This window comes from Bradyrhizobium sp. USDA 241, assembly GCF_049739505.1.
Classification (GTDB): Bacteria; Pseudomonadota; Alphaproteobacteria; order Rhizobiales; family Xanthobacteraceae; genus Bradyrhizobium; species Bradyrhizobium liaoningense.
Genome location: NZ_JBMGPZ010000002.1, coordinates 114673 through 229449, shown reverse-complemented (window position 1 = coordinate 229449; position 114777 = coordinate 114673). Strand labels below are relative to the sequence as shown.

Sequence of the window (114777 nt, the reverse complement as noted above, 5' to 3'; positions counted from 1 at the left end):
GCTGGTGGCTGCGCCCTTGTCGATCCTGATTTTCGCGACATTCCTCGGCGTGCGCGCCGACGTGATGAGCGCCATGCACAACCCGTTCTTCGACATGAAGTTCGCCGTGACGCTGTCGCTCGCAATCCCCGCGATCATCATCAGCCTGCATTTGTCGCGTCCCGAAGCCCTGCTGCGCGGCTGGGCCTGGCTGCTGCTGCTGCCGGTCGGGCTGTTGGCGGTTGCGATCGGCAGCGAAGCGATGATGGCCCCGGCCATGCCGATGACGATGCGCTTGATGGGCAAGAACTCCAGGACGTGCCTGGTCGCGATCCCTGCGATGTCGCTGCCGCTGCTTGCGGGGGCGCTGTTCGGCCTGCGCCACGGCGCGCCGTCAAGCCCCGCGCTCGCCGGAGCGCTCGCCGGGCTGGTGTCGGCCGGCCTCGCCGCGACCCTCTATGCCTCGCACTGCACCGACGACTCGCCCCTGTTCGTCGCGACCTGGTACACGCTCGCGACCGCGGTGGTGACCGCGATCGGCGCGCTGGTGGGATCGAGGGTCCTGAGATTCTAGATCCTGCGGCTTCACTCCGCCGGCGTCGCGCCCAGCTGCATGCGGTGGAAGCGCAGCACCTGCTGCGCGGTCGATGGGCGCAGCGCCTCATAGCTGTCGCGCAGCGTCAGAATGTCGGTCTGCGACCCGCCGGAGAGCTTCTCGCGCATGGCGATGATGGCGCGCACGCTCGACCATTGCATGCCAGCGACCTTGGCGAGGATCATCACGCCTTCGGTACGGCTCTCGATCATCATGGTCTCGGCCGTCTCGACCGCGACGCCCGCGAGTGCAGCCAGCCCCGCATTGGTCTCGTCGAACTTGCCCTGCTCGGCGAAGGTTGTGACCTGGAACTCGTTCAGCCGGCCGTCGTCGTGCAGCGATTTCACGAGCGCGCGGGCCAATTCGGTCTGCTTCGTCATGGCGGCAGCGCGAACCCGTTGGGCCGCTTGCTGGACTACGTTCGAGACTTCGTCCGCAAGCTCGGGATGCGCGGCCGCAAGCTTCCTGCGCACGCTCGAGGATGCCTTGGCGACCAGTCTCAAATAGTGATGGCGCGGCAAGTCGGGCCGCAGGCCGATGCAGCTGGCGAGGTCGTCGTCGCGCTCGGCGCGGATGACGAGCTCGGTGAGACTTCCCTCGGAAAGCCGCGCGCCCGGATTCCGGACGGTCGACTGCACTACGTCCTCGTTGCCGCGCGTCACCAGCACGTCGGTCAGTGCTTCCGACAGCATCCGTCGTAGTGAGATCGCCTTGAGATGCGCCTGGCCCCTGGTGCGCGCGATCTCGAGCAGGGTCGCCTCGTCCAGCCGTTCCGATTTCGACAGCACCGGGCCGGAGACCTCGATGACCTCGTCGAGCGCGAGCGTGCGGATGATTTTCGGCGGCGCAGCCGCGATCGGTGCGAGGCGTTCGGCGAGCAGCGCCCTGGCCGATGTCTCGATCTCCCCGATCAGGCATTGGAACACGTCGTCGAACACGCGGATGTGGTCGTCGGAATAGTCCACTGCGTTGCCCACGAAGAGATCGGTGACGCGGCGCAGCGTCTCGACCCGGCGCGCAACGGTGCCGTGCGTGAGGGCAGCCTGCAATTCCTCGAGCAGGTTTTCGGATGGTCTTGCGGATCTGGATCTCATTGCCCTGTCCTGGAGCGTTCGGCCCGGCAACGGCTTCTGCCGCGCCGGGAGAAAATGGATTGGTCAGCTCGTCACAATGGAGTTGCGCCCTTGCGCCTTGGCGGAATAGAGCGCGCGGTCGGCGCGCGCGAGAAACGTGTCGGCAGTATCAGTGTCGCGCAGCGTCGCGACGCCCGCGGAAATGGTCACCCGCATGCCCGGAGAGAACGCGCGCTCCAGTCGAGGTCGGCAACGATGCCGCGCAACCGCTCGAGCATGCGCTGCGCGGCGTCGCCCGGCAGGCCCGGCAGCAGCAGCAGGAATTCCTCGCCGCCGTATCGGCCGAAACTGTCGGCCGGGCGGATGTTGGCGAAAATGGTGATCGCGAAGGTGCGCAGCACCTCGTCGCCGACGGGATGGCCGTAGGCGTCGTTGATGCGCTTGAACCAGTCGAGATCGATCAGCGCGATCGCGCACGGCGTGGATGCCTGCCGCGACTTTTCGATCTCGGCGTCGAGAAGCCGCATGATGCAGCGGCGGTTGTAGGCGCCGGTGAGTTCGTCGAGCTCGGCGAGTTCCTCGATACGCTGATAGGCCGCCTTCAGTTCGATGCTGCGCCGGTACAGGATCTTGCGCAGGGTGGCGCCGAACAGGCCGAGGAAGGCGCACTGGCCGATCACCAGCACGAAGCAGAGCATCGAGGCGGCTCGCTGCAGCCGGGTCGTGACCGGCAGTCCGATCGGCAGGTCCGAGCCCAGGAAAACCGCGGCGAGACCACAGGTGGCAAGGCCCCAGGGTGAGCATCGCCTGCCCCGACGTCATACGCAGTGTGCCGAACGCGAAGATCAGGAACAACACGGCCAGGAACGCGACCCCGACCGTCGGCACCGCGAGCAGGAACACCAGTTGCAGCGCCATATGCGCCGAGATCTGATAGACGGTGAGGTAATGATCCTCGAACCGGTCGCCGAAGCCGGCTTCGGACAGCACCGTGAACGTACCGATGATGAGGAGGCCGCCGATCCAGAACAGTGACGGAACGCCCATCGAGATCGTGCCGTCATAGGCGTAGAGCAGCAGGACCGAGGCGCCAAGCGAATAGCTCGCGACCTGGCCCATATACATCTGGCGGCGCTGCCGGGCCCGGCGCGCCCTGACTTCGGGGGCTGCGGTCTCGGGCGCGAGGACGAGGTCCGCGGCCTCTGCGGCATTCCTCTCGGGAAAGGACGTCGCGGCCGTGCTCATGGTCCCGCCAGTGGTGGATGTCAGCGCAAAAATCTACGTGGCAAGCCTTTAGGTTTGGTATCCTTTGGAGCCGAACCCGAACCCTGCAGCACGGAACAAGATGATCAGCCATCGCGCGATCTTACCGGCGATCCTGCATCGTGTGCGATGCGGTCGAGCCAAAGCAGGGTTTGGTGCGACAAACCTGGTGCAGGGCTGCTATGGAACCGGACTAGGCCGGCGCCTGTGCCGGAAAGGCCGTCCGCAGGGAAAGTATCTCAGTACTATGTTACCGATCTGGATTGACGCCGCTGACCGCCGCGGATGGGACGATAAAAGTGCGCCTGTGTGGGGTAGCTCACACTGGCCCCCGGATGATTGCGGTAGTTTGAACAATTTTGCCTTCCCCGTCGAACCGTCCGCCGCATCGACCCGACCAACTTTGCGAGACGGCCATTGAGCGTGACACAAGCGGCTTCCGACGAGGTCCTGATCGCCAGGATCGCCCAAGGTGACCGGCTCGCCATGCAGGTGCTGTACGGGCGGCATCATGTCAGGGTTTACAGGTTCGGACTGCGGCTCGTGCGGGACGAGCAGGCGGCGGAAGACCTCATCAGCGAGGTGTTTCTCGACGTCTGGCGTCAAGCCGGCAAGTTCGAGGGCCGATCGGCGGTTTCCACCTGGCTGCTGGCAATCACCCGATTCAAGGCCCTGTCTGCGCTCCGGCGCAGGAAGGATTTCGAACTGGACGAAGAAGCCGCGAACGCGATCGAGGACACGTCCGACGATCCGGAAACGGTGGTGCAGAAGAAGGACACCAGTGAGGCGTTGCGGGAGTGTCTGACGGGCCTTTCGCCGGAGCACCGGGAAATCGTCGATCTCGTCTACTACCACGAGAAGTCCGTGGAGGAGGTGGCCGGAATCGTCGGAATTCCCGAGAACACTGTGAAGACGCGCTTGTTCTATGCGCGCAAGAAACTGGCCGAACTGCTGAAGGCAGCCGGCGTTGAGCGAGGCTGGCCATGATGGCATTGAGCAAGAAGATGCTGGAGCAAGAGCCCAGTGAAATTGAACTGCTGCTGCCGTGGCACGCCGCCGGCACGCTGAGCGCGCGCGATGCGCGCCGCGTCGAGGAAGCGCTGGCGCGCGATCCCGAGCTTGCCAGGCAGTATGCCGCGGTCCGCGGCGAGTACGAAGAGACCATCCATCTGAACGAGAACCTGGGTGCTCCGTCGGCGCGCGCGATGCAGAAGCTGTTCGCCGCGATCGACGCTGAGCCAGCGCGGGCGAGCGGCTCGCCGCCGCTGTCGGCGCGTATCTCGACGTTCTTCGCGAGCCTGTCGCCCCGCACGCTGGCGTGGTCGGCGGGCCTCGGCGCCGTCGCACTCGTGCTGCAAGCCGGAATCATCGGCGCCGTGCTGATGAAGAACCAGCCGGCGACCTTCCAGACGGCTTCGGTCTCGACCAGCGCGCCGATCACGCGCGAACTTCGCAGCACGGCCGCGCCGGCGCGCGCGCTGGTGCGATTCACGCCGGAGGCACGCGTCGCCGACATCACGGCGCTGCTCGACAGCTATCAGGCTTCGATCATCGGCGACGCCAAGGGCGGCATGTTCCGCCTCCAGTTCGACAAGGCGATGAGCCAGGACGAGCTCGCCTCGCTGCTCGGCAGGATGCAGCGCGAGAAGGTCGTCAACCTCGCCGTCGCGGCGCCCTAGGCGCGCCGCTGAGCCGATGACGGGCAATTCCGAGAGCAGGGTGCGGGCCGGGGCGTACGCTTCGTCCATCGGAGCCGCCCTTCTGCTCGCCTCTTGTCTCGGCGTCGAGGTTGCGCAGGCGCAGGCGATCATGCGTACGCCTACGATCAGCGTTCCCTCGCGCACTCCGACGATCTCCCCGAGCATTGCCCCGCGGGTCAACCCGACCCTATCCGCCAGGGTGGTGTCGGTCGACCGCGGCCCGCGTCCGATTACGACCGCCCGGATTCCTTCGGCGCGGATCGGATTGACGCCGGTGCTGCCCTATGCGCGCTACTCCCCAAACCTCTACCCGGCCTGCTCGGCGCCCTACCGAGCCGCCGACGGCGAATGCCTGGCGCAGGCGAACGCGGGCGGCGAGGGCAGTGGAAAATCGGGCAACAAGAAGAGCGCCCGCAAGGGGCGCGGCAACAACACGCCGGTCGCGGTGAACCAGCGCAGCTTCGCCAACGAATTCGTCGCCGAGATCGACGGCAGCCTGTCGGTGACGGAGGCCGACGAGCTTGCCCGTCGCCACGGCCTCGCGCGCGTCGCATCAGAGAATTTTCCGCTGATCGGGGCGACGCTCGGCCTGTTCCGCATCACCGACGGCCGGCCCGCCGAGACGGTACGGCGCGAGTTCGCGGCCGACGGCAGCGTGCGCTCGGTCCAGCCGAACTTCCGCTACGTGCTCCAGGACCAGAAATCGTCCGTACCGGTCGAGGGCGATCCCGCGCAATATGCGCTGGCAAAACTCCGCCTGCCGCAGGCGCATGCGCTGGCGCACGGAGCCAACGTGACAATTGCCGTGATCGACTCCGGCATCGACGCCAAGCATCCCGAACTCGCCAATTCCGTCGCCGACAGTTTCGACGCGCTCGGCAGTGCCGAGGGGCCGCACGTCCACGGCACCGGCATCGCCGGTGCCATCGTGGCGCATGCCCGCCTGATGGGCAGCGCGCCCGAGGCGCGCATCATCGCCATCCGGGCCTTCGGCGGCGCCAACGGCGGCGCCGAGAGCTCGTCCTACATCATCCTGCGGTCGTTGAATTATGCCGCCGAGCACGGCGCGCAGATCATCAATATGAGCTTTGCCGGCCCGAAGGACGCGATCATCGAGCGCGCGATCGCGGCGACGGCCGCACGCGGCCTCGTGCTGATCGCGGCCGCCGGCAATGCCGGCGCGAAATCGCCGCCGCTCTATCCGGCTGCCAATCCCAATGTGATCGCGGTCAGCGCGACGGATCAGCAGGACAGGCTGTTCACCGCCTCCAACCGCGGCAACTACATCGCGGTCGCAGCCCCCGGCGTCGACATCTTCCTGCCGGCACCCGCCGGCAAATACCAGATGACCTCGGGTACCTCGTTCTCGGCCGCCCATGTCTCCGGCGTCGCGGCGCTGCTCCTCGAGCGCAACCACGCCTTGAAGCCGGAGGCGCTGCGCATGACGTTGGCGAAGACCGCGCGCGATCTCGGCTCCCCCGGACGCGACGACCTTTTCGGCGACGGTCAGGCCGACGCCTTTGCCGCGGTGATGGCCGTTCCCGCCGACAGCGCGACGCCCGTTGCGGCTGCGTCCGGTACAACAAAACGTGAAGATGCCGAGAAGCGTCGCGGCGAGCCCGGCAGCCGTGCGATCGAGCAACCGTCGTTGTCGGGCTCGGACGAAAAGTCCGCGGTTTCTCAGGCAGATAGACCGGCGGCGAGATAGCGGCTGCGACAAGGATGCGCGCGGGCCGAAGCTCAAAAAAGCGAACCCTCGCATTGAACGTTCACCCAGCTGCCACGACCAACTGATGTGGGAGCGGTCATCCCTCCCCATCAGTCATATCAGGCGCGAGCGCCCATCCACCCCAAGCGCCCATATGGCTCGACCCGTCCGGTTGTCCCCCCGGACGGGTCTTTTCTTTTCAGCGCGTTCTTGAGCGAAGTGGACGCCGGCTCGCGTGAAGAAAACGCGTCAAACCAAGAATCCAGAGCGTCGGTTCTGATTCAGTCGGAAACGAAGCCTTGGGCATCCGATCCTTTGAAGCTCCGCATTCGTTCAGCCTGCGGTTGAGGATCGCCGCAGCCGTCCGTTGCCGTCGCGCGCGCAACGCGCCGCAACTCCGTTATGCTTATGCGAAGCTTGACTCGAAAACGCAGCAAATTTCCGGAGGACTACGGTATTTGATGACGAATGCCGTGTCGCTGCTGGACAAGTCAAATCTTTTCCACAACATATTCATGTCGCGTCTAAATTGATTCGTGTGCGTTGCGTCCCCCGCGTCCGTATTTTTTCCTGACGGGCTGGTTCATGACACATCGCCAAGAGTTCGTTCGCGACGCAGCTGCTGGCCGCGCCATCGCGGCGCGCTGGTGCGCTCTCGCCGAACAGCGCCTGCAACATCTCTCGGAGATGTTCGAGACCGGCCGCTGGCGCCGGTATCATTCCGAGATCGAATTCCTTGAGAACATTCAGGAAGCCAAGCGTGCGGTCCAGACCTGGCGCGCGCTCGCAACCGGCGGGGACGTCGCCGAGGCGGCTGCAAGCGTGACGCCCGCATTCGGTTGGTCGCCGGCGACGATGCCCCGCATGGCACCGCGCGAGCAGCAGGCGCAGACCGTCCAGCCCAAGGCCGTTCACATCGCGCCTGAGACCGCTGTGGCGGTCAGGCTCGATCAGAAGCCGGACGTGCTCGCGGAGATCACCGAGGCGCCGATCGCGGCGGTGTTGCCATCCGTCGCGATGGCGCCGCCCACTGCACCTGTCGCGGTGGCTTCGTTTACCGCCCCCGCCGAGATGCCGCCGCTCAAGGCTCCCGCCGCGAGGGCGCCGCTAGGCGCACCTGCCGTGAGATCACCCCTTGCGCCCGCCGCCATGACGCCGTTCACCGCGCCCGAAGTGAGGCCGCCGCTCGCGGTGCCTGCCGCGAAGCTACCGAAGTCGGCGCCTGCGGCGATGGCAGCGCTCCTCCCGCAGTTCGCCCCGCCCGCCGCCGAAATCGTCGCAGCCCCCGAGCGCGTCATCGAATTCACCTTCAGCCTCGACGGCCTGGAAGCGAAGTACCCGCTGCTGCGGAACGCGTTCTAACGTCGCACCGCATTGCCGCTGACCATTACCTGCGCGAAGCGTTGGGCTCCGTCGGCCAACAGATCCGACGTCACGGCGCGGGCGTGGTCGAGGCCGACCACGGCACCTCGTGGCGTTTCCGAGATCATGTTGTTGTTGACGAGCGCGGTGCCCGCGCCCGGCACGACCGAGACCCCGACGCCGGCCAGCGCCTTGCGGATCACGTTGCCCGTGATCGCGACGTCGCGCAGATATTTGCCCCAGCCGGCGACGATGCCGTAGGACGGCGCATTCTCGATCACGTTGCCGGTGACCGATGTGTCAGCCTCGATGTAGATGCCGACGCCGGCATCGTCGTCCGGTGCGGTGCCGATCGGCCGCTTCGGGATCAGATTGCGGATGATGTTGCCCTGGACCACCGCGATGCGGCCGCCCTCGTTGAAATTGCACACGGAGACGCCGACGGCTGCGCTATCCACCGTGTTGTTGGCGATCACCGCGGCTTCGAACGCAAACTCCGAATAGAGCGCGACCTCGCGCACGTCACTAACGCTGTTGCCGGTGATGTGGATGTTCGAGGCCGAGTTGCCGCGCACCGCCGAATAGTCGCAATTCCTGATGCGGTTGCCGCGCACGATCACGTTGCCGGCGCGGAACGCGTTGATGGCGTTGCCGTACTGGCCGGAGCCGCCGGGGCCTGCCTTGATGTCCTCGATGCGGTTGTCGGCGACCAGCGTGCCGTCGTCGCCGATCGCGGTGCGCAGGATCTCGATGCCATTGTCGTTGGTGCCGATGATGGTGTTGCGCGAGACGCTGAGCCCCCTGGCGTCGAACGAGACCACCGCAGTCAACGCGATGCTGGTGAAGATGTTGCCGGAGACGTCGCCCGCGACCTGCTCGAGCCAGATGCCGCTGCCGCCCGATTGCGTGATCTGGCAATCCGCCATGCGCACATCTCGTCCGCCGAGAACATGGATCAGGCCCCGCCGGGTCGGCAGCGGAATGTTGCCGCCGTCGAAGGTGATGCCGGAGAGGCCGATCGCATCGGAGCCGTCGCTCTGGATCATCGAGGCTCCGCCCGTGAAGACCAGCTTGGTCGCACCGCGCACGCCGATCAGTTGCGACCCGTTCGGCAGCCGCAGCAATCCGCTGCGATAAACGCCCGGCGGCAGCGCCAGCGGCATTTGCGCCCGCGCAGCCTCGTCGATCGCACGCTGGAGCGCGCGCGTCTGATCCTCGCTGCTGCCGGGCCGCACGCCGTATTGCGTGGCGTCGCGCCCGAGCAGGGACGTCAGCGGAGCCGCGCGCGCAGCGTCGGCCGGCATGGCGAGCGCGCCGGCGATGCCCGCGGTCGAAGCTCCAATGAGATAGCGGCGATTGAGGTCCATGACGCGTCCTCCGGCGGACGCGGGATGTCCGCGGAGACTAGGTAGCGCAGGGCGGCGAAGGCGGTGAGGATTGTTCGCGGTAGGGTTAAATGTTTACCGCAAAGACGGTGCCGTAGGGTGGGCAATGCGAAGCGTGCCCACCATTGTCGCCACGAATGCGGACGCATGGTGGGCACGGCGCAAGCGCGCCTTTGCCCACCCTACGAGACCGAGGTGTCCCGCGCCTTCCTTGCCAATTGCACCACCTCCATCAGCATGGCTTCCCCCGCGTCCACCAGTTCCTCCAGCGTGATCCGGGCTGAGCCCTTGCGCCGCACGGCGCCGCCGCGCGCAAGCAGCGGAATGTGGATGAAGGCCGCAAGCTTCGGCCCGCCCGACTTGACGTTCTCGATCGCGCGCCAGCTCAGGTAATTGCAGAGATAAGCGCCGGCATCGCGCGAGGGACGCGCGTCGATGCCGGTGAGGCGCGCGGCGCGCAGCAGCCTTGCGGTGTGCGGGCCGAACGTCATCGCATCTGCATGGCCGGCGATGCCGCGCTTGCTCGAGCGGGTGTTGGCGGCATCCGGCCACAGCATGGTGACGGCGTTGCGGGCGCGGGTCTCGATCCGCAGATAGGGCGTGCGCGCCGCGAGGCCGAACATCAAGAGCGCGTCGGGCTTTTGGGCGGCGAGCACGTCAGGCAATTGCCGGTCGACGGCAGCATAGGTGACCGGGAAGATGTGGCTCGACAGCTCGACATCGTCGAGCGCCGGCCGGCGCAAGTGCATCAGCCGGGCTACCAGCGCCTGGGTCGGATTGTAGGGCGCGCCGGGAAATGGCCCGAAGCCGGTGAGGAGAATGCAGGGCCCGGTCATTGCAGCAACTCCAGAATGCGCTCGGCGGCGAGCGCCGGCGTGAGATGGCCCTCGGCGACCTCGGTTTCTATCTTACGGACCTTGGTCCGCACCGACGCTTCGCTCCGCAACCTCGCCAGCATGCGCTGCTCCAGCATCGACCACATCCACTTCACCTGCTGGTCGCGCCGCCGCGCGGCGAAGTCGCCGGATGCCTTCATCGCCTTGCGGTGGTCCAGAACCTTCTGCCAGAGCTCGGCGATGCCGGTGCCGGCCAGCGCCGAATAGGTGACGACAGGCGGATGCCAGTGCTCGGACCGGGGGCTGAGGATGTGCAGCGCGCCGCGATAATCCGCGGCGGTGATGTTGGCGCGCTTGAGATTGTCGCCGTCGGCCTTGTTGATCGCGATCATGTCGGCGAGCTCGACGAGGCCCTTCTTGATGCCCTGCAGCTCGTCGCCGCCGCCCGGCAGCATCAGGGCGAGGAAGAAGTCGGTCATGTCGCAGACCGCGGTCTCTGACTGGCCGATGCCGACGGTCTCGATCAGCACGACGTCGAAGCCCGGCGGCTTCGCAAAGCAGCATCGCCTCGCGCGTCTTCGCCGCGACGCCGCCGAGCGTGCCTGAGGATGGGGACGGACGGATGAACGCGTAGTCTGAGGCCGACAGCCGCGCCATCCGCGTCTTGTCGCCGAGGATCGAGCCGCCGCTGCGTGCCGAGGACGGATCGACCGCGAGCACCGCGACCTTGTGGCCCTGCTCGATCAGATACGTCCCGAGCACATCGATGGTGGTGGATTTGCCGACGCCGGGCGAGCCAGTGATGCCGACGCGAAACGCCTTGCCGGTGTCGGGCAGCAGCATCTGTACCAGCTCGCGCGCCAGCGCCTGATGATCACCGCGCCGGCTCTCGACCAGCGTGATGGCGCGGGCGAGCGCCGCGCGGCTGCCGGCGCGCAAGTCACGGGCGAGGGATTTGATGTCGAGCGAGGCCTTCTTCTCAGTCATGCCCTGCTTTACAACGGCCCGGCGGGGCAGGCGAGGGCCGCCCGCGCCATATCACCGGGATGTTGCTGCCGCCGTCTGCGCCGGTTTCAGCTTTCGCCACACCCACACCATCACCGGCCAGAGCAACGCGCCGATCGCCATCGCGGCCAGGATGGCAGCGACCGGCCGCTCGAAGAACGGCAGGATGCTGCCGTCGGACTTGATCAGTGACGTGACGAAGGCCTGCTCGACCATGGTGCCCATCACGATGCCGAGCACCATGGCCGCGACGGGATATCCGTTCGCCTCCATGACGTAGCCGATCACGCCGAAGGCGGCGACCGTGACGACGCCGAACATGTTGTTGCCGATCGCGAACGAGCCGACCGCGCAGCACAGCATGATGACCGGCATGATGGCCGAGCGCGGCGCCAGCAGGATGTAGGCGGCGACCCGGATCATGGCGATGCCGAGCGGGATCATCATGATGTTCGCGATGATGAACATCAGATAGATCGCGTATATGCTCGACGCCTTCTCGGTGAACAGCGTCGGACCGGGATTGAGGCCCTTCATGTAGAGCACGCCGATCGCGATCGCGGCGATGGTGTCGCCGGGGATGCCGAACAGCAGCGAGGGCACCCAGCCGGAGGCGATGCTGGCGTTGTTGCTGGCGCCGGCCTCGACCAGCCCCTCGACATGGCCGGTGCCGAATTTCTCCGGCTCCTTGGAGAAGCGCTTCGACATCGCGTAGGAGACCCAGGCGGCTATGTCGGCGCCGGCGCCGGGCAGCACGCCGATGATGATGCCGACGATATTCCCGCGCGTCATCTGCCAGTGATACAGCTTCGTCAGCTTCCACTGGCCGGCCAAGATGCTTCCGAACTTGCGCCGCGGCAGCGGCGGCGGCTCCGGCGTCAGCATCGCGCGCATCACCTGCGCCACCGCGAACACGCCGACCAGCGCCGGGATCGGCTCGATGCCGCCGAACAGATCGGTGAGGCCGAAGGTGAAGCGCGGGACACCGCCGGGATTCTCGATGCCGATGCAGGCGACGAGCAGGCCGATGAACATGCCGGCGATCGCCTTCACCGGCGAGGAGCGCGCAACCAGGGTGGCGCACATTAGTCCGAGCAGCGCCAGCCAGAAATATTCGAAGGTCGAGAACGACAGCGCGATCTCGGCGAGCGGTGGCGCCAGGATCATCAGCGACAGCACGCCGGCGATGCCGCCGACCGCCGAGAACCACACGCCGGCCCCAAGCGCGAGCTCGGCCTGGCCCTTGCGCGTCATCGCGTAGGCCTCGTCCGCATAGGCGGCGGAAGCGGGCGTGCCGGGAATGCGCAGCAGCGCGCCCGGAATGTCGCCGGAGAAGATCGCCATCGAGGAGGCCGCGACGATGGTCGCGATCGCCGCGATCGGCGAGAGATAGAAGGTGACGGGGACGAGCAGGGCGGTTGCCATCGTCGCCGACAGGCCCGGCAGCGAGCCGATCACGAGCCCGTACACGGACGCTGCGAACATCGCGATGATGACCTCCCAGGTGGAGATCAGCGCGAACGCATCGATCAGGGTTTTCAGCATGGGACTACTACCAGGGCGCCGGCAACAGGCCGGCAGGCAGCGGCACGCGGAGCAGCTTGCCGAAGATGAGGTGGATGGCGAAGGGGGAGAGGGCCGCGAGCGGCAGGGCCAGCTTCCACCTGGCCCCGAGCGCGGTCGAGGTGACGTAGACCATGATCGCCGCGGTGATGATGAAACCGAGCCGGTCGGCCGCGACGACGTAGAACAGCAGCAACGCCGGCGGCAGCAGCGCGCGCAGGCCGTAGAGCTTGCCCTGCGGCGGCGGGGCAGCGGCCTGGCCGTCCTCCATCGGGACCAACGCTTCCTCCTCCTCGAAGGAATGCCCGATGCCGAACACGATCGCGAGCCCGCATAGTGCGAGGCCGCAGCCGATCACCAGCGGGAACACGTTGGGGCCGACCGGCTGGCCCGGCACCGGCGGCAGGATCCAGCCGCCATAGGCAGCTGCTGCGCCGAGCACGACGAGAAACGATCCCGTCACGGAGTCGGGAAGACGCATGGGGTGGGGTCCTGTCAGAATTCCGGGAGGTGCGCTCCCTCTCGCCGCGTGGGCTGGGCCAGCGCATATGCCGAAGGTGCTCGGCCTGCATGGTTCGAGACGCCCGCTTTTGCAGGCTCCTCACCACGAGGGTCTGCTATCTCGCTGCAAAACGCGACCTCATCCTGAGGGCCCGCCGCGGGCGGGCATCTCGAAGGATGGGCTGCAAGCGAGCTACTCGCCACGTTCTTCTTCACATGCAATAGCCCCGCCATCAGCGGGGAGGGGTGAAACATCACGCCTTGCTCAGGCCCGCCGCCTTCATGGCTTCGCCCATCTGGGCGTCGCCCTTGTCCATGAAGCTGGCGAAGTGAGCGGCATCGCCCCACACCGTGCCGAAGCCGCGATTGCTCATGAAGTCCTTGTACTCGGCGGAATCGTAAACCTTCTTCAGCGCCGCGGTGAGCTTCGTTGCGATCTCCGGCGGAAGGTTCTTTGGCCCGGCGATGCCGCGCCAGGCGCCCGTCGCGTAGTCGATGCCCATCGCCTCCTTCAGCGTCGGCACGTCCTTGAAGATCGGGTTGCGGGCCGGCGCCATGATGGCGAGGCTCCTGGCCTTGCCCGCCTCGATGATGGCACGCGCCTCGGGCACCGAGCAGGTGGTGAGGTCGAGGCCGCCGGCGGCGAGATCCTGCATCGCCGGCGCCGCACCGTTCGAGGGCACCCACGCGACCTGATTGGCGGGCAGGCCCATGGCCTGCATCCAGCCGACCAGGGCCAGGTGCCAGATGCCGCCCTGGCCGGTGCCGGAGGCCTTGAACTTGCCGGGAGGCGCAGCCTTGATCGCATCGGCGAGTTCCTTGACCGTCTTGTAGGGCGAGGAGGAGGAGACCTGGATGCCCGGGGGGTCCTCGTTCATCAGCGCCAGCGGGGTGTAGCTCTTCGGCGTCAGCTCGGTCAGGCCCTGCCAGTGCATCATCGAGATTTCGACGGTGAGCATGCCGATGGTGTAACCATCGGGCTGGGCGCTCGCGATCGCGCTGTGGCCCACCACGCCGGAGCCGCCGGTGCGGTTGACCACGTTGAAGGGCTGGCCGAGGTCCTTTTCCAGCAGCGCCGCGACAATGCGCGCCGTCGCGTCGGTGCCACCGCCAGCGCCCCAGGGCACGATCACGGTGACCGGCCGGGCCGGATAGGCTTGTGCGAGCGCGGGCTTGAAGCCGAAGGCGGCGGATGCTGCGACTGCGGCGGTTGAGGCCGCAAAGGTGCGGCGCGTAATCTTGGACATGAATCCTCCCAGCGGCACCCGTGACGCCGGGCGCTCTTGTCAATGGCGGCATTCTAGTCGGCTTTGCGGAGCCGCCGCAAGATAGCGCTACCAACGAGATCGTCGCATTGTGCGCGAAAGTTGGATGGCCATGGGATGGGCAGTCGGAAACCGGGTGGATTTTGCCCGCGCGAGCAGCCAACCTCAGCGCGTAACGGAAACCGAAGGCGAGCCACCGATGACCCGAGCCTATTACAGCGCCGTGCTGGACCACCCGCTGGACGAAGTCTGGTCGCTGATCCGCGATTTCAACAACTATCCCGCCTATATCGACGGGGTGAGCGAGAGCGTGATCGAAGACGACAAGCGCGGCGATGAAGTCGGCGCTATCAGACGCTTCTGCTATCTCGGAAACTGGATCCGTCAGCGCCTGGTCGATCACTCGGACCGGCAGCACACCCTAGCTTATGCCGGTCTCGAAGCGTTGCCGTATCCGCAAGACGACGGAAGCCGGTCGCCGGCGCCGACGCACTATCAAGGCACCATGCATCTGCGTCCTGTCATCGAGGGCAACCGTACCCTCATCGAATGGTCGGTTGCCCTCGATAGCGAGCCTGCTGACGCCGAGCGCTGGCAAGCCCTGTTTGCGTCCTGGATTCCTGATTGGACGGATTCGCTGGCGCGCACACTGGCGCGAGCCCATCCGCGATCCAGTTAGCGATCGTTCACTGCTCCTGCGCGTCGCCCTTCGGCCGCGCGCCGCCGAAGATTCGTGTGCCTTCCGCGCTGAGATACGGCTTCAGCGCCTCCCAAGGCACGAAGGCAACATACTCGCCCTCGGCGTAGGGACCGACGGCGTAGGGCGGGTAGTGAAAGGTGAGGCCGGAGCTCTTGCCTGCTTCAGTTGACGGCGCAAGCGTCACCGCGCCAATCTTGAGCAGGCTCGGTTCCACGCCCTTGAACCATTCGTCGGTCGCGGTCTCGCCGGCACCGCGCTTCTTCTTCTCGGCCTTGAGCGAGGTGATGATGGCCGTCACCATCGCCTTCATGGCCGGACCCTTGTCGGCGGTCTCGGTGAAGAACGGGCGGATCGAGATGCGCTTGTTCGCCGCCTTGTCCCAAAGGATCGTGTTCACATCCGAATTGGGATGCGCGCCGCGAGTGTTCATGTAGTCATTACGGAGGACGCTGACATAGCGGTCGGCAACGACGGAGCGGATTTCATACTTGCGCTCGAACTCCCAGCCGCCCCTCCTTAGGGTCCGCTTTGCGGGCGGCGGCAGCTTCCGCGGCATTCTTGTTAAGCCATGTCTTACCTTCCGTGAGGCAATCCGCCGCCAGCGCCGCGTCCGCCTTGATCCCGTCGTCGAGGAAGACGCGCGCCTCGATGCTCTTGGTGTTGATGGCGGCGTCGGGCTTGGGGTCGGCGGCGAGGGCGGAAAACGCGCACGTTGCGCTCAGCGCCAGGGCGACGCTCAAACCGGCGATGAACTTCAAGGATAGTGCTCCTGTGTGAGCGTCAGAATATTTCGACAATGTCGTCTGCGCTGTGCGGCACAAAGCGGGGAGACGTCGAGCGACGAACGGTTGCCTGCGTTTGCAAGCCGGTCGCATCTTCGATGATATTTTCGATATCGATCAGCTTGAGCAGTGAAAAAGAAGTATCCGGTTCGATCTCGATCAGAATGTCGATGTCGCTGTCGTAATCTTCGCCGGCCCGCGAGCCAACAATGGCAAGCTTCGAGACGCCCTTGCCTTTGATGGCGTCCGCATTCTCGCGTATCGCAGCGATGATCTCGTCACGTGTCATGGACACACCTGGCCGGTTGCGGCCAGTCTATCATCTACTCGGCCGCCTCGCTATGGCCGAGCCGGGCATTCAGCTTGCGGATCAGCTCCTCGGCCGCTTCCGCAATCACGGTGCCCGGCGGGAAGATCGCTTCAGCGCCGGCAGCATAGAGCGCGTCGTAGTCCTGCGGCGGTACCACGCCGCCGACGATGATCATGATGTCGTCGCGGCCCTGCTTCTTCAGCGCGGCCTTCAATTCCGGCACGGCGGTGAGATGGGCGGCGGCGAGCGAGGAGACGCCGAGGATGTGGACGTCGTTCTCGACCGCCTGCCGCGCGGCTTCGTCGGCGGTGGCAAACAGCGGCCCGATGTCGACGTCGAAGCCGATATCGGCAAAGGCAGACGCAATCACCTTCTGGCCGCGATCGTGGCCGTCCTGGCCGATCTTGGCGACCAGGATGCGCGGGCGGCGGCCTTCCGCCTCCTCGAACGCGTCGATCAGCGCCTGTACCTTCTCGACCTGGTTACCCATGCTGGACGCCTCCCGCTTGTAGACGCCGGTGATGGACTTGATCTCGGCGCGGTGCCGGCCGAACACCTTCTCCATCGCGTCCGAAATCTCGCCGACGGTCGCCTTCGCCCGCGCCGCGTCGATGGCGAGCGCGAGCAGATTGCCGTTGCCTTCGCCAGCCGAGCGCGTCAGCGCGGCGAGCGCGGCATCGACGTCGTTCTGGTTGCGTTCGGCTTTCAGCCGCTTGAGCTTGTCGATCTGAAGCCGGCGGACATTGGTGTTGTCGACCTTCAGGATCTCGATTCTGTCCTCGTCGGTCGGCTTGTACTTGTTGACGCCGATCACCGCCTGCTTGCCGGCATCGATCCGCGCCTGGGTCTTGGCCGAAGCTTCCTCGATGCGCAGCTTCGGCAAGCCGGCCTCGATCGCCTTCGCCATGCCGCCGAGTTCCTCGACCTCCTGAATGTGGCTCCACGCCTTCGCCGCGAGGTCGCGCGTGAGCCGCTCGACGTAATACGAGCCGCCCCAGGGATCGATGATGCGGGTGGTGCCGCTCTCCTGCTGCAGGAAGAGCTGGGTGTTGCGGGCGATGCGCGCAGAGAAATCGGTCGGCAAGGCGAGCGCCTCGTCGAGCGCGTTGGTGTGCAGCGACTGGGTGTGGCCCTGCGTTGCGGCCATGGCCTCCACCGTGGTGCGCATCACGTTGTTGAAGACGTCCTGCGCGGTCAGCGACCAGCCCGAGGTCTGGCTGTGCGTGCGCAGCGACAGCGAGCGCGGGTCCTTCGGGTTGAACGGTTTCAGCAGCTTCGCCCAGAGCAGGCGCGCGGCGCGCATCTTGGCGACTTCCATGAAGAAGTTCATGCCGATCGCCCAGAAGAACGACAGGCGCGGAGCGAAACGATCGACGTCGAGCCCTGCGGCAAGGCCGGCGCGCAGATATTCGACGCCGTCGGCGAGCGTGTAGGCGAGCTCGAGGTCCTGCGTCGCACCGGCCTCCTGCATGTGATAGCCGGAGATCGAGATCGAATTGTACTTCGGCATCTTCTGCGAGGTGTAGGCGAAGATGTCCGAGATGATCCGCATCGAGGGCGCCGGCGGATAGATGTAGGTGTTGCGCACCATGAACTCTTTCAGAATGTCGTTCTGAATGGTGCCCGACAGCTTCTCCGGCGGCACGCCCTGTTCCTCGGCGGCGGCGACGTAGAGCGCGAGGATCGGCAGCACCGCGCCGTTCATGGTCATGGACACGCTCATCTGGTCGAGCGGAATGCCTGCGAACAGCGTGCGCATATCGTAGATGGAATCGATGGCGACGCCGGCCATGCCGACGTCGCCGCCGACGCGCGGGTGATCGGAGTCGTAGCCGCGATGGGTGGCGAGATCGAAGGCGACCGAGAGGCCCTTCTGTCCGGCCGCCAGGTTGCGGCGGTAAAACGCGTTGGAATCCTCCGCCGTGGAGAAGCCGGCATATTGCCGGACCGTCCAGGGCTGGTTGACATACATGGTCGGGTAGGGGCCGCGCAGGAACGGCGCGATGCCCGGATAGGTCTCGAGGAAATCGAGCCCGGCCAGATCAGTCTCGCCATAGGCGGGCTTGACCAGAATGCCCTCCGGCGTCAGCCACGGCTCGGCGCTGCCTGACGGCGCTGTGGTGGCGGTGCGCTCGAAGGCGACCTCGGCGAAATTGGGAACGCGGCTCATCCCTTGGATTCCTCAAACCTGCGGTTGCGCTCGATCAGCTTTTGCACATTCTTCTTGTAAACGGGATCATCCAGGCGGCTCCGAGTAATTCTACCAGTCCCGTCCCAGAGCAGCCACGCGAGCAGCTTCTCGATCTTCCATTCTGCCAGACCGAACAACGTATGTCCGAGCAGCTGAAACATGGGCCGCCTCAATCATGATCCGGATGCTGATGGCTGACTATGGTCGCCATCTTCTCCGGTCCGTAATTCTGCTGCGTGGTCTGGCTCGGCAGATTGGCGATGCCGACCACCCAGCCGAGCCGCGATTCCGTGCCGAACTGGCGCGTCGGGATCACCCAGTCGGGGTGGTCGAAGGTGCCGGTCATGATTTCGATCCGATCGCCGTCAATGCGGCCGAAGCTCAGCGGCGTGCCGCAGGCGGCGCAGAAGCCGCGCTCGGCGATGGTGGAGGAGCGGAAGAACGAGGGTTGTCCCCTGGTCCAGGCGAAGTCCGTCTTGTTGATGTCGGCAAAGGAGGCGAATGGCGCACCGGCTGCCTTCTGGCACATCCGGCAGTGGCAGATCGAGACCCTGGTCGGCGCGGTCATGACGGCAAAGCGCACCGCGCCGCATTGGCAGCCGCCGGTGAGAACGGGTTTGCCGGTTTCGGTCATGGCTGCTCCATCCGTCGGTAGGCGTCTTGTAGTGTCGCAAGCGCATCGCCTCCGGCGAAGACAAAACCCGTGACGCCGGCGGCCCGCAGCGCCGCCTCGGCATCGGTCGGGCGGCCCGCCAGATAGATATGTCTGCTGCCTGCCGTTTGCAGGGCCCGGGCGGCGGGTTCCGCCTGACCGGCATAGACCTTGTCGCTGGAACAGAGGCAGGCGAGCTCCGCACCTGAGGCCTTGAAGGCGGCTGTGAGTTTGGCCGGATCGGCAAAGCCCTCGCTGTCGACCGCCTCGATGCCGCCGGCTTCGAAGAAGCTCTTCGCGAAAGTGGCGCGCGCCGTGAAGTCGGCGGGCGTGCCGAGATTGGCCAGGAACACCTTTGGCCGCGCGCCACGTGCCTTCAACGCCGCGTCGGATTTGTCGCGCAGCGCCTCGAACGGTTCCGCCAGCCGGATCGGCGGCAGCGCATCGAACTTGTATTTCTGTTCCCCGTAAGGCGGAAGCGCGATCGGCGTTGCCTTCAGCACGGTCGCTTCGCGCTCATGCAGGTTCGGAAACTCGCTGGCGCCGGTCAGCACGTCGCGGCGCTTTGCGATGTTGGCATCACGCGCCTTTCGCGCGGCCGCCACCTTGCTCTGAAACACGCCCTGCTGAAGCGCCGCGAAGGCATCACCGGCTTTCTCGCTTTCCTGGAACAGCGCCCATGCGGCGTCGCAAAGCTGCGCGGTCAGCGTCTCGATGCCGCCTGCGCCTGCCGCGGGATCGCTGACCCTGGCGAGGTTGCTTTCTTCCAGCAAGAGAAGCTGCGTGTTGCGCGCCACGCGCCGCGCGAACGGATCGGGCAGGCCGAGCGCCAGCGTATGCGGCAGCACCGTGATCGCATTCGCGCCGGCGAGCCCGGCGGCGAACGTCGCCATGGTCGCGCGCAGCATGTTCACGTAAGGATCGCGCTGCGTCAGCATCCGCCAGGCTGTATCGGCAGCGATGAACAGCGGTTTCGGCGTCAGCCCGCAGGCCTGCTCGATGCGTGCCCACAGCAGCCGCAGCGCGCGGAATTTGGCCATGGTCAGGAACTGGTCGGCATCCGCGGCAAGCCGCGCATAGACCATACCCTGCGCCTGCTCGAGGGGAATGCCGGCGCCTTCGATCGCGCGCAGATAAGCGACGCCGCAGGCAAGCACGAAGGCAAGCTCCTGCACCTCCGAGCCACCGGCATCATGGATCACGCGCCCGTCGGCGGAGGCAAACGGTCCCTTGAAGCCGAGCGCGGCAAGGCCCTTGATGGCGCCGGCGACGGCAGGAACGATCTCGTCCCAGGTATAGGGGCTGTGGCCCCACACTGCGGCGGCCGCGAGCGGATCGAGGCCGAAGCGGATGTTGCAGGCTGCGGGATCGAGCCCCTTGCTCTTGACATATTCCGCGACATGGATCGCGGCCATCCGCGATTGCGGGCCGATCTGAAGCTCGAGGCCGATGCCGGCGTCGAGATGAATGTCTTTCAAAACCTTTGCGACCGCATCCGCCGAAGGTTCCAGGCCGAAACCATGGGCGCCGCTGCCGCCGGCGAACACCAGCGCGAGCCCCGTCGCGCCGTTCTCGAGGTCGGTCAGGGCCTGTGCATTCGCGAGCGCCGCGTCGGGATGGTCGATCCGCTGCACGATCTGCCACGGTGCAGCCGGCGGGCGTCCCACCACGGGCGCAACGCCCTTGGCGCGCGGATAGAGCGGATCGATCCTGATGCCGTCATAGGTCTTGCCGACCAGCTTCTCGAACGGCGCGCCCTTCAGCACGCCGTCGACCAGCTTGCGCCAGTCCTCGACGGTCGCCTTGGGAAAATCCGCCGCCAGCGGCAGGTCGTCAGTCACGGAGGTCATGCGGCGAGGGGCTCCCAAACGTCTCGTTGTTTCTCAGGCGAAATTGCCACGGCAGACCGTCCCTGCAAACGGTTGTTTTTGGTTAACCGGTATCCGGAAGCCGCTCAATGCCTTGCGTGGAGACGCTGGCGAGGCCGTCACGCACACGAATGCCTGAGATCACGCGGTCGGGCGCGATCTCGGCCAGCGGCACCAGCACGAAGGCGCGCTCGAACAGGCGGGGATGCGGCAGCGTCAGGTCGGGCTTCTGCAAGCTGACGTCGTCATAGGCGATCATGTCGAGATCGAGCGTGCGCGGGCCCCAGCGTCGTTCCTTGGTTCGCACGCGGCCGAATTTCTGCTCGACTTTCTGCAGCACGAACAAGAGCGCGTGCGGATCGAGACCGGTCTCGATCTCGATGCAGGCGTTGATGAAGGGATCCTGGTCCTCGTCGCCCCAGGGCGGGGTGGCATAGTCCGAGGAGCGTGTGATCAGCGCGCCTTGCGCCATGCCGCAGATATGGGCGATCGCCTTGCCGAACGTCGCGCGGACATCGCCGACATTGCCGCCGAGTGCGATCAGCACGCTCGCCATCTCAGGGATGCCGCGAGCGTGTCAGCATGATGCCGACATCGTCGAAGATCGCGGCGATCGGCGCATGCGGCTTGTGCACCGTGATCTTCACGGCGCGGACGCGCGGGAAGTTCGACAAGATGGCGTCGGCCACCGCGCCGGCCGCGCGCTCCAGCAGCTTGTAATTGGTGTTCTTGAACGCCGCCGTCGTCGTCGCCACGACATCGGCGTAGGACACCGTGTCCGCGAGCCGGTCGCTGCGCGACGGCTCGGACAGGTCGGTATAGAGTTCGAGATCGATGACGAAACGCTGGCCGACTTCGGTTTCGTGATCCATCACGCCGTGGCGGGCATGGATCGACAGGCCGGTGACGAAGATCGTATCGGTCATTGCTTGCTCTCGATTGCATGCGCCACCCGCAGGGCCTGCAGGGTTTCGCCGACATCATGGGTCCGGATGATCTTCGCGCCGCGCTGTGCGGCGATCAGATGCGCCGCGATCGAGCCGGCGAGCCGCTCCGATGGTTCCGACGGCGACACCGAGGCGATGAAGCGCTTGCGCGAGGCGCCGACCAGGATCGGCAAGCCGAACACGTCCAGTTCGCGCAGCCGCGCCAGAGCGGTCATGCTCTGCTCGGGCGTCTTGCCGAAGCCGATGCCGGGATCGAGCACGATCTTGTCGCGCACGATGCCGGCCCGCGCGGCGATATCGAGCGAGTGCCGAAAGAATGTCTTCATGTCCGCAATGATATCGATCGCGGGATCGACGCTGTCGCGGTTGTGCATGACGACGACGGGAACGCCTCTTGCGGCGATCAGCGGCGCCATGTCGGTATCGCGTTGCAGGCCCCAGACGTCGTTGGCGATCGTCGCGCCCTGGTCGAGCGCGAAGGCCACCACTTGTGCCTTCATGCTGTCGATCGAGACGGGCACGCCGAGCGCTACCACGTCGGCCAGCACCGGCTTAAGTCGTGCCAATTCGTCTTGCGCGGTGACCGGCCGGGCGCCCTTGTAGGGCCGGGTGGACTCGGCGCCGATATCGATGATGTCGACGCCATCGGCGATCATCGCCCGAGCCCGTTCCAGCGCCCGCGCGGGCGCGATGAACGCGCCGCCGTCGGAGAAGGAATCCGGGGTGATGTTGAGCACGCCCATCACCGCGGGAAGCGGCCGCTCCAGCAGCGTCCGCAGCGCATCAGGCCCGGCCGAGCCGGCCGGCGGGACGGAAGGGGAGAGCGAGGCGTTCATGCGGCCCGCTTTGCGCGGTCGGGCAGGGGGAGTCAAGACGGGATGGGCGGTGTCGGTGTCTGCGGGCGGCGTCGATATTGTGGCACCCTCGCGCATCACCCCAGCTGTCGTCCCGGCGAACGCCGGGACCCATAACCCCAGGGAAAAGTTTGGCGAAGACTCGTAGTCCGGTACTTCCACCGTCTACGATCGATAGATTCCGCGGTATGGGTCCCGGCGTTCGCCGGGACGACACCGAGAACGCCGCGCGAGAATCCGTTCGCGGGGACCGCCCTAATACGTGATCTTCGGCGGCAGCTTCTTGGCCTTGGCGATGATGTCGCCGACCGACTTCTCGGAAGGCAGGATGCGGACGAGCTTCTTCTTCTCGTTGGCTTCGCGCATGCTCTGGGCGAGCCTCGCCGGATTTCGATAGGCGAGCTCGCGCACGGTGGTGACGCCGGCGGCGCGGACCAGGCCGACCTTGGCCTTGCCCATGCCGGGAATGCGCATGTAGTCGGAGACGTTGGCCCATTCCAGCAGCGACTGCTCGCTGATGCCCGTCTTGGCGGAAAGCGCCTTGCGGCCCTTCACGGTCGAGGCCGCCTCGAGCAGCGCGTCGGTGGTGCGGATTCCTTGCGCCTTCAACTTGTTGGCTGCAAAGGTCGACAGGCCCTCAATCTCGGAGATTGGATATGTCATGACACTCGGTGTGAAATGCGTGGCTTCAGGCGAATTGGCCGAGGCCCGGAGTCCCAGCGATGATCTTGCCCATCTGATCCGCTCCGATTTTGTCTCGCCCGTAGCGGAAAAGTTCACGGGCGACCTTTTGAATATCGGACATGCTAAGTCCCATGCCCATCAGGCGCGTGCCGACCGCCATCAAGCCGCCACCCATCAGCCGCGACAGGCCGCCGCCGCTCCTGGACGCCTCGATCGCGGCTTCCGCTCCTGGGATCTGGTCGATCAGGGCCTGCACGCTCTCGGAAGGACCCTCGCTGCGGAGGAAGCCCAGGATAATGCCGACGGTTTTTTCAGCGACAGCACCATCTATGCTGGCGTTTGCCGCCAGCCGTCCGATCAGCTCGTCCATAAGGCCCCTCAGCCGGTTGCACGCCGGAGTATTGCTTTCGAAAATTGATCTTGAGCCGGTGTGATGTGAAATTCAAGCGATGAACGCACGCGCGGTCGCGATTCATCCTCGAACGCGCGAAAAGTGTTGCAGCCGTGCAAGAGCCGAGATCGAATCGGCAAAAAAATGCCGCGCTGCGAATACCCCGTTCCTACTTTCGGCTGATGTTGCCCATTCGTGTCCGACAATGTCGCATGCTCGGGGCGCGTTGAACGGTTTTAATCGGCGTGCGACATGCGTTAAACTACGGAACTGGCGCATTTGAGTTTCAATACGCGAAACTCGGCAGAGAGATCAGAGAGAATAATGACCGCACAGGACAGCAAGCTCGGCGATACCGACGACAAGATTTTCGTCGGCAAGGGAAACGAGCAGGCATGGCTGACGCTGGCGCTCGCCAATCGCCACGGCCTCGTCACGGGTGCAACCGGAACCGGCAAGACCGTGTCGCTTCAAGTGATGGCGGAAGGATTTGCGCGCGCCGGTGTGCCGGTCTTTGCGGCGGACATCAAGGGAGACCTCTCCGGCATCTCCGAGCTGGGAGAGGCCAAGGACTTCATTCTCAAGCGCGCCACCGAAATGGGGCTGACATTCCAGCCCGATCAGTTCTCGACGGTGTTCTGGGACGTGTTCGGCGAGCAGGGCCACCCCGTGCGCGCGACCGTCACGGAAATGGGGCCGCTCCTGCTCGCGCGCATGCTCGACCTCAACGACGTGCAGGAAGGTGTGCTCAACGTCGCCTTCCGTGTTGCGGACGAGAGTCTTCTGCCATTGTTGGATATGAAGGATCTGCGGTCGCTGTTGGATGCGATCGTTCCCGCCAGCGGCAAGAAGGCAGCGGATGCCGAGGAAGATCCATTTGCCGAGATCCGCAAGGCCGCGCAGAGCTTCGGCAATGTCAGCAAGGCGACGGTTGGAACCATTCAACGCCAGCTCCTGGTGCTGGAAAACCAGGGCGGAACGAAATTCTTCGGTGAGCCGGCACTGGAGCTGAAGGATTTCATGAAGACCGATAGCGACGGTCGCGGCATCGTCAACATTCTGGTTGCCGACAAGCTGATGGAGAGCCCCAGGCTCTACGCTACCTTCCTGTTGTGGTTGCTGTCGGAGTTGTTTGAGGAACTGCCTGAAGCCGGCGATCTGCCGAAGCCAAAACTGGTGTTCTTTTTCGACGAGGCGCATCTGCTGTTCAACGATGCGCCGAAGGCACTGATGGACAAGATCGAGCAGGTGGTTCGTCTGATCCGTTCCAAGGGCGTCGGCGTCTATTTCGTCACGCAGAATCCGATCGACGTGCCAGACAAGGTGTTGGCCCAGTTGGGCGGTCGCGTGCAGCATGCGCTGCGCGCCTTCACGCCGCGCGACCAGAAGGCGGTCGCCGCTGCGGCGCAGACCTTCCGGCCCAACCCGAAGCTCGACACTGCCAAGGTGATCACGGAGCTCGGCAAGGGCGAGGCGCTGGTGTCCTTCCTCGAGGGCAACGGCACGCCTTCGATGGTGGAGCGGGTGATGATCCGGCCGCCGACGGCGCGGATCGGGCCGATCACGCCCGAGGAGCGCAAGGCGATCATGAGCAGGAGCCCGGTGAAGGGCAAATACGATACCGCGGTGGATCGAGAGTCCGCCAGTGAGATGCTGCAGAAGCGCGTGGCCGGCACGGCTGCGCATGCGGACGCACAAAATGGTGGAGCCGGCGCAGGCGGCGGCATCCTGGGCCAGATCGGCTCGATCGTCGGCACCATCTTCGGCACCAACGTCAAGCGAGGCCGTCTGTCGACCGGCCAGGTCATTGCGCGGGACGTGACGCGATCGGTCACCAATCAGGTGATCGGCGGGATGGCCGCCAATATCGGCAAGTCGGTCGGCGGCCAGCTCGGCGGCTCGATCGGCCGCACGCTGGTCCGCGGCGCGCTCGGTGGATTGCTGCGGCGGTAGGCAGAACGCCCGACGGGAAGGCAATTCGTCCGCCGAGCTCATCGACCTGTCCCTGGATCGAGGGGCCGAACGTCGCACACATTCAGGTGAGGGGGCTCTCCAAGCCCCCGCGGGTCTGCTACGTCCTGTTTTGTCGCCGCACCGGACTGCCCCGCACCGTGACCCCGCCCGCCCCCTTAGCCAAGCCTGATGCGCCGAGACGTTTGTCGCTGCGTGCGCCGCTGGATCTGCTCTTTTTGTTCTGCTGCGTCCTCCTGACGGCTGACGTGCTCGTCCCCGAGATCTTCGGCCACGGCAAGACCAAGGATTACGTGCTCTGGTACTGGGCCGGACAGCAGGTCTTGCAGGATGGGCCGCTCTATCCTGCCACGGCCCGCGACTATTTCGACTTCATCTATCCACCGCTCCCCGCGATCCTGCTGGCGATCCCGACCTGGTTCGGCAAAATCCCGCTCTATGTCGTCTTGTCGATCTTGAATGCTCTGGCGTGGTGGTACACCGGGACGCTCTCCCAAGTCATGGCCGGCTCGCACCGCAAGCCTGGCCGCTGGCTGGAAGCGCTGCCGGTCCTGGTCACCGTGGCCTTCGTGTTCGACATGTTCGATCTGGGCCAGCCGAATCTCGTCCTGCTCGCGATGGTGCTCTATGGCTTCTGGAGTCTGCGGCATCAGCGGGCGTGGCTCGCCGGCTTCTTGTTCGCGCTCGCCGCCGCCATCAAGGTGTTTCCGATCGCTGTTCTGCCCTATCTGCTCTGGCGGCGGAAGTGGACCGCCCTCGTCAGCACGATCGCCTTCACCGGCATCCTGCTCTATGTCGTGCCGGCGCCGATCCGCGGTTTCGAGCGCAACGCGGCCGAGCTTGCGGTCTGGTATCAGGGCATGGTCGGGACGAGCTCGGAAAAGGGCTTTGGCCAGCGCGCGGAGCAAAACTGGTCGTGGGTCAACCAGTCCCTCATTGCCGTCACGCATCGCCTGGTCCGTCCGATCAACTACAATCAGGACGATCGCAACAAGCCGCCGCGGACGATGAACGTCATCGACGTCGATTACGGGACGGCGAACTGGATCGTGCTGGCGCTGTCGGCACTGCTCGGGCTCGGCTTCGTCGCGATCATGCCGCGGGAGGCGCAGCGGACCGAGCGCTCGGACGCCGAGGAGCTCGGCATCCTGTTTTGCCTGATGACGGTGGCCTCGCCGCTGGCGCGGCAATACTACTTCATGTGGCTGTTCTTCCCGATGACGGTGCTGATGCATCGCGCCGCCTTCGACGCGCGGGCGCATGTGCGGCTGGGAACCTGGCTCGCCTTGGCCGCCGCCGGCATCCTCATGCTGCTGTCGCTGCCGTGGTTTCCCAAGGTCATCCAGGCCTGTGGCAACAACCTCGCTGCGACGGCCGTCCTCGCAGGGTGCCTCGCCTGGCACATCCGGCATCCGCCAGTTGCGGCTGGTCCCGAGGCCGCGCCGGCGTTAAAAGCGCAGACACCTTGAGACCCCGCAATCAGGAACAAGACAATGTCCAACACGCAGCTTCAATCCGTGCTCGACCACATCGACAAGGATTTCGACAACAGCCTGGAGCGCCTGTTCTCGTTGTTGCGGATCAAGTCGATCTCGGCCGACCCGGCCTTCGCGGATGATTGCAAGGCTGCGGCCGAGCATCTCGCCAAGGACATCGCCAGCTTCGGTGTCGCGACCGAGGTGAGGCCGACCGCGGGCCATCCCGCCGTCGTCGGCAAAACCGGAGCGGGCGGGCGGCCGCACGTGCTGTTCTACGGCCATTACGACGTGCAGCCGGTCGATCCGCTCGATCTCTGGCACCGTCCGCCGTTCGAGCCCGTTGTCGCGGATCATGCCGACGGCCGCAAGATCATCGTGGCGCGAGGCGCCGAGGACGACAAGGGGCAGGTGATGACCTTCGTCGAGGCCTGCCGCGCCTGGAAGAAGGTGACGGGCTCGCTGCCGGTCGACGTCACCTTCCTGATCGAAGGCGAGGAGGAGGTCGGCTCGAAGAATTTCGTGCCCTTCATCGAGGCCAACAAGCACGAGTTCAAGGCAGACTACGTGCTGGTCTGCGACACCGGCATGTGGGACAGCAACACGCCGGCGATCACGACCTCGCTGCGCGGCCTGCTTTATGAAGAGCTGAAGATCACCGCAGCCAATCGCGATTTGCATTCCGGCGTGTTCGGCGGCACCGCGATGAACCCGATCCGGGTGCTCACGAAAATTCTGGGCGGCCTGTTCGACGACGACAACCGCATCACCATCCCCGGCTTCTATGATGGCGTGAAGGAGACGCCGCCTGACATCCTGGAGCAGTGGAAGAAGCTCGAGTTCACGCCCGAGACCTTCCTCAAGCCGGTCGGGCTGTCGCTCCCGGCTGGCGAGAAGGGCAGGCTGCTGGTCGAGCAGGCCTCGACGCGTCCGACCTGCGACGTCAACGGCATATGGGGCGGCTATATCGGCGAAGGCTCCAAGACCGTGATCCCGTCACATGCTTCGGCCAAGGTGTCGTTCCGCCTCGTGCAGGGCCAGGATCCTGCGAGAATCCGCAAGGCCTTCCGCGACTACGTATCGGCGCGCATTCCCGGCGACTGCAAGGTCGAGTTCGGCGACCATTCCGCCGCGCCTGCGGTCGCGCTCGACTGGACCATGAAGCCGCTCGGCGCCGCCAGCAAGGCGCTGGCCGAGGAGTGGGGCAAGGAGACCGTGCTGATGGGCTCGGGCGCCTCGATCCCGATCGTTGCCGACTTCAAGCGCACGTTGGGCCTCGACTCGCTGCTGGTGGGCTTTGGCCTCGACGACGACAATATCCACTCGCCGAACGAGAAATACGACCTGCGGAGCTTCCAGAAGGGCATCCGCTCCTGGGCAAGGATCCTCGCCGCGCTGGCGGAGGTGAAGTAGGCAGGGTGCGGTAGGGTGGATTAGCCGAAGGCGTCACCACCAACTTCGTTCCGCATTCGCTGAAACATGGTGGATTACGCTTCGCTAATCCACCCTACGAAGCCCTGAAATAAAAACGCCGCCCGGGATTGGGCGGCGTTTCATTCCAAAAGGCGTAGAGGTTCGTTGGGCGTTACTCTACACCAGATCCAAAATATCTCAAGACCTGTAGCCGGGATTGACGCGGTCGAGCTTGCGCAGCAAGGGCGGCCACACGAGGTTGGTCGCGCGCAGCTCGGCGCGGTCGCGGTTCGACAGCAGCTCGGTGTTCTTGTCGATCGCGATATCGTCGACCGGGTAGACCGGCGTGCCCAGCGCGCGCGTACGCACCTGCATCGAGCAGGCGCGCTCGAGGTGATACATGCGCTCGAAGGCGGAGGCGACCGAGCGGCCGACCGTGAGCGTGCCGTGGTTGCGCAGGAGCATGTGGTTGTGGTCGCCGAGATCCTTCTGCAGCCGCGGCCGCTCGTCGTGGTCGAGCGCAATGCCTTCGTAGTCGTGATAGGCGAGGTCGTGGGTGACGAGCTGGGCAGTCTGGTTCAGCGGCAGCAGGCCTTCGGCGCTGCTCGACACCGCGGTGCCGTCGAGCGTGTGGAGATGCAGCACGCAGATCGCGTCCTCGCGCACCTCGTGGATCGCCGAATGGATGGTGAAGCCGGCCGGGTTGATGCTGTATTCGCTCTCGGAGAGCTGGTTGCCGTGCAGGTCGACCTTGACGAGGCTCGAGGCCGTGATTTCCTCGAACATCAATCCGTAGGGATTGATGAGGAAGTGATGGTCGGGACCGGGCACGCGCGCGGAGATGTGGGTGTCGACCAGATCGTCCCAGCCGTACAACGCGACGAGGCGATAGCAGGCGGCGAGATTGACCCGTTGCTGCCACTCCGCCTCCGTCATGTTCGACGGCACTTCCCTGAGGCGCGCTTCCGCTGGCGACATGGCTGGTCTCTCCGAAACATCGTTGTTGCGGGGCGGAAACCTAGCCCGTCCTATTCGTGAGAGTGCGGCTTTTGGGCCCGATTGATGCGGCCGCACATCTTGTCTGACGAGGCGCACAGGATTGCCTTCGGCTTTTCGCCGCCTGACGACCGGTACTTTGCAACGCGCTTGAGGGATGGGTTGGGCGAACGGGGGCGGACGCCCCGCCGGTCAAGGACCGAGCGGCAGCAGCGCGCCGGGCAAGCCGCAGATCAGGTCGGCTTCGGGACATGCCGCGGCAAACGCAAGGCGAATGCGGCTCGTGGTCTCGACGACACGGGCGGCGATTTTCAAGAGCCGAAGACGCAGCGTCGCGAACTCGGCAGCGGCCAATTCCCGGGCTTTGGGAATGGCGTCGCGCACGGTCAGCATCAGCCAATAAGCGGCCGTATGGAGCACGAGACGGACCTGGTTGGCGAGCGCCGAACGGCAGCTGGTGCGATCGGAGGCGAGCTGCGTCTTATGCAGCTTGATCAGATTCTCGGCTTGGCCGCGCGCGCAATACAGGCTGTCGTAGATCCACTCGGCCGAGCCGACATCGAGGCTGGTGACGACGAAGCGGATGTCGAGGCCGAGCATCGTCGCCTCAATACGGGCGACAGTGCGCCGTTCGCGATCCCAGGACTTTGCCTTGTGGCGCGTCTCGGTATAGCCACGCAGAACCGGCAGGTTCTCGATGGCGCGTCGCGTGCGGATGTCGTCGGCGACCTCGTCGACTTTTCTGGCGAGAGGCTTGGTGCCGGACAGACCGAAGATGTAGTCGATGCCGTTGGTCTCGCACCACGCCATTGCCTCCGGCCGGGCATAGTGCCCGTCGCCACGGAACGTAATTTGCGTGTTGTGCCATCGCGTCCGGATATGCCGTACCAGGCGGCGCAGATGGGCACGCACCTCGACGCCGCCCGGCGTCTTGCCGGGCCGCAGCACGACGGCCACGGGCCGGCTCTTCTCCGTGTCGTAGACGTGGATCGGCAGGAAGCAGCGTTCGTCATAATGAGCGTTGAACAGCGAGAGCTGCTGATGGCCGTGGACGACGTCGCAGGTATCATCGATGTCGAGCGTGACGGATGCCGGCTCGCGCGGGTAGCTATCCATCCATGCGTCGACCAAAGTGTAGGTCAGCCGGATCACGTCGCGCAGGCGCGGAGCATTCTCCAGCCGCGACAGCGTCGGCTGGGAACACAAATCCCGGCCCGTGTCCGGTAGGCGACCGCAGGCCAGCTTGAATGCCGGATCGGACCTCAGATGATCGAGGTCGTCGGCGTCCTCGTAGCCGCAGCAGATCGCGAACATGCGAGCGCGGAACATATCGACCAGGCTGTGCACGACCCGCGTCGGATCGCGCCGATCCGGGAACACCCGGGCCAGATTGTTGGCCAAACCGAGACGCCGCTCGGCCATCGCCAGAAGCATCACGCCCCCGTTCGAGGTTAGGCGCCCACCATCGAAGGCAGCTGTGACTTTCTTGGCGTGAACGGCTGGAAACGAGAAGGGCGGAATCGTATCGTCGGTCATGGCGGGCGTGGCGTTCGCGGTTGGAGGTGATGGGGTTGGCTTCGCAACCGAATCCTACGCCGCATCAGCGCTTTACCCCTCAGGCGCACTCTTACGAATAAGACGGGTTAAGTTGAAGAAAGATTGAGTGACTCCCGATCATTTCTGTGCCGAAACGTGGAGTCGCGGTCGTGCCGCGTCCAAAGAAACCGGCGCGAGCGGCCTATTAGACGCGGTAGGTGCTCAGCCTCCGAAACGAGACTATCAAGCATGAAGAGATCGAGCGCGAGGCAGAGGTTTTATTTGTGTTGAATTCTTGCTTCTCGATAGTGGTCTGAAATCGTATCATCGGTCATGGCGGGCGTGGCGTTCGCGGTTGAAGGTGATGGGGTGGCTTCGCAACCGAATCCTACGCCGCATCAGCGCTTTACACCACGCTCGCCAGCCTCTCAGGCGCCCTCTCGCGAATAAGACGGGCTAGTCTTGCTGCGGGCTGGCAGCAAGACGGCCAAAAGCGCGGCAGTTCAGCGTAGCCCGCATGAGCGCAAGGGATATGCGGGGGCTGCCCCGAAGGTCCCGGATGTGTGGCGCTCATCCAGGCCGCGACTGCGTTTTTCTTGTGCAGCCCAGAGACCGGGGAAAGAATTTACGGCGCCGGGATCGACAGCAGGCTGGAAATGCCGCGACCGCGGATGTCGTAGACGCGGGCGAACACCACGTCGTCTCGCTTGATCTCGACCATGACGGGCGCGGTGAGGCCCTTGCAGTAGAACTCGCCGAGCGTCATGGCGAAGTCGGCCGCGTTGGAATCCCAGCCGATGGTAAAGTCGGGCCCGAGCGCGACCTGGGCCGGGCGTTGCGGACCGCAGACCGCGACCTTCCATTTGCGGTTGCTGGGCGGCACTTCCTGGCGCTCGACGAGCTGCTCGCGCAATTCGTCGGAGGCCTGCTTCAGGGCGAGGCCCCAATAGTCCAGCATGAAGCGGTCGTCGGCGCCGCGAACGGTCCCCGCGATGTGGTTGAAATGCGTGTATTGATAGGGGTGCAGCCGGATCATCTCGGCGAGCGACAGCGCGAGGCCGAAGCAGAAGGTGGCGACCACGACCGGCTGCCAAGTGCGGTGATTGGCGCGTAGGCGCTCCACGGCCCAGGCGAACGCGACGCCGCCGAGCACCGCCATCGGCGGGATCACGAAGACGAAATGACGGATGCCGTTGTACAGCGCCGGGCGCTTCACCATCGCGATCACGAGCGGCAGGGTCGCAGCCAGCGTCAGCATCAAGAGGATGGTCTTGCGGCGCGCCGGAACCCCGCGTCGCGGCAGCATGGCGAAGGTGCTGAACACGGCGCCGGCGGTCAGCACCAGCATCACCTCCGGCAGCTGCAGCGCGAACAGCGTCGGCAGATAGGACCAGGGCATGTCGGGCACCGACACGATCGCGCCGTCGAACATCTCCTTCCACGGCTTCTCGAAGAAGTGCGAGAAGTAGGTCAGCGCGTCGAAGGGATTGCCGGGCTCCATGATCGACCACGGCCAGATCAGGCCCATCACGAGATAGCCGAGCACGAGGCCGGGCAGCAGCACATAGACGACATGGGCAAAGCGGCGGACCGACTCGCGCAAACCTTCGTTGCGCAATTCCTCCAGGAGCAACGGTATGAAGCCGAGCACGGCGTAGACGAGTGCGAGCCCGCCGAGAATGCGGCAGCCCAGCGAAAGACCGGCACCCAGGCCGACGATGAGGACCGTGCGCGGCGACGGCCGCGGATATTCCTCGGCGAGACGGACGAGGCCGAGCATCAGGATGATCATGGCCACCGCGAAGGGCGCATCCTTCGGGTTCATGAACATGTGGCCGTAGAAGATCGGGCAGAGCGCGAGCAGCAGGAGCGAGGCGAGACCCGCAAGAGGTCCGCCGATGCGGCGGCCGAGCCGCCACGTCACCGCAAGGCCGATCACGCCGACGATGGCGCCGACCAGGCGGCGCGTCTCGAACAGTTCGAGCGGGATGACCTTGTGCAGGAGGGCCGCGACCATGTCGAAGCCGCCGCCATACATGTAGAGATTGGCGAAGGAGAGCGCCGCGGTGTCCTTGAAGCCGGAACCGAACATGCGCAGCAGCAGGTCGGCGTATTCGGCGTGGGTGTAGTCGTCCCAACCGAGCCCGTAATCGCGGAACGTCAAGCCTGCGATGACGGCGACCGCAGCCAGCACCAGCATGGCGAGATCGTCGCAAGTCCGCTCGACCGAGCGCCGCAGGGGCGTGTCGATCACCGAAGTCGTGATGGATGTCATAGCGGTCGGTGCCCCGGGATCCCCTCTTGGCCCTGCCGGTGCGCGCGGGCCTGCTCCCCGGACTCCCTATAGCGCAGTTCCATTACCAAGTAATTGGGCATTATGGCTAAAATCCTGATGCGACGCAGCAATTCCCGTTCTTCGGAGGACCCTGAGGAGTACCGAGCCGGAGCTGAAGGGAATGTGAATAAGTCCCTGATTTCCTTCCCTTTAGGAACACCGCCTGCAATTGGCCGTTGGCGTGGAACATCGTATGACGGTATCGTGGCGTAGCGGTTGTCGCGTGTGGATGCGCGGCCGGGGGTGAGTTCGATGAGCTTGGCATTGTTGATCGTGGGGATTTGCGCCTTCCTGGCGGGTCTCCTTGCGATCATTTTCGGCCTGACGATCAGGGAATTCAGCCTCGGAGGAACTCTCATAATCTCCGGCGCCATCGGCGTCTGCTCCGGAATGTTACTGGTCGGCCTGTATCTCGTGCTGCTCGAGCTCAAGGGCATCGCTCGCCGGCTGGCCGCCGCGATCGCGCCGTCCGATGTTCGGGTCAGACCCGTGCTGCCGGGTCTCGCCGTATCAGGCACGGTGACGCCCGACCCGGCGCCGCCGCCACCACCGTCCACAGGCCCGCGGCCGTGGCAGAGCGAAGCTGCCGCGCGTGACCGTCCGCGGGTCGAGGGACCGCAGGAGGCCGAAGCTGCTGCGCCGCCACCCGCCCCGGAAGCGCCGCGCCGGCGCAACCTGCTGTTCACCTCGACCTCGCGCAAGGAGCGCGAGCGCGCGGAGAAGGCCACCGAAGGCGCGGCGTCGCAGCCGCATGCGGACGAGCCCGGTGAGGCGCCGGACCATCCGCCCGCGAGCTTTGACGTTGCCTGGCCGAAGCCGGATCGTATGCGCCCGCAGGAGCCGCCGGCTCCTCCCCCGCGCCGTCCGCCGCCGCGCTCCCCCTCGACCTTTGCGGAGGCCGCCCCACCGCCTGCACCCGAGCCGCCGCCACCCGTCGAGCCGTCACCCGTGACCGTGCTCAAATCCGGCGTCGTCGACGGCATGGCCTATTCGCTCTATTCCGACGGCTCGATCGAGGCGCAGATGCCGGAAGGCATGATGCGCTTTGCCTCGATCGACGAACTCCGCGCCCATCTCGACCAGCGCGGTTGAGGCTGCCGCGCATAAGTAAAGCAGCGCCATTCACCAGTAATCAGCACATCATCGTCCGTTATCTTGTTTCAGCCGAACGTATTGTTGACATGGAATACTCTGACGTCGTCACAATCCCGTGCGACGCAAGGTGGAGGGAGGGCGGCCGATGTCGGACGCGGGGGGCAGGAATTTCATCGAGCTGACGGCAAGCATCGTGTCGGCCTATCTCAGCAACAATCCGACGCCGGCGGCTGAGATTCCGAACCTGATCAGCCAGGTGCATGGCGCTCTGGTGCGGGTGTCGTCGGGCCGCACCGAGGCGGCGCCGCTCGAGCCCGCCAAGCCGGCCGTGTCGCTGAAGAAGTCGATCGCGCCCGATTATCTGGTCTGTCTGGAAGACAGCAAGCGTTTCAAGTCGCTGAAGCGCCATTTGCGCACGCAGTACAACATGACGCCGGAGCAGTACCGCGAGAAGTGGGGCTTGCCGGCCGACTATCCCATGGTCGCCCCGAACTATGCGGTGGCGCGCTCGCAGCTTGCCAAGCAGATGGGCCTCGGACAGCAGCAGCGAAAGCGGAAGTGATTCCTACGACGCTTCCGCGAGCGCCTCTTTTGCGTCGGTCTTGATGCGCTCGACCATCGAGCGCAGGCCATTGGAGCGCTGCGGCGTCAGATGATCGCGGAAGCCGAACTCGTTGAACACGGCGATCGCGTCGGTAGCGAGGATCTGCTGCGGCGTGCGGCTCGAATAGAGCGCAAGCACGATCGCGACGAGGCCGCGCACGATATGCGCGTCGCTGTCGCCGCGATATCTCAGGATTGGTTCGCCATTGCCGCGGTCGACCAGCTTCTGGAGCCAGACCTGGCTGACGCACCCCTGTACCTTGTTGGCGGCGGAGTGTTCCGCCTCCGGCATCGGTTCCAGGGTGCGGCCGAGCTCGATGACATACCGGTAGCGGTCGTCCCAGTCGTCCAGAAGCTCGAAATTGTCCCTGATTTCGTCGATCGTCGTCATGCTGGCCCATGTTCGCGTTCAGCCCAATATAGGGTCGCGAAGCCGTGAAATCGATAGGGTTTGGCCGCTAATTCGAGATCTGAGGTCCGCGCCATTCGAGCGCAAGGTCGTCCTGGGTCAGGGTGTCGCGCGGCGCCTCGCTCGCGGCGCTGTCGCCTTCGCCGGCCATCGCGATCGAGCCGGTATGGTCGGGCGCCTTCTTGTCGGTCTTCTCGTTCTTGGCCTTCTCGTTGGTGATCTGCTCTTTCTTGTCGTTGATGATCTGGTAGAGCTTCTTGGCGCCGTCCTGGGCCCGCTGGCCGATGATGGTCGCGGCCTGTCCGCCGACCTCGCAGGCGGCCGGCTGGCGCTTGCAGAAATGGGTCATGTCGGAGACGGCCGCAGTCGCAGCCTGCACCGCGTCGGCAGCGCCGATCTGCGGCAGCTTCTCCGATTCGGGCGTCTTGTCCCGCGGCAGGAGCACCAGCACCAGCCCGAGCCAGAATGTGATGCGAAGCAGAAAGCGCATCTTGCGACCTGTCCGTTAGATTCCGCCCGCGGTGATCTCCGCGGAAATCGGACCTAGCAACCCTCGATAAATCGCAAGTGATTGCCTTGAGCTTAATTCGCGGAAAATTTGCGCAGGATTCTTCGAAGCCGACGGTGTCGTAAATTTTCGATTGACGCCCGCGCTCGTGATTCCGCCGGTTGCCCGCATCCACCAATTCGAAACCATGCGGAGGAAGGTGAAACCCTGTGTTCACCATCCCGACCGAAGACGTCGCCAAATCGTCTAAAAAGCTTCGCGATCGCGCGGTGTCCGGCCGCACGCGGCGTCGCCTTAGCACTCGTTTAAGGTCGCTCTGACACGGTGGCTCAACGACAAGGAGGCGTTCCGGCGCGTCTTCCAAGAGACGATTGAGCCGAAGCGCGAGACCCGTGACAGTTTTGAGTATCATCCGCGATTGTCTCGATGCGCTGCTGCATCCCTCCGCGCGTTACGATGCGCTGATGCGAGCGCGCCATCGTGCCTTCATGGCGCCGCGGCTGCTCGGCAGCCTGGCCGCCTTCGCCGCATTCCCGGTTTATCTCGCCATGCGCGGTGCGCCGAGCGCGGTCGAGGTCGCGGCCTTTGCCTGGCTGATCGCGCCCATCATGCTGGCCTGGTTCCTGTCGCGCACCGGACGCTACGAAGGCGCACATGTGCTGTCGTCGCTGGCGCTCGCCGGCCTGATCATGGCGGTCGCGGTCACGACGGGCGGCATCCAATCATTCGCCGCGGTCTGGCTGATCGTGGTTCCACTCGAAGCTGCGCTGTCGGCCTCGCGCCGCGTCGCGGCCTTTGCCTCGCTGCTCGCGCTGTCCTGTGCCGGGATGCTGATCCTGATCAGCCAGCTCGGTTGGCTGCCGGTGGAGGAGCCGAGCGCGGCGGAGCGCGGCGTGCTGATGGCCTTCGGCATCGCGTCTGCGACCCTCTATGCCGCAGGGCTCGCCTTCGGCGCGGAATCGCTGGCGCGCACCAGTGTCGCGCTCTTGTCGCGCGAGGAGGAGCGTTACCGCCTGCTCGCGCGCAACATGAGTGACGTGATTTCGCGGCATCAGCGCAATGGGGCCGTGCAGTTCATCTCGCCGGCGGTGGAGGCCATGCTCGGCGTGCAAGTGGCGCAACTGCTCGGCCACGGCCTGTTCGACCGCGTCCATGTCGCCGATCGGCCGGCCTATCTCACCGCTCTGTCGGATGCGGCGCGCGGCGACGTCGCAAGCGTCGAGTTCCGGCTGCGGCGGGAGCCCGTTGGTTCCGAGCGCGGTGAGGTCGATTTCATCTGGGTCGAGATGCGCTGCCGCCCGCTCGACCTGGATCTCGGCCGCCAGGATACCGATCGTGACTCGACCCGCGAAGCCGAAGTCGTCGCGGTGATGCGCGACGTCACCGACCGCAAGCTTTTCGAGCAGGCGCTGGATCAGGCGCGTAGCGCCGCCGAGGCGGCCGATGCCGCCAAGACCCGCTTCCTCGCCACCATGAGCCACGAGCTGCGCACGCCGCTCAACGCCATCATCGGCTTCTCCGAGATGATCGCGCAGGAGCAGAGCCTGATGCTGGGGGCGGCCCAGCGCAAGGAATACGCCCAGCTCATCAACGATTCCGGCCAGCATCTGCTGTCGGTCGTCAACGGCATCCTGGACATGTCGAAGATGGAGTCGGGCAATTTCGAGATTGCGTCCGAGCCGTTCGCTCCGCGCGCCTCGCTGCTCCATTGCTGCAATCTGCTGGCGCTGAAGGCGCGGGAGAACGGCATCGACCTGATCACCGACGCGCCGCAGGACCTGCCCGTCATGACCGGCGATCCCAGGGCCTTCAAGCAGATCGTGCTCAACCTCGTCGCCAATGCCATCAAGTTCACCGAGCGCGGCGGCCAGGTCTGCGTATCAGCCGCGGTGTCGGGTTCGCAGCTGACGCTGCGCGTCAGCGACACCGGCGTCGGCATCGCGCCCGACGACCTCAAGCGCATCGGCGCGCCGTTCTTCCAGGCCGGCAGGACCTATCAGCGCCGTCACGAAGGCACCGGCCTCGGACTTTCGATCGTCAAGAGTCTCGTGGCGTTGCATCTCGGCGAATTGACGGTACAAAGCAGGTTGGGAGAGGGCACCGCCGTCACCGTCAAGCTGCCGCTCGTCTACACGCCGCCGCAAGTCAGGCCGGCCGAGGGCAAGATCGCGACGCTGACGCCGGTGCTGCGCCAGGACCTTCACGACCAAACTCACGACCAGTCTCAGGACCAACCCGCTCTGGTGAAGAAAAGTGCCTAGGAAGTCTGCCAAGGACGAAGCCGCTCCGCGCCGCCGTGGTGCCAAGGCCGCGGTCGTCGATGTCGAGACGGAGCGCAACCTCGTGCTGCGCGTGCTGCTGCACAGCCCCAAGGATACGCTGGCCGGCCTCGTCGCCGCCGCCGCGATCAGTGCGATCGTTGCCAATGCGCTGTTCCTCCAGACCGGCCGGCATCCCGCGCCGATGTTCGGCACGGTGATCAATCTTCCCGCGCCGTCGTCCGTGCCGCTGGCGAACCCGTTGCCGCGTCCGCGCCCCGTCGGCGCCGATAGCTCGCCGCTCGAGCCGCGTGCGACAGAGTTCCGCGTCGAACCCAAACCTGCCGAGCGTGCCGTCGAGAAGGCGCCCGAAAAGCCCGTCGAGGCGACCGCCTCGACGCGCGCGAACGATCCGATGACGAATCTGGTCAAGGCGACGACCTCGCCGCCGTCCTCGGCCCTGCGTCCGCCGGCGCCGATTCCGGTGCAAAGCCCGGCCGCGCGGCGTATCGCCGGCGTGCAGCGCGCGCTGTCCGAATATGGCTACGGCAATCTGAAGATCACGGGCACGATGGGCAGCGAAACCCAGTCCGCGATCCAGAAGTTCGAGCGCGAGCACAAGATGCCCGTCACCGGGCAGGTGTCCGATCGGCTGCTGCGCGAGCTCGGCGCTGCGATCGGCCATCCCGTCGAGTAGCCGTACCGCCTGTCATTGACGCCGATCAATTCCGCATATCGCGCGTCCGCACATCAGCTCGGCGGCCGCGGGCGAGGAATTTGCTGAGGATCAATGACGGCCGGCGGCTTCGGGGAACATGATCGCTCATCCTCATCAGGGAAGAGCGAGGTCGTCATGTTCAAGGTTTCGATTCTGGTCTGGATCATGCTGGGAACCACGTTGGCTGGAGTCAGCCTGATCGTGGTGCTGATGGTGCCGAGCCTTGCGGCGGATGCCATCAAGAACATTCCCTACGCCGTGGCCGTTGGATTCGCGCTGGCGATGCCGCTGTCATATTTCGTCGCGACCCAGATTCGCGGCGGCCAGGAGAGCACGCGCAAGGCGTGAGACGGACGAAGTGAGGCTGGCGTGAGACCTCGCGCTGGCCTATCGTCGAATTCATGCGTTTGAAATCCAATATTTGGGTGGCGGCTTACTTGCGTCGCTGCCAGACCGAGGGCGTGTTCGGCGCCGTGCGACGCCGCGGCGCCGAGGAGGCGGGCGCGGTGTTCGTCAAGGTGTCGCTGCTCGACGGCAATGCGATGCTGTACGCGCCGGCGCCGCAGACCGTCTATGACGACGGCCGGCCGATCGATCGCTTCTTCGTGCCCGTTTCGCCGCAGCCTCTGCCGGAGCACACGGTCGAGGAGCGGCTGACCAAGGAGATCCGCTTCGATTCCGACGCCTGGATCGTCGAGACCGAAGACCGAGCCGGACGGCATTTTCTGGAATTGGCGAAGATGTAACTATCGCGCCCCGCCGTCATTGCGAGAAGCAAAGCGACGAAGCAATCCAGAATCTTTCTACGGAGGATTGCTTCGCTGCGCTCGCAATGACGAGCTTGTGGAGGCGTTGCGCACCCCACATCCAATGTCGCTGCCTCATGGCCGGCTTTACCGGTCCGACGAACCCGTGCCCTTGCGCACCGTCGGGCTGGAGCCGGGCTGCGCGCCCGGCCGCGCCTGGCCCGCGCCCGCACGCGCGCGCTGGCGTTCGCCGTCATGCAGCGCTGCCTGGTACTTTGCGCGCGTGACGGCGAGCGTCGAGCCGCGCCAGGCCGCCAGCATCACCAGCGCCGAGCGCTCGGCGAGGCGGTCGTAGAGCCGCGACAGCCGGTACACGGCGTTCACGGACGTCCCGATCTCCGGCTTGAAGAACAGCAGGATGCGCTGGAAGACGGGGCTCGGCATGTCGAGTGCGCGCGCGGCGACCGCGAGCGCCTCGCCGCTGGTATCGTCGACGATCTGGGCTGCGACGCGCGAGGGCAGGATCAGGCTGTCGCCGAGTTCGAAGGTGAAGTTCTCGACGTCGCCCGCGATCGCTGCCATTTCCAGGATCTGGATCGCGCGCTTGGCCCGCACGGTCGGGATGCGGGGCGCGGCCTTCAGAGGGGTCTGTGCCAGATTGTGCAGGATCAGCGCGCGCTCGGAGGCGCCGGCGCGGAAGAACATGTCGTGGATCTCGGCCGCCTCCTTCGGCTGCATCGCCATGTCGGCGGTCATGCGCTGCTCGGGCTCGGCCGGCGCGCGCGCCCGAGAGGGAGGTAATGGAACCCTGCGGCCTTCCTGCGTCGCGACCAGCCCGAGCTTCTGCAGGACCGGGACGGGCGTGTGCGGATAGACCGCGAGCCGCGCCTTGACGGCCGCGCGCGTCGCATCGTCGACCTGGTCGATCAGCCGCGTGGCGAGCTCGACGAACTGCCGCTGCTCGTCCTCGCTGTGGGTGCCGGTCTGGACATACAGGTCGGTCAGCACGCGCAGCAGCGTCGGACGGACGTCGACACCTTCGCGACGGGACAGGTTCATCAGCCCGTCGAATCCGGGAAACAGCGACTTGGTCATGGAGGCGTACGCAACTCGGAAAAGATACTTGCGAGCGAGCCTAGCGCAGGTTCTTTTAAAGCCTCGTTAAGGAAAATGAGGCGTGAAGCCGACCCTGCAATTCAAGGCGTTGTCGTACCGCAACGGGACGGCGCGGCGCGCCCGTGCGGTTACGGTCCAAGGGCGCGCGTTTACATCCCGTTAACCATGAACTGATCTTAATGATCGCCACGTTGCAGAGGCGCGTTCGGTCGCACGGCAATTGAGAGAGCTGACATGGGGACCATCATCGAATTTCCGGCCGGTCGCCGGGTGGGCTCGTCGGGGGATGTCGCTCCGCGCGCGGACATGGGAACGGTCGTGATCCTTCCCGTGATCCGGATCGTGCGTGAGGCGGACGAAACCAGCGGCGATCGCGGGCCGGAGCAGGGCGCAGCGCCGGGGCGCCGTCGTCGCCGCCGCTGACATCCGGCTTCACGCAATGCCGGAATCCATCCGACAGATCCGGCCCGTCCTCTCGGCCGTCGTGCTCGCCCTGCTTGGCGCGGGGCTGTGCGCCTGCAGCGGCGGCGATTTCGGCCGCACCCGCGCCGACATGCGCAGCGACGACATGCATCGCTGGCTGGGCGCGGAGGTCACCTCCAGCGTCGGCCTGAAGCCCTCGCAATTCCAGCTCACCGACGAGGAGCGCCAGCTTCGCGACCTCGCCTATCCCATGATCGAGCCGCCGCTGTCGCGGCCGGCCTGGAAGAGCGTGTTCGGCGACTACAAGGCGCTGCCCTCGCCCTGGCGGCAGAAGGTCGTGTTCGACCGCACCATGTACGGACGCACGCTGATCGACGAGCCGCACCGCTCGCATTCAGAGCTGGCCCCGGTTGTTTGGACAGCGCCCCGCTGGATTTAAGTGGATTCCTGCCGGGTTATGCTGAACGCGGGGCTTTACGGTTTTGTCGTTGCGTCGGGAGGGCGTAGCCCGACCAGAGCGACGACAAAACCGTCGGCGACGGTCATGCGGCCATCACCATAGCTTGCGTGCCGAAGTAAGCCTCGTCGGGCGTGCGCCCGTCAAGGCTCGAGTGAGGGCGTCCCTGATTGTAGAAGGCCAGATACTTGGCAATTGACGCTCGCGCCTCGGACACGCTGTCGTAGGCGCGGAGATATACTTCTTCGTATTTGACCGTGCGCCAGAGCCGCTCGACAAACACGTTGTCGCGCCAGGCGCCCTTGCCGTCCATGCTGATGGCGATCTTCGCGTCCAGCAGCACATCGGTGAACTCGAGGCTGGTGAACTGGCTGCCCTGATCCGTGTTGAAAATCTCGGGCCTGCCGTGCTTCGCCAACGCCTCCTGGACCGCTTCGACGCAGAAGGCCGCCTCCATTGTGATCGAGACGCGATGGGCCAGGACCCGTCGGCTGAACACATCGACGACCGCCGCGAGATAGACGAAGCCACGCCGCATCGGAATGTAGGTGATGTCCATTGCCCACGCATGGTCGGGCCGCTCGATCTTCAATCCGCGCAACAGGTACGGGTAGATCTTGTGACCCGGAGCCGGCTTGCTCGTGTTCGGGCGACGATAGACCGCCTCGATCCCCATGCGCTTCATCAGCGTCGCGATGTGGCGGCGACCGGCGTATACGCCCTCCCGCCGCAGCAACGATCGCAGCATACGCGCTCCCGCGAAGGGATAATCGAGATGCAGCTCATCGAGCCGACGCATCAAGGCAAGGTCCTCGGCCGAAACTGGCCGAGGTTCATAGTAGACCGTGCTGCGAGCCAGCTTCAGGACCTTCGCCTGGCGCACGATAGAAAGATCATGATCGCGGTCGATCATCGCTTTGCGCTCAGCAGGCCCGTCTTGGTGAGCGCGCCGGACAAAAAATCGTTTTCCAACGCCAGCTCGCCGATCTTGGCATGTAACGCCTTCAAATCGACCGGCGTCTCGGCCGATGTCTTGTCATGCCCAAACACGCCGGCGGCGCCTTCCAGGAGCTGGTTTTTCCAGATCGTGATCTGGTTCGGATGAACATCAAACAGTTGCGCCAGCTCCGCCAGTGTCTTGTCGCCTTTGACCGCAGCCAAAGCAACCTTCGCCTTGAATGCCGGAGAATGCGTCCGGCGGCTCTTCTTCGTCATCTTCGCTCCTGATTCGCAGCAAGAATCCTCGCCGCTGTCAGGCAGAAAATCCACTCAAGCTACTGTCCGAATTTGCGGGGCCAGCTCTTAATACGCATGTGAGGAGGAGCTATCGCCAAATTTTGGTGACGGCCGGGCCGGTCAGGCGGCGGCGGTTTTGGGCTCACGGACAGCCGTGCTTGGCGATGACCTCAATCCCGTCGTTGAATGTCACACCGAGCACGAGTTTTGGCAACTGGTTGTGACCATCGAGTCGACGCCAACTTTTCTGCGCGGCCTCGGCCAGTTTGAAGACCATCGCGAGCGCCGTCCTGTTGGACAGGCAACCCTTCGATCGGATCGTGCGGTGGCGCACGGTGGCGAAGGTGCTTTCAATGGGATTGGTCGTCCGCAGGTGTTTCCAGTGCTCGGCGGGGAAGTCGTAGAAAGCCAGCAGCGTGTCCCGATCCTTGCCGAGGCAGTCGGCCGCCTTTTCGTATTTGGGTGTGTAGCTCTCGATGAAGGCGTCGAATGCCAGCTCGGCGGTGGCCTTGGACTCCGCCATCCAAATCTCCTGCAGCGCGCGTTTGGCTTTCGGCTGCTGGCTCTTTGGCAGCTTGGCGAGCACGTTGGTGGTCTTGTGCACCCAGCAGCGCTGCTCGCGCGTTGTCGGCCAGACCTCACCGGCGGCCTTCCAGAACCCGAGCGCGCCGTCGGCAATGACGAGCCGCGGCGACACGTCGAGCCCACGCCGCTTCAGATCGAGCAGCAGATCGCGCCAATCGTGCGCGCTCTCGCGGGCGCCATCGGTGAAGCCGACCAGTTCCTTGCGGCCTTCCGGCGTCGCGCCGATCAGCACCAGGATGCACTGCTTCTCGTCCTCGAGGCGAGCTTCGAGATGGATGCCATCGGCCCAGATGTAGACATAGCGCCTGGCCGAAAGATCGCGCTTTTGCCACGCGGCGTACTCGTCGAGCCAGCCGTCCTTCAGGCGACCAACGGCGGATGCCGACAACCCGGCAGCATCCTTGCCGAGCAGCGCCGCCAGCGCCTCGGAGAAGTCGCCGGTCGAGATCCCCTTCAAATAGAGGATCGGCAGCAGCGTCTCGATCGACTTCGACCGCCGCATGTAGGGCGGCACGACCGATGGCGAGAACCGGATACGGTCGGGATCGGCGGCGGCGGCCTCGCGATCGCGCACACGCGGCTGGCGGACGGAGACTGGACCGATCCCGGTCATCACCTCGCGCTCCGGCAGGTGACCGTGGCGGACCACACGCTGCTGGCCGTCCTCGGTCTTCACATCGGCATGCTTGCCGAGAAAGTCCGCGACCTCGGCCTCGACCGCCTGCGCCAACAGAGCGCGGGCCCCGTTACGCAAGATTTCGGTGAGTTGGTCGTCGAACACTCCTGGCTGAATCAGCTTGGTGACGTTATCGTTGGACACGGCATATCGCTCCTTCGGTGGAGAAGTGGAGGCGTCAAGCACCCCCACGATATGCCGCCTTCCCGATTCCCGCCGTCACCAACTTTCAGCGATAGCTCTGTGAGGAGGTTCAGCATGGTCTACGGGTGGGCCGTTGCGATCATCTACGTCTTCTTCTTCAATCTTTGGCCGCAACTCGCGGCTGCTGTTATTGGACCGCAAGCGGTGCAACGCACCTAAAAACGGACGTCGGAGACCACTGACGAACAATTTCGCCCGCCTGCCAACGACTGACTGGTTGGCTCGAACCAAACGGCGTCGAGATGTCAGCCTTTGGGCCCGTCTGCGACCTCGGAGGCCATCTGCTCTTCGGGCCGATGCTGGCCGTAAGCCGGACGTCAGGTGGGCTGTCGATTCATGAGTACATGCCCTAGTGAGCGGATACGGATCGTCGGGAGTGCCGGATGCATTCAGGGGCACTCCAGCGGCAAGTAAGCCTTGGTTGCTCGTGGAGCTGCAAGCTGCCATCGAGACAGCACAGTCGCAACTGCGGCAGCAGAACCGGAACTGGCAGGCTCGGCAAGACCGCGAGCACGAAAAGCTGATCTTCGCGAGAGGTCACAAGCCTCTGCGCGCCGGCCAATCGGCTGGCGCGAGGAGGCGCTGCGAGCTTATCGCGCTTCGACCACTTCGCCGTCTTCCTTCACGAAGCGGCCGACGGGATTGTCCAGGAGATCAATCACGGCTTCCGACGGCCGGCACAAGCGCGTACCCCTTGGCGTCACCACGACCGGACGGTTGATGAGAATGGGATAGGCGATCATGAAATCGAGGAGTTGGTCGTCGGTCCATTTGGGATCGTCCAGGCCGAGCTCCTTGTACGGTGTTCCCTTCTCGCGCAGCAGCGCGCGGACCGGAATGCCCATCGTCGCGATCAACTCCTCGAGCTTCTCCCGCGAGGGCGGCGTCTTGAGATATTCGATGACGACGGGCTCAGTGCCGCTCTGCCGGATCATCGCGAGCGTGTTGCGCGAGGTGCCGCAAGCGGGGTTGTGATAGATCGTGACGCTCATCGAGGTGTCTCCGCAATCGGAACGGGGCCGCGCGCTCGTGATTGTCCGAGCAGCCAATTCATCAACAGCATGGCGGCGAAGGCGCCGCAGAGCTCCGCAAGGATGAAGCCGGGCAGGTCGAGCGGACGGATGCCGGCAAAGGTGTTCGTTAGCGATCTTGCGATGGCGACGGCCGGATTGGCGAACGAGGTCGAGGCCGTGAACCAATAGGCCGCCGTGATGTACAGGCCCACGAGCCACGGCACCGCCGCCCGCTGGAAGCGGATGCCGGCCAGGATCGTCGCGACCAGCCCAAACGCCGCGACGGCTTCGGCAAACGATTGCGGTCCTCCGGTTCGGACCTTGGTCGAGAGGTCGAGCAGGGGCAGTCCGAACATCAGATGCGCTGCGATCGTGCCGGCGATGCCGCCGGCGATCTGGCCGATCATGTAGAGCGCGGCCTCGTTCACCGGCAATTCGCGCTTGCCGGTGAAGACGAGGGTGACGGCCGGATTGAAGTGCGCCCCCGAGATCGGGCCGAGCACCGTGATCAGGACAACCAGGATCGCCCCGGTCGGCAAGGTGTTGCACAGCAGTGCAAGAGCCACATCCTTGGTGAGCGTTTCCGCCATGATGCCGGAGCCGACCACGGTGGCGACGAGCATGCCCGTGCCGAGCGCCTCGGCAGCAACGCGGCGCGATAGATCGAACGCGTCCATCAGCCGGCCTTCGGCGTCGAATGCGTCGCACCTTCGGAGCGGCCAATCTCGCGCAGCCTGGTGCCGAGCGAGAGCTTGTCGATGCTCCTCAGTGGCAGGTTCACGAAGGCGTCGATCCGGTTTCTCAGATGGCGGAACGCGGTGACGAATGCCGCCTGCTTTTCCAGATCCGTGCCTTCGACCGCGGCGGGGTCCTCGATGCCCCAGTGCGCCGTCATCGGCTGACCCGGCCAGACCGGACATGCTTCGCCGGCGGCATTGTCGCAGACGGTAAAAACGAAATCCATCACCGGCGCATCGGCGGCAGCGAATTCCAGCCAGCTCTTCGAGCGCATCCCGTCGACCGGATAGTCCATGCTCTGCAGCGTGCGCAGCGCCAGCGGATGCACGGCGCCTTTCGGCGTGCTCCCTGCGGAGAAGGATCGGAAACGCCCGGCGCCGTCCTTGCGAAGGATCGATTCCGCGAGCACGGAACGGGCCGAATTGCCCGTACAGAGAAACAGCACATTGTAGACGCGATCAGGCACGGACCTTCTCCTTTCGCTTGGGAGCGCAGCAGGATTTCAGGGTCTCGACGACGGGCTCGCAGACTTCCGGCCGTCCGCCGCAGCAATCGCGCAGCAGGAAGACGGCAATGTCGCGAAATTCGCCGAGGTTGGCGCGGTAGATGATCGAGCGGCTGTGCCGCTCGGAAGACACGAGGCGTGCGCGGCTCAGGATCGACAGATGCGCCGAGAGCGTGTTTTGGGGGACTTCCAGCAGACGCGCGAGATCGCCGGCCGCAAGACCGTCAGGCTCGTATCTGACCAGCGCCCGGAACGCCTCCAGGCGGGTCGGTTGAGACAGTGCGGCGAGCGCCAGGACGGCTTCTTCTGTTTCCATATATCCAGATTTATGGAATCATGTGGGCCGCGTCAATCTGAAATCCGAACCCTTGTGAGCCCATATTTCGAATATTCTAGAAATAGCGTTTGACAGATGATGTGGCGCGGGTGCATCGTGGCCCCATGAAGATCGATGACGCAGCAGCGCGTTTGGAGGCCCTGGGGAATCGGACCCGGCTTCAGATCTACCGCGCATTGGTTCGGGCCGGGCACGCGGGCATGCCGGTTGGCCGCCTGCAGGACAAGCTGAAGATCCCGGCGTCAACGCTGTCGCACCACATCAAGACCCTGGTCTCGGTCGGACTGGTCAGTCAGGTCAGGGAATCGACGACCCTGATCTGCCACGCCAACTTCGACGCCATGCGGGGCCTGGTCGACTTCCTGGTCGCGGAGTGCTGTGCGGACGAAGCCGGATGCAAGGACGCTCAGACGGCAGCCTGATCCATTTGGTCATTTGTTCCATAATTCTAGAAGAATGGAGTATTCGCAATGGAGAAGAAGACGGTAGCGATCATCGGGGCGGGGCCGGTCGGCCTCGCCGCCGCCGCGCATGTGCTCGAACGCGACATGTCGCCCGTCGTGCTCGAAGCCGGACCCGAGGCCGCGCATGCGGTGCGGCAGTGGCAGCACGTCCAGCTCTTCTCGCCGTGGGAATTCAATGTCGACAAGGCGGCGGCGCGCCTGCTCGCGCCGACGGGCTGGAATTCGCCGGACCCGCAATCCTATCCGACCGGCGGCGAACTGATCGAGCGCTACCTCGCGCCGCTCGCAACGCGAACGAAGCTGCGCGAGACGATCCGGACGTCGAGCCGTGTCACGGCGATCAGCCGCGTCGGCTTCGACAAGGCGAAGACCAGGGGGCGCGAGCAGGCGCCTTTCGAACTCCGCTATCAGAACGGCAAGGGTCCCGAGGTGCTGCGCGCCGACGCCGTCATCGACGTGTCAGGCACCTGGTTCTCGCCCAATCCGGCCGGCAGCAACGGTCTGCCTGCGATCGGCGAACGCGAGCACACCGGTCGCATCACCTATGGCATGCCGGATGTGCGGAGCACGGATCGCGGCAGATATGCCGGCAAGACCGTGGCCGTGCTCGGTGCCGGCCATTCCGCACTGGGGACGCTGATCGATCTCGCGCGGCTCGCCGAGGAGGTGCCCGGCACGCAGCCTGTCTGGCTGTTGCGCGGTGGCGATCCTGCAAAGGCCTTCGGCGGCGGCAGCAACGACAAACTTGCCGCGCGCGGCGAGCTGGGATCCACCTTCGCCGCGCTCGTGGCTGACGGAAGGATTCGAGTCGAGAGCGACTTCGGTGTCACCCATCTTTCGGACTTCGAAGGACGTCTCAGGAATTCGGCAGGTGCCTGCTGCGGTGCGCGGAGTGTGGTTGCGGATGAGCTGGTGGTGTCGACCGGCTTCCGTCCCGATCTCTCGTTCCTGTCCGAGCTGCGGCTTCGGCTCGACCCGGCGATCGAGGCGCCCGTCGCGCTCGCGCCGCTGATCGATCCCAACGAGCACAGCTGCGGCACGGTGCGGCCTCACGGCGCTCGCGAGCTGTCGCATGACGAGCCGGGCTTCTATCTCGCCGGCATGAAATCTTACGGCCGGGCGCCGACCTTCCTGATGACGACCGGATACGAGCAGGTCCGTTCGATCGTCGCCGACATCGCCGGCGACAAGGAGGCTGCGGCACGGGTCGAGCTCGTGCTGCCCGAGACCGGCGTCTGCACGCGAGCCGGCGTCGAGTCCGCCGGCGCAGCGGGATGCTGCGGCGGTCCGGCCAAGGCCGAACCCTCAGCCTGCTGTGCGGCTGATGAATCGGCCATGAAGGCAGGCGGCGCGGGATGCGGCTGCTCATGACGGGAGGCACTGCGAGCCCGCTCGCTGTCGTCATCGCGCTCGGCAGCGCCCAGACCATTGCCTGGGCGTCGAGTTACTATCTCCCTGCGATCCTGGCGGCGCCGATTGCGCACGATCTCGGTCTCGCGCCGACTTATCTGTTCGGCGCGCTGTCGGGAGCGCTCGTCATCTCCGGCCTGCTCGGCCCGAGAGTCGGGCATGCCATCGACACGTTCGGAGGGCGCAGCCTGCTTGCCGTCTCGAATCTCGTCTTCGCGGCGGGCCTGCTCCTGCTGTCCGTGTCCCATGGTGTGGCGCTGCTGATCACGGCCTGGATCCTGCTCGGGATCGGCATGGGCATGGGCCTCTATGAGGCGGCGTTCGCGACGCTTGCGCGCATCTACGGCGCCAATGCGCGAGCAACGATTACCGGCATCACGCTGATCGCCGGTTTCGCCAGCACCCTCGGCTGGCCTCTCACGACGTGGCTCGCTTCGGAGTACGGCTGGCGCGCGGCCTGCCAGGTATGGGCGGTGATCCATATCGGCCTTGCGTTGCCCCTCAACCTTTCGCTGCCCCGTGCCGCTCCATTGGACCAGGACTCCCGGCCGGGCACGGGCGCGAGCCAACACTCCGGCCGCCAGAGCGAAAGCTTCGCGATGATGCTGCTGGCGTACATCTTTGCAGCGGCAAGCTTCGTCAGCTCCGGAGTCTCGGCCATCCTGCCGACCATGCTGGTTGCGTTCGGCGCCACGCCGGCACAGGCCTTGTTTGCAGGAGCATTGGTCGGACCTGCGCAAGTCGGCGCCCGCCTTCTGGAGGCAGGATGGCTCAGCCGGTTTCATCCGCTGCTGTCGGCAAGGCTTGCCATGCTCATGAATCCGCTCGGCGTGCTTGCGCTGGTCGCGGGCGGCCCCTGGCTCGCGCCGGCCTTCACGGTGCTGTATGGCGCGGGCAACGGCATCATCACCATTGCCCGTGGTACGTTGCCACTGGCGTTGTTCGGGCCGGCGGGATTCGGCAGGCGGGTCGGCATGATCTCGCTGCCGTCGAGGGCAACAGGCGCCTTCGCGCCGCTTGCGCTGGGACTGATGGTGGAGCATTTCGGCAGCAACGCACTCTGGATCAGCGCGCTGGCCTCGGTGTCCGCCTTCGCCGCGCTGCTGCTGCTTCGTGCGGATCAGAACGCCCAAGCGACGGGGGGAGAGCATTCATAGCTTGCGCGATGGCATGCATCGGAGCCTCACTCACGAATGCTTGACCCGGATCAAAGAATGCTTTCGGCGGCGGATTATGCTAGAAAGCTAAGCTGCGGTTCCAAGAAGTATCCAAAGGGTTAAGCACATCCTGATGCGGATCGTCCGTACCATCCTGGCATTTGCCATCGCCCTATCCCTGGCGATGCTGCCGGTTGGCGCGTCCGCTTCCAGCCTCGCCATGTCGTCGGACGACATGCATGCGGCCATGGTCATGAGCGGCGACGGCGATATGTCGATGGACGATTGCTGTCCCGACATGAAGGGAACGGGCTCCGACACCGCCGGCTACAAGTGCGGGATGGGGTTCTGCTGTGTCGGCAGCACCGTCGCGCTTGCGGATATCCGTCCCCTGGCCTTCGAATTCCTTGCCATGGCGGCGGGGGAAACCGTCATTCCCGACGATCAGGTCGTCGCCTTCCGCGGCGGCAGTCCTCCCTTCCGGCCCCCTCGAATCTGATCTCGCCAATTTGACGACGCGTGCGCACGGCTGCGCGCGTCGATGGCTGACGTGCGCGCGTCCTGCGTCACGGCGGAAGATCAATTCATGAGGACAGGAAATGCTTTTCAGATTCAGCGCTGCGGCTCTTGCCGCCACCCTTTCGCTCGCCGCTCCGGCCGCCATGGCAGGCGCAGGCGATTACGTGTTCGAGCCGGTCAGTCCCGAGATGAAGAAGGGCGACGACGTCACGCTCGCCGTCCGCCTCACCAACAAGCAGACCGGCAAGCCGGTCTCCGACGCGGTGATCTTCAGGACTCGCGTGGACATGGCGCCGGACGGCATGGCCGAGATGGAGTCGGCGGTCGCGCCGCTGCCGTCCAGGGAGCCGGGCGTCTATGCCTTCAAGACCGACCTGCCGATGGCCGGCCGCTATCAGGTGACGCTCTCGGCGAAGGTGCAGGGCGAGCCTGAGACGGTCACCGGCAAGGTCATCGTCAAGGCGACGAAGTGAGCCTTCGGGCGCCGCCGGACGGCGCCCGAACTTCTCTTTCCCGTTCACATGGACGCGCGCTCCGAGCGCGCGGTATCTGGCGATGAACACGCAACGTCTTCTCACCACACTCGCGCTCTTCGGCAGCCTGGCCCTGGGCGGCTCCTGGCTCATGAACGACGGACGCTGGTCTGTCCATGCCGAGGTCGTCTCGGCCACGGAAGGCGGTGCCCGAACGCCGCTCTATTACCGCGATCCGAGCGGCGCGCCGCTCTGGTCGGCCGGGCCGCGGAAGGACGAGCGGGGGCGGGACTATCTGCCCGTCTACGACGACGATCAGGCAGCCCCTGCAGAGCCGAAGCCATCGCAAGCGGCCTCGTCGCGAAGGATCCTCTACTACCGCAATCCCATGGGGCTGCCCGACACCTCGCCCGTGCCGAAGAAGGATCCGATGGGGATGAATTACATCCCCGTTTACGAAGGTGACGACGTCGATGACGGGACGGTGAAGCTGTCGCCCGGCAAGATCCAGCGCAGCGGCGTGAAGTCAGAGCCGGTGGCGCGGCGGTCGATCCGGGTCCTGGTGAAGGCGCCCGGTACGATTCAGCTGGACGAGCGCCGCGTCTCGGTGATCGCGATGCGCGCCGAAAGCTTCGTGCAGAAGGTCGCCGACGTCACCACCGGCACCCGCGTGAAGGCGGGCCAGCCGGTGATGGAGATCTACAGCGCGGCGGTCGCGTCCGCTGCGGCCGAATATCTCGCGACGATCACCTCGAAGACCGTCGGCGGCGTCGACTCGTACGGCCGCGGCTCGCGGCAACGGCTGGTCAATCTCGACGTCCCCGAGCAGGTGGTCGCCGAGATGGAGAGGACGCGCGTCGCGCCCGTCACCATCCATTGGTCGGCGCCGCGCGACGGGATCGTGCTCGAGCGCAACGCGATCGAAGGCATGCGCGCCAATCCCGGCGACGTCCTGTTCCGGATCGCTGACACCTCGCTGGTCTGGGCGTTGATCGACGTCGCCGAGCGCGATCTCGGCAACATCGCGGTGGGGCAGTCCGTTACGGTGCGCGCGCGCAGCTTTCCCGGCCGAACCTTCACTGGCAGGATCGCCGTGATCTATCCGCAGGTGAACCGCGAAACCCGGACGGTTCGCGTCCGGATCGAGCTCGCCAATCCCGACGCGGTGCTGCTGCCGGACATGTATGTCGATGCCGACATCGACACGGCAGATGGCGCGCCGGTCCTGGCGATCCAGGATAGCTCGGTGCTCGACACCGGCACACGCCAGGCCGTTCTCGTCGACAAGGGGGACGGGCGTTTCGAGCCGCGCGAGGTGAAGCTCGGCCGGCGCGGCGGCGGCTACATCGAGGTGCGGGACGGCCTTGCCGAAGGCGAAGCGGTGGTCACATCCGCCAACTTCCTGATCGATGCGGAGAGCAATCTGAAGGCCGCGCTCAAAGGCTTCGCCGAGGCTGCTCCTCAGGCCTCCGACGCGGGCCATGCGGCGGGAGAGCACAAATGATCGCCCGCATCATCGCCTGGTCGGCGCGCAACCTGCTGCTGGTGCTGTTCGGCACCGGCTTTGCGGCCGCCGCCGGCCTCTACGCGCTGCTTCATCTGCCGCTGGATGCGATCCCCGACCTCTCGGACACCCAGGTCATCGTCTACACCGAATATCCCGGCCAGGCGCCGCAGGTGATCGAGGACCAGGTCACCTATCCCTTGACGACCGCGATGCTGACCGTGCCGAAATCGAAGGTGGTGCGCGGCTTCTCCTTCTTCGGCGTGTCGTTCGTCTACGTCATCTTCGAGGACGGTACCGACATCTACTGGGCACGCTCGCGTGTGATGGAGTTCCTGAACGGCGCGTCGTCCAGGCTTCCCGGCGGCGTCACCCCGACCATCGGGCCCGACGCGACCGGCGTCGGCTGGATCTACCAATACGCCGTGATGTCGAGGGAGTTGAACCTCGCCGACACCCGCACGATCCAGGACTGGAATCTGAAGTTCGCGCTGGCCAAGGCCGAAGGCGTCGCCGAGGTCGCCAGCATCGGCGGCTTCGTCAAGCAATACAACGTGGTGCTCGATCCGCAGCGGATGCGCGATCGCGGCATCAGCATGCAGAAGATCCGGGAGGCGATCCGCGCCAGCAACGCCGATGTCGGCGGGCGCACGGTCGAGCTGTCGGAGTTCGAATACGTCATTCGCGGCAGGGGCTACATCAGGAACATCAACGATCTCGGCAACATCGTGCTGAAGACGAGCAATGGCACGCCGGTGCTGCTTCGGGACGTCGCCAATGTCGAGCTCGGGCCGGACGAGCGGCGCGGAATCGCCGAGCTGAACGGCGAGGGCGAGGTCGCAAGCGGCATCGTGCTGCAGCGCTTCGGCGTCAACGCCCTCGACGTGATCGAGAACGTCAAGAGGCGATTCGAGGAGATCGCGAGCAGCCTGCCGAAATCTGTCGAGATCGTCCCGGTCTACGATCGCTCCAACCTGATCTACGCGGCCATCGATACGCTCAAGCACACGCTGGTCGAGGAGAGCATCGTCGTCGCGCTCGTCTGTATCGTGTTCCTGCTCCATGTCCGCAGCGCGCTGGTCGCGATCCTGATGCTGCCGGTCGGCGTGCTGATGGCGTTCGGCGCCATGAAGCTGCTGGGCCTGGGATCGAACATCATGAGCCTGGGCGGCATCGCGATCGCGATCGGCGCCATGGTGGATGCCGCGATCGTCATGATCGAGAACGCCCACAAGCACCTCGAGCGCGCCGAGCCCGGTCAGTCGCGCGTCCAGATCCTGATCGACGCGGCGTCCGAGGTCGGGCCTGCGCTGTTCTTCAGCCTGCTGATCATCACCGTCTCCTTCATGCCGATCTTCACGCTGGAATCGCAGGAGGGGCGGCTGTTCAGCCCGCTGGCGTTCACGAAGACCTTCGCGATGGCTGCTGCGGCGCTGCTGTCCGTCACCCTGGTGCCGGCGCTGATGGTGATCTTCGTCCGCGGCAGGATCGTGCCGGAGCACAGGAATGTCATCAACCGTTTCCTGATCTGGATCTATCGGCCGGTCATCAAGGGCGTGCTGCGTGCCAAGACGCTAGTGATCCTGGCCTCGCTCGTCGTGCTCGCCGTCACGATCTGGCCGGCCCGGCAGCTCGGCACCGAGTTCATGCCGACGCTGAACGAGGGCACGCTGCTCTTCATGCCGACGACGCTACCCGGCATCTCGGTCACCAAGGCGGCCGAACTGATGCAGACGCAGGACCGCATCATCAAGTCGTTCCCGGAGGTCGCGTCCGTCTACGGCAAGGCGGGACGGGCGGCGACCGCGACCGATCCGGCGCCGACCGAGATGTTCGAGACCATCGTCAACCTGAAGCCGAAGGAGCAGTGGCGTCCCGGCGTCACGGTCGACAGCCTGGTCGCGGAGATGGACAAGGCGCTGCAGTTTCCGGGCGTCTCCAACGCCTGGACCATGCCGATCAAGGCGCGCATCGACATGCTGTCCACCGGCATCCGCACGCCTGTTGGCGTCAAGGTGATGGGCACCGACCTCGTCGAGATCGACCGGCTGGCGAAGCAGGTCGAACGGGTGATCAAGGCCGTCCCGGGCACGTCCTCGGCTTACGCCGAGCGCGGCATCGGCGGGTACTATCTCGAGATCGTCCCGGACCGCGAGGCGCTCGCCCACTATGGCATCCTGATCCAGGACGTTCAGGACACCATCGCGGCCGCGCTCGGCGGCCAGACGGTCACGACGACGGTCGAGGGCCGGCAGCGGTTCACGGTGAACATGCGCTATCCGCGCGACCTGCGCGACAATCCTAAAGTCATCGCCAGCGATATCCTGGTGCCGATGCCGGCGGGCGGCGCGGTGCCGCTCGGCGAGGTCGCGAAGGTCGAGCCGGCGCGGGGGCCGACCTCGATCCGGACCGAGAACGGCCAGCTCACGACCTACGTCTACGTCGACATCCGCGATCGCGACATCGGCAGCTACGTCGCCGACGCCCAACGCGCGGTGACGGACAGCATCCAGTTTCCGCCCGGATACTACGTGGTCTGGAGCGGTCAGTACGAATATTTGCAGCGCGCCGCCGCGCGCCTGAAGATCGTCGTTCCGGTGACGCTCACGATCATCTTCCTGCTGCTGTACCTGAACTTCAGGGCCATGACCGAGACACTCATCGTCATGCTGTCGCTGCCCTTCGCGCTGGTCGGCGGCATCTGGATGATGTGGTGGCTCGGCTTCAACCTGTCGGTCGCCGTCGCGGTCGGATTCATTGCGCTCGCCGGTGTCGCCGCCGAGACCGGCGTCGTGATGCTGATCTACCTCGAGCACGCGCTGGCAGAGTTGAAGGCGAAGCGCAGCGCCGAGGGCAGGGCCTTCACCCGGCGGGATCTCCACGAGGCCATCATGGAGGGCGCCGTCGAGCGCGTCCGCCCCAAGATGATGACGGTGGTCGCCATCATGGCGGGCCTGCTGCCGATCATGTGGAGCACCGGCACAGGCTCGGAGATCATGCAGCGCATCGCGGTGCCGATGATCGGCGGGATGACGTCGTCGACGCTGCTGACGCTGATCGTGATCCCGGCGATCTTCGGGCTGATCAAGGGCTTCCACCTGCCTCCCGAGTCCGAGGACAAGGGACAACCGACCGAAATGTCAAAGCCGAACAGTCCGAGATTGCGGGTGCTGCAGTCTGCCGAATGAGGTGAGTCATGATGAACGGCTGTCAGGAACGGTGGGGCGATGGAATTGATCACCGCATTGGTCGTCATCGCGCTAATATTGGGGACGGCGCTGGCATGAGAGGCGAACGTGCGGACGTGATCTTTGCCGCACCTGAAGAGATCAGTAAGACCGTCGAGCGGCGATGCCAGGAGATGCGCGCATGGGCTTCTACAACGACGTCATTCTGCCACGGCTTTGCGACCTTGCGATGCGGAGCAAGGAACTTGCGCCCTACCGGCAACGCGCGACCCGTGCGGCTCAGGGCCGGGTCCTCGAGATCGGCGTCGGGTCCGGCCGCAACCTGCCATTCTACGGGGCTACGGTGACGCAGCTTGTGGGGCTCGAACCCGCTCCAAAGCTTCTCGAGATGGCGCGACACGCTCCACATCGGGAGACTCCAGTCGATCTCATTGAAGCTTCGGCCGAGGCGATTCCGATCGAGGACCGCAGCATCGACACGGTCCTGACGACCTGGACCATGTGCAGCATTCCGGACGTCGATCGCGCGATGACGGAGGCGCGGCGTGTGCTGAAACCGGGAGGGAAGCTGGTCTTCGTCGAGCATGGCCACGCGCCCGAACCGAACGTGCGCTGGTGGCAGGATCGCCTGACCCCCGCGTGGATGCGCATCTCGGGCGGTTGTCATCTCAACCGGGACATTGCTGACGTCTTGACCCGGAACGGCTTTCGCATCGACGAGATGCGCACCGGCTATATGAACGGGCTGAAGCCCATGACGTTTATGTACGAGGGCCAGGCGAGCCCCCGTTGATGCCTGCGACGTTCCGGCCTTGAGATCCAGCGAAGAAGGAAAGGAAGCCGAAGATGAGGGAACGCGGACATGTGATGACCCGTCGGTCGCTTGCAGGGCTGATGGCGGCGGCAGCGGCGGCAGTCCTGGCCAGGCCTGCCGTTGCGGCGCAGGCCGGAGAAACGACCGTCACGGTGCATAGGGATCCGAGCTGCGGATGTTGCGCAGGCTGGGTGCAGCATCTCCGGGACGCAGGATTTGTCGTCCAGGTGGAGGAGACCGCCGATCTCGACGCGGTTCGGAATCGTCTCGGCATCCCCTCGGACCTGGCCGCGTGTCACACGGCAGAGGTCGCTGGTTATCTCATCGAGGGACATGTGCCGGCCGCAGCCGTGCGGCGCCTCCTCTCGGAGCGCCCCATTGCGAAAGGGCTCGCCGTGCCGGGCATGCCGGTCGGATCGCCCGGGATGGAAGGCGGCAAGCCGGAGCCTTACACGGTCGTGCTGTTCGGTGCCGATGGTCAAAGGCCATTCATGCGCTTTATCGGCTCGCAGGTGATCGGTTGAGAGCCCCTTGATCAGGGAGCGCGCCGTCATGGAAATCGAGATCGCCACCTGCCGAAGGTCGCGCGCAGATCACGGACGATGTTGCCGTTTATGCCATCGCCGAGTCATGATTGGTTGACGTCCTGCAACATGGGTGGAAAGTCATGAAGATCGTCGTTTTGATCATCGCCTTGCTCGCGCCGGCTGCTACGTGGGCGCAGACACCGTACGCCGGCATGCAGTCCCGCCACATCAAGGCGCTCTCGGACCAGCAGATCGGCGATCTGCGGGCGGGGCGCGGCATGGGGCTCGCACTCGCGGCCGAGCTCAATGGATATCCCGGGCCCTCTCACGTGCTCGAACTCGCGGACCCATTGGGATTGAACCCGGAGCAGCGGAGCAAGGTCGAGGCGATGTTCTCCGAGATGAAGGCCGAGACCACTCCCATCGGCAGCAGATTGATCGAGAAGGAGGCGGATCTGGATCGGCAGTTCGCCAGCCGCACGATCACCGACGAGAGTCTGGGATCCGCCACGGCGGCGATCGCGAAGACGCAGGGAGAGCTGCGGCAAGCCCATCTCAAATATCACCTGCGCACCGCGGCGGTTCTCGATCAGGCGCAATTGGCAAGATACGCCGAGCTGCGCGGGTACACGTCCGGCGGCGCGGCGCAGCGCCATCGCCACCATCAATGAGCTGGCGCACGAGCCGAGCGTTGCCAATCCCTGGATGACGCCAAAAGAGCCGGTGTCATCTTCCGCCGCTACGGCTGTGGAGGATAGCGGTCGAACGTCGGCAGTTCGTGCGCATGCTCCATCCAGCGAAGACGTTCGGCGACCTGGATCTGGATCGTCGCCGGCACGGTCTCGGGATCGTCATAGGTCGCGCTCTGGATGTCGATGATTCCGGGCATTATGTCGGCATTGAAATAGAACAGGCCGGTGCCGCAGTCGCCGCAGAACTGCCGCCGGCCATGTTCCGAGGAGCGGTACACCTTCGGCTCGCCCTTGGTCACCTTGACGGCACAGTCCGGATACATCGTCCAGCCGACGACCGGGGCCCCGGCGTGGAGTCTGCAATCGCGGCAGTGGCACAGCGCATGCACGATCGCATCGCCCTCGACCTCATAACGGATTGCGCCGCAGTGACAGCCGCCGGTGATGGTGCTCATGCGTTCCTCCGATCGAAGATTGGGTTTGCCGATCGATAGCTCCCGGGATTTGCGGCATCAACGACGCAATCGGTTTGACGTTGCGTCCTACTGTCGCGTGACAGCTGCTGCCATGGGAGCAGCGCTGACTGCCGCGGGAAATGCAGGGCGCGCGCCGCAGTTCCGCGCGCCCGAGCTTGAATGAGCCCTGACGCGCAGTGTTGCGCGGCTGCGTTTCGGTCAACGACGTGGCCAGCGAAGCGCCAGGCTCGGGCTTCGGCTGAGAGTCACTTGCCGAAACGGCCTTCGAGCACGGCAATGTCTGCAAGTGACTCACAAGCGTCATTGCGGCTTGCTTGCTGCGAAACCGGAGAGCCTCCTGATATGGCAATGTTATCGAGGGAGGACGGCATACAATTTCGCGCACGGACGGATGGAGCCTGGCAGGCGTGCTTCCCTAATGCTCCTATTGACTCGCATCGCGAATGGGCAAATCTTTCCCGCAACGCAATTGTCATCGACAATTTCAACACTACTTCGGCGCCCCGGCCTTTATCGGCGCCATCTGGCCAAGTTTCTTCTGAACAGAAGCGGAGGGGTCCATGCGCGCGCTCGCCCTGAGAACCGTCTCTCTTTTCGCCCTCGCTATCCTGAGCTCAATTTCCGCCACGCCTGCCGCACGCGCGGAGGATGGGACCGATGAGCAGTTTGGCAAGGTTCACTTCCAGACCTCCTGCAACGAGGTGGCGCAGCGCCGTTTTGACCGTGGGATGCGCTATCAGCACTCGTTCTGGTACCGGCCCGCGAAAGAGATTTTCGAGGAGACGTTGCAGGCCGATCCGGAATGCGCGATCGCCTATTGGGGCATTGCCCTGAGCCTGCTGTACAACCCGCATTTTCCCGCGCCGAAGGAAAACCTCACTGACGGCCTTGCCGCGCTGCAGAAGGCCAAGGCAATCGGCGCCGGGACCGACCGCGAACGCGACTATATCGACGCGCTGCTCGCCTTCTATTCGGGCGATGAAAGGACGACGTTCGGTCAGCGCGCGCAAGCCTATCTCAAGGCAACCGAAGCCGTCGCCGCGCGTTATCCCGATGATGACGAGGCGCAGATCGCCTACGCCATCACGCTGAATGTTACGGCGTCACCAAACGACAAGACCTATGCCAACCAGCTCAAGGGCGCTGCAATCCTGGAGCCGATCTTCAAGCGGCAGCCGCGGCACCCCGGCGTCGCGCATTATCTGATCCACCTTTACGACTATCCGGCGATCGCAGAGCAAGGTCTCGACGCCCGCCAAGCGCTATTCCGAGATCGCGCCGGCGGCGCCGCATGCTTTGCATATGCCCTCGCACATCTTTACGCGTGTCGGCTACTGGAACGAATCCATCGACGCCAACATCCGTTCCGCCAAGGCTGCCAAGGAGGGCAAGGATCCCAGCGAGCAGCTGCATGCCGACGACTATATGGTCTACGCCCTGCTCCAGCTTGCGCAGGATAGCCGAGCCCGCGACGTCATCGCGGACATGGTTGCGACCACCGGCTATGCGCCGGCCGTCCGCGCCGGTCCTTACGCGATAGCTGCCAGTCAGGCGCGCTATATGGTCGAGCGCGGCGATTGGCAGGGCGCTGCCGCGCTGAAGGTCGAGCCGAGCCGGTTTGCCTATGTCGATGCGATCACCTATTTCGCCCGCGCCCTTGGCGCCGCACGCTCCGGCAATGCTGACGCAGCGACGCCTGATATCGCCAAGCTGGCGGAACTGCGGGACAAGCTGCAGCGGGACAAGGATGCTTATTGGGCCGAGATCGTCGACATTCAGCGGCAGGTCGCCACGGCCTGGCAGCTCAATGCCCAGGGAAGACAGGCGGACGCGTTGGAAGCGATGCGCCTTGCCGCCGATGCCGAAGACAAGACCGAAAAATCCATCGTGACGCCGGGACCGCTTGCGCCGGCACGCGAGCTCTACGGGACCATGCTGCTTGAACGCGGCATGACGACGGAGGCATTGGCCGCGTTCGAAAGCACCATGCGCAAGGAGCCGAACCGCTTTGGCGCGATGATCGGCGCCGCTCACGCCGCCGAGAAAGCGGGCGACGCCGTGAAGGCACGCCAATACTACGCGAAAGTCGTCGATATGGCGCGAGATGGCGACTCCTCGCGGGAGGACCTCGCGGCCGCACGAAAGTTCATGGCTCAGAACTAGCAAAAGTGCGGCGGCAGCCTTCATGCGCCCGACAAGCAAATTCGTCGCGATCAGCGCAGCCACCGCACTGCTCTGCGCAGCCGCTGCGGTCTGGATATGCCGATCCGGCGAACCGGGACGCGCAACAGCGGCATCCGGCGAGGTCCGCCCGGTGTGGACGGAAACCGACTGGCCCTTCGGCGTAGATCCCTGGGGGAAGGGAAAGGCGTTCCGCTGCAAGGCCGACGATTGCGGCGGCGAGGTCCAGCTCTACGTTCGCGCCAAGCTCGGCTTTTGCAATTGCACCGCCGGCATCGCCGACGATGGCGACCTCGATCAAATGGGCGACCTGGCGCTGATTGGCAAGGCGACGCCGATCGGTGCCGGCCGAGAGATCATGGTCGGTCCGATGCGCGGCCGCAGCCGGGCCTATCGCGTCGAGGGAAGTCGCAACGCCGCGCTCTCACTCGCCTTCAATCAGCGCTGCGACATGGTGGCCGCGACGGCTTTGGTCGGACCGGGCGCGCCCGCGTCAATGGAGCCGGCGGTGCTGGCGTTCCTCAATGGCGACCGCATGTTGAAATGGGCCGAGATCGCGCTCGGGTTATGACTGGAAGCAATTCGGCTTCCGTCGTTCGCAAAGGACCTCCTGCTCTTCTTTCAAAGGAATGCGTCCACGTTAGTACCCGTGGGCAACGGGCGCGGACTTTGTGATCGGGGCCTTAGTTGATCGGTTCGTAACGCGAAATCGGCTCACTGCCTCACTCGCGGCCTGGGCGCATATGGCCATGAAGGGACTCATGCACCTCCGCAATTGTCCTCCGCAATTGTCCTCGCTATTCGATCACCTCGTCGGCGCGGACGAGTAGTGAGGGCGACACGGTGAGGCCCAGCGCTTTGGCAGTCTTCATGTTGATGATCAGCTCGAATTTGGTCGGCCTCTCTACCGGCAACTCGGAAGGCTTGGCGCCTTTGAGAATCTTGTCCACGTAGTGCGCCGCACGGCGGAACAGATCTCGGGGGTCGGCTCCGTACACCGACAATCCGCCATCGGCATAGTGCCGGAACAGATAGTTTGCCGGCAGGCGATATTTCGCCGCGAGCGCGATAATCCGCGGAGCCTGAACATAGGTGAGCGTATCGCCAAAATCGATGATCGCATCGGCGTGCTGGGCGGCAGCGGATGCAAACGCGACGTCGAGCTCCTCGGCCGTGGCCGCCTCGACCGGCAGCAAGGCCACGCCGAGCTCCCGGCCTATGCGGGGTACGTCTTCTGCGAGATATAGCCTTTGCATGGGGTTGGCCGGATTGACCAAGAGCGCGATCTTCGAGGCCCTGGGAACGAGTTCCCGAAGGATTTCGAGACGTTTCGCGAGGAAGTCATCCGGGACCATGGTCGAAAGGCCCGTCACGTTGCCTTCGGGACGCGACAGGCTTTGCACGAGGCCAAGCTTCACGGGATCGGCCACACTCACGAATACGATAGGAATGGTGGTGGTTGCCGACTTCAGCGCTACGGCCGCTTGCGGACCGGGGGCGACAAACAGCTCGGGACTGAGGGCAATCAGATCGGCGACAGACGTCGCCAGTCGATCCGAGGGATGAGAAAAGCGATACTCGATGACGAGATTTTTTCCTTCGATCCAGCCGAGGCTTCGCAGCGTGTCAAGAAGCACAAGCTCGGCTTGATTGAGGGCTTTCCCGCCTCCATCACCTACAGCGAGAAAGCCGAGTCGACGGCGTTTTCCCTGCGCGCGCGAATAGCATGGCGAAATGAGCAGCGCCGCGGTGCCCGCTATGAACTCCCGCCGTTTCATTCGACCCTCATCGCAGCGTGAGGACCAGGGGCGGCAGGGTATCACCTTTCGATGGTCGTCGCACTCTGTAGCTGCAAATGCTGCGCCGCAAATGTGACGCGTGGCTCGGGACGGGCTATGGGTCGAGACTCGCGGACCTCACGGGAGCGAGCGCTGAGGTCAGCTATGGGGCAAGGCGCTCCTCGCTCCGGGATAGGCGCATCGCCCAATGTTGCCTGCCTACACGTTGAGCCATGGTGATCGTGCCGGAGCGGGCTTCACGACCGAAGGTGGGTTAGCGTTCGGCTCCTTCGCGTGATCGACGCGCGCGCGGCAATCTCGGCGTGCGGATATGCTTGCCCCTTTGGTCTCGGGCTGGACTGCAGGCGCTTCGCCAATCGAGCCGGGCCAGGCAGCCAAATCCAACTCTGATCGAGCTGGCACGATGGTCTTGCTTGTCATCGGGAACGATCGTGTTCTCTCTGTCATCGCAATCTCTGTTCCCAAATGAAAACACCCGCGGCGGATTGCTCCGCGCGGGTGTGACGAACTTTCGATGATGCCAGTATGCCGGTGTTTTGAGCTATGGCGGAATCTGGGTGATGACGGTGTGAGGAAGGCGGCGTATCGAGGCGGGTGACGAGCCTGCCAGAACCTCTCGAGGAGAGCGATACGCCATGACCGAGACTACCAATGTTCTTGCTTTCCGTCAGCCGTCCGCGGTTGATGATCCACTGACCGATATCGTTCGTGCCGGCGCGCGGGACCTGCTTGCCAGGGCGATCGAGATCGAGGTTGGCGCGTTTCTGGCCAGCACGGCCAATCTGACGCTGCCCGACGGTCGAGCGCGCCTGGTCCGACATGGGCACGGTCCGGTGCGCGAGATTGCGACCGGCATCGGTCCGGTGGAGGTCGCTCGTCCCAAGGTCCGCGACCGCGGAGCGAGCGGGCCAGGCGACCGCCTCCGCTTCAGTTCGGCAATCCTGCCGCTATGGGCGCGGCGGACGAAGAGCCTGGATGCCTTGATCCCGGTCCTCTATTTGCGCGGCATCTCGACCGGCGACTTCCAGGAGGCGCTCTCGGCGCTGCTCGGCAAGGATGCGCCGAACCTGTCGCCTTCGGTGATCGCCGGCCTGAAGGCCGATTGGCAGGTCGAGTACGAACGCTGGCAGAGACGCGATCTGTCGGCGCGTCGCTATGTCTACATCTGGGCCGATGGCGTGTACCTGCAGGCCCGCATGGAAGATCACAACGAATGCATGCTGGTGCTGATTGGCACCACGCCGGAAGGCAAGAAGGAGCTGATCGGCTTCCAGGTCGGCGTGCGCGAGAGCGCGCAGAGCTGGCGCGAACTCCTGATCGACCTGCGGCAACGCGGGTTACGGATTGCCCCGCAACTCGCCATCGGCGACGGCGCCCTCGGCTTCTGGAAGGCACTGGACGAGGCCTTTCCCGGCACGCGGCACCAACGATGCTGGTGCCATAAAGTGAGCAACGTACTCGACAAGGTCGCCAAATCCGTGCAGGGCCCCATGAAGAACGACCTGCGGAACATCTATCTGGCCCCACACCGGGCCGAAGCTGAAACCGCGATCGACGTCTTCGTCGAGAAATACCACGTCAAATACGGACGTGCGGTGGAGTGCCTGATCAAGGATCGCCATGCGCTGCTCGCCTTCTTCGACTTCCCTGCTGAGCACTGGATCCACCTACGCAGCTCGAACCCGATCGAGAGCGTCTTCGCCACGGTGCGCCACCGAACGGTGCGGACCAAGGGATCGCTGTCGCAACAAACTGCGAAGCTGATGGTGTTCAAGCTCATCGACGCCGCATCGAAGACCTGGCGGCGATTGAAGAGCACGAACCAGTTGCCGAAAGTCATCGCCGGTGTAAAGTTCATCGACGGAATCGAAGTCATTCCGAACACTGAAAGCCACGCCGCCTGATCAGGCCGCGTCACCCAAAATCAGCCATAGCTCTGGTGTTTTGCCCGACGAGTCAAAGGAGCGCACGCCTCGCCCGGCAGCTTCGTTATCGCTGACCGAGGAGCATAATGATTTCAATGGCCTCGCTACTGTGCATGGGGTTGTTTTCGCGCTTTTATGTTCTGCAGCGCTAAAACGGCCGCGCTCAGCGCCGGCTGCGTGGCGCTTCGGCCTTGGCCGGCGGCTCGGTCTGCGGCGCGCAGGTCGCCGCTGCCAGCGAGCTTTGCGCCTGCGGCATCAGGCCGGGCTCGGGGGCGAGCGCCTTCATCAGGATCAGGCCGGTGGTAGCAGGGGAATCGATGATCAGCCGGTCGGCCGCGGTGACCTCTTCGTCCTCGGGCAGCTCGCTGTGCTGCGCTTCGGTCATCAGGTCGAGTTCGATCACCTTGCGGCCCGCGGAGCGGTCGTTGATGGCGTAATAGGCGATCTCGTTGCGGGTGTAGAACGAAACAGAGGTGTAGGCCTGGCTCACCGGCACCGTCAGCTTGATCGGTCCGCCCGACAGATCGTAGCGGCAGATCGCAAGCGCAAAGGCCGGATCCATGAACGGCATCGGCGAAGTGTTGGGGTCGGCGAGGGGAAGCTGGGTGACGGCGTTCACCTTCGTCATCGGCGTCAGCCGCGAATAGGCATCCTGCGTAGCGATCCGCGGCAGCGCCAGCACGCTGACGAGATGGACCACGAGGCCCAGCACCACGCCGGCAACGATGGTGAATGCGAGCCGGATCATGAGCAGCCCGCCGTCGTGATGCTTGGCATCGGCGCATCGCGCTGGGTGCGCGTCGCGACCCCGACCGGGGTGTCGTAGAGGCGCAGCATCAAGGCGTAGCGCTCGATGCCGCCGGTCGGCAGCCAGTTGCCGGCACGGGAGCGCGAGGCGATGCGGATCTCGAACGAGCCGTCGGACTGCCGGACGATCTCCTGGCTGGTGAAGCCGTAGCGGGCAAGCGAATTGGCGACGAGATGGCCCTTGCGATCATACAGCGTCAGCGTCCAGAACCGCGCCGGCGGCGTCACGCCGGAGACGACGACATCGCAGCGGCCGTCGAGCGCCTTCTTCTTGTCGTCGGTGGTGGCGGTGAAGGCGACGCCGTCGCCGGTGCCGATCGGCAGCTCGCCGTTGCGCACGATGGTGGCGCGCGAATAGGGGTCGGCGTCGGCGGTGCCGGTGCGCGGCCGCGCGGTCCAGGCGCCGATGGTCAGCGTGCCGATCTCGGTGCCGCGCGTCGTCGTCATCCAGGTCGCGCCGACGCCGACCACCGTTGCGAGAAGAAGCGCCGTCAATGTGATCAGGATCAGCCGCACGGGTTTCGATCAGTTCTTGCGCGGGGCAGAGGCGTTGACGTTCTCTTCCGCATAGTTTTGCGGGAAGGCGAGCGCGCTCGTCGCCGAGGACGGCTTGGCCGCCTTGCTGTCGTCGGCCGCGGATTTATTCGCGGTCCTGGCCGCATCATCGAGCAGCTTCTCGACGCGCACCAGGACGTCGGCACCGCGCTTGGTCAGCACCGGCGGCGGACCCGGCTTGGTCTCCAGCACCTTCGCCGCCGCATTGGCCTGCGCGTTGGAGACATGCTGCGGCGGCAGCTTCTGGCCCATGCCGATGCCGGGGATCTCCCGGACCTCGACGCCCTGATGGGCCGCGAGCATGATGTCGTGCCAGGTCTGCGCCGGCAGCGAGCCGCCGGTCATGCGATTGGTCGGCGAATAGTCGTCGTTGCCGTACCAGACCGCGCAGGTGAAGTTGCCGGTGTAGCCGACGAACCAGGCGTCGCGATACGCATTGGTCGTGCCGGTCTTGCCCGCGGTCGGAATGCCGTCGAGCGCGGCGCGGCGTGCGGTGCCTTCGCTGACGACGTGGCTCATCATGCCCGCCATGTCGGCGGCAACGGATGCGGGGATCGCCTGCCGCGGCTTCGGACCGTCGCGGTCCCAGCGCCAGACGAGGTCGCCGGCGCCGGTGCGCACTTCGAGCACCGCATGCGGCGTCACCGCCTTGCCGCGGTTGGGGAAGGTCGCGTAGGCGACGGCATGCTCGAGCACGGTGACTTCGTCCGAACCGATCGGCAGCGACGGCGTGTCGGGCAGCGGCGCCTTGAGACCGAAGCGGCGCGCGACCTCGACGATCTTGGCGCGGCCGATCTTGGCCGGGTTCGGCGCCTTCGGCTGATCCCGCCGGCCGATCTCGATCGACAGCTTCACCGGCACGACGTTGATCGAGCGCGTGATCGCCTGGGTCAGCGTCACCGAGCCGGAATAGGAATGGCCATAGTTCTGCGGGCACCAATTGCCGATGCAGACGGGGCCGTCGACCACGATCGAGTTCGGCGTGTAGCCGTTCAGCAGCGCCGTGGTGTAGACGTAGGGCTTGAACGAGGAGCCGGGCTGCCGATAGGCGTCGGTGGCGCGGTTGAACTGGCTGGCGCCGTAGTCGCGGCCGCCGACCATGGCGCGGATGCCGCCGTCGAGATCGGCAACGACGGTCGCAGCCTGCGTTGCGTGATAGTCGCGGCCGAACTGGCGCAGCTGGTTCTCGACCGCGTCCTCGGCCGCCTTCTGCACGTTGGTGTCGATCGCGAGCCGCACCACGAAGACGCGCTCGGTATAGGACTTCGGGAAGGTGTCGACCAGCTTGCGCATCTCGTCGAAAGCGTAGTCGAGATAATAGTTCGGCGAAGCCTCGTCGCGGCGGTCGACGGCGAAGGCCGGATTGCGGCGGGCGCCGAACACCTGGCCCTCGGTCATGAAGCCGGCATCGACGAGGTTGTCGAGCACGACGTTGGCGCGGGCGCGGGCGGCGGGCAGGTTGATGTGGGGAGCGTATTTCGTCGGTGCCTTGAACAGGCCGGCGAGCATCGCAGCTTCCGCCAGCGTCACGTCGCGCGCCGACTTGTTGAAGTAGAAATGCGCCGCGCCGTCGACGCCGAACGTGCCGCCGCCCATATAGGCGCGGTCGAGATACAGCTTGAGGATCTCGTTCTTGGTCAGGCGCCATTCCAGCCAGATCGCGAGGAAGGCCTCGTTGACCTTGCGCTCGATGGTGCGCTCGTTGCTCAGGAACAGGTTCTTGGCGAGCTGCTGGGTGATCGAGGAGCCGCCCTGGCGCACGCCGCCGGCCTGGGCGTTGGTGACGAGCGCGCGCGCGGTGCCGGCGATGTCGATGCCGAAATGCTCGTAGAAGCGGCGGTCCTCGGTCGCCAGCGTCGCCTTGATCAGCACATCGGGGAAGTCTTCCAGCGGGATCGAATCGTTGTGCTTGATGCCGCGGCTGCCGATCGGATTGCCGTAGCGGTCGAGGAAGCTCACCGCGAGATCGGACTTCTTCAGCCAGTCCTCGTCCGCGGTCTCGCGGAAGGCGGGGATGGCGAGGGTGAGCATCACGACCAGGCCGCCGAGCCCGAGCGTCGCGGCCTCCGACAGCGGCTCGATGAACACCCAGCGCTTCCAGCGCCCGACATAGAACCGGTCCATGAATGTCGAGTAGCGCTCGTAGAGCTCGCGGATGCCCTTGGCCGAGGAGAACAGCGAGGAGTCGATACGCGCATCGAGGTCGAGGAAGAAATTCCGGACCCTCTGCTTCCAATGCGGTGGTATGATCTGTCGCACCTAGAACCCTTGAGGCTTGCTTCGAGCGTTCAAGCACCCGGCCGGGGCGGCATCGAGACATCTTGGGCGAATGTTGCGGCAAACCCAAGGCGCCCGGCCAGCATCCGAGGGACTTGCTGTTCCTTCTAGCCGAGCGGGGCCCATAAACCAATGGTCACGCTCGCGATTTTGAACAACAGGCCTAATTGACACCGGGTCATTACGGGCTTCAGAGAGGCCTCGCTTGCACCCTTGCGGCCGCGCCGCCTAGATGGCGTCGCCGTAGCTCTTTCGAATTCTTGTTGAGGCGCATGACCGCAGCTCCCAAACGACCCTCAGGCCAGGAAGAATTCTTCTGGAAAACCAAGACGTTGGAAGAAATGTCGGGGTCCGAATGGGAAAGCCTGTGCGACGGCTGCGGCCGCTGCTGCCTGAACAAGCTCGAAGACGAGGACACCGGCCGGATCTACTTCACCCATGTCGGCTGCAAGCTGCTCGACGGGGCTAGCTGCGCCTGCAAGGACTATCCGAATCGTTCCGAGAAGGTTCCGGATTGCGTCCGCCTGACCCCGGCCAATGTCCGCACCCTGAACTGGCTGCCGCCGAGCTGCGGCTACAAGCTCGTCGCCGAGGGGCGCGACCTCTATTGGTGGCATCCGCTGGTTTCGGGCGATCCCAACACCGTGCATGAAGCCGGCGTCTCCGTGCGCGGCCGCGTCGAGGGAAGCGAGGAGGAGATCCCGGACGAGGAGCTCGAGAACCACATCGTGCAATGGCCGGCCGTGCTGCCGAAACGGGCCCGTCTGAAGCGACGCCCAAGGGACTGACAAGGGACTGATCCGTCGCCCCTTGCGATCACGTGTTCGGGATGACCCCGGGGCGGGATGCACCCATGCGCCGTGGTGCCTGCCTGGGAAGAACTTTGCTGTCTACATTGGATTGCATAGAACGAATCCTTCGCGGCGTTGCGCCGCCACATGACGTCCGACGAGATGAACAAAATCGAACGGCAGAGTGCTGCCGACGTCCAGACATTGCCTGACGACATTGCCGACGAGCTGTCCCGCCTTCCCAGCGAGGTGTTGAGCGTCGATGACGCGCCGTCCATCACGCCGCCGGTGCCGCTGACCTCCGACGAGGTCCGCACCATCGTCATCAGCCTGATGCTGACGATGTTCCTGGCAGCGCTCGACCAGACCATCGTGGCGACCGCGCTGCCGACCATCGGGCGGCAGTTCCAGGACGTCTCCAATCTCTCCTGGGTGATCACAGCCTATCTGCTCGCCTCGACCGCGGTCGCGCCGGTGTTCGGCACGCTCAGCGACATCTACGGCCGTCGCGTCATGATCATCATCTCGCTCAGCCTGTTCGTCGCGGGCTCGGTGCTGTGCGCGATCGCCCCGAACATGCCGATGCTGATCCTGGCGCGCGGCCTTCAGGGCCTCGGTGGCGGCGGCATCATGCCCGTGGTGCAGACCGTGATCTCCGACGTGGTGAGCCCACGCGAGCGCGGGCAATACCAGGCCTATTTCTCCAGCGTCTGGATGGTCGGCGGCATTCTTGGCCCGGTCATCGGCGGCGTGTTCGCCGAGCATCTGCACTGGTCGATGATCTTCTGGATCAACCTGCCGCTCTCGGCCGCTGCGATCGCGCTTCTGCTGCCGAAGATGAAGAAGATCCCGGTGTTCCATCGCAAGCGCAAGGTCGACTGGCTCGGCGGCGTGTTGCTGATGGCCTCCGCCGTGGTCTTCATGCTGGTGCTGACCTGGGGCGGCACGCGCTATCCCTGGCTGTCGCCGACCGTGCTCGCGATGGTCGGTGGCGCGGTCGCGCTCGTCGTCAGCTTCGTCTGGCACGCCCGGCGCGCCGACGAGCCGTTCCTGCCGCTGCCGCTGCTCGGCGGAAGCGTCGTGCCGTTCGGGCTGATGGCAGGCGGTTGCGCGCTCGGCGCGATCACGGGCCTCACGGTCCAGCTGCCGCTCTATTACGAATCCGTCTATCACCTCAGCGCCAGCGAGGCGGGGCTTGCGTTGATTCCGCTGGCGGCCGTCTCGACCCTCGGCGCGGCCATCGCCGGGCGCACGATGGCTCGGGCCAAGCACTACAAGCGCGTCGCCATCATCGGCACATCCTGGGCCGCGCTGTGCGGCCTCGGTCTCACGCTGACGACGCTGCCGCTATGGGGCCTGCTGACGCTGATGGCCGCGTTTGCGCTCGGCCTCGGCACCACCTTTCCGGTTTGCGTGGGTCTCGGTGCAGAATTCGGTCGCCCGGCCGCAGGTCGGCACCATCACCGGCGCGTTGAACTTCTTCCGCTCGCTGATGTCGTCCTTCACGGTCGCGGCCTTCGCAGCCATCCTGCTGATCGCGCTCGGCACCGACATCCCGCTCGCCGGCGAGCATCATGCCGCAGGCGTCGTCAATGCCATTCCCACCGAGGACATGCGGCATGCGTTCCGCTACGTCTTCGGCGCCGCCACCGCGCTGATGACGGGTGCTGCGCTGTGCCTGATCGCGATGGAGGAGCGGCCGCTGGCCGGCCCCACCGTGACCAAGCACGTCGAGATGGCGGAGTGAGCGGCGCCGCCGGTCGAGCATGATCCTTCGGAGGACCGCGGCCTTTCCGGATTACGCCCAAAGCATGATCCGGAAAAGTGCGAAGCGGCTTTCCGTAAAGATCATGCGTAAGCAACAACCTGAAGCGCGATGGCCATTCATCCAAATCCCATCGCGCTTTAGCCGCCGCGATCGGGATCGTCATCCCCTGCGCTCGTCGTCTGCCGCGCTTTCGCCGCGAGCTGTCCCTTCAGCCGTGCGAGCGCCTCGGCCGACCAGTCATTGACATCGGTCACCGCGACCCAGGCGTCGACGTAATGCTCGGGCGCGTAGACATGGCCAAAGCCCATCGGGGTATGGGTCGCGACCGCCATGTCGAGGGCGAGCTGCAGCATCGTGACGATGGGATACCACCGCAGCTCGGGTGAGACGTCCGGCCCGCGCGGCACCGCCATCCAGGCCGGCGCCTGGTAGGCGTCGCTGTAGGAAAAGAACGTGATCGCGTCACTGGCATATTGCAGATAGACGACGCGCATCGCACCCCAGGGCGCATCTGCCGGCACTGTCGCTCCATTCTGGTTCATGAAGCGGACGAAGCGGCCGTCGCGAAATTTCGGCAGCCACGCCGGCGTGCCCGGGTTGCGGTTCGCGGTGATCGAGCGCCAGATGCGGCTTTCGAACGGCGGCCCGCTCCAGAGCGCGCCCGCAATCGGATCGCCGATCGTCTCGAACAACTCCGCAGATTTTTCCGAGTTCATGGCGCCGAGACTGAGGCCGTGCAGATACAGCTGCGGCCGGCCGTCCTTCGGCAGCGTTGTCCAGTAGCCATAGATTTCAGCGAACAGCGCACGCGAGGCCTCTGCTCCGTACTCCGGCTGGAAGAGCAGCGACAGCGGGCTGTTGAGATAAGAGTATTGTATCGCCACGCTCGCGATATCGCCATGGTGGAGACATTCCACCGTGTCCATCGCGGCCGGATCGATCCAGCCGGTGCCGGTCGGCGTGATCACGACCAGGACCTTGCGCTCAAAACCGTGCTGACGCTTCAGCTCGTCGAGCGCGAGCCTGGCGCGCGCCCGCGGCGTGTCGCGGCCGGCGAGCCCCACATAGACGCGCACGGGATCCTGGGCGGGCCGTCCCGTGAAGGCGCTGATCTCGGCTGCGGTCGGGGCCGAGGCAATGAACCGGCGGCCCATGCGCCCGAGTTCCCGCCACTTCACGAGGGAGTCCGGGCTGCCCGTCCGGTTCGACGCGGTCGGCTGCGGCCGCTCGGGCTCGAGCAGAATATCGAGTTCGCGGAAGGAGGAGTCGAGCGCGTTGAATGCGGTGCGGATCAGGACATTGCTGGCGATCGACCAGAACAGCAAGCCCGCGAGCAGCACGCCGATGACGTTCGCCACCTTCGGCGGGATGACGAGCCGCGTTCGCGCCGCGAGAAAGCCGGCGACCAGCGCGAACAACCGCCCCAGCACCAGCAGCACCACGAACGTGGCCAGGGCGATGGCGCAGACCTTGAGCGGATGCGCGGTCTCGACCGGCGCCATCTTCATCACGGCGCGGATCGAGTTCTGCCATTCGGCGGCGCGCCACAGGCATACCAGGACGACGAGCAGGCAGATCACGGCGGCCAGTGCATTCGCAATCGATCTCGCGCGCGCCGACGGTTCGGGCAGTTCCAGATAGTGCCACAGCAGCCGCCGCCACAGCACGCCGCCGAAATAGCCGATCGCAAAGCAGCCGCCGGCGAGCGCACCTTGCGTGAGATAGCTGCGCGGGATCAGCGTCGGCGTCAGCGCGGCCGCGAAGAGTAGCGCGCCCAGCATGAGGCCGACGCCGGAGAGCGAGAGCAATTGGCGCCGAATGAACCGCGCGAGACTCTTCAATGAATCCTCCGAGGTGATGCTATCCCTTGTCGCTCCTCATGGATCCGCTCTTCCGCGGCAGGAGAATCGTGAATTCGGCGAACTCTCCCGGCGCCGTCGCGACGTCGATCGTGCCGCCGTGCTGCTTCACCACGATGTCGTGGCTCATCGACAGCCCCAGGCCGGTGCCTTCGCCGGCCGGCTTGGTGGTGAAGAACGGATTGAACATCTTCTCCTTCACCTCGTCCGGAATGCCGGTGCCGTTGTCGCGGATGCGGATCTCGACGCTGTCGCCGCGGTCGCGCGTCGCGGCAAGCACCACCGGCGCATAATCGGTGGCGCCGTCCGCCCTGCGCCTCGCGACCGCATGGAAGCCGTTCGAGATCAGGTTCAGCAGCACCCGGGTGATCTCCTGCGGAAACACTTCGGCTTGCCCGGCCGCGGGATCGAGCTCGCGCTCCAGCCTCACGTTGAACCCCGGCTTTTCGGCGCGCGCGCCGTGATAGGCGAGGTTGAGGCTTTCCTCGACCAGCGCGTTGATGTCGCTCAGCCCATGCTCGCCGCCGCCCTCGCGTGAATGCAGCAGCATGTTCTTGACGATGGAATCGGCGCGGCGGCCGTGCTGCACGATCTTCGCCAGATTGTCCTTCAGGAGGCCCGTCAGCTCCTCGACGTCCGCGCGCACGTTCTCGGCGAGCGATACCGGCGCAAGCACATCGTTCAGCTCCTCGGTCAGCTCGGCAGACAGCGAGGCGAAATTGTTGACGAAGTTGAGCGGGTTCTTGATCTCGTGCGCGATGCCCGCGGTGAGCTGGCCGAGGGATGCGAGCTTCTCGGTCTGGATCAGCCGGTCCTGCGCGGCGCGCAGATCGTCCAGCGATCTGGCGAGCTCGCTTGTGCGGTCCTGCACCTCGTTGAACAGGCGCGTGTTCTCGACCGCGATCACCGCCTGGTCGGCAAAGGTCTTGAGCAGGTTGATCGCCTTGTCAGGGAAATGACCGGGCTCCGGCCGCGTGACGGCGATGGTGCCGATCGCGATGCCGTCGCGCAGCATCGGCACCACCAGGATGCTGCGATAACCTCGCGTTCGCGCCAGTTCCTTCATGGCTTCGGTGAGGTCGGGTTCGCTCTGCATGTCGCTGCGGAAGGCATATTGACCGCTTCGGGCCACTCGGCTGTGAATGCCCGAGCCCGACAGCGGCGCCGGGAAGGAGCTGAGCAGATCGGCGTTGCCGGCTTTATTGTCGGTGGTGAAGGCCGCCAGATGCAGCATGCCGTCGATGACGCGGGTGACGGTGGAGGAGTGCCCGCCGATCAGCGACTTGGCGCTGTCGGAGATGGCCTGGAACACCGGCGTGACGTCTGATGGTGAGGCTGCGATCACCTTGAGGATATCGGCGGTCGCGGTCTGACGTTCCAGCGCTTCCCTGGTCGCGTTGAACAGGCTGACATTCTTGATCGCGATCACCGCCTGGTCGGCGAAGGTCTGGAGCAGCCGCACATGATGCTCGGCGAAGCTGCCAGTCGCACGGCGCGTGGCGATGATGATGCCGATGGCTTCGCCCTCGCTCATCAGCGGGGTGAACAGCATGCTGCGATAGCCCCGCGCACGCGCGATGTCGCGTGCGGCCGGCTCGAGCTCGGTGTCGGGCAGTTGCGCGGCGGCACCATTGGCAACCAGCTGATAGGGCGGGAACTGTGCGAACGGCACCGGGAACGAGGCCTGGAGCACGCGATCTCCGGCCGGATCGGTCGGCGTGAATGCCGCAAGGTGGGCGGCGCCGTCGATATAACGCAGCACCGCGGTGGAGAAGCCTCCGATCAGCCGGTTGGCGTTGGCAGCGATGGCGTCGAACACGGGCTGCATATCGGACGGCGAGGCGGCCATCACCCTCAGGATGTCGGCCGTGGCGGTCTGCCGCTCCAGCGCCTCGCGCGTCTCGTTGAAGAGCCGCGCATTCTCGATCGCGATCACGGCCTGGTCGGCAAAGGTCTGGAGCAGCTGTACGAGATCGGGCGCGAAGGCGCCAGTCTCGGCCCGCGTGACGCTGATCATGCCGACCGGCGCGCCCCGGTTCATCAGCGGCATGAACAGCACGCTGCGAAAGCCGCGCAGCCGCGCCAACTCCCGGTTCAGCTCCGGAACGTCGGCCGCCTCGCTGTCCGGAAACTGGATCGTCTCGCCGTCGCGCACCAGCGCAAAGGTCGGGAAGTCCGCGATCTTGCGCGGGAACGCGGCCCTCAGCCCTTCGTCCGCCTCCGGGCTGGTCGGTGTGAACGCCACGAGGTGCAGCTCGTCGCCGATAAACTGGAGCACGGTAGCTGAGAAGCCGCTGAGCAGGTGTTTCGAGCTGGACGCGATCGCCGCGAAAACCGGTCGCGCGTCGGAAGGCGAGGCCGCGATGGTGCGCAGGATCTCGGCGCTCGCGCTCTCGCGATCCCGCGCAATCGCAAGCTCGCTGCGCAGCCGCGCGTTCTCGGCTGCAACTTCAGCGGCGATATCCTTCGGAGGGTTGGTCATTCGCAATCCGGCTTGATGCCGCGACAGGCGCAGCACCGGGCCGGATTATCACATCCCGCGTGGCAGGAGCCAGCCTCGACGACAGCGGCACAGAGCCGAGATGAACTTGATTGAAGCGACGAAGCCGGCAGGCGGGATCACCTCTCCCCGTCGGAGTGAGGTGGATGCGGCGCAACCAGCCGGGCTTGATGCCACCCATGCTCAAGTGCGCCCGCTCACGTGCCCGGCCGCGACACCTCGGTCTCCTTGCTGGTGATGAACTCGAGCAGCACCGGGACGCCTTCCCGCGTCTTCTGGATGCCCCGCTTGATCGCGGGCACGATGTCCTCCGGCCTGGTCACCCGCTCGCCATAGCCGCCGAAAGCGCGCGCCATCGCGGCGTAGTCGCCGGAAATGTCGGTCGAGCGATACTTTTCGGTCGAGACCGGCATCACCTTCAGTTCGATCGCCATCGAGAAGTTGTTGAGGCAGGATCGACATGATCGGAATGCGCTCGCGCACCGCCGTCTCGAAATCCATGCCCGTGAAGCCGATAGCCGCATCGCCCCAGACATTGATGCAGAGCTTGTCGGGCCTTGCGAGCTTGGCGCCCATCGCCAGCCCAAGGCCGTAGCCAAGCTGCGTCGTCTTGCCCCAGCCGAGATAGGTGAGGGGCTCGACCGCTTTCCAGAACGGAGAAAGCTGGTCGCGCGGACTGCCGGCATCGTGGGTGATGATGGTGTTCTCGATGTCGACGGTGTGCTGGAGGTCCCACAACACGCGGTACGGGCTCAACGGTGCGTCGTTGCTGGTCAGCTTCGGCATCCATTTCGCCAGCCACTCCTTGTGAGAGGCCGCGATCTCGGCCGCGACCGCCGACGCGTCGCGATCCGTGGTGACTGTCTTGCCGATCTCCTCCAGCAGCGCGTCGAGCACGAGGGCGGCGTCGCCGACGAGGCCGATCTTCGCTTCCACGTCCTTGTTGAGATGATTGGGATCGAGCGTGGAGTGAATGATGGCCTTGCCCTTCGGCATCGCGACGCCGAAATTGGTCTCGGTGAAGGAGCAACCGATGCCGAAGATGACGTCGGCCTCGCTCAGAAACTTCGGAACCGCGCGCGGCACCGCAAGGCCGCCGGAGCCGAGCGAGAGCGGATGCGTTTCCGGAAACGACGATTTGCCTCCGAGGCTGGTGGTGACGGGGATCGCCAGCCGCTCGGCGAGCCGTTTCAGTTGCGGCCAAGCCTGTGCGTAATGCACGCCCTGGCCGGCATAGATGACCGGCCGCTTCGCGTTGACGAGAAGGCCGGCCGCTTCCTTCACATGCACGGGATCGGCGCCGTAGCGGGTGCGCAGCACCGGCGTGTAGTCGAGCGGTTCCGGCACCTCCTCGTTCCACATGTCCGAGGGGATCTCGACGATAACAGGCCCGCCGCGGCCGTTCTTCAGCTTGGTGAAGGCGCGGCGGAAGATGTTGGCGACTTCGGTCGCGAGGATGATCGGCTCGGACGATTTCGCGAACGGCTTCATCGCCTCGCTGGAATTGAAGTTCGGCTCGATGTGCGCAAGCCTGCGCTGATAGCCCATCGGCAGCACCAGCACCGGCACGGACTCGCCGAAGCATTGCGCGACGCCGCCCATCGCATTCTCCGCACCCGGCCCGTGCTGCATGCAGAACGCGCCGATGCTGCGCCCCGACGTGACCCGCGAGATCGCATCCGCCATGTGGATGCCGACGCGCTCCTGCCGCACCATGACGGGGCGGATCTCGGCTTTCGCCGCGTGCTCGATCAGATGGTTGACCGGATAGCCGCAGAGGATCTCGATCCCCTCGCGCCTCATGATTTCCGCGATCGCGGTCCCGAGCTTCATGGCGTCTCTCTCCCTTGGGCATGGCCGGTTGGTCCCGGCCGATTGGAGAGAGAGGATCAGGAATTACGCGAGGCGTAAAGCACGCACGGCTGGTGCGGCGGTAGGCCAGCTATGCATCGCGGGCGTGCACTGGCTTCGGCTGGCGATAGTGACCGCAGCCGCTCGCCGTCGGCGGCGCGCACTGCAGCAGGTGCGAAGCTGCAACCAGATCCGGCGTCTCGAAGCCCTCGGCGAAGCCTTCATAGATCGGGGCGAGCAGTCGGACAGCCTTGACCTTGCGGCCGGTGCCGAGCCAGTGTGCGGCGAGATCGGTGGCGATGCGCAACTCGAATGTCGCCGCTCCTATGGCGCGTGCTTCGGCGAGTGCCTGTTCTAGCCGTTTTTCAGCGCGCAGCGGCTCGCCGGCGTGGAGAAGGACCGCTGCGTCGACCCGTTGAAGCTCCGATCGGCACCAGAGCTCGCCTTGACGTTCCTGATGGCCGATCGCCCGCGTGATGGCCTCGCGCGCCTCCGCGATCCGCCCTTGCCGCAAATAGGCGCGGGCGAGGACCGCGAGATAGCTGCCGATCCGCATCAGGAAGCGACATTCGATCAACTCTTCGATCGCGGCTCGAATATCCTCCACCGCGCGCCGATCGCCACGCAGGTCGCGAAGGCAGGCGGAGAAATAGCGCTCGACCGGAACCCAGCGCGAGATGCGCTCACGTTCCAGGTTGCGACGCAGACGCTCGGTGAAGCTCGCGAGCGCGTCCAGATTACCGGTTTCGAGCGCGACAGGAAGCGCGGCGAGCCCGAGCGCATTCGACTGCGACACCCAATGGCCGCTGCGATCCGCGGCCTCGACGGCGTCGCGGGCCAGCCTCGCAGCGTAGTCGGCTTGCCCCTGCATCCACGCCACGAACGGCAGGTTGAAGCGGACGGTGATGAACCGGTAGACTTCGTTCGCATCCTTGCGTGAACGGCCCTTGGCCAGCGAATAGGTTGCCGCGAGACGATCCAGAACTGCGCGGCTCTTGCTCAATTCTCCGGCAAAGGCGCAGGCCCATGCCAGCGCGCGGTCGGCTTCGGACGTTGCCGTCAAATCGCGGTCGCGGTCGGCTAGCTCCGTGGCCTCCTCGAGATAGGTTATGGCGCGCGGGACCTGGCCAATCTGCAGCAGGTAGAAGGCAAAACCGACCAGCGCGCGCTGCTGATACTCGATGTTGCCGGCGCTCCTTGCAAAGGCGATCGCATCGAGCCAGGCGACCTCGTTCTCATTCGACATCTTGCGGGCGTAGAACAGGCTCCATCCAAGGGCGCAGGCGAGCTTTGCCTTCAAAAGATCGTCGCACGCGACGGTCTCGGCCAAGGCGAGCGCGTCCTCCAGCCGCGCCTGCGCTTCCGACAGGATGGAGGTTTCCGACCACAAGGTGATCGCTGCAACCGTGAGCTTGATTCCGAGGACAGCATCGCCTTCCTCGCCGAATGCCCATGAAAGAGCGGCGCGCAGATCGGCGATGCGACCAAGGTAGCGCTGTGTCCAATCGGCCGGCTCGCGCCAGTTCCATTCCTTCTCGGATTGTTCGAACAGCGCGAGGACGCGTTGCGCATGGCGGCGCAGCGCCTGGCCGCAGGCAGAATCGGCCCGGCGCCGCTCGGCGGCATAGCGCCGCGTGCTGTCGAGCAATCGGTAGCGCAGGCTTGCGCCCTGGGCCTGCGCGCTCAGAAGCGATTTGGCGACGAGACTGCCGAGTCCGGTGACGACGTCGACCGGCGTGAGCCCTGCCGCCTCGGCGACGAAGACCGCGTCCTCAACCTCGAAGGCGTCGCTGAACACCGACAGCAGGCCGAACAGTCTGGCTTCCCTCTGCGACAGCAGCCTGAAGCTCCAGTCGATCGTCGCCATCAGGGTTTCCTGGCGCGGCGGCGCGCCATCGGCGGCGGGGGCGCGAAAACCCAGATTGTGGTCGAGGATTGCCACCAATTCGCGAGGATTGAACCTGCCGATCTGGGCTGCCGCCAACTCGATGGCAAGCGGAATGCCGCCGAGTGAGTGGCAGATCCAGGCGATGGCCTCGCAATCACGATCGACGAACTGGTAGTCCGACCATTCGGCGGCGCGGCGAACGAACAACTGCACCGCGGGAAACCTGACGGCCTGATCGACGGTCAGGGCATAGCCGGATTTCGGTGAGGCCAGCGAACCCAGCCGGACGATATGCTCGGTGGCGGTGCCGAGTGGCTCGCGGCTCGTGGCAAGCAATCTGGAAGGCGATGTGTCCGCCATGAACCGGCCGGCGAAGATCGTCGCGGCGGGCAGCACATGCTCGCAATTGTCGAGAATGAGCAGCATCTGCCGCGGTCTCAAATAGTCGAGGGCCGCGGCCAGACTGTTGTCCGGATTGCCTCTGATGCCCAGCGCCGTCACCAGTGCCGCGCCGAACAGCGTCGGATCGGAGATCGTGGCGAGATCGACGAAGCAGACGCCGTCGCGACACCGTGGCGCAAGCGCCTGGGCGACCGCCACGCCAACTGTCGTCTTGCCAATTCCTCCGGCGCCAGCCAGGGTCACATGCCTGTTGTCGGCCAGCAGACCCGCGATCTCGACGATTTCCGCTTCACGACCAACGATGCCGCGCGGCAATGGCGGATTGGACAACGGGAGCGGTTCGGCGAACGCCAGATCATCCTCGGTCTCGCCGATGCTGATTTGCACCTCGGCGATGAACTTGTACCCGCGGCGCGCCACGGTCGCGATGTAGACGGGTTCGATCTGGGTATCTCCCAGCGAACGCCGCAAGCTCCACATGTTGACCTTGAGATTGCTGTCGTGGAGGAAGGTGCCCGGCCAGGCCGCGGCCATCAGCTCATTCTTGCTGACGAGTTCGCCGCAGCGCTGCACCAGCACCTGCAAGAGTTCGAATGCGCGGCCGCCCAGTTTGACCGGGCGTCCGTCGAGAAGAAGCAACTGGCGGCGGGGAACCAGCCGAAATGGGCCGAAGCAGTATGTGAGCTCCTGTCGGAGTGTGGCCCGTTGCCGTGTCTCCGTGGCAGCTCGCATTGATCCATGCCAATCGATCGAACAGATCGCCTGCCATTATCATGCACTGCAAGATGGTTGAAGTGAGTCGTTCTGAATTCGCACGAATCGCCGCGGGCATCTGCCGCGGGATCGTTGCGACAAAATCGCTCATGCGCCGGCCGGAAGATGCGGGGGGACGGCTTCTCGACCGAACTCTCTATTTTTGAGGTTTGCCGAGAACCGCCATGCGCATGACTTCGACGCCGCCGTCGGCAAGTTCCGGAAGCTTGGCGAACCAGTCCTTCACATAAGGCATCGCGTTATGCGCGTCGAAATCGGCCTGGCTGGCGAAGACCTCGTAGAAGATGAAATTACCGGGCCTGGCGCGGTCTTCCTGAAGGAAATAGACCAGGTTCTTGGGATCGCCGCGAACCAGCGCGATCAGCGGCAGCGTGGCGGCGCGCAGCGCGTCTTCTTTACCGGGCTTGGCTCGCACCTGCGCCACGACCGAATATGCGCCATCCGGAATCTCCTGATAGCGCACGCGCGGCGCTTCCTCGGCGACCGCGGACGGCGCCGTCATGGCCATCGAGGCGGCGGACAGCAGGACGCAAAGCGAATTGCGGACGAGACTTTGCATGATGAGCTCCTTCACATGTGATCGTGTGCGAGGCGGCCAGGGAACCGGCACTGACCGGTCGCGCGCCGCGTTTGAGGCGTCAGCGCACGACTTTTTGCTGCCGCTTTGCCAGGGCCTCGCTGAAGCGCTTCTTGACCGGGTCGAGCGCTTTGACGAATTCGAGTTGCTCGCCCTCGGGACCTTTGCAATAGATCAGCTCCCAACCGTTCGAAGGCTCCGCCGTCACGCGGTTCGTGTTGGCGCTGCGTGGAGCCGCCTTGCGGTCTGCTTCCGTCATGACGCGGATGGTGCGGTTCGCTCTCACCTGTGTCATGCCGCGGCGCGCCGATTCGGCTTCGAGATCGGCGATGAACTTGTTGAAGTCGACGTCGTCGCGAACGTAGAAGCAGATGTGCATCATGCGCGGAAAAGCCGGGCTCATGTGCTCCAGCGGCTCGGCAAAGCTCTTCGCGCTGCCCATGGGCTGATCGGCCTCACGATATTGCAGCAGTTCGAGCACCATGTTGTCGAACTGGATGAAGCGGACATCGAGCCGCTGCGCTCCGCTTCGCAGGTCGGGAACGCCGATCGTCCGCGGATTGACCCCGCGTGCGTTCGCCTCGATCTCCTGGTCGGCCAGCAGCGTGTTCTGCACCCCGTCGCCCTGGAAGTCGCCATGGCGAAAGACCTCGGTGCCGCCGAGCACCTCCGTATAGAACTGATAGGCCCGCTCCATGTTCTGGACCGTCAACCCGAAATGCTGGACGCCCTGGAGCCGCGCGCCGAGCGGCGCCTCGTTACGCTCGGCTGGGGACATGCCGTCCGGCGCCGCGGACGCGGCTGAGGGCATGCTGCCGACGGCAAGACCGGTGATCATCGCGGCGCCTGCCGTGCGAAGCAGGTTGCGGCGTTCGATTTCGGCGATGTTGCACGTTTCGTCGGTCATTCTCGTCTCCTCGGTCTGTGAGTGATGTCATGTGCCAGTCAGCCGGCGTCCGGAAGCGGAGCAGCTGGATTGACGAGACCGGCCGATCGAAGTTCGCGCCAGAAATCGCCGGGTATTGATTGGTCAAGGGCCGCGCGGTCCTCGGCGATACGGCCGGGCCGGCTCGCCCCGGGGATCACGGCGGCGACCACCGGGTTTGCCAGCGCGAACTGCAGGCCTGCGGCCTTCATGCTGATGCCGTAGCGATCGGCGATCACCTTGATCCGCGCCACCTTGTCAAGGATTTCCGGAGGCGCTGGCGCATACTCGAAGTTCGGACCGCCGACGAGCGCGCCCGAACTGTAGGGTCCGCCGACGACGATCGCGAGCTCATGCTCCGCAACCATCGGCATCACCCGCTGAAGCGCACGGGCGTGGTCCAGCAGCGTGTAGCGGCCCGCAAGCAGGAAGCCGTCGGGGCGCGGCTCTTCGAGCGCGAGCAGCAGTTCGATCGGCTCCACCCGGTTGACACCCAGCCCCCATGCCTTGATCACGCCCTCGTCGCGCAGCCGGTCGAGCGCCTTGAACGCACCCTTGCGTGCACTTTCGAAGACCGAAAGCCACTCGTCTCCGTAAAAATCCTGCGCGACGTCATGCACGAAGACGATATCGACATGGTCCGTGCGCAGCCGCTTCAGGCTGTCCTCGATCGAGCGCAACGTCCCGTCCCGGGAATAGTCGTTCACGATCCTGTTCGGACGACCATGCTTGAAGACGCCGCCTTTCTCGCCGAGATCGCGGGCACTGACATCCTCGACCTCGTCCAGGATCAGGCGCCCGACCTTGGTGCTGACGACATAGTCGCTCCGCGGCCGGCCGGCGAGCGCTGCACCCATGCGGATCTCGGCAAGACCTGCGCCATAGAAGGGCGCCGTGTCGAAATAACGAATGCCGTCGTCCCAGGCGGCATTCACCGTCGCGACGGCTTCCTGCTCCGGGATGTCACGGAACATGTTGCCGAGCGGCGCCGCACCGAAGCCCAGTCTTCCCGGCAGAATATCCTTGAGGGCCATGCTGCATATCCTTCGCTGGTAACGGACGGGAGCATCGTCGGCGACCGCGGCAACGTCGACCTCGGCGATCGCACGTTCGGTTTTCGTCACATCGATCCGGCAGGACTGCCGTTCGATGGACCATCACTGGCTCATCCGGCCATTGCGGTATTTCCGATTCCTGCGCGATGACGGACGTATCTTGCTGATCAGGACTGGATCAACTGTTCAAACCAATCGAGTGCATCGTTCAAGCCTTTGTTTTACTTATCTTTTACCTCTTTTAACCGCGCCGGCTCTGGACTTCGCTACTGCGCCTTGTGAGAAATCCGCATCGGCGTGGCAGCGGCCGGGCTGCAACTCACCACCGGATGGAATGATCGCTCGCTCGCGATACGGGGCCGGGATTCGCCGCAACTGAAGCGGAGGTCATGATGGCGCTCGTGACGCACGGAGATCAGAAATATCAGAACAGCGAGAAGCTCGCGGCGGCCAGCGATTGGCCGGGACTGAGCATCGAGCATCGCAAGTTCGAGGCGGGATGTCAGGCAACGCCCGTTCCCATCTGCACCGAGCTCGTCATGCTGCTGTCAGGCGGTGGGATGGTGTGCCGCGCCGGCAACGGCGAAGTCCAGAAGAGCCTCGCGCGGCCGGGGATGAGCTACCTCGTGCCCGTGGGGACGCAGGAGAGCCATCTCGAGCTTTCCGACCGGATGGAATGCCTTCATCTCTATCTGCCGCCGGCGCTGCTGGACCAGAGCGCCCTCGCGGATTTCGACATCGATCCGGCAAAGATCGAGATCGCCTACGCCCACGGCTTGGCGGACCAGGTGCTCTTCCACATCTGTTCGCCGCTTCGTGACCTGCTCCATCGTCCCCGCCAGCCGACCGATGCGCTGTTCGTGGAGGGGATCCAGGTTGCGCTCGCGGCACATCTTCTGGGGAATTATACGACCGACCGCTGGCACGCACCCGACAGGTCGCCGTCGCTCGATCCGCGGCGCCTTCAGCGCGTGCTGGACTATATCGAGGCCTCTCTTGGCGGCGACATCAGGCTCGAGGATCTGGCGGCCCAGGCCTGCCTCAGCCCCTATCATTTCTCACGGCTGTTTCGCGAAGCGACCGGATTGTCACCGCACCGCTACGTCACCGATCGCCGCGTCCAGGCTGCGCGGCACGAACTCGCACGTGATCGCCTGTCCCTGGTCGAAATTGCCCTGGAGTTCGGTTTCGGCTCGCAGGCCAATTTCACGCGCGTGTTCCGCAAGGCCGCAAGTCTCACACCGGGGCAGTATCGCGAATTGTGCTGCGGCCAGGCCGAGGTGAAAGCCGATCGCGACGATATGGCATTCCGCAGGGATTGCGCATGATCCCGCAGGATTCGGGAATACGGCTCAATTTGCATCGTGCAGTGCTGTTACGACGACCAGATACGCGAGGGGATATACTGACATGATCGAGCTTACGGTGAACGGGATCAAGCGCCAGGTCGACGTCGTTCCCGAGATGCCCTTGCTCTGGGTGCTGCGCGACGAGCTCGGCATCACCAGCGCCAAATATGGCTGCGGGGTCGCGCAATGCGGGGCCTGCACGGTTCACATCGACGGAATGGCGGTGCGGTCCTGCCAATCGCATATCGGCGAGGTCGCGGGCAAAACGGTCGTCACGCTCGAAGGCCTGGACAACAAGGACCACCACCCGGTCTTGCAGGCCTGGATCGAACATCAGGTTCCGCAATGCGGCTACTGTCAGACCGGACAGATCATGCAGGCCATCTCGCTTCTTGGATTGATCGCTGAACCAAATGACGAGCAGATCAATCAGGTGATGTCCGGCAATCTCTGCCGCTGCGGTACCTATCCGCGCATCCGCGCGGCGATCCATGCGGCGGCGAAGAAGAAGATGGCGGAGAAGTGATATGGGCCACATGCAGACCCTTTCGCGTCGGGCTTTCGTTTTCGGTTCCGCAGCAATCGCCGGCGGCATTGCTTTCGGCGCCTATAGTGGCGCTGAAGCGGCCGCGTCGAGCGCCGATGACAATCCGCTGGCCGCCGGCCTCGGCGCGAATTCGGTCACCTTCAATCCCTGGGTCGAGATCAGCCCGGACAAGATCACCTGATCGCACAGCACGCCGACATCGGCCAGGGCGTCGGCTCGGTGCAGCCGATCATGATCGCCGAAGAGATGGACCTCGATCCCGGACAGTTCGAAATCCGGTTTGCGGGGCCTAGCCCCGCCTATTTCAACACGGGCTTCGCGGACGAGTTCGCGCCGTTCGTGGCCGCGGACCAAAGCCCGGCCGCAGAGGAAGCGCGCGCTGCCACGCTCGAATGGTTGCGTAAGTCCGGCCTGCAAATGACGGGCGGATCGAGCACGATTCCCGACACCTATCAAAAGCTGCGTGTTGCCGGTGCGATCGCGCGCGAGACGCTCAAGGCGGCTGCGGCCAAACGTTCCGGCGTCGCGATGGCCGACCTTCGCACCCAATCAGGCCACGTGATCCTGCCCAACGGAACCAAGATCGCCTATGTCGCCCTCGCGGCGGAGGCGTCGAAAGTTCCGCCGGTGCTCGATGCGCAGCCGCGCGACCCGTCCAAATGGCGCATGCTTGGCAAGCCGATGATGCGGCTCGACGTCCGCTCGAAAGTGATGGGCGAGCTGAAGTTCGGCATCGACCTGAAAACGGAGGGCATGCTGTATGCCTCCGTCAAGCTGAACCCCAACAAGGGGCAGCCGCTGAAATCATACGACGCCAGCAAGGCGCGATCGATGCCGGGTGTCAGGAATATCCTCGAAATCAAGAATGGCGTGGCGGTGATCGCCACGAACAGCTGGTACGCGATGAAGGCGGTCGACGCCATCGCTTGCGAGTGGGCGCCCTCGGCCTATCCCGCCGAGCAGGCCGACCATTGGAAAGTGCTGGAATCCTCTTTCAAGCCGGAATTTCTGGGCAAGGAGTGGCGAAAGATCGGCGACATCGAAGCCGGCCTGAAGACGGGCAAGCTCGTCGAAGCCGAATATCGCGCACCTTATGTGGCGCATCAGCCGCTCGAGCCGCTGAACGGGATCGGCCTCGTCACCGACAAGGGCATGGAGATCTGGGTCGGCCACCAGAGCCCCCGCTTCGTGCAATGGGTCGCGGCGACCGCGATCGGCCTCAAGCCGGAACAGATCACCTTCCACAATCAGTGGACCGGCGGAAGTTTCGGCCATCGTCTCGAGTATGAGAACGTCCGCGTTCTCGCCGAGATCGCCAACCAGATGAAGGGCACGCCGATCAAGCTCGTGTTTTCGCGCGAGGAGGATTTCCTCCAGGACATTCCGCGGCAGATTGCGATCGCGCGGCACCGCGACAGCGTCGACAAAAGCAGGATCGTCGCCGCTGATCTGCAATTGGCCTCGACGACGCCGCTCAAGGGACTGCTCGAACGTTCGGGCACCCCGTCGAAGGATCCTGACGGGCAATTGGCCGCCGGCTTGTGGAACGTCTATTACGACATCCCCAATTTCCGGGCCACCAGCTACGAGGCGCAGGGACTGTCGCCGAGCACCACATGGCGTTCGGTCGGCGCTTCGACATCAGGCTTCTTCACGGAAAGCTTCATCGACGAATTGATCCATGCGGCTGGTCTCGATCCAATGAAGGCGCGCATCGCGATGTGCACCGTGCCACACTATCGCAAGGTGCTGGAGACTGTCGCGGAGATGTCGGATTGGAAGGGACCGCTCGGCAACGGTCGAGGACGGGGCGTTGCCTTCGTGGAATCGTTTGGCACGCCGACCGCTGAAGTCGTCGAGGTGACGGCCACGGACCGGGGCATCAGGATCGACAAGGTCTGGGTCGCGGCCGATGTGGGCAAGGTCGTCGATCCCGTCAATTTCGAGAGCCAGGTGCAGGGTGGCGTCGTCTGGGGGCTCGGCCATGCGATCAATTGCGAGCTCACTTACGCAAAGGGCGCGGTGCAGCAGACCAATTACAACCACCATGAAGCCATGCGCATCTACCAATGCCCGGTGATCGAAGTTCGTGGGCTGGAGAACGATCCGAAGGTGAGGGGCATCGGAGAGCCGCCGGTTCCGCCGGCCGCGCCTGCGCTCGCCAATGCGATCTTCGCGGCCACCGGAAAGCGCATCCGCGAAATGCCCTTCAACAAGTTCATCGATTTCGTGTGAGGCGAGCCATGAGGAGATCTCTGATTGCGGTCGTCTTCGCAGCTTCGGCCATCGCGGCGCTCACCGGGATCGTTGTGGCCAAGGACGAGGCCGGCAAGGACGTGCTGCCGCCCGGCAGCGTCAGCCGCGCCCAGGGAATGGAAGCCTGGAAGCGGATCGAGGCCGTCGTGACCCATCCCCGGTGTGCCAAGTGCCATGTCGATGCCAAGGCCATACCCATCTGGACCCCGGCCGGCGAAACCAGGCCGCGCCCGCATGGCATGAACGTCCATGGCGGCGAGAGCCGCATCGGTGCGGAGGCGATCCCGTGCTCGACCTGTCACATGACCTCCACCCAGGCGAACGAGCCGGCACCGTCGCCGCCACGTGCCGGTATCGACTGGCAACTCGCGCCGGTGGCCTTCATCTGGTTCGGCAAAAGTGGTGCCGAGATTTGCGCCCAGATGAAGGACCCGAAGCGCAACGGCGGCCGCGACGCCGCTGGCCTCGTCGAGCACTTGCGGCACGATGCATCCTTGAACGGCTTCATCCCGCGGGGCTGGGCGCCCGGAGCGGGCCGCTCGACGCCGCCCGGCACTTTCGAGGATCACGTCAAGGACATGGCGACGTGGGGAGCGGCCGGACAACCCTGTCCGAACTGACGATCGCGCGAGCAGGCGCCGCGTCTACGCCTTCTCCTCCAGCGCGCGGCGCAGCCTTCGGATGATGACGCCGCGGGCGCGGTCGTCGGCGGCGGCTGCGACACGATCGTTGATGTCGAGCATGAGCTCGGACATCTCGTTGTGCCAGTCGAGACGGGTCACGGCCTCCGGCGCGAGCCGCCGGCGATGATCCACGTCGAGCACGCGTGGTTCGGGGGCGGCGAGCTCATAGATATCGTCCAGCATCGGCTGGTAGACCTTGGCCGCTGGAATGATGCGTTCGGCCACGCGCTCGGCGAGCCCTGCAATCGCTCCTTCCTCGCCGTGGACCAGGAACAGCCCGCGGGCGATGGGGCGGCGCGCCGCGATCCAACTCGCCATGCCGGCCCCGTCGGCATGGCCCGAATATTCGTCGATCATGCGGATGCGGGCCGCGACCTTGATCTCCTCGCCCTGGATCCGCACCGCCTTGGTCCCGTTCTGGAGGAAGCGGCCGAGCGTTCCGTTGGCCTGGAAGCCGGCGAGAAGCACGGTCGCGCGCTGGTTCCAGAGCCAGCGCTTCAGATGATGGCGGATGCGGCCGGCGTCGCACATGCCGCTCGCGGCGATGATGATGTGGAATCCGCTGAGACGCATGATCGCCTTGCTCTCATCCACGGTTTCGGTGAATTTGAGATGCGGCGAGTTGAGCAGGCGGGCGGCGTCGACGGCTGGGTCGAGGCTCTCGGAATGCCGGCGGAACACTTCGGTCGCGCGGATCGCGAGCGGCGAGTCGAGGAAGATCGGTGCGGTCGGAATCCCGCCTTGCTCCATCAGATCGACGAGATCGACGATCAGCTCCTGGGTGCGCTCGACCGCAAAGGCGGGAATCAGCAGCGCGCCGCCGGCCGCCGCGGCGTCGCGTACTTCGGCGGCGAGGTGCTTGCGGCGGAGTGCGGGTGTCGTGGCCTCGCGTACCCGGTCGCCATAGGTCGATTCCGAGATGACGTAATCGAAATCGGTTGGCGCTTCGGGATCGGGCTGGAGCAGCTTGGCCTCCGGCCCGACGTCGCCCGAGAGCAGCACGCGCAGCGGACGCGCCGAGCCTTGCTCGGCGATTTCGAGCTCGATCGAGGCGGAGCCGAGCAGATGGCCGGCGTTCCAGTAGCGCGCGCGGACGCCCGGGATCACGTCGGTCCAGCGTTCATAGTCGACCGGGCGAAACGATTGGAGCGATGCAATCGCATCGGCCTGCGTATAGATCGGCTGCACCTCCTTGCGCCCGCGCGAGGCGTTGCGCCGGTTGAGCTGGGTGACTTCCGATTCCTGGATGCTGCCGGCGTCGGGCAGCATGTAGGAGCAGAGGTCGATCGTGCCGCGCGTCGCCAGGATCGGCCCTTCGAATCCCGCGCGCACGAGTTTAGGTAGCAATCCGCTGTGATCGATGTGAGCATGTGTGAGCAGCACGGCATCGATATCGGCGGGGCGAAACGGAAAGGCGCCGTAGTTGAGCTCCTTCAGCGTCTTCTGGCCCTGGAACAGCCCGCAATCGACCAGGAAGCGGCCCGTCGCGGTCTGGAACAGATAGCTCGACCCGGTCACGGTGCGGGCGGCGCCGCAAAATCGAACGGTGATGCTCATGTCGTCGTCTCCGGAAGATGTGTCGTGGCCAGTTCGGACCGCAAGGCGGCCGCGAGAATCTCGTCGAGCGAAATCGCATTGGTCGGATGCGGCACGCTGTCGGTCGAACGGATCGACCGTATGCCGGCCTCGGTGAACGCGGCGATCATCGCGGGTGGAAACAGCGCGTGCGTCACGACCGCATCGACGACCGTCGCCCCCATTGCTCTCAGCGCCTTCGCTGCGGCCGTCAGCGTCGTCCCGGAGGAGACGATGTCGTCCACCATGAGCGCCGGTCGTCCCGAGAGCAGGGCAGGATCGGCAAAGCTGACGGTCACGGAACGATCGCCGTGCCGCGTCTTGCGTGCCACGGTGTGCTGCAACCGCAAGCGGCTCGCGACATCGCTCACCCAGGGCTCGGACTCCATGTCGGGCCCGATCACGACGGTCGTAGGGTCGATGTTGCCGGCCGCCAGCGCCTTTGCGACGGCCGGCATGGCGGACAGGTTCTCCGCTTCGATACCCGGAAACACGGACCGGATGTCGGGAGTGCGATGCAAATGCGCATCGACGGTGACGACGCGGTCCACGGTCGTTGCAAGCAGATTGCCCATGGCGCGCTGGCTGATGGCCTCGCCCGCATGAAATGCAGCGTCCTGCCGCATGTAGCAGAGATAGGGCGCGACCAGGACGAGCCGCTTTGCGCCGCCACGTCGCAGGGCCTCCGCAGCGAAGAGCAGGGTGATCAGCTTGTCGTTGGGCTGATCGAGCGGGGCATAGAGAATCGTGGTGTCACTCGCCGGCGCGACTGCAACGCGCAGTTCTCCGTCCGGAAAGCGGTGCACGGCGATCTCTCCGCAGGCAAGCCCAAGCCGCGCCGCGAGCCGCTTCGCCGCGTCGGCGCCGCACGGCAATGTCTGGAGCGCGATCGTGCTCACGGCGTCGTTGTGCACCTGCAGGGCTTCGTGACCGTTGACGAGGTAACCGGTCTCTTCGGCGGCGGCATCGGCGACCAGATCATGCTCGGGGTGGTCGAAAGTGTAGACGCGATAGAGTGGCTCGCCCTGCTCGACGCGATCGCCGATCTTCTTGAACAGGCGGATGCCGGCGCCCTTGTCGAGCGGCGCCCCGGCGGTGCGGGCGAGGCGGTTCAGGCGCAGGCAGTCGATGGCGGACACGATGCCGTCATGCATCGCCTTGACGTCGAAGCTGAGCGGTCCCAGCTCGTTGCTGCATGTCGACGGACCCTGTGCGTCGATGATCTTCTGCATCTGCTTCAGCGCCGCGCCGCTGTCGAGCAGTTCGCGCGCCCGGGCATAGCCGGCGCCGCCGCGCAGCTTCGGGTCGTATTCCAGGAGATGGGCGGCGAGCCGGAGCGATTTCTCGCGCAGATCGCGCGGCGCGTCGGGCTCGTTGCCGAGCACCGCCATGACGTCGTTGGCTTCGAGCACGGGGCCGATCCCGTTGCCGATCGGCTGGCTTCCGTCGGTCGTGATCACCTCGACCGAGCGGCCGAAGCGGTCGCCGACGAACTCGAACAGCTTTCGCAGCCGCATGGCTTCGACGCCGCCGCTGACCTTCGCGGTCGGCCCGACCGGAATGTCGATCAGCAGATGGGTGGAGCCTGCCGCGATCTTCTTGGACATGATGGAGGCGACCATCTGCTCGCGGGTATCGAGGCTCAGGGGGCGCTCGACCGAGATCAGGACGTCGTCGGCCGGCGACAGGTTCACGTGCCCGCCCCAGATCAGGCAGCCGTTGCAGGCCGAGACGATCGCCTTCATCTCCTCGACGCCGACGTTCACCCGCGCCAGCACCTCCATCGTGTCGGCGGTGCCGGCGGGCGAGGTGATGGCGCGCGAGGAGGTCTTCGGGATCGGCAGGCCATGGGCGGCGACGATCGGCACCACGACCATCGACGTGCGATTGCCGGGGATGCCGCCGATGCAATGCTTGTCGACGACGATCAGGTTCGGCCAGACCAATTGCGTGCCGGCCTGGGCCATCGCCCCGGTGAGGGCGAGAAGCTCGTCGCTGGTGATGAAGCTCGCCGAACCGATCAGGAAGGCGGCGATCTCCATGTCGGAGTAGCGGTAATGCGCGAGGTCGCTGATGATCGCGCCGATCTCGGCCTGGCTCAAGGTCCGTCCGCGGATCTTCGCGCGCACGGCTTCCAGGCTCTCGGGAGGCGTGGCCGGCCTGACCGTGACCGGCGTGCCGACGGCTTCCGCAAAGCGCCGGAATGCAGGTTCGGAGAGGCCGATCTCGTCCGAAGCCGCCAGCGTATCGTCATCCGTGATCAGCAGCGTCGCCAGCAGAACCTTGTCGCCCCGACGAAGCTCGACGCGGCTGAAGCCGCGGAAGATCTCCGCGCGCAGCGCCTTCGAGTGCCGGGAGACGACGACGACGTTCTCACGGCCGGTATCGAGGCGGACGCGGCGAATCTTGAGTTGGGAGTGCGGAAGGTCTGGATGCATGGACAGGCCGGCAGCAGGGAGTTGGGCCTCCATGCTTAAGCGTCCCGGTCCTGATGCTGTTGACCCAGATCATGGCCCGCGGGCCCGGCGGACATGGGCGAGGAGCGTGGCGCGCCGTTACGCGGGCCAGGGCCAGCCGTTACTTCATCGCCGAGCTGATCGAGTTGAACTTGTTGTTGAGCAGCGCGCCGCCCGTGTTGTTCACGACGGTCACGATTGCCAGAGCGATTCCGGCGGCGATCAGGCAATACTCGATGGCGGTTGCGCCATTCTCATCGGCAAGGAAAGACCTCAGCAGACGCATTGCCAGCTCCTGTTCATCCGATCCAATGCATGGTCGCGTCCTAATCGGACTCGTAAATCGATCGAATATGTCTTTGTGCGCGCCGGAAGAATTGGGCTCGCGCGATCGCGACCCCGCTCATACGACGGCATTCATTAAATTAAGGTTCCGTCGATCCGTCCAAATGGTTTCAAATCGGCAGCCCAGGGGCAGCCCCGGCCCAGTGCCCGTCAAGGCGTGATCGTGCGGCCGCTTAACCGATTGTTGAGCCTGTTCGTCAACGGACCGGCAAGGACATCTCCGTCGCGCTTCATCCGCTCCGGCCGTCCGCATTCAGTGCCCGCAGCATGGCAATGCGGGCGAACATCACCCAGCCGCCGCCCGTCTCGGCCGCATTGATCAAGGTCTCGATGGCAGTCTGCCAGTGCGCCTCGTGCTGGACGTCATCGGGCAGGTGCATGATGTAGTCCGCCGCATCCTGAAGCGTGAGCAGCTTGCGCTTGTTGCCCACGCGAACGGGATCGTCGAACGCCGTCGACCAGGGCATGTTAGGCCGGCCGATCGGCGGGGAGAGACATCACGGCGCGATCGCGGGGCGTGATGCTGCTAGCCGGCCTTCTTCGCCCGCGCCGGTGTCCGCACCGGCTTGTCGGCCGCCTTCTTCGGCGTGGTCGCAGCCTTCGCCGCAGCTTCCTTGCCGCCCTTGCCTGATATCGGCAACAGCATCTCGCGCTGGCCCTCGACGCGCTTCTTCGGCCTCTTGCCCTTGACCGTCTCCTTGGCGACCTTCGCCGCGGGAGCAGCGTCCTTCTCGTTCGCGATGCTCTTCTTCAGCGCGTCCATCAGATTGATGACATTGCCGCCGGTCTTCGGTGCGGCCTTCGCGGTGATCGGCATGCCGCTGCGCTTCTTGTTGATGAGATCGATCAGGGCGGTCTCGTAGTGATCCTCGAACAGCTCTGGTTCGAACGCCCCGGACTTCTTCTCGACGATGTGTTTTGCGAGGTCGAGCATGTCCTTGGTGAGCTTCACGTCCTGGATGTCGTCGAAATATTCCTTTTCGCTGCGGACCTCGTAGGGGTAGCGCAGCAGCGTGCCCATCAGCCCGCTGTCGAGCGGCTCCAGCGCGATGATATGCTCGCGGTTGGTCAGCACCACGCGGCCGATCGCGACCTTGTCCATGCTGCGGATGGTCTCGCGGATCACCGCATAGGCATCGTGGCCGACCTTGCCGTCCGGCACGAGGTAGTAGGGGCGGATCAGATAGCGGTTGTCGATGTCGGTCTTGGGCACGAACTCGTCGATCTCGATCGTGTGGGTGGAGTCGAGCGCGATCTCGTCCAACTCGTCCTTGGTGACCTCGATATAGGTGTCGGTGTCGACCTTGTAGCCCTTGACGATGTCCTCGGAGGTCACCTCGTCGCCGGTCTCGGCGTCGACCTTGAGGTATTTGATCCGGTGGCCGGTCTTGCGGTTGATCTGGTTGAACGAGACTTTTTCGGTATCCGAGGTGGCCGGATAGAGCGCGACCGGGCAGGTCACGAGCGACAGACGCAGAAAACCCTTCCAATTGGCGCGGGGGGCCATGGGCTACTCCAGACGCAACAGAGGACGAACGCCAAGGATAACATCGCACAGGTGCGAATCATAGCAACCGCCGGCGCGGAATCTTGCAACGGCGTTAATCGCGGCCTGCGCCGTATTGCCGGACGGGGCCCACGGTCCGGAACATCACCCGACATCACGCGTTGCCCCGGACACTTCATAACCGCGAGGAAGTCGCGGTCATTGCAAGCGACAGCCACAGATTGAGGTCACCATGGCAACCACGCGAGAGCAGAACCGCATCGTGGAAACTCCGACCGAGGCGCGCCAGGGCGAGCCCGGGCCTTCGGTGGCAGCGCTGCTCGCCATCTCGACCGGGCTTGCGATCCTGATCCTCGCCGTCGTCTGGTTCGTCTTCTTCCGGACCTGACCGCCGGATCCGGACGCCGGCTGCCCCGGCTCGCCGCGCGACGCGGCACACTGCGCCCGCCATGCCCCCGGCTCGTCCCGAGGCATGGCGGGCGCAGTCGCATTGGCTTGCGACAGGTTCTATATGACCAAAAAGTAACGTAGGCCGGTTCCCTGCGTTCATATTCAGTTCACGCCGGAATTGCTCATCTCTGGCAGTGTTCATGCAGCCTGTTCTTGCAGCCTTTGGAGAGAAGCGTGCGCCTGCTCGTTGTTGAGGACGACCCCGATCTCAATCGCCAGCTCACCAAGGCGCTGACCGACGCCGGTTATGTCGTCGATCGGGCCTTCGACGGGGAGGAGGGGCATTATCTCGGCGACAACGAGCCCTATGACGCCGTGGTGCTCGACATCGGCCTGCCGAAGAAGGACGGCATCTCGGTGCTGGAGGCTTGGCGCCGCAACGGCCGCACCATGCCGGTCCTGATCCTCACCGCGCGCGACCGCTGGAGCGACAAGGTGCAGGGCTTCGATGCCGGCGCCGACGACTATGTCGCCAAGCCGTTCCACCTTGAGGAGGTGCTGGCGCGGATCCGCGCCCTGCTGCGCCGCTCGACCGGCCACGCCCAGAGCGAACTCAGCTGCGGTCCCGTCACGCTCGACACCAGGACCGGCCGGGTCAGCGTGTCAGGCAATCCGGTCAAGATGACCTCGCACGAATATCGGCTTCTGGCCTATCTGATGCATCATTCGGGGCGCGTGGTCTCGCGCACCGAGCTGGTCGAGCATCTTTACGACCAGGATTTTGACCGCGACTCCAACACCATCGAGGTCTTTGTCGGCCGCATTCGCAAAAAGCTCGACGTCGACATCATCCAGACCGTCCGCGGCCTCGGCTATCTCCTGACCCCGCCGCCAGCGCCGGGGGCTTGAGGCCGAGCGGTCCGGGCTTGACGGCCGCCCTGACACGGGCCTTGGTCGGGCCCATGATCTCCGACGACCTGACTTCCAGCCCCTGCCCGGACTGTTCCGATGGCCGCTAGCTCACTTGCGAACCGACTGTTCTTGTCGGCGACCGCCTGGCTCGTGGTGATTCTGGCCATCACCGGCGTGGTGCTGTCGTCGGTCTACAAGAACGCCACCGAGCGCGCCTTCGACCGCCGGCTCAATCTTTATCTGCGCACCCTCATCGCCGAGGTCGCGACCCCTGACGAGCCGCCGGACCGCCAGTTCCAGTCGCTGGGCGAGCCCTTGTTCGAACTGCCGTTGTCCGGCTGGTACTGGCAGATCACGCGGACCGACACCGAAAAGCCGGAGGTTCGGTCCTCGCGCTCGCTCTGGGACAAGAAGCTGCCGAAGCTGGAGGAGCAGGGCGCCGAGCTCACCGCCGCCGGCATCAGGCTCGCCTATGTCGACGGGCCGGAAGGGCAGAACCTGCGCATGGTGGAACGGCCGGTCGATCTCGGCGCCGATGGCAAATATCTCGTCAGCGTCGCCGGGGACGACACCGAGATCTTCGACGAGACGCGAAGCTTCGACTACTATCTCGGCGGTACCTTCACCGCGCTCGGCATCGTGCTGCTGCTGACGACCGTGTTCCAGGTCCGCTTCGGTCTCGCACCGCTCAAGCGCATCTCGGAGTCGATCGCCGACATCCGCTCCGGGCGGGCGGAACGGCTCGAGGGTGAATTCCCGGTCGAGATCGCGCCGCTGGCGCGCGAGACCAACGCGCTGATCGATGCCAATCGCGAGATCGTCGAGCGCGCGCGCACCCATGTCGGCAATCTTGCCCACGCGATCAAGACGCCGCTCTCGGTCATCGTCAACGAGGCCGGCGCCCACCTGGCCGATCCATTCGCGACCAAGGTGATGGAGCAGGCGGACTTGATGCGCGACCAGGTCGCCCATCATCTCGAGCGTGCGCGCATCGCGGCGCGGGTCTCGGTGGTTGCGACCGTGACAGAGGTGGCGCCTGCCATCGAGGCGCTGCGGCGGACCATGGAAAAGATCCATCGCGATCGTGGCATTGTCGTCGAGGCCAGGGCCGATCCGTCGGCAAAATTTCGCGGCGAGCGGCAGGATCTGGAAGAGATGGTCGGCAATCTCGTCGACAATGCCTGCAAATGGGCGGCCTCGCGCGTCTTGATCGAGGTGCTGGTCGAGGCGCCGCACCAGGCGGGTGCGGGTCCGCGCCTGCGGATCATTGTCGATGACGACGGCCGTGGCCTGTCGGAAGCGGAACGCGCGCAGGTCTCCAGGCGCGGCCAGCGGCTCGATGAGTCCAAGCCTGGATCGGGACTGGGCCTCTCCATCGTGGTCGATCTCGCCGCGCTCTATGGCGGTAGCCTTTCGCTCGGCGCTGCGCCGACCGGTGGCCTGCGTACCGAATTGGTCCTTCCGGGACTCTAGTTCCTTGTTTTAACGTTGTTTTTCGTCCTTGTTGATCTCCGTCTGGTGGAAACCGCGGGCATTCGGACCCACTTCCTAAACGGCTTCTTAAGTGGGGCGTCCTATGATCGCGCCCGGACGCATCCCATGTCCGCCATTTTACCGTGCATTACCCGGGCGCATGAGCCAGACATCGATCGAGCGGCTGAGGGAATATCTCGCGCAGCTCCCGCCGCAGGCGCAGGCCCTGCTGATGCGAGAGTTCGAGCGCGCGCTGGAGCGCGGCCAGGATACGGCCGTCGCGACCCTGGTGCTCGAGCAGCTGCGCAACATCGTCCGCAAGACCGAAGCCGATGAAGCCGCGCCGCCGCGCACGGACGATCTGTCGCGGTTGCTGTTCCAGGTGCTGGAACCGTTCCTGGTCGAGGCGGGCACGCCGATCCGGGTTGGCCAGATTCGCCGCTCTTCGCTCCAGCCGATCTGGCAGTGGCTCGGCCGTGACGGCGCACCGGACAAGGTGAATGAATTCGAGGCGCTGCTGTCGCGCATGCCGGCCGACAATGCTGGGCAGGTCGATGCCCTGGCCTTGAGGCTCCAGGCGGTGGCCGCGGACGCCATCTTCGAGCTGACGGGACCGGGCGGAGGCGACAAGTCGCGCGCTTTGGCCCGTGTCGGCCCGCCGAACGTGATCGAGGATCTCTATTCGATTGGTGCGATACTCCAGGTCCGCGAGGCCATCGCCACCGTGAACGAACGGCTGCCGCGCTTCCTGCGCACCTTCGGCGATCCCCAGATCGCCTCTGTGACGTCGGCGCTCAACATTCCCGCGCTTCAGACGCCGCAGATGCTGCCCTTCGCGCTCTCGATGGTCGTGCAGCGGATGACCGCCCCCTGGCAGATCATCCGCCTCGCCATCAAGATTGCCGCGTCCGACGACGAGATACGAGTCGCGGCAACCCCTTATGGCGTTGCCGTCACGATCGCGCTGCATGATTTGTCCTGCGTGGCCGCGATCCTTCGCATGGACATCAAGCGCGGCCATTTCGACAACGTCGCCGACAATCTCAAGACGCTGCACGACGGCGTGCGCGGCCTGCGCACCGAGCTCGACCTGCGCAATGATTCCGCCTGGGGCAAGCAGTTGACGTCGATCCGCGCCGACATCTCCAATGCGCTGCAGTCCGAGATCGACAGCGTTCCCGGCCGCGTTCGCCGCATCCTGCGCCAGCGCCCCGAGAAGGACATTCCGCCGGGCGCGCGGGTCGACAGCACAGAGGTGGACGAAGCGGTGGCGCTGATCGACTTCGTCGCGACCTGCCGCAACTATGCGAGCGAGCTCGCGATCAACGAGGTGACGCTGCGCACCTATTCCGACCTCCAGCAATACGTGGAACGCTCGACCGAGCAGCTGGTGCAGTCGCTGCGTGCCGCCGATCACAAGGTCCGCACCTATCGGCAGCAGCAGGTGCAGGCCGCGATCCGCTTCTGCCAGGTGCTGTTCGGGGACGAATACGCCTCGCTGATGAGCCGGGCCGCGGAGAACGCACTCACTGGCGAACGCAAATCGTCGCGCGCGGGCTGATTGAGCGCAAATTTCATTGTCGCAATTTCTGGTTGACCATATCGATGGCGCGCCGTACGGTCCCCGAGCAAGTCCGGGGAATTTCTATCTGTGGGCGCATGAAACCCGTTATCAGCTCGATCGAGATCGAGAACCGCGTCATCGTTGCCAAATATCAAAGGCTGATGGTTGGCGCCAAGGTGGTGCTGGTCGAGAAGGCAAGCGATCGGCAACTGCCGGAGACCACCACGAGGGTCGCATCTCGGGTTCCGGTCGGAGCGTTGCGCATCAGATTGCCGGATGCAATCAAGCCGGGAACATACTTCCTGAGGGCCTTCAACGGGCACGGCGAGGACGCGGCGCGAAGCGCGGACTTCGAGATCGGCTAAGCCGTTGGATTTTCAACTCTTCGGGACTGTATGCCGTGCAGCGCTTTGACAATTGTCAATTGCCGCATTGTCCGGCCGTGGTGTAAAGGCACCTATAGGCGCGGTTCGTGCGCTGCCGGAAGCTTGTCAGATGACTCTATGGTTCGTGTTCGCGCTGATGACGGTCGCGGCGATTTTCGCCGTGCTCTGGCCGCTTGGCCGCAGTAGCGGCGCGCAAGATCAGGGCAGCGAGGTCGCGGTCTACAAGGACCAGTTGGCCGAGGTCGAGCGTGACCTCGCCGCAGGACTGATTCCGGCGCCGGAGGCCGAGGCTGCGCGCGTTGAGATCAGCCGCAGGCTGCTCGCGGCGGCAGCCAGCGAGCCCGCAATGGTGCCGAAGTCGAACCTCAAATGGCGCCGTGCGGCGGCCGTGCTGGCGCTCGCCGGCCTGCCGCTCGTTGCGGTCGCCGTCTACATGCCGCTCGGCTCACCCAAGCTTCAGGACTTTCCCCTGGCGCAGCGGGAGCGCGGGTCGGGCATGGCACAATCGCTCGAGAGCCTCGTCGTTCAGGTCGAGCAACATCTGGAAAAGAATCCGACCGACGGGCGTGGCTGGAATGTGCTCGCGCCGGTTCTGGAACGGCTCGGCCGCTTCGACGATGCGGTGCGCGCCTATCGCAACTCGCTCGCCTACAATGGTGAGAGCGCGGAGCGCCGGTCCGATCTCGGCGAAGCGATCTCGGCCGCTGCCGGCGGCGTGGTGACTGCGGAGGCCAAGGCCGAATTCGAGCGAGCACATGCCTTGAACGCCGACGATCCCAAGGCGAATTACTTCCTGGGTCTTGCCGCCGAGCAGGACGGCCGCAAGGACGATGCGGCCAATATCTGGCGCGCGCTGCTTGCAAAGGCACCCGCGGATGCGCCGTGGCGTGCCCTGGTGCAGTCCTCGCTCGCGCGAGTCGGTGGGGGCGGCGCGATGCCGGCGCTGTCCGATGAGACGCTTGCTGCCTCCAAGGATATGGCCGAAGGTGATCGCAACGCCATGGTGCGCGGCATGGTCGATCGTCTGGCCACGCGGCTGAAGCAGAACGGCGAGGACGTCGAGGGCTGGCTGCGCCTGGTGCGCGCCTATCTCGTGATGGGCGAGCGAGACAAGGCCATGGGGGCATCGGCCGATGCCCGGCAGGCGGTCGCCAGCGACGCCGAGCGGCTGCGTCAGCTCAACGACGGCCTGAGGACTCTCGGGCTCGGCGGATGACGATTTCGGGACGAGAGATGCGGAGAACGGATACGCCATGACGCGCAAGCAGCGACGTATGACCATCATCGGCGGCTCGCTCGCCGTGCTCGCGCTCGCGGCCGCGCTGGTGCTCAACGCATTGCGCGACTCCATCGTGTTCTTCTCGACGCCAACCATGGTCGCCGAGAAGCACGTCGAGCCCGGCAAGCGGTTTCGCCTCGGCGGCCTGGTGCAGCCCGGCTCGCTGCAGCGCGGCGATAATCTCGCGGTGACCTTCGAGGTCGCCGACGGCAGTGCCAAGCTGCCGGTTGCCTACAAGGGTATCCTGCCCGACCTGTTCCGCGAAGGGCAGGGCGTGGTCGCCGAAGGTGCGCTCGACTCGAATGGCGTGTTCAAGGCCGATACCGTCCTCGCCAAGCACGACGAGACCTACATGCCCAAGGAGGTCGCCGATGCCCTGAAGAAGCAGGGGCACTGGAAGGACGATTACGGCGGCAAGGCGTCCGAGGGCACCAAGCCTGCAGCCACGACCGCACAGGGCAATCCGCAAGGAGCGATGCGGTGATCGCAGAATCCGGACATTACGCACTGGTGCTGGCGCTTGGGCTCGCGTTGATACAGTCCATCGTGCCCCTGGTCGGCGCGCGCCTGCGCGATGCAGCCCTGATGAATGTGGCACGCTCCACGGCGCTGGCGCAGCTCCTGTTCGTCGGTGTGTCGTTCGCAGCGCTCGTGATGCTGCACGTGAATTCGGATTTCTCCGTCGCCAACGTGTACGAGAACTCGCACTCGACGAAGCCGCTGCTCTACAAGATCACGGGCGTGTGGGGAAACCATGAAGGCTCGATGCTGCTGTGGGTGTCGATCCTCGCGCTGTTCGGCGGATTGGTCGCTGCTTTTGGAAACAATCTGCCGCTGTCACTGCGCGCGCATGTGCTGGCCGTGCAGGCCTGGATCGCCAGCGCCTTCTATCTCTTCATCCTGGTGACGTCGAATCCGTTCCTGCGCATCGCCAATCCGCCGATCGAGGGACGCGATCTCAATCCGGTGCTGCAGGACATCGGTCTCGCCGTGCATCCGCCGATGCTCTATCTCGGCTATGTCGGCTTCTCGATCTCGTTTTCCTTCGCCATTGCGGCGCTGATGGAGGGACGGATCGACGCCGCCTGGGCGCGCTGGGTGCGGCCCTGGACGCTGGTCGCCTGGATCTTCCTGACGCTCGGCATCGCCATGGGCTCGTACTGGGCCTATTACGAGCTCGGCTGGGGCGGCTGGTGGTTCTGGGATCCGGTCGAGAACGCTTCGCTGATGCCGTGGCTCGCCGGCACCGCGCTGCTGCATTCCGCGCTAGTGATGGAGAAGCGCAATGCGCTGAAGGTCTGGACCATCCTGTTGTCGATCCTGACCTTCTCGCTGTCGCTGCTCGGCACCTTCCTGGTGCGCTCGGGCGTCATCACCTCCGTGCATGCCTTCGCCACCGATCCCACCCGCGGCGTGTTCATTCTGCTGATCCTCTGCCTGTTCATCGGCGGCAGCCTTGCGCTGTTCGCGGGCCGCGCCACCTCGTTGAAGCAGGGCGGCCTGTTCGCGCCGATCTCGCGCGAGGGCGCGCTGGTGCTGAACAATCTCTTGCTCACGGTCGCCTGCGCGGTCGTGCTGTTCGGCACGCTCTATCCGCTGGCGATGGAGATGCTCGCCGACTTCAAGATGTCGGTCGGCGCCCCCTTCTACAATCTCACCTTCGCCCCGCTGTTTGCCCTGTTGCTGCTCGCGGTGCCGTTCGGGCCGATGCTGGCGTGGAAGCGCGGCGATCTGCTCGGCGTCATGCAGCGCCTGCTCGCGGCGGGCGTTGCCGGCCTCGTCGCCGTCGCCATCGCCTGGGGCTGGGCAACTGGCGGCAGCACGCTGGCGCCGCTCGCGATCGGGCTCGGCGTCTTCGTCATCGCCGGCGCCGTGACCGACATCGTCGAGCGGACGGGCCTGGTCCGCCTGCCGTTCGCGACGGTGCTGCACCGGGCGCGCGGCCTGCCGCGATCGGCCTGGGGCACGGCGTTTGCGCATGCCGGCCTCGGCGTCGCGCTGATCGGGATCGTCTGCGAGACCACCTGGAACAGCGAATACATTGCGACGATGAAGCCGAACGACGTTGCTCATGTCGCCGGTTACGACCTGAAGCTCGACGGGCTGTTTCAACGCCAGGGCCCGAACTACCGCGAGATGATCTCCGAGTTCAAGATCAGCCGCGATGGCGAGGCGCTCACGGTCATGACGCCGTCGAAGCGCAGCTTCACCACGCGCGGCTCGTCGACGACCGAGGCCGCGCTGCTGACGCGCGGCGCGAGCCAGCTCTACGTCTCGCTCGGTGATGCCACCGCCGAAGGCGCGATCGCCGTGCGCATCTATTACAAGCCGATGGTGTTGCTGATCTGGTGGGGGCCGGTACTGATGGCGTTCGGCGGCGTGCTCTCGCTCTCCGACCGTCGTCTGCGAGTCGGCGCGCCGAAGCCGGCGCGAGCCAAGCAGCGCCTCCAGCCCGCGGAATGATCCTATGCGCCGCATGATGGCCGCGTTCATCGCATTGATGCTGCTGGCCCCGCCTGCGGCCCACGCCGTCCAGCCCGACGAGATCATGTCGGATCCCGCCAAGGAATCGCGCGCGCGGGAGCTGTCGCGCGAGCTGCGCTGCATGGTCTGCCAGAACCAGTCGATCGACGATTCCGACGCCCCGCTCGCACGCGACCTGCGGCTCCTGGTGCGCGAGCGCATCGCCGCCGGAGACAGCAATTCCCAGGTGCTCGACTTCCTGGTGGCGCGCTACGGCGAGTTCGTGCTGCTGAAACCGCGCTTCGAACGGCAGAATCTCCTGCTGTGGCTGCTCGGGCCGGTGCTGCTGATCGGCGGGGCCCTGGCGCTGTGGCTGCAGATCCGGCGCCGCGCGCGAAGCGGTGCAGACGTACCGGCGCCGCCGCTCACGCCCGAGGAGGAGGCGCGGCTCGCCGCGTTGATGTCGGACGATGCCAAATCTTCCTGACGTCCAACCACAAAATGGAGCAAAGGCTGCGGCCGCTGCCGCGCGCTTCATGCTATTTTGACCTTTGTCTGGAAGCTTGTGGCGAGATCGATTCCAGCCTCCGAGTCCTCCCGATGTTCGCGAACAGCAATCTGACGATCCGCTTCCTGGTCGGTGCCGTCGTCGCTGCGTTATTGTTCCTGCTGGGCATCGGCGGCGGCACCGGCTTCATCGCGGTGCTCTATCTCAACAACGAGATCACCAGCCTGTCCTCGGACTTCGCCTCGCTGAGCGGTCCCGTGCGCGACCATGCCATGCAGATCTACCAGCAGGCGCAGACCGCGTTCTCCTGGTTCCTGGTCGCCTGCGGCGTGATCGCTGTCCTCGCCGCCGCGATCTGCCTCACCACCTGGTTCGCCGTGCGCAACGGCATCCTCACCCCCTTGGCGGCGATCGTGCATGCCATGCGCGAGGTGGCCGACCAGAAATTCGAGACCGCCGTTCCCGGGCTCGGACTCACCAACGAGATCGGCCTGCTCGCCGGCGCGCTGGAGGTGTTCAAGACCAACGGCCTCGAGCGACGCCGCCTCTCCGAGCAGCAGCTGCACGAAGCACGGCATCAGGCCGAGCGGTCGAAATTCCTGGACGACCGGATCAGGCGTTTCAACGATCTCGTCGCCAGCGTCGTCGACAGTGTGGCGTCATCGGCCGTGCATCTGAAGACCAATGCCGAGACGCTGTCGCGGACGGCCAACGACACCAGCACCAAGGCCAATGCGGTCGCGAGCGCCGCGAACCAGGCCAGCACCAGCGTGCAGACTGTCGCGGGCTCTGCCGAGGAGATGACGAATTCGATCGGCACGATCAGCCGCCGCGTCACGGACGCGACCCAGCGCGCCGAGGGCGCGGCGTCGCAGGCGGAGAAGAGCCGCGACACCATCCACACGCTGTCGGATGCCGCCGACAAGATCGGCGAGGTCGTCCAGCTCGTGCAAGCGATCGCATCGCAGACCAATCTCCTGGCGCTCAATGCCACCATCGAGGCGGCGCGGGCAGGGGAGGCCGGCAAGGGGTTTGCCGTGGTCGCGTCCGAAGTGAAGAATCTGGCGCATCAGACCAGCAAGGCGACGGAGGAGATCACCTCCCATGTCGCCAGCATTCAGGGCATCACCGCGGAGACCCGCGGCGCGATCGACGGCATCTCCAAGACGCTGTCGGAGATTTCGTCCATCATGTCCGGCATCGAGGTCGACACTGCCCAGCAGCGCAACGCCACGCAGGAGATCACGCGCAGTGCCCAGGACGCCGCGCGCGGCACCCTCGACGTCTCCAACCATATCGTCCAGATCACCTCGACCTCCGCGGAGACCGGCCGGATGGCCGCCGAGGCGCGGGATTCGGCGGTTGACCTGTCGCAGCAGGCCGAGACCCTGAAGCGCGAAGTCGACGAGTTCATCGTCAGCGTCAGGGCGAGTTGAGAGCCAAATATCGCGCTCGGGCGCAGTTCCAGGAATTCGGTTAAGTTCCTGTAGAACCACGATTTTCGACGTGCGCTGAACTGCCGCATCCACGCACCCCTTCATTACGAAAGTTTAACCCCGCCGCCAGCGCACGGTAAGGCGCGAGCCCCCATGTTCAGGTCCGTAAGGTGCTGGCATCCCGCACCAAAGGAATTCAAGGCCCTGGAGATTTCTGCATGACCGAGCGTCCCGACCTTTCGAACCTTCCGTCGTACCGGCAGCCGCGCCGGTCGGTGTTCTCTGCGCGCAAGCTTGCGCTGATGGCCTCGGTCGTCGCCGGCCTCGGCGCGGCTGTCTACGGCTTCAGCCCTTCGACCTCGCCGGCGGACCTGTTCTCGAGCCCGGCGCATGCGCAGGTCAACAACGAGGTTCGACAGGTTGAGCGTCCCGTCGGTTTTGCCGATATCGTCGAGCGGGTGAAGCCGTCGGTGATCTCGGTGAAGGTCAACATCAAGGAGAAGATCGCGAGCAACGATGACGGCGATGATTCCACCTCGCCGTTCCAGCCGGGCTCGCCGATGGAGCGCTTCTTCCGCCGCTTCGGCGGTCCCGACGGTTTCCCGGGCATGAAGGGAGGTCGTGGCCGCGTCGTGCAGGGCCAGGGCTCCGGCTTCTTCATCTCGGCCGACGGCTATGCCGTAACCAACAACCACGTGGTCGACGGCGCCGACAAGGTCGAGGTCACCACCGATGACGGCAAGACCTACACCGCCAAGGTGATCGGCACCGACCAGCGCACCGACCTCGCCTTGATCAAGGTCGAGGGCGGCTCGAACTTCCCGTTCGCCAAGCTCGCCGACAGCAAGCCGCGGATCGGCGACTGGGTGCTTGCGGTCGGCAATCCCTTCGGCCTCGGCGGCACCGTGACCGCGGGCATCGTTTCGGCCAGCGGCCGCGATATCGGCAACGGACCCTATGACGACTTCATCCAGATCGACGCGCCCGTGAACAAGGGCAATTCCGGCGGTCCCGCCTTCGATACCAACGGCGAGGTGATGGGCGTCAACACCGCGATCTACTCGCCGTCCGGCGGCAGCGTCGGCATCGCGTTCTCGATCCCGGCCAACACCGTCAAGAGCGTGGTCGCGCAGCTGAAGGACAAGGGCTCGGTCAGCCGCGGCTGGATTGGCGTGCAGATCCAGCCCGTGACCTCCGACATCGCCGACAGCCTCGGCATGAAGAAGGCCGAAGGCGCGCTGGTGGCGGAACCGCAGGCCAACGGTCCGGCGGCCAAGGCCGGTATCGAGTCCGGCGACGTGATCACGGCGGTCAACGGTGAATCCGTCAAGGACGCCCGTGAGCTCGCCCGCACCATCGGCGGCATGGCGCCCGGCGCGACCGTGAAGCTTAACGTGCTCCACAAGGGCCAGGACAAGGTCGTGAACCTCACCCTCGGCCAGCTGCCGAATACGGTCGAGGCCAAGGCCGACAAGGATAGCGGCAAGGGTGCCAATCGTGGCACCGACGTGCCCAAGCTCGGCATGACCGTGGCCCCCGCCAATTCGGTGGCCGGCGCCGGCAAGGAGGGCGTCGTGATCACCGAGGTCGATCCGAAGAGCGCCGCGGCCGAACGCGGCTTCAAGGAAGGCGACGTGATCCTCGAGGTCGGCGGCAAGAGCGTGGCCACCGCGGGCGAAGTCCGTGATGCCATCAACGCAGCGCGGACCGACAACAAGAACAGCGTCCTGATGCGCGTGAAGAGCGGCGGCCAGTCGCGCTTCGTCGCGGTGCCCCTCGCCAAGGGCTGAGGCCATCAGGAGGCCTACGAGATGAAGGGTATCGCCGGCATCAGTCGCCCCCGCCGCCGGTGCCCTTCGGGGAAGCAGCGCAACGCTGGCTTCCCCTGTCTACCTTCCGGTGGAATTACGCCCCCCTCCGTCGGAAGGCCTAGGGCGGTGAGGTCCCCCCAGCTTCACCGCCCGCCTTTTTCCTGCTTCGACACTGTCCCGCTCGGCTTGCATGCCGTTGCCGCTCGCGCCATGTTTAGAGAAGGGTGACCTCCTTGACCGCCGCCGAACGCACGATGCGCCTCCTCATCATCGAAGACGACCGCGAATCCGCCGACTACCTCGCCAAGGCGTTTCGCGAAGTCGGACACATTGCCGACCACGCCGCTGACGGCGAGGAAGGCCTCGCCATGGCCGAAAGCGGCGATTACGACGTGCTGGTGGTCGATCGCATGCTGCCCAAGCGCGACGGCCTGTCGCTGATCGGCGCACTGCGCGACAAGGGCAACACGACGCCGGTGCTGATTCTCTCCGCGCTCGGGCAGGTCGACGACCGCATCAAGGGCCTGCGTGCCGGCGGCGACGATTATCTGCCGAAGCCCTATTCTTTCGCCGAACTCCTGGCCCGTGTCGAAGTGCTGTCGCGCCGCCGCGGCGGCCCCGCCGAGGACACGCTCTACCGCGTCGGCGACCTCGAGCTCGACCGGCTGTCGCATCGCGTCGCCCGCGGCAAGGACGAGCTGACGCTCCAGCCGCGCGAATTCCGCCTGCTCGAATATCTGATGAAGCACGCCGGCCAGGTGGTGACGCGCACCATGCTGCTCGAGAACGTCTGGGATTATCATTTCGATCCCCAGACCAACGTGATCGACGTGCACATTTCGCGGCTCCGCTCCAAGATCGACAAGGGTTTCGAGCGCCCGCTGCTGCACACGATCCGCGGCGCCGGATACATGATCCGTGACGGGATCAGATAAGGCCCAGTGATTGTTTCACTTTTTCAAGCGTCATGATTCTGGATTGCCGGATTGGCCAGATCCGATCCTTCCGGCCTCTGATCGCCGCAGGGGATGAGCCCACTTAATCGCGCACCCGAAGATCGGTGGCGATGAAATGCGTAGTGGTTGGAGCGCCTGATGCGTCGAAGCTGCGGATCGCATCCTGGATGACACGGTCAGCGTTTGTGACGCGCTGGTGTTGCCTAAGGTGCTCGAGCCACGAGGCTACCTTGAATGTCTCGAGGTAGCGACCGCTCGTGGCGGCGTCTTCGAAGAGATCCCACGAATAGGCCCCGTCGCGCCGTCGTTGCTGCTCCAGGCCAGCGATCGCATGCAGAAACGATTCTCGCTTGGCCGGATCGATCCGGTATTCCACCGTGATCAACACGGGACCGCGATCACTGTCGGGATCGTTCGAGAAGACTGGTGCGGGCCAATGCATTGAAGGCGCGAGATCCTGCCCCGCGCCTGATTGGAGCTTCCATCCCCAGGTGAGCGCGATCCCGGCGATCGCGGCGGCTGCGGCCGCAAAGTGGGCACCGGGCAAGCCCACCGGGGAGGCAAGCTGTCCCCAGAAGGCGCTGCCAGCGGTCATCGCGCCGAAGAACACCGTTACGAACATCGCCAGTCCTCGTCCGCGCACCCAATCCGGCAGGGAGACCTGAACGGATACGTTCAGCGAAGACAGGACGGCGATCCAGGACATGCCGGCGAGAACGTACCCGAGCAGTCCCATCGCGGGCCGCTGCGCGAGGCCTATCAGGACGAGACTGACCGTCGTGCCGAATGTGCCTGCAGCGACCAGACGGTCAGCGTCAAGGGCGGCTTTGGCCGCCGGCAGCGCGAAAGCTCCGATCACTGCACCAACTCCGATTGCGCCGAGCAGGATGCCGTAGAGCGCCGGACCGCCCGCGATCTGGTCGCGAGCGACGAGAGGAAGCAGCGCCCAATACGCGCTCGCGCAGAAGAAGAACGCGACAGCTCTGACGAGCGTCGCGCGGAGCTCTCTATTGTACCGGACGTGACGCAAGCCGATGAGCATAGCGCCCAGTAGCCTCTCCGGAGGAAGCCGGCTCGCCTGTGATGACTGCGGATTCCACCAGAGCAACGCCCCGATCACGGCGAAATTGCTGAGGGCGTTGATCCAGAATGGAGCAGCGATACCCAGAACGCCGATCAACGCGCCGCCGAGGGCCGGACCGATTGCGCGGCTGACGTTGACCCCGACCCCGTTGCTCGCCACTGCTGCTGGCAGGGCCGGCTTCGGCACCAGTTCAGGCACGATGGATTGCCAGGCCGGGGCGGTAAGCGCGGCGCCCACCCCAAGCGCGAATGTGAAGAAGAGAAGCATGGCCGGGCTCATGAGCTTCATCCAAACCAGAAGCGCACTTGCTGCCGCGACCACGGTCAGGGCGATCTCGCAGCCGATCAGGAAGCGGCGCTTGTCGACGATATCGGCCAGCGCCCCGGCCGGGAGGGCAAACAGGAACATCGGGAGACTGCTCGCGACCTGAACCAGCGAGACGATGAGCGGATCGGGACTGAGGCTCGTCATGAGCCAGCCGGATGCCGCGTTGTACATCCACGTTCCAGTATTGGCGATGACAGTGGCGATCCAGACGACACTGAAGGCCCTGTGCCGAAAAGCTATCCATGGGGAGGCGCTGACGGCCTCCTGGGACTCGGGCTTTTCGGTAGGAGGCATGCTGCTCAACTGACTTCCTGCTGTATCGTCTCGCTGCGGGAGGGCGAGCGCTTCATTCATGAGGCGGCTTCAGAACTGTGGTGTAGTTGGCGGGTATCCACTCGAAGTGCCCGTCCGCCGATCGGATGTGCCCTAAGCCAGGGAAAGCGATGTGCGCCGCTGCGACCCAGCTACCGTCTTGGGCGGACTTCGCAAACATTTTCGTTCGTTTGGCCTCCGCGGACATTGGATCGCTGTCATACGTTACGGTGACGCTAGGCTCGGGAAACTGGATCGGGGCGACATGAACCAGATCACCCCAGACCAGCAGCCGTTGCCCGTCGCTGACGACCGCGAATGACGTGTGACCTCGCGTGTGACCCGGGGTAGGGACAGCACGAATCCCAGGCGACAACTCCTGTTCATCGACGAACGTCCGGACGCGTCCGGAATCCATATAGGGCTTCAGCGACGCTCGGTCGCCCTCGAACATGGGCCTCAGGAATTTCGGCGCCTCGTTTTCGTTCTTGGCATCGAGCCAGTAGTCGAGATCCTTCTGGTTGACGCGAACGATCGCGTTCGGAAAGGCCGGCTTGCCGTTGGGTGCGATGCCTCCGACATGATCGGCGTGAAGGTGCGTCAGATAGATTTCGTCGATCTGTTCCGGCCTATAGCCGGCCGCTTGCAGGTTTTCCGGCAGATGTCCGCAGCAGGCGCCGTAGAGGCTGCCGGCGCCGCTGTCGATCAGGATGAGCTTGTTGCCTGTGTTGATGAGGAAGGCGTTGATCGAGCCCTCGAGCGGTATTCCGAGATTCGCGCCGGCGAGAAGAGCATCCGCCAGGCCCGGGTGAGCGTCACTCAGCATCACCGCCCGTCGCTCGCCACCCGCTTGCGTCTCGTTGCGGGTCATCACTGTCGGAACGGGGAAAACGTGCGTGCCATCGAGCAAGGCGGTGATCTCGAAGCGCCCTAGCATCATTCGGTAGAAGCCGGGAGCCTGGGTTCTCACTTGCGGCGCCTCCGCTACCGCGGCATCGGGGCTGGCCAGCAGGAGGAGCCATGGCAGCGTAGCGAACCACGAGAATCGCATGTTGTCCTCTTGTCCCGATCTTACGGAGCGCAGTCGGCCGGCGGAGCGAGAACGATTCGGCCTCCGCGTGCTCATTATCCGGCGATGAAGCCGGCCTTTCTTGTCTGAGCTGAAGGCGTATTGGACTTTCTCGCCGGACGCTCAGCCTTTCCAATCGTCGAGGAAGTCGAACAGCAGCTTGTTGACGACCTCGGGCTGTTCCTCCTGGGGAAGATGACCGCAGCGCTCGATAGGAGCCGTGGTGAGATTGTCCGCCATTTCGCTCCAGATCGCCTTCATGTCGAAGAGACCGCCGACCGCGGCGAAGTCTTCGCCCCAAAGCGACAGGACGGGACACCCGATCTTCTTGTCGGCATCGACGAGATCCTGCGCGACGTCTTCGGCGCTGGCGCGATAGTCGGCCATCGCGCCACGGACGGCACCCGGCGCCTTGTACGCTTTCACGTAGGTTTCGAACGCCTCGCCGGTGATCGTCGAAGGATCGTGACACCAATCGGAGAAGAAGTGGCGGAGCCAGAGGTCTTCCCGCCCCGAGATCAGCGCCTCCGGAAGATCCGGAATCTGGTGGAACATGAAGAACCAATACTGTTGTGCGATGCGAGCGTTCATCTCGCGGGCTACGATCCGGGTCGGGACGTTGTCCATCACGACCAGCCGGTCGACGAGATCGGGATGGTCCTTGACCAGCCGCGTCGCCACGCGCGCGCCGCGGTCGTGCCCAACCAGCGCGATCCGCCCGATACCCAATTCGGTCAGGAGCGCGACGATGTCGTTCGCCATGGTTCTCTTGTCATAGCCGCTCGCCGGCTTGTCGGTCTTCCCGTATCCTCGCAGGTCCGGGGCGATGACGCGGTAGCGGGAAGCCAGCGGCGGAATCTGGAAGCGCCAGGCAAAGCTTGTTTCCGGGAAGCCGTGCAGCAGGACAACGGGCGGGCCTTCTCCAGCCTCAAGGTAGAACTGCCTGATGCCGTTCGCACGGCACGTCTTGGTGTGAATTTCGGTCAAGGGCCGGATCTCGCGCTGCATTCTCGAAATCGAAGCATCCGCCGGGACGCCGGGAATCGATTGAAGGATCTGGCTGCGGTTTGTACGATTGCGTCGGCCCGAAGGGGCTGAACGCTGCAATCTGGGAGGATGGTCCGTCCGGCTGTCGCGAAATCGGTAAAGAGTCCAAGACTGGCCGGATTTTTGGCTGTTGTGTGTTCCGAAAGATCGCGACCGGCACGAAACCAACTTGCCGGATATGCCGTAATTCGGACCGTTGCAAATGGGAAGTGGGGGCCCTGATTGGATGGTATCCACGTGAGCGCGCGGGGGCTGCACCACGTCACGGCGATCATCGGTGACGTCCGTCGCTCGTCCGAATTTTATGGCAAAGTGTTGGGCTTGAAGCGCGTCAAGAAGACCGTCTGCTATGACGATCCGGGCAGCTATCATCTGTATTATGGAAATGACGCCGGCAGTCCTGGTGCGGTGATGAGCACGCTGGCCTGGAGCTGCGTCACGCCTGGAATGGTCGGCGTCGGCGAAGTCGTGCAGACGGCCTTCCGCGTCGCTCCCGGTTCGCTCGAAGGTTGGTCGGAGAAGCTCAGGTCCTTGGATGTTGCCTGCCGGATGGAAGTTTCGTCCTTCGGCGAGCGCATGGTCTGCACCTTCGATCCGGACGGCACGGCCATCGCGCTTGTGCCCCGTGGGTCGGTCAAAATCCCCCGGGTATGGTCACTTGAAACTCCCCCACCTGATGATCGCCGTCAGCGCCGCTGAACAGCAGTAGCCGGTCAGGCAGGACGTTTATGTTCGACCCCTTTAGCCAGCAAGGGGCCGGGGAGTTGAACGTCTTGAAGCGACATCTGCAAAGCACCGTACTTACATTACTTGATCGCAACACCAGCCAGCGCGAGATTCACCGGCTGACGGGTGTCGATCGCAAGACGATCCGGCGTTATCAGGCGCTGCGGGCCGGTGCGGAGGCAAATTCCCCCGGGGAAGTGACCACCGGCTCGGTGAGCGCGGACGGCCAAATTCCTCCACCCCGACCACCGGCTTTTGGGACATCGGAAGCGACGGTCACCAGCAGCCTGGCCCGTTCGGCTTGCGAAGCGCATCGGACGTGGATCGAAGAACAGGTCCGGCTGAAGCGGAACGCGCAGGCGATTTACCAGGACCTGGTTGATCAATTTGGCTTTCCGTCCAGCTACCAGAGTGTCAAGCGGTTTGTGCGCCGGTTGCGGCACGCTGATCCTGAGCAGTTTGATCGTCTTGAGTTCCTCCCCGGCGAGGAAGCTCAGGTCGACTATGGCGAGGGCGCGCCGACGGTTGATCCGAAGAGCGGGCGGTACCGTCGTCCCCGCCTGTTCGTGATGACGCTACGCTACTCGCGGCGCAGCTTCCGGCGGGTAGTCTGGAAGTCCAGCCAACAAGTCTGGGCGCAGCTCCACGAAGAGGCGTTCCGGTATTTTGGCGGGGTCCCCAGCTATGTCGTGCTCGACAACCTGAAGGAAGGCGTCCTCAAGCCGGATTTGTACGAGCCCCAGCTCAACCCGATTTACAGCGCGATGCTGGCTCATTACGCCGTGGTCGCCGATCCCGCGCGCGTGGCCGATCCAAATCGGAAAGGATGCGTCGAGAATGCGATTCAACATACCCAGGGCACTGCGCTGGCCGGACGGCGCTTCGAGACGCTGGAGGCGCAAAACGAGTTCTTGAGGCACTGGGAGGAGAACTGGGCTTCCAAACGCATCCACGGCAGCACGCGCCGTCAGGTCGAGGCGATGTTCCAGGAAGAGAAGCCGCACCTGCGGCCGCTGCCTGTCGCTCCCTTCCGCATCTTCACCGAAGTCGTCCGGACTGTCTGCGACGACACCACCGTACGCGTCGACAACAGCTATTACGCCGCGCGGCCCGCGCCGATCGGCAGCCAGGTCGTCGTGCGCATCTACACCACCACGATCGAGATCCGTGATCGCCACACCCGTGCGCTGCTGCGTGTTCATTCCCGGATGGCGCACCCCGGTTCTGTCGTCCTGCCGACCAGCGAACGGCCGTTCAACCCGTCGCGGCAAACCGCCGTGCTGCTGGCGAGCGCCGAGCGCATCGGACCGCAGACCAGGGCCTTGTGCCAGCAGGTGTTCGACACCGAAGGGCGCCCCGGACAGCGCGCGATGTGGGGCATTGTCGGGCTGGGCCGGAAGTATCCGGCGCGGCTGGTCGAGCAGGCCTGCGCGCACGCCATCGACAACCGCATCTACCGCTACAAGCACGTGCGTGCGACCGTCGAGCGGTTGTTCGAACAGGCGATCGAGCAGGTTGGAGTGACGCCACAGCCGGCATCGCCGCTCACCCAGGATCATCCGCTGATCCGTACCCCCGCGGAATACGGCGACCTCTTCAGCCGCGCTGTGCGGCGCGACGCCGACGACAATGGTCGGCAGGCCGAGGCTCACGACGATCACGCCACGGCAATCCGCGCTCGTGTCGCCTGCGCAACCCCGGCCAACTCCGGCGCCACGAGCGCTCCCGCTGCACCTTCTCACCTTAAACTGGAGACCTAGCCACATGATGACCATGCCGGAAATTGAGCGTTGCCTACGACAGCTGCGCCTGTCGGGTGTCCGCGACACGCTGCAGACGCGCGTGCTCCAGGCGCAGGGCGCCAACCAGCCCTTCCTCGAGACCTTCTCCCTTATCCTGCAGGATGAACTGGACCGTCGTCAGTCCCGTCTTATCGAGCGGCGATACCAGCAATCCGGGCTCGACGAAAAGCTGACGCTCGCCGAGTTCGACTGGTCCTTCAATCCCAAACTGCCACGTCAGACCTGCTTCCAGCTCCACACCCTGGCGTTCATTGCCGCTGGCGAGAACGCTCTGCTTGTTGGCAAACCTGGCACCGGGAAGTCGCACATCGCCAAGGCGATTGCCTATCAGGCGATCCTGCAAAGCCACAAGGTCCAGTATCTTGAGACCGACGACTTCTTCCACCGCTACGCCCTGAACTCTCCGGCACAACGCGAGGTCCGGCTGCGAACCATCATCGACTGCGATCTCCTCGTGCTGGACGATCTATTCCTCGCACGCGCCATCCCCGACGCCGCCGGCACTTTGCTGCAGACCCTGATCCATCAGCGTTACAAACTGCGCCGCAGCGTCATCGTCACCTCCAATCGCGTCGTGCAGGATTGGGGGGCATACCTTGGGGACAACACTATGAGCACGACGATCCTCGATCGCCTTATGCATCATTGCCATCTGCTTGAGTTCGACGGACGCAGCTATCGGCTCAAAGAAGCCGCTGAAGCTCTTGCCCGGGAAACAAACTCAAACTAACAGTCCCTTGTCCTGCCTCGCGGGTGGAGGAATTTGACTGACCACACCCGGAGGAATTTGAAGTGACCCGCAGGGGCTTGTGGAATCGGCCAATGGCGCGGCTGGCGATGTCAGTGCTCTAACGCCCAGCGGCCTCCAGGGCGTCACACTCGACGTCAGGGAAGAGGATATGACTGCGGACATCCTTCAGGATGTGTTTGGATTCACGCCGGTCGCGCGACGCGAGCGGTCGGTCCGTTTCGTCGCGCACGATGGGGCCGGCGGTTCGCTCACCTTGAGGACCGTAGGCAAGGCTTCTCGGGGTAGACTTGGCGGCGGTACCATCCGGCACGTCGCCTTCCGCGCCTTGGACGAAGCCGATCGGTCCGTGATGGTGCAGAAGCTCCGATCTGTTTACGACATTTCGGTCAGCGCGCCCATCGAGCGAACCTACCTCACCGCCGTCAGCTTCAGGGCCCCTTGCGGAGTGCTGTTCGAGATCGCAACCGACGGACCGGGATTTGCGGTCGACGAGCCTGCCGAACGCCTTGGCGAGCGTCTGATGCTTCCGGGCTTTCTGGAGGAACGTCGGCAGGAATTGCAGATGATCTTGCCATCACTGGACTAGTGGTGGCTCGTTCGGAGGCCACTGTCTATTTGGTGTGGCGGAGCAGAAAGGTCCAATTCGCCTTCCGAAGGCACAAGAAGACGGCATGACGCTTTCCTACGTCTGGCTCCTATCGTCCACTTGGATCTGAAAGGAGCTCATTATCATGGATAGTGCCTCGTCGGCCGGCCCCACCGTCGTTCTGGTTCACGGTGCCTGGGCGGATGCCTCGAGCTGGCGGCTCGTCATTCCGCGCCTCTTGGATCAAGGCGTTCCTGTCGTTGCCGTGCAGAATCCGACGACGTCGCTTGCAGAGGACGTCTCCGCCACAAAGCGGGTGCTCGCCGCGATCGAGGGACCGGTCGTTCTTGTCGGCCATAGCTGGGGAGGGGCAGTGATCACCGAGTCCGGAAACGATCCGAAGGTCAAGGCGCTGGTCTATGTCGCGGCGTTTGCCCCCAAAGCCGGCGAGTCGGTCGGTGATCAGGTCGGGGCGCATGCGTCTCCGCCGGCACTGTCCCGAATCGTCGACAGCGGCGACGGCTTCCTCAAGCTGAGCGAGGAGGGTTGGATCAGCGACGTGGCCCAGGATCTTCCGGCGAAAGACGCGCGCGTCTTGGCGGTAGTCCAGGCGCCGCTGTCCAAGACGACATTTGGTGAGAAGATCACCGCCGCTGCCTGGGGCTCGCGGCCGACCTGGTACATCGTTTCCGCCGACGACCGGGCCGTGAGTGTCGAACTGCAGCGCAATCTCGCGGTGGCGATGAAGGCGAAGACGACCGAACTGAAGGCAAGTCACATGTCCTTGCTGTCGATGCCGGATGCGGTCGCGGCGGTCATCGTCGATGCCTTCAACGCCGCGAAGGCGTGAAACCTGGCCCGCCATCTGAAGGCCGTCTCCGTCCTTGGCGGCACGTGCCTGACCGATGTCACGGGCGATCGCTTCGATCGCCCGTGACAATCCTTCATCAGCCCTTGATGAACGCAAGCAGATCGGCGTTGATCGTTTCCGCCTGCGTTGTCGGCATCCCGTGCGGGAATCCCTTATAGGTCTTGAGCGCGCCGTTCTTGAG

Annotated in this window: 100 protein-coding genes and 8 pseudogenes (2 of these 108 cut by a window edge); 55 read left to right on the top strand and 53 right to left on the bottom strand. The window is 64.9% G+C overall.

Annotated features, from left to right (window positions below):
* Positions 1–553, top strand: partial view of an NrsF family protein gene (locus ABIF91_RS02040; protein WP_028176707.1) — the 3' portion only. Its footprint begins 86 nt before the window's first position; the window shows 553 of its 639 coding nt (coding positions 87–639); the start codon falls outside the window, past its left edge; it ends in the stop codon at positions 551–553.
* Between the two features lie 11 nt (positions 554–564).
* On the opposite strand, the gene ABIF91_RS02035 is transcribed toward ABIF91_RS02040, so the two are convergent.
* Positions 565–1668 (bottom strand): DUF2336 domain-containing protein, encoded by a 1104-nt coding sequence (locus tag ABIF91_RS02035; RefSeq protein WP_028176706.1) that lies wholly within the window; start codon positions 1666–1668, stop codon positions 565–567.
* A 63-nt stretch (positions 1669–1731) separates the two neighbouring features.
* A pseudogene (locus ABIF91_RS02030) lies at positions 1732–2892 on the bottom strand (GGDEF domain-containing protein).
* 435 nt (positions 2893–3327) lie between these two features.
* Between ABIF91_RS02030 and ABIF91_RS02025 the strand changes: the two are divergent.
* The 4 genes from ABIF91_RS02025 to ABIF91_RS02010 all read left to right on the top strand — a co-directional run bounded on the left by ABIF91_RS02025 (position 3328) and on the right by ABIF91_RS02010 (position 7680).
* Positions 3328–3897, top strand: coding sequence for a sigma-70 family RNA polymerase sigma factor (locus ABIF91_RS02025; protein ID WP_028176705.1), 570 nt, complete (start codon positions 3328–3330; stop codon positions 3895–3897).
* On the top strand, positions 3894–4589 hold the full coding sequence (locus ABIF91_RS02020) for a zf-HC2 domain-containing protein (RefSeq protein WP_028176704.1): 696 nt from the start codon (positions 3894–3896) through the stop codon (positions 4587–4589). Before ABIF91_RS02025 ends, ABIF91_RS02020 begins: the two co-directional genes overlap by 4 nt.
* A 16-nt stretch (positions 4590–4605) precedes the next feature.
* The gene (locus tag ABIF91_RS02015; RefSeq protein WP_028176703.1) at positions 4606–6318 is read left to right on the top strand and encodes a S8 family serine peptidase; all 1713 of its coding nucleotides are present in this window, start codon (positions 4606–4608) and stop codon (positions 6316–6318) included.
* 585 nt (positions 6319–6903) lie between these two features.
* Positions 6904–7680 carry a TIGR03809 family protein gene (locus ABIF91_RS02010; RefSeq protein WP_028176702.1) on the top strand — a complete coding sequence of 259 codons (777 nt, stop codon included), beginning with the start codon at positions 6904–6906 and terminating at the stop codon, positions 7678–7680.
* Here the strand turns inward: ABIF91_RS02010 and ABIF91_RS02005 are convergent.
* From ABIF91_RS02005 to ABIF91_RS01980, 6 genes and pseudogenes are all read right to left on the bottom strand, one after another.
* Entirely contained in the window at positions 7677–9047 is a 1371-nt protein-coding gene (locus tag ABIF91_RS02005) for a TIGR03808 family TAT-translocated repetitive protein (protein WP_028176701.1), read from the bottom strand. The two genes, ABIF91_RS02010 and ABIF91_RS02005, sit on opposite strands and share 4 nt — an antisense overlap.
* A 200-nt stretch (positions 9048–9247) precedes the next feature.
* On the bottom strand, positions 9248–9901 hold the full coding sequence (locus tag ABIF91_RS02000; protein WP_028176700.1) for a pyroglutamyl-peptidase I: 654 nt from the start codon (positions 9899–9901) through the stop codon (positions 9248–9250).
* A pseudogene (gene meaB / locus ABIF91_RS01995) lies at positions 9898–10888 on the bottom strand (methylmalonyl Co-A mutase-associated GTPase MeaB). The gene ABIF91_RS02000 and the pseudogene meaB overlap by 4 nt, the downstream one beginning before the upstream one ends.
* Positions 10889–10939: 51 nt before the next feature.
* Positions 10940–12451: a tripartite tricarboxylate transporter permease gene (locus tag ABIF91_RS01990; protein WP_028176698.1), complete on the bottom strand. Its 1512-nt coding sequence runs from the start codon at positions 12449–12451 to the stop codon at positions 10940–10942.
* A 7-nt stretch (positions 12452–12458) separates the two neighbouring features.
* Entirely contained in the window at positions 12459–12950 is a 492-nt protein-coding gene (locus ABIF91_RS01985; RefSeq protein WP_028176697.1) for a tripartite tricarboxylate transporter TctB family protein, read from the bottom strand.
* 274 nt (positions 12951–13224) lie between these two features.
* The gene (locus ABIF91_RS01980) at positions 13225–14217 is read right to left on the bottom strand and encodes a tripartite tricarboxylate transporter substrate binding protein (RefSeq protein ID WP_028176696.1); all 993 of its coding nucleotides are present in this window, start codon (positions 14215–14217) and stop codon (positions 13225–13227) included.
* A gap of 154 nt (positions 14218–14371) precedes the next feature.
* Between ABIF91_RS01980 and ABIF91_RS01975 the strand changes: the two genes are divergently transcribed.
* Entirely contained in the window at positions 14372–14914 is a 543-nt protein-coding gene (locus ABIF91_RS01975) for an SRPBCC family protein (protein WP_424578726.1), read from the top strand.
* Between the two features lie 7 nt (positions 14915–14921).
* Here the strand turns inward: ABIF91_RS01975 and ABIF91_RS01970 are convergent.
* The 11 genes and pseudogenes from ABIF91_RS01970 to ABIF91_RS01920 all read right to left on the bottom strand — a co-directional run bounded on the left by ABIF91_RS01970 (position 14922) and on the right by ABIF91_RS01920 (position 23593).
* Positions 14922–15684 (bottom strand): annotated as a pseudogene (locus ABIF91_RS01970) (RsiV family protein).
* 31 nt (positions 15685–15715) lie between these two features.
* Complete coding sequence (locus ABIF91_RS01965; protein WP_028176693.1) at positions 15716–16006, bottom strand: nucleotidyltransferase family protein; 291 nt, start codon at positions 16004–16006, stop codon at positions 15716–15718.
* 34 nt (positions 16007–16040) lie between these two features.
* Positions 16041–18197 carry a methylmalonyl-CoA mutase gene (scpA, locus tag ABIF91_RS01960; protein WP_028176692.1) on the bottom strand — a complete coding sequence of 719 codons (2157 nt, stop codon included), beginning with the start codon at positions 18195–18197 and terminating at the stop codon, positions 16041–16043.
* Complete coding sequence (locus ABIF91_RS01955; protein ID WP_028176691.1) at positions 18194–18379, bottom strand: hypothetical protein; 186 nt, start codon at positions 18377–18379, stop codon at positions 18194–18196. Before ABIF91_RS01955 ends, scpA begins: the two co-directional genes overlap by 4 nt.
* Positions 18380–18387: 8 nt before the next feature.
* The gene (locus ABIF91_RS01950) at positions 18388–18852 is read right to left on the bottom strand and encodes a GFA family protein (RefSeq protein WP_028176690.1); all 465 of its coding nucleotides are present in this window, start codon (positions 18850–18852) and stop codon (positions 18388–18390) included.
* On the bottom strand, positions 18849–20720 hold the full coding sequence (locus tag ABIF91_RS01945; protein WP_035671196.1) for a methylmalonyl-CoA mutase family protein: 1872 nt from the start codon (positions 20718–20720) through the stop codon (positions 18849–18851). The genes ABIF91_RS01950 and ABIF91_RS01945 overlap by 4 nt, the downstream gene beginning before the upstream one ends.
* Positions 20721–20802: 82 nt before the next feature.
* On the bottom strand, positions 20803–21294 hold the full coding sequence (folK, locus tag ABIF91_RS01940; protein ID WP_028176688.1) for a 2-amino-4-hydroxy-6-hydroxymethyldihydropteridine diphosphokinase: 492 nt from the start codon (positions 21292–21294) through the stop codon (positions 20803–20805).
* A 1-nt stretch (position 21295) separates the two neighbouring features.
* On the bottom strand, positions 21296–21664 hold the full coding sequence (gene folB / locus ABIF91_RS01935) for a dihydroneopterin aldolase (RefSeq protein WP_028176687.1): 369 nt from the start codon (positions 21662–21664) through the stop codon (positions 21296–21298).
* Positions 21661–22521, bottom strand: a complete 861-nt coding sequence (gene folP, locus ABIF91_RS01930) for a dihydropteroate synthase (RefSeq protein ID WP_028176686.1) — start codon at positions 22519–22521, stop codon at positions 21661–21663. Before folP ends, folB begins: the two co-directional genes overlap by 4 nt.
* A gap of 273 nt (positions 22522–22794) precedes the next feature.
* Complete coding sequence (locus ABIF91_RS01925; protein ID WP_028176685.1) at positions 22795–23202, bottom strand: DUF4332 domain-containing protein; 408 nt, start codon at positions 23200–23202, stop codon at positions 22795–22797.
* Between the two features lie 25 nt (positions 23203–23227).
* A complete protein-coding gene (locus tag ABIF91_RS01920) occupies positions 23228–23593 on the bottom strand; it encodes a hypothetical protein (protein WP_028176684.1) in 366 nt (121 codons plus the stop codon).
* 345 nt (positions 23594–23938) lie between these two features.
* On the opposite strand from ABIF91_RS01920, the gene ABIF91_RS01915 reads away from it, so the two are divergent.
* The 3 genes from ABIF91_RS01915 (at position 23939) to ABIF91_RS01905 (ending at position 28473) form a co-directional block, all read left to right on the top strand.
* On the top strand, positions 23939–25567 hold the full coding sequence (locus ABIF91_RS01915; protein ID WP_028176683.1) for a helicase HerA-like domain-containing protein: 1629 nt from the start codon (positions 23939–23941) through the stop codon (positions 25565–25567).
* A gap of 158 nt (positions 25568–25725) precedes the next feature.
* The gene (locus ABIF91_RS01910; protein WP_028176682.1) at positions 25726–27054 is read left to right on the top strand and encodes a glycosyltransferase family 87 protein; all 1329 of its coding nucleotides are present in this window, start codon (positions 25726–25728) and stop codon (positions 27052–27054) included.
* Between the two features lie 24 nt (positions 27055–27078).
* Complete coding sequence (locus ABIF91_RS01905) at positions 27079–28473, top strand: M20/M25/M40 family metallo-hydrolase (protein ID WP_028176681.1); 1395 nt, start codon at positions 27079–27081, stop codon at positions 28471–28473.
* A 198-nt stretch (positions 28474–28671) separates the two neighbouring features.
* Here ABIF91_RS01905 and ABIF91_RS01900 read toward each other — a convergent pair whose 3' ends face one another.
* The 3 genes from ABIF91_RS01900 to ABIF91_RS01890 all read right to left on the bottom strand — a co-directional run bounded on the left by ABIF91_RS01900 (position 28672) and on the right by ABIF91_RS01890 (position 33280).
* Positions 28672–29451: a class II aldolase/adducin family protein gene (locus ABIF91_RS01900; RefSeq protein ID WP_035671190.1), complete on the bottom strand. Its 780-nt coding sequence runs from the start codon at positions 29449–29451 to the stop codon at positions 28672–28674.
* Between the two features lie 210 nt (positions 29452–29661).
* Positions 29662–31005 (bottom strand): IS1380-like element ISBdi2 family transposase, encoded by a 1344-nt coding sequence (locus tag ABIF91_RS01895; protein ID WP_208086440.1) that lies wholly within the window; start codon positions 31003–31005, stop codon positions 29662–29664.
* Between the two features lie 625 nt (positions 31006–31630).
* The gene (locus tag ABIF91_RS01890) at positions 31631–33280 is read right to left on the bottom strand and encodes an ArnT family glycosyltransferase (protein ID WP_028182274.1); all 1650 of its coding nucleotides are present in this window, start codon (positions 33278–33280) and stop codon (positions 31631–31633) included.
* 312 nt (positions 33281–33592) lie between these two features.
* Between ABIF91_RS01890 and ABIF91_RS01885 the strand changes: the two genes are divergently transcribed.
* Both ABIF91_RS01885 and ABIF91_RS01880 read left to right on the top strand, forming a co-directional pair.
* On the top strand, positions 33593–34432 hold the full coding sequence (locus ABIF91_RS01885) for a hypothetical protein (RefSeq protein ID WP_028182273.1): 840 nt from the start codon (positions 33593–33595) through the stop codon (positions 34430–34432).
* 148 nt (positions 34433–34580) lie between these two features.
* Positions 34581–34997: a MucR family transcriptional regulator gene (locus ABIF91_RS01880; protein ID WP_424578725.1), complete on the top strand. Its 417-nt coding sequence runs from the start codon at positions 34581–34583 to the stop codon at positions 34995–34997.
* A gap of 3 nt (positions 34998–35000) precedes the next feature.
* On the opposite strand, the gene ABIF91_RS01875 is transcribed toward ABIF91_RS01880, so the two are convergent.
* Positions 35001–35429 carry a SufE family protein gene (locus ABIF91_RS01875; protein ID WP_028181934.1) on the bottom strand — a complete coding sequence of 143 codons (429 nt, stop codon included), beginning with the start codon at positions 35427–35429 and terminating at the stop codon, positions 35001–35003.
* A 67-nt stretch (positions 35430–35496) separates the two neighbouring features.
* Positions 35497–35937, bottom strand: a complete 441-nt coding sequence (locus ABIF91_RS01870; protein WP_028181935.1) for a DUF5330 domain-containing protein — start codon at positions 35935–35937, stop codon at positions 35497–35499.
* Between the two features lie 410 nt (positions 35938–36347).
* Here ABIF91_RS01870 and ABIF91_RS01865 point away from each other — a divergent pair, with 410 nt between their 5' ends.
* From ABIF91_RS01865 to ABIF91_RS01850, 4 genes are all read left to right on the top strand, one after another.
* Complete coding sequence (locus ABIF91_RS01865; RefSeq protein ID WP_035671172.1) at positions 36348–38216, top strand: PAS domain-containing sensor histidine kinase; 1869 nt, start codon at positions 36348–36350, stop codon at positions 38214–38216.
* Positions 38209–38910: a peptidoglycan-binding domain-containing protein gene (locus ABIF91_RS01860; protein WP_028181937.1), complete on the top strand. Its 702-nt coding sequence runs from the start codon at positions 38209–38211 to the stop codon at positions 38908–38910. Before ABIF91_RS01865 ends, ABIF91_RS01860 begins: the two co-directional genes overlap by 8 nt.
* A 156-nt stretch (positions 38911–39066) precedes the next feature.
* Entirely contained in the window at positions 39067–39279 is a 213-nt protein-coding gene (locus ABIF91_RS01855) for a hypothetical protein (protein ID WP_028181938.1), read from the top strand.
* A gap of 53 nt (positions 39280–39332) precedes the next feature.
* On the top strand, positions 39333–39677 hold the full coding sequence (locus ABIF91_RS01850) for a DUF1491 family protein (RefSeq protein ID WP_028181939.1): 345 nt from the start codon (positions 39333–39335) through the stop codon (positions 39675–39677).
* 147 nt (positions 39678–39824) lie between these two features.
* Here ABIF91_RS01850 and ABIF91_RS01845 read toward each other — a convergent pair whose 3' ends face one another.
* Positions 39825–40772 (bottom strand): DUF2336 domain-containing protein, encoded by a 948-nt coding sequence (locus ABIF91_RS01845; protein WP_028181940.1) that lies wholly within the window; start codon positions 40770–40772, stop codon positions 39825–39827.
* 255 nt (positions 40773–41027) lie between these two features.
* On the opposite strand from ABIF91_RS01845, the gene ABIF91_RS01840 reads away from it, so the two are divergent.
* Positions 41028–41216, top strand: coding sequence for a hypothetical protein (locus ABIF91_RS01840; protein WP_028181941.1), 189 nt, complete (start codon positions 41028–41030; stop codon positions 41214–41216).
* A 16-nt stretch (positions 41217–41232) separates the two neighbouring features.
* Positions 41233–41613: pseudogene (locus ABIF91_RS01835) on the top strand (hypothetical protein); the annotation flags it as partial.
* Between the two features lie 145 nt (positions 41614–41758).
* Here the strand turns inward: ABIF91_RS01835 and ABIF91_RS01830 are convergent.
* The 6 genes and pseudogenes from ABIF91_RS01830 to ABIF91_RS01805 form a co-directional block, all read right to left on the bottom strand.
* Positions 41759–42888, bottom strand: a protein-coding gene (locus tag ABIF91_RS01830) for an IS3-like element ISRj2 family transposase (protein ID WP_424579073.1) whose coding sequence is annotated in 2 segments (ribosomal slippage) — positions 41759–42636 and positions 42636–42888 — 1131 coding nt in all. Because the reading frame shifts where the segments join, the coding sequence is not laid out codon by codon here.
* A gap of 141 nt (positions 42889–43029) precedes the next feature.
* A pseudogene (locus ABIF91_RS01825) lies at positions 43030–44314 on the bottom strand (IS256 family transposase).
* Positions 44315–44964: 650 nt separating this feature from the next.
* On the bottom strand, positions 44965–45366 hold the full coding sequence (gene arsC, locus ABIF91_RS01820; protein WP_028180386.1) for an arsenate reductase (glutaredoxin): 402 nt from the start codon (positions 45364–45366) through the stop codon (positions 44965–44967).
* A complete protein-coding gene (locus ABIF91_RS01815; RefSeq protein WP_028180387.1) occupies positions 45363–46064 on the bottom strand; it encodes an aquaporin in 702 nt (233 codons plus the stop codon). The genes arsC and ABIF91_RS01815 overlap by 4 nt, the downstream gene beginning before the upstream one ends.
* Entirely contained in the window at positions 46064–46591 is a 528-nt protein-coding gene (locus tag ABIF91_RS01810; protein ID WP_035673699.1) for an arsenate reductase ArsC, read from the bottom strand. Before ABIF91_RS01810 ends, ABIF91_RS01815 begins: the two co-directional genes overlap by 1 nt.
* Complete coding sequence (locus tag ABIF91_RS01805; RefSeq protein ID WP_028180389.1) at positions 46584–46946, bottom strand: ArsR/SmtB family transcription factor; 363 nt, start codon at positions 46944–46946, stop codon at positions 46584–46586. Before ABIF91_RS01805 ends, ABIF91_RS01810 begins: the two co-directional genes overlap by 8 nt.
* Positions 46947–47071: 125 nt before the next feature.
* Between ABIF91_RS01805 and ABIF91_RS01800 the strand changes: the two genes are divergently transcribed.
* The 10 genes from ABIF91_RS01800 (at position 47072) to ABIF91_RS01755 (ending at position 57694) form a co-directional block, all read left to right on the top strand.
* Complete coding sequence (locus ABIF91_RS01800) at positions 47072–47389, top strand: ArsR/SmtB family transcription factor (protein ID WP_035673696.1); 318 nt, start codon at positions 47072–47074, stop codon at positions 47387–47389.
* A gap of 48 nt (positions 47390–47437) precedes the next feature.
* A complete protein-coding gene (locus ABIF91_RS01795; RefSeq protein ID WP_424578724.1) occupies positions 47438–48802 on the top strand; it encodes an NAD(P)-binding domain-containing protein in 1365 nt (454 codons plus the stop codon).
* On the top strand, positions 48787–49998 hold the full coding sequence (locus ABIF91_RS01790) for an MFS transporter (protein ID WP_028180392.1): 1212 nt from the start codon (positions 48787–48789) through the stop codon (positions 49996–49998). The genes ABIF91_RS01795 and ABIF91_RS01790 overlap by 16 nt, the downstream gene beginning before the upstream one ends.
* A gap of 133 nt (positions 49999–50131) precedes the next feature.
* The gene (locus tag ABIF91_RS01785; protein WP_028180393.1) at positions 50132–50497 is read left to right on the top strand and encodes a hypothetical protein; all 366 of its coding nucleotides are present in this window, start codon (positions 50132–50134) and stop codon (positions 50495–50497) included.
* 100 nt (positions 50498–50597) lie between these two features.
* On the top strand, positions 50598–50990 hold the full coding sequence (locus ABIF91_RS01780) for a FixH family protein (RefSeq protein ID WP_028180394.1): 393 nt from the start codon (positions 50598–50600) through the stop codon (positions 50988–50990).
* Positions 50991–51072: 82 nt separating this feature from the next.
* Positions 51073–52494, top strand: coding sequence for an efflux RND transporter periplasmic adaptor subunit (locus ABIF91_RS01775; RefSeq protein WP_424578723.1), 1422 nt, complete (start codon positions 51073–51075; stop codon positions 52492–52494).
* The gene (locus tag ABIF91_RS01770) at positions 52491–55682 is read left to right on the top strand and encodes an efflux RND transporter permease subunit (RefSeq protein WP_424578722.1); all 3192 of its coding nucleotides are present in this window, start codon (positions 52491–52493) and stop codon (positions 55680–55682) included. Before ABIF91_RS01775 ends, ABIF91_RS01770 begins: the two co-directional genes overlap by 4 nt.
* 181 nt (positions 55683–55863) lie before the next feature.
* Positions 55864–56475, top strand: coding sequence for a class I SAM-dependent methyltransferase (locus ABIF91_RS01765; RefSeq protein ID WP_028180397.1), 612 nt, complete (start codon positions 55864–55866; stop codon positions 56473–56475).
* 74 nt (positions 56476–56549) lie between these two features.
* Positions 56550–57020, top strand: a complete 471-nt coding sequence (locus ABIF91_RS01760; protein WP_085967420.1) for a DUF411 domain-containing protein — start codon at positions 56550–56552, stop codon at positions 57018–57020.
* A 143-nt stretch (positions 57021–57163) separates the two neighbouring features.
* Positions 57164–57694, top strand: a complete 531-nt coding sequence (locus tag ABIF91_RS01755) for a Spy/CpxP family protein refolding chaperone (protein WP_035694343.1) — start codon at positions 57164–57166, stop codon at positions 57692–57694.
* A 68-nt stretch (positions 57695–57762) separates the two neighbouring features.
* On the opposite strand, the gene ABIF91_RS01750 is transcribed toward ABIF91_RS01755, so the two are convergent.
* A complete protein-coding gene (locus tag ABIF91_RS01750) occupies positions 57763–58170 on the bottom strand; it encodes a GFA family protein (RefSeq protein WP_028180399.1) in 408 nt (135 codons plus the stop codon).
* Positions 58171–58751: 581 nt separating this feature from the next.
* On the opposite strand from ABIF91_RS01750, the gene ABIF91_RS01745 reads away from it, so the two are divergent.
* The 3 genes from ABIF91_RS01745 (at position 58752) to ABIF91_RS01735 (ending at position 60943) form a co-directional block, all read left to right on the top strand.
* Positions 58752–59651: a hypothetical protein gene (locus ABIF91_RS01745; protein WP_424578721.1), complete on the top strand. Its 900-nt coding sequence runs from the start codon at positions 58752–58754 to the stop codon at positions 59649–59651.
* Complete coding sequence (locus ABIF91_RS01740; protein ID WP_424578720.1) at positions 59617–60354, top strand: hypothetical protein; 738 nt, start codon at positions 59617–59619, stop codon at positions 60352–60354. The genes ABIF91_RS01745 and ABIF91_RS01740 overlap by 35 nt, the downstream gene beginning before the upstream one ends.
* 151 nt (positions 60355–60505) lie before the next feature.
* Complete coding sequence (locus ABIF91_RS01735; protein WP_424578719.1) at positions 60506–60943, top strand: hypothetical protein; 438 nt, start codon at positions 60506–60508, stop codon at positions 60941–60943.
* Between the two features lie 226 nt (positions 60944–61169).
* Here the strand turns inward: ABIF91_RS01735 and ABIF91_RS01730 are convergent, their stop codons facing one another.
* Positions 61170–62150 (bottom strand): ABC transporter substrate-binding protein, encoded by a 981-nt coding sequence (locus tag ABIF91_RS01730; protein WP_284280520.1) that lies wholly within the window; start codon positions 62148–62150, stop codon positions 61170–61172.
* A gap of 656 nt (positions 62151–62806) precedes the next feature.
* On the opposite strand from ABIF91_RS01730, the gene ABIF91_RS01725 reads away from it, so the two are divergent.
* Entirely contained in the window at positions 62807–64075 is a 1269-nt protein-coding gene (locus tag ABIF91_RS01725) for an IS256 family transposase (protein WP_424578718.1), read from the top strand.
* A gap of 184 nt (positions 64076–64259) precedes the next feature.
* Here ABIF91_RS01725 and ABIF91_RS01720 read toward each other — a convergent pair whose 3' ends face one another.
* Genes ABIF91_RS01720 through ABIF91_RS01710 form a run of 3 tightly spaced genes read right to left on the bottom strand, consistent with a single transcriptional unit; the run spans position 64260 to position 67717 of the window.
* Positions 64260–64844, bottom strand: a complete 585-nt coding sequence (locus ABIF91_RS01720) for a DUF1254 domain-containing protein (RefSeq protein WP_028177841.1) — start codon at positions 64842–64844, stop codon at positions 64260–64262.
* Positions 64841–65419 carry a DUF1214 domain-containing protein gene (locus ABIF91_RS01715; protein ID WP_028177842.1) on the bottom strand — a complete coding sequence of 193 codons (579 nt, stop codon included), beginning with the start codon at positions 65417–65419 and terminating at the stop codon, positions 64841–64843. Before ABIF91_RS01715 ends, ABIF91_RS01720 begins: the two co-directional genes overlap by 4 nt.
* 9 nt (positions 65420–65428) lie before the next feature.
* A complete protein-coding gene (locus ABIF91_RS01710; RefSeq protein WP_028177843.1) occupies positions 65429–67717 on the bottom strand; it encodes a transglycosylase domain-containing protein in 2289 nt (762 codons plus the stop codon).
* Positions 67718–68007: 290 nt separating this feature from the next.
* Between ABIF91_RS01710 and ABIF91_RS01705 the strand changes: the two genes are divergently transcribed.
* Positions 68008–68523 carry a YcgN family cysteine cluster protein gene (locus tag ABIF91_RS01705; protein WP_028177844.1) on the top strand — a complete coding sequence of 172 codons (516 nt, stop codon included), beginning with the start codon at positions 68008–68010 and terminating at the stop codon, positions 68521–68523.
* Between the two features lie 165 nt (positions 68524–68688).
* A pseudogene (locus tag ABIF91_RS01700) lies at positions 68689–70273 on the top strand (MDR family MFS transporter).
* Between the two features lie 158 nt (positions 70274–70431).
* Here ABIF91_RS01700 and ABIF91_RS01695 read toward each other — a convergent pair.
* The 7 genes and pseudogenes from ABIF91_RS01695 to ABIF91_RS01665 form a co-directional block, all read right to left on the bottom strand.
* On the bottom strand, positions 70432–72075 hold the full coding sequence (locus ABIF91_RS01695) for an alpha/beta hydrolase (protein WP_424579072.1): 1644 nt from the start codon (positions 72073–72075) through the stop codon (positions 70432–70434).
* Positions 72076–72154: 79 nt separating this feature from the next.
* Positions 72155–74635, bottom strand: coding sequence for a GAF domain-containing protein (locus tag ABIF91_RS01690; protein ID WP_424578717.1), 2481 nt, complete (start codon positions 74633–74635; stop codon positions 72155–72157).
* Positions 74636–74850: 215 nt separating this feature from the next.
* Positions 74851–76486 (bottom strand): annotated as a pseudogene (locus ABIF91_RS01685) (thiamine pyrophosphate-requiring protein).
* Between the two features lie 109 nt (positions 76487–76595).
* Complete coding sequence (locus ABIF91_RS01680; protein ID WP_028177848.1) at positions 76596–79433, bottom strand: ATP-binding protein; 2838 nt, start codon at positions 79431–79433, stop codon at positions 76596–76598.
* A 271-nt stretch (positions 79434–79704) separates the two neighbouring features.
* The gene (locus ABIF91_RS01675) at positions 79705–80178 is read right to left on the bottom strand and encodes a putative quinol monooxygenase (RefSeq protein ID WP_424578716.1); all 474 of its coding nucleotides are present in this window, start codon (positions 80176–80178) and stop codon (positions 79705–79707) included.
* A gap of 28 nt (positions 80179–80206) precedes the next feature.
* Entirely contained in the window at positions 80207–81052 is an 846-nt protein-coding gene (locus tag ABIF91_RS01670; protein WP_028177850.1) for a VOC family protein, read from the bottom strand.
* A gap of 38 nt (positions 81053–81090) precedes the next feature.
* Complete coding sequence (locus ABIF91_RS01665; RefSeq protein ID WP_028177851.1) at positions 81091–82104, bottom strand: aldo/keto reductase; 1014 nt, start codon at positions 82102–82104, stop codon at positions 81091–81093.
* Between the two features lie 413 nt (positions 82105–82517).
* On the opposite strand from ABIF91_RS01665, the gene ABIF91_RS01660 reads away from it, so the two are divergent.
* The 5 genes from ABIF91_RS01660 to ABIF91_RS01640 all read left to right on the top strand — a co-directional run bounded on the left by ABIF91_RS01660 (position 82518) and on the right by ABIF91_RS01640 (position 86897).
* Complete coding sequence (locus ABIF91_RS01660) at positions 82518–83453, top strand: helix-turn-helix domain-containing protein (RefSeq protein WP_050994998.1); 936 nt, start codon at positions 82518–82520, stop codon at positions 83451–83453.
* 82 nt (positions 83454–83535) lie between these two features.
* Positions 83536–84000 carry a (2Fe-2S)-binding protein gene (locus ABIF91_RS01655; RefSeq protein WP_162832008.1) on the top strand — a complete coding sequence of 155 codons (465 nt, stop codon included), beginning with the start codon at positions 83536–83538 and terminating at the stop codon, positions 83998–84000.
* Position 84001: 1 nt separating this feature from the next.
* Positions 84002–84202 carry a hypothetical protein gene (locus tag ABIF91_RS01650; protein ID WP_424578715.1) on the top strand — a complete coding sequence of 67 codons (201 nt, stop codon included), beginning with the start codon at positions 84002–84004 and terminating at the stop codon, positions 84200–84202.
* A 50-nt stretch (positions 84203–84252) separates the two neighbouring features.
* Positions 84253–86256, top strand: coding sequence for a xanthine dehydrogenase family protein molybdopterin-binding subunit (locus tag ABIF91_RS01645; RefSeq protein WP_424578714.1), 2004 nt, complete (start codon positions 84253–84255; stop codon positions 86254–86256).
* A gap of 8 nt (positions 86257–86264) precedes the next feature.
* Positions 86265–86897: a hypothetical protein gene (locus ABIF91_RS01640; protein ID WP_424578713.1), complete on the top strand. Its 633-nt coding sequence runs from the start codon at positions 86265–86267 to the stop codon at positions 86895–86897.
* 24 nt (positions 86898–86921) lie between these two features.
* On the opposite strand, the gene ABIF91_RS01635 is transcribed toward ABIF91_RS01640, so the two are convergent.
* The 6 genes and pseudogenes from ABIF91_RS01635 to ABIF91_RS01610 all read right to left on the bottom strand — a co-directional run bounded on the left by ABIF91_RS01635 (position 86922) and on the right by ABIF91_RS01610 (position 92843).
* Positions 86922–88517: an MBL fold metallo-hydrolase gene (locus ABIF91_RS01635; RefSeq protein ID WP_028177854.1), complete on the bottom strand. Its 1596-nt coding sequence runs from the start codon at positions 88515–88517 to the stop codon at positions 86922–86924.
* Positions 88514–89434, bottom strand: coding sequence for a ribose-phosphate pyrophosphokinase (locus ABIF91_RS01630; RefSeq protein WP_035675992.1), 921 nt, complete (start codon positions 89432–89434; stop codon positions 88514–88516). Before ABIF91_RS01630 ends, ABIF91_RS01635 begins: the two co-directional genes overlap by 4 nt.
* Before the next feature lie 12 nt (positions 89435–89446).
* A pseudogene (locus tag ABIF91_RS01625) lies at positions 89447–90973 on the bottom strand (thymidine phosphorylase family protein); the annotation flags it as partial.
* Between the two features lie 139 nt (positions 90974–91112).
* Positions 91113–91277: a Flp family type IVb pilin gene (locus tag ABIF91_RS01620; RefSeq protein WP_028177856.1), complete on the bottom strand. Its 165-nt coding sequence runs from the start codon at positions 91275–91277 to the stop codon at positions 91113–91115.
* Positions 91278–91566: 289 nt separating this feature from the next.
* Positions 91567–91803, bottom strand: coding sequence for a hypothetical protein (locus ABIF91_RS01615; protein ID WP_028177857.1), 237 nt, complete (start codon positions 91801–91803; stop codon positions 91567–91569).
* Positions 91804–91862: 59 nt separating this feature from the next.
* Positions 91863–92843 (bottom strand): Ku protein, encoded by a 981-nt coding sequence (locus tag ABIF91_RS01610; RefSeq protein WP_028177858.1) that lies wholly within the window; start codon positions 92841–92843, stop codon positions 91863–91865.
* Positions 92844–93075: 232 nt separating this feature from the next.
* Here ABIF91_RS01610 and ABIF91_RS01605 point away from each other — a divergent pair, with 232 nt between their 5' ends.
* From ABIF91_RS01605 to ABIF91_RS01550, 12 genes are all read left to right on the top strand, one after another.
* The gene (locus ABIF91_RS01605) at positions 93076–93231 is read left to right on the top strand and encodes a hypothetical protein (RefSeq protein ID WP_162832009.1); all 156 of its coding nucleotides are present in this window, start codon (positions 93076–93078) and stop codon (positions 93229–93231) included.
* Between the two features lie 236 nt (positions 93232–93467).
* Positions 93468–94142, top strand: coding sequence for a response regulator transcription factor (locus ABIF91_RS01600; RefSeq protein WP_011085905.1), 675 nt, complete (start codon positions 93468–93470; stop codon positions 94140–94142).
* A gap of 99 nt (positions 94143–94241) precedes the next feature.
* The gene (locus ABIF91_RS01595; RefSeq protein WP_028177859.1) at positions 94242–95618 is read left to right on the top strand and encodes a sensor histidine kinase; all 1377 of its coding nucleotides are present in this window, start codon (positions 94242–94244) and stop codon (positions 95616–95618) included.
* A 160-nt stretch (positions 95619–95778) separates the two neighbouring features.
* Positions 95779–97179: a hypothetical protein gene (locus ABIF91_RS01590; RefSeq protein WP_028177860.1), complete on the top strand. Its 1401-nt coding sequence runs from the start codon at positions 95779–95781 to the stop codon at positions 97177–97179.
* 98 nt (positions 97180–97277) lie between these two features.
* Positions 97278–97547: a hypothetical protein gene (locus ABIF91_RS01585; protein ID WP_028177861.1), complete on the top strand. Its 270-nt coding sequence runs from the start codon at positions 97278–97280 to the stop codon at positions 97545–97547.
* 130 nt (positions 97548–97677) lie between these two features.
* Positions 97678–98784, top strand: coding sequence for a c-type cytochrome biogenesis protein CcmI (gene ccmI / locus ABIF91_RS01580; protein WP_028177862.1), 1107 nt, complete (start codon positions 97678–97680; stop codon positions 98782–98784).
* Positions 98785–98821: 37 nt separating this feature from the next.
* The gene (gene ccmE / locus ABIF91_RS01575) at positions 98822–99331 is read left to right on the top strand and encodes a cytochrome c maturation protein CcmE (RefSeq protein ID WP_028177863.1); all 510 of its coding nucleotides are present in this window, start codon (positions 98822–98824) and stop codon (positions 99329–99331) included.
* A complete protein-coding gene (locus tag ABIF91_RS01570; RefSeq protein WP_035676003.1) occupies positions 99328–101310 on the top strand; it encodes a heme lyase CcmF/NrfE family subunit in 1983 nt (660 codons plus the stop codon). The genes ccmE and ABIF91_RS01570 overlap by 4 nt, the downstream gene beginning before the upstream one ends.
* Positions 101311–101314: 4 nt before the next feature.
* Positions 101315–101797, top strand: coding sequence for a cytochrome c-type biogenesis protein (locus tag ABIF91_RS01565; RefSeq protein ID WP_028177865.1), 483 nt, complete (start codon positions 101315–101317; stop codon positions 101795–101797).
* Between the two features lie 113 nt (positions 101798–101910).
* A complete protein-coding gene (locus ABIF91_RS01560) occupies positions 101911–103254 on the top strand; it encodes a methyl-accepting chemotaxis protein (protein WP_028177866.1) in 1344 nt (447 codons plus the stop codon).
* A gap of 218 nt (positions 103255–103472) precedes the next feature.
* Entirely contained in the window at positions 103473–105044 is a 1572-nt protein-coding gene (locus ABIF91_RS01555; protein WP_028177867.1) for a Do family serine endopeptidase, read from the top strand.
* A 275-nt stretch (positions 105045–105319) separates the two neighbouring features.
* Positions 105320–106000 carry a response regulator transcription factor gene (locus ABIF91_RS01550; protein WP_035676010.1) on the top strand — a complete coding sequence of 227 codons (681 nt, stop codon included), beginning with the start codon at positions 105320–105322 and terminating at the stop codon, positions 105998–106000.
* Positions 106001–106103: 103 nt separating this feature from the next.
* Here ABIF91_RS01550 and ABIF91_RS01545 read toward each other — a convergent pair whose 3' ends face one another.
* The 3 genes from ABIF91_RS01545 to ABIF91_RS01535 all read right to left on the bottom strand — a co-directional run bounded on the left by ABIF91_RS01545 (position 106104) and on the right by ABIF91_RS01535 (position 109821).
* On the bottom strand, positions 106104–107726 hold the full coding sequence (locus tag ABIF91_RS01545) for an MFS transporter (RefSeq protein ID WP_424579071.1): 1623 nt from the start codon (positions 107724–107726) through the stop codon (positions 106104–106106).
* A gap of 52 nt (positions 107727–107778) precedes the next feature.
* Positions 107779–108795: an MBL fold metallo-hydrolase gene (locus tag ABIF91_RS01540; protein WP_284279090.1), complete on the bottom strand. Its 1017-nt coding sequence runs from the start codon at positions 108793–108795 to the stop codon at positions 107779–107781.
* A gap of 141 nt (positions 108796–108936) precedes the next feature.
* Entirely contained in the window at positions 108937–109821 is an 885-nt protein-coding gene (locus tag ABIF91_RS01535) for an alpha/beta fold hydrolase (RefSeq protein WP_050995057.1), read from the bottom strand.
* Between the two features lie 261 nt (positions 109822–110082).
* On the opposite strand from ABIF91_RS01535, the gene ABIF91_RS01530 reads away from it, so the two are divergent.
* The 5 genes from ABIF91_RS01530 to ABIF91_RS01510 all read left to right on the top strand — a co-directional run bounded on the left by ABIF91_RS01530 (position 110083) and on the right by ABIF91_RS01510 (position 114575).
* Positions 110083–110559, top strand: a complete 477-nt coding sequence (locus ABIF91_RS01530) for a VOC family protein (RefSeq protein WP_424578712.1) — start codon at positions 110083–110085, stop codon at positions 110557–110559.
* Between the two features lie 29 nt (positions 110560–110588).
* On the top strand, positions 110589–112346 hold the full coding sequence (gene istA, locus ABIF91_RS01525; RefSeq protein WP_100214066.1) for an IS21-like element IS1631 family transposase: 1758 nt from the start codon (positions 110589–110591) through the stop codon (positions 112344–112346).
* 4 nt (positions 112347–112350) lie between these two features.
* Positions 112351–113118, top strand: a complete 768-nt coding sequence (gene istB, locus ABIF91_RS01520; RefSeq protein ID WP_424578711.1) for an IS21-like element IS1631 family helper ATPase IstB — start codon at positions 112351–112353, stop codon at positions 113116–113118.
* A 169-nt stretch (positions 113119–113287) separates the two neighbouring features.
* On the top strand, positions 113288–113725 hold the full coding sequence (locus tag ABIF91_RS01515) for a VOC family protein (RefSeq protein ID WP_080660067.1): 438 nt from the start codon (positions 113288–113290) through the stop codon (positions 113723–113725).
* Between the two features lie 145 nt (positions 113726–113870).
* On the top strand, positions 113871–114575 hold the full coding sequence (locus ABIF91_RS01510; protein ID WP_035679545.1) for an alpha/beta fold hydrolase: 705 nt from the start codon (positions 113871–113873) through the stop codon (positions 114573–114575).
* A 97-nt stretch (positions 114576–114672) separates the two neighbouring features.
* Here the strand turns inward: ABIF91_RS01510 and ABIF91_RS01505 are convergent, their stop codons facing one another.
* Positions 114673–114777 carry the 3' portion of an alpha/beta fold hydrolase gene (locus tag ABIF91_RS01505; protein ID WP_028181704.1) on the bottom strand. It continues 720 nt past the right edge of the window, so the window shows 105 of its 825 coding nt (coding positions 721–825); its start codon lies beyond the right edge, outside the window; it ends in the stop codon at positions 114673–114675.

Bases quoted from the DNA above. Each gene is read 5' to 3' on its own strand.
- ABIF91_RS01550 (WP_035676010.1), top strand. From the start codon at position 105,320: ATGCGCCTCCTCATCATCGAAGACGACCGCGAATCCGCCGACTACCTC.
- ABIF91_RS01610 (WP_028177858.1), bottom strand. From the start codon at position 92,843: ATGGCCCCCCGCGCCAATTGGAAGGGTTTTCTGCGTCTGTCGCTCGTG.
- ABIF91_RS01980 (WP_028176696.1), bottom strand. From the start codon at position 14,217: ATGTCCAAGATTACGCGCCGCACCTTTGCGGCCTCAACCGCCGCAGTC.
- ABIF91_RS01785 (WP_028180393.1), top strand. From the start codon at position 50,132: ATGCGGATCGTCCGTACCATCCTGGCATTTGCCATCGCCCTATCCCTG.
- ABIF91_RS01955 (WP_028176691.1), bottom strand. From the start codon at position 18,379: ATGTTTCAGCTGCTCGGACATACGTTGTTCGGTCTGGCAGAATGGAAG.
- istA (WP_100214066.1), top strand. From the start codon at position 110,589: ATGTTCGACCCCTTTAGCCAGCAAGGGGCCGGGGAGTTGAACGTCTTG.
- ABIF91_RS02035 (WP_028176706.1), bottom strand. From the start codon at position 1,668: ATGAGATCCAGATCCGCAAGACCATCCGAAAACCTGCTCGAGGAATTG.
- ccmI (WP_028177862.1), top strand. From the start codon at position 97,678: ATGACTCTATGGTTCGTGTTCGCGCTGATGACGGTCGCGGCGATTTTC.
- ABIF91_RS01690 (WP_424578717.1), bottom strand. From the start codon at position 74,635: ATGACCAACCCTCCGAAGGATATCGCCGCTGAAGTTGCAGCCGAGAAC.
- ABIF91_RS01905 (WP_028176681.1), top strand. From the start codon at position 27,079: ATGTCCAACACGCAGCTTCAATCCGTGCTCGACCACATCGACAAGGAT.
- ABIF91_RS01755 (WP_035694343.1), top strand. From the start codon at position 57,164: ATGAAGATCGTCGTTTTGATCATCGCCTTGCTCGCGCCGGCTGCTACG.
- folK (WP_028176688.1), bottom strand. From the start codon at position 21,294: ATGGCGAGCGTGCTGATCGCACTCGGCGGCAATGTCGGCGATGTCCGC.
- ABIF91_RS01730 (WP_284280520.1), bottom strand. From the start codon at position 62,150: ATGAAACGGCGGGAGTTCATAGCGGGCACCGCGGCGCTGCTCATTTCG.
- ABIF91_RS01815 (WP_028180387.1), bottom strand. From the start codon at position 46,064: ATGGACGCGTTCGATCTATCGCGCCGCGTTGCTGCCGAGGCGCTCGGC.
- ABIF91_RS01890 (WP_028182274.1), bottom strand. From the start codon at position 33,280: ATGACATCCATCACGACTTCGGTGATCGACACGCCCCTGCGGCGCTCG.
- ABIF91_RS01875 (WP_028181934.1), bottom strand. From the start codon at position 35,429: ATGACGACGATCGACGAAATCAGGGACAATTTCGAGCTTCTGGACGAC.
- ABIF91_RS02010 (WP_028176702.1), top strand. From the start codon at position 6,904: ATGACACATCGCCAAGAGTTCGTTCGCGACGCAGCTGCTGGCCGCGCC.
- ABIF91_RS01725 (WP_424578718.1), top strand. From the start codon at position 62,807: ATGACCGAGACTACCAATGTTCTTGCTTTCCGTCAGCCGTCCGCGGTT.
- scpA (WP_028176692.1), bottom strand. From the start codon at position 18,197: ATGAGCCGCGTTCCCAATTTCGCCGAGGTCGCCTTCGAGCGCACCGCC.
- ABIF91_RS01635 (WP_028177854.1), bottom strand. From the start codon at position 88,517: ATGAGCATCACCGTTCGATTTTGCGGCGCCGCCCGCACCGTGACCGGG.
- ABIF91_RS01555 (WP_028177867.1), top strand. From the start codon at position 103,473: ATGACCGAGCGTCCCGACCTTTCGAACCTTCCGTCGTACCGGCAGCCG.
- ABIF91_RS01985 (WP_028176697.1), bottom strand. From the start codon at position 12,950: ATGCGTCTTCCCGACTCCGTGACGGGATCGTTTCTCGTCGTGCTCGGC.
- ABIF91_RS01750 (WP_028180399.1), bottom strand. From the start codon at position 58,170: ATGAGCACCATCACCGGCGGCTGTCACTGCGGCGCAATCCGTTATGAG.
- ABIF91_RS02005 (WP_028176701.1), bottom strand. From the start codon at position 9,047: ATGGACCTCAATCGCCGCTATCTCATTGGAGCTTCGACCGCGGGCATC.
- ABIF91_RS01915 (WP_028176683.1), top strand. From the start codon at position 23,939: ATGACCGCACAGGACAGCAAGCTCGGCGATACCGACGACAAGATTTTC.
- ABIF91_RS01645 (WP_424578714.1), top strand. From the start codon at position 84,253: ATGATCGCCGAAGAGATGGACCTCGATCCCGGACAGTTCGAAATCCGG.
- ABIF91_RS01850 (WP_028181939.1), top strand. From the start codon at position 39,333: ATGCGTTTGAAATCCAATATTTGGGTGGCGGCTTACTTGCGTCGCTGC.
- ABIF91_RS01790 (WP_028180392.1), top strand. From the start codon at position 48,787: ATGCGGCTGCTCATGACGGGAGGCACTGCGAGCCCGCTCGCTGTCGTC.
- ABIF91_RS01855 (WP_028181938.1), top strand. From the start codon at position 39,067: ATGTTCAAGGTTTCGATTCTGGTCTGGATCATGCTGGGAACCACGTTG.
- ABIF91_RS01800 (WP_035673696.1), top strand. From the start codon at position 47,072: ATGAAGATCGATGACGCAGCAGCGCGTTTGGAGGCCCTGGGGAATCGG.
- ABIF91_RS01780 (WP_028180394.1), top strand. From the start codon at position 50,598: ATGCTTTTCAGATTCAGCGCTGCGGCTCTTGCCGCCACCCTTTCGCTC.
- ccmE (WP_028177863.1), top strand. From the start codon at position 98,822: ATGACGCGCAAGCAGCGACGTATGACCATCATCGGCGGCTCGCTCGCC.
- ABIF91_RS01895 (WP_208086440.1), bottom strand. From the start codon at position 31,005: ATGACCGACGATACGATTCCGCCCTTCTCGTTTCCAGCCGTTCACGCC.
- ABIF91_RS01650 (WP_424578715.1), top strand. From the start codon at position 84,002: ATGGGCCACATGCAGACCCTTTCGCGTCGGGCTTTCGTTTTCGGTTCC.
- ABIF91_RS01620 (WP_028177856.1), bottom strand. From the start codon at position 91,277: ATGCGTCTGCTGAGGTCTTTCCTTGCCGATGAGAATGGCGCAACCGCC.
- istB (WP_424578711.1), top strand. From the start codon at position 112,351: ATGATGACCATGCCGGAAATTGAGCGTTGCCTACGACAGCTGCGCCTG.
- ABIF91_RS01740 (WP_424578720.1), top strand. From the start codon at position 59,617: ATGGTCTACGCCCTGCTCCAGCTTGCGCAGGATAGCCGAGCCCGCGAC.
- folB (WP_028176687.1), bottom strand. From the start codon at position 21,664: ATGACCGATACGATCTTCGTCACCGGCCTGTCGATCCATGCCCGCCAC.
- ABIF91_RS01925 (WP_028176685.1), bottom strand. From the start codon at position 23,202: ATGACATATCCAATCTCCGAGATTGAGGGCCTGTCGACCTTTGCAGCC.
- ABIF91_RS01990 (WP_028176698.1), bottom strand. From the start codon at position 12,451: ATGCTGAAAACCCTGATCGATGCGTTCGCGCTGATCTCCACCTGGGAG.
- ABIF91_RS01695 (WP_424579072.1), bottom strand. From the start codon at position 72,075: ATGCTGGGCGCGCTACTCTTCGCGGCCGCGCTGACGCCGACGCTGATC.
- ABIF91_RS01615 (WP_028177857.1), bottom strand. From the start codon at position 91,803: ATGCCCTGGTCGACGGCGTTCGACGATCCCGTTCGCGTGGGCAACAAG.
- folP (WP_028176686.1), bottom strand. From the start codon at position 22,521: ATGAACGCCTCGCTCTCCCCTTCCGTCCCGCCGGCCGGCTCGGCCGGG.
- ABIF91_RS02000 (WP_028176700.1), bottom strand. From the start codon at position 9,901: ATGACCGGGCCCTGCATTCTCCTCACCGGCTTCGGGCCATTTCCCGGC.
- ABIF91_RS01950 (WP_028176690.1), bottom strand. From the start codon at position 18,852: ATGACCGAAACCGGCAAACCCGTTCTCACCGGCGGCTGCCAATGCGGC.
- ABIF91_RS01920 (WP_028176684.1), bottom strand. From the start codon at position 23,593: ATGGACGAGCTGATCGGACGGCTGGCGGCAAACGCCAGCATAGATGGT.
- ABIF91_RS01770 (WP_424578722.1), top strand. From the start codon at position 52,491: ATGATCGCCCGCATCATCGCCTGGTCGGCGCGCAACCTGCTGCTGGTG.
- ABIF91_RS01760 (WP_085967420.1), top strand. From the start codon at position 56,550: ATGACCCGTCGGTCGCTTGCAGGGCTGATGGCGGCGGCAGCGGCGGCA.
- ABIF91_RS01795 (WP_424578724.1), top strand. From the start codon at position 47,438: ATGGAGAAGAAGACGGTAGCGATCATCGGGGCGGGGCCGGTCGGCCTC.
- ABIF91_RS02020 (WP_028176704.1), top strand. From the start codon at position 3,894: ATGATGGCATTGAGCAAGAAGATGCTGGAGCAAGAGCCCAGTGAAATT.
- ABIF91_RS01885 (WP_028182273.1), top strand. From the start codon at position 33,593: ATGAGCTTGGCATTGTTGATCGTGGGGATTTGCGCCTTCCTGGCGGGT.
- ABIF91_RS01720 (WP_028177841.1), bottom strand. From the start codon at position 64,844: ATGATCCGGCTCGCATTCACCATCGTTGCCGGCGTGGTGCTGGGCCTC.
- ABIF91_RS01765 (WP_028180397.1), top strand. From the start codon at position 55,864: ATGGGCTTCTACAACGACGTCATTCTGCCACGGCTTTGCGACCTTGCG.
- ABIF91_RS02015 (WP_028176703.1), top strand. From the start codon at position 4,606: ATGACGGGCAATTCCGAGAGCAGGGTGCGGGCCGGGGCGTACGCTTCG.
- ABIF91_RS01545 (WP_424579071.1), bottom strand. From the start codon at position 107,726: ATGCCTCCTACCGAAAAGCCCGAGTCCCAGGAGGCCGTCAGCGCCTCC.
- ABIF91_RS01705 (WP_028177844.1), top strand. From the start codon at position 68,008: ATGACCGCAGCTCCCAAACGACCCTCAGGCCAGGAAGAATTCTTCTGG.
- ABIF91_RS01775 (WP_424578723.1), top strand. From the start codon at position 51,073: ATGAACACGCAACGTCTTCTCACCACACTCGCGCTCTTCGGCAGCCTG.
- ABIF91_RS01945 (WP_035671196.1), bottom strand. From the start codon at position 20,720: ATGACCTCCGTGACTGACGACCTGCCGCTGGCGGCGGATTTTCCCAAG.
- arsC (WP_028180386.1), bottom strand. From the start codon at position 45,366: ATGAGCGTCACGATCTATCACAACCCCGCTTGCGGCACCTCGCGCAAC.
- ABIF91_RS01590 (WP_028177860.1), top strand. From the start codon at position 95,779: ATGAGCCAGACATCGATCGAGCGGCTGAGGGAATATCTCGCGCAGCTC.
- ABIF91_RS01880 (WP_424578725.1), top strand. From the start codon at position 34,581: ATGTCGGACGCGGGGGGCAGGAATTTCATCGAGCTGACGGCAAGCATC.
- ABIF91_RS01805 (WP_028180389.1), bottom strand. From the start codon at position 46,946: ATGGAAACAGAAGAAGCCGTCCTGGCGCTCGCCGCACTGTCTCAACCG.
- ABIF91_RS01665 (WP_028177851.1), bottom strand. From the start codon at position 82,104: ATGGCCCTCAAGGATATTCTGCCGGGAAGACTGGGCTTCGGTGCGGCG.
- ABIF91_RS01840 (WP_028181941.1), top strand. From the start codon at position 41,028: ATGGGGACCATCATCGAATTTCCGGCCGGTCGCCGGGTGGGCTCGTCG.
- ABIF91_RS01535 (WP_050995057.1), bottom strand. From the start codon at position 109,821: ATGCAGCGCGAGATCCGGCCCTTGACCGAAATTCACACCAAGACGTGC.
- ABIF91_RS01745 (WP_424578721.1), top strand. From the start codon at position 58,752: ATGCGCGCGCTCGCCCTGAGAACCGTCTCTCTTTTCGCCCTCGCTATC.
- ABIF91_RS01585 (WP_028177861.1), top strand. From the start codon at position 97,278: ATGAAACCCGTTATCAGCTCGATCGAGATCGAGAACCGCGTCATCGTT.
- ABIF91_RS01660 (WP_050994998.1), top strand. From the start codon at position 82,518: ATGGCGCTCGTGACGCACGGAGATCAGAAATATCAGAACAGCGAGAAG.
- ABIF91_RS01595 (WP_028177859.1), top strand. From the start codon at position 94,242: ATGGCCGCTAGCTCACTTGCGAACCGACTGTTCTTGTCGGCGACCGCC.
- ABIF91_RS01965 (WP_028176693.1), bottom strand. From the start codon at position 16,006: ATGACACGTGACGAGATCATCGCTGCGATACGCGAGAATGCGGACGCC.
- ABIF91_RS01560 (WP_028177866.1), top strand. From the start codon at position 101,911: ATGTTCGCGAACAGCAATCTGACGATCCGCTTCCTGGTCGGTGCCGTC.
- ABIF91_RS01640 (WP_424578713.1), top strand. From the start codon at position 86,265: ATGAGGAGATCTCTGATTGCGGTCGTCTTCGCAGCTTCGGCCATCGCG.
- ABIF91_RS01670 (WP_028177850.1), bottom strand. From the start codon at position 81,052: ATGACCGACGAAACGTGCAACATCGCCGAAATCGAACGCCGCAACCTG.
- ABIF91_RS01900 (WP_035671190.1), bottom strand. From the start codon at position 29,451: ATGTCGCCAGCGGAAGCGCGCCTCAGGGAAGTGCCGTCGAACATGACG.
- ABIF91_RS01565 (WP_028177865.1), top strand. From the start codon at position 101,315: ATGCGCCGCATGATGGCCGCGTTCATCGCATTGATGCTGCTGGCCCCG.
- ABIF91_RS01605 (WP_162832009.1), top strand. From the start codon at position 93,076: ATGGCAACCACGCGAGAGCAGAACCGCATCGTGGAAACTCCGACCGAG.
- ABIF91_RS01510 (WP_035679545.1), top strand. From the start codon at position 113,871: ATGGATAGTGCCTCGTCGGCCGGCCCCACCGTCGTTCTGGTTCACGGT.
- ABIF91_RS01870 (WP_028181935.1), bottom strand. From the start codon at position 35,937: ATGCGCTTTCTGCTTCGCATCACATTCTGGCTCGGGCTGGTGCTGGTG.
- ABIF91_RS01515 (WP_080660067.1), top strand. From the start codon at position 113,288: ATGACTGCGGACATCCTTCAGGATGTGTTTGGATTCACGCCGGTCGCG.
- ABIF91_RS01655 (WP_162832008.1), top strand. From the start codon at position 83,536: ATGATCGAGCTTACGGTGAACGGGATCAAGCGCCAGGTCGACGTCGTT.
- ABIF91_RS01845 (WP_028181940.1), bottom strand. From the start codon at position 40,772: ATGACCAAGTCGCTGTTTCCCGGATTCGACGGGCTGATGAACCTGTCC.
- ABIF91_RS01540 (WP_284279090.1), bottom strand. From the start codon at position 108,795: ATGCGATTCTCGTGGTTCGCTACGCTGCCATGGCTCCTCCTGCTGGCC.